General features: G+C 68.9%; 76 protein-coding genes (1 of these 76 running past the window's edge). 22 read left to right on the top strand and 54 right to left on the bottom strand.

Features of this window, described 5'->3' with window-relative positions; genetic code table 11:
- Nucleotides 1-42: 42 nt before the first annotated feature.
- Both D187_RS34675 and D187_RS34670 read right to left on the bottom strand, forming a co-directional pair.
- Nucleotides 43-2,529 carry a glycoside hydrolase family 3 protein gene (locus D187_RS34675; RefSeq protein WP_002624923.1) on the bottom strand — a complete coding sequence of 829 codons (2,487 nt, stop codon included), beginning with the start codon at nt 2,527-2,529 and terminating at the stop codon, nt 43-45.
- Nucleotides 2,530-2,666: 137 nt separating this feature from the next.
- Nucleotides 2,667-3,371: a DJ-1/PfpI family protein gene (locus tag D187_RS34670; RefSeq protein ID WP_002624924.1), complete on the bottom strand. Its 705-nt coding sequence runs from the start codon at nt 3,369-3,371 to the stop codon at nt 2,667-2,669.
- A gap of 111 nt (nt 3,372-3,482) precedes the next feature.
- On the opposite strand from D187_RS34670, the gene D187_RS34665 reads away from it, so the two are divergent.
- Both D187_RS34665 and D187_RS57245 read left to right on the top strand, forming a co-directional pair.
- On the top strand, nt 3,483-4,373 hold the full coding sequence (locus tag D187_RS34665; RefSeq protein WP_002624925.1) for an alpha/beta fold hydrolase: 891 nt from the start codon (nt 3,483-3,485) through the stop codon (nt 4,371-4,373).
- A gap of 153 nt (nt 4,374-4,526) precedes the next feature.
- Nucleotides 4,527-5,369 carry a hypothetical protein gene (locus tag D187_RS57245; RefSeq protein ID WP_002624927.1) on the top strand — a complete coding sequence of 281 codons (843 nt, stop codon included), beginning with the start codon at nt 4,527-4,529 and terminating at the stop codon, nt 5,367-5,369.
- Between the two features lie 254 nt (nt 5,370-5,623).
- On the opposite strand, the gene D187_RS34650 is transcribed toward D187_RS57245, so the two are convergent.
- The 4 genes from D187_RS34650 to D187_RS34635 form a co-directional block, all read right to left on the bottom strand.
- Nucleotides 5,624-7,768 (bottom strand): carbohydrate-binding protein, encoded by a 2,145-nt coding sequence (locus D187_RS34650; protein WP_245591899.1) that lies wholly within the window; start codon nt 7,766-7,768, stop codon nt 5,624-5,626.
- A 194-nt stretch (nt 7,769-7,962) separates the two neighbouring features.
- Complete coding sequence (locus D187_RS34645) at nt 7,963-10,914, bottom strand: beta/gamma crystallin-related protein (protein ID WP_245591898.1); 2,952 nt, start codon at nt 10,912-10,914, stop codon at nt 7,963-7,965.
- A gap of 105 nt (nt 10,915-11,019) precedes the next feature.
- Nucleotides 11,020-11,901: a pyridoxamine 5'-phosphate oxidase family protein gene (locus tag D187_RS34640; RefSeq protein WP_043432896.1), complete on the bottom strand. Its 882-nt coding sequence runs from the start codon at nt 11,899-11,901 to the stop codon at nt 11,020-11,022.
- 126 nt (nt 11,902-12,027) lie between these two features.
- Nucleotides 12,028-12,663, bottom strand: a complete 636-nt coding sequence (locus D187_RS34635) for a glutathione S-transferase family protein (protein WP_002624936.1) — start codon at nt 12,661-12,663, stop codon at nt 12,028-12,030.
- Nucleotides 12,664-12,765: 102 nt separating this feature from the next.
- Between D187_RS34635 and D187_RS34630 the strand changes: the two genes are divergently transcribed.
- Nucleotides 12,766-13,668 (top strand): LysR family transcriptional regulator, encoded by a 903-nt coding sequence (locus tag D187_RS34630; protein WP_020918480.1) that lies wholly within the window; start codon nt 12,766-12,768, stop codon nt 13,666-13,668.
- 111 nt (nt 13,669-13,779) lie between these two features.
- Nucleotides 13,780-14,160 (top strand): glutaredoxin domain-containing protein, encoded by a 381-nt coding sequence (locus D187_RS34625; RefSeq protein ID WP_002624940.1) that lies wholly within the window; start codon nt 13,780-13,782, stop codon nt 14,158-14,160.
- Between the two features lie 18 nt (nt 14,161-14,178).
- Here the strand turns inward: D187_RS34625 and D187_RS34620 are convergent, their stop codons facing one another.
- The 3 genes from D187_RS34620 to D187_RS34610 form a co-directional block, all read right to left on the bottom strand.
- Complete coding sequence (locus D187_RS34620; protein WP_002624942.1) at nt 14,179-15,366, bottom strand: heparin lyase I family protein; 1,188 nt, start codon at nt 15,364-15,366, stop codon at nt 14,179-14,181.
- 251 nt (nt 15,367-15,617) lie between these two features.
- Nucleotides 15,618-16,367: a hypothetical protein gene (locus D187_RS34615; protein WP_002624944.1), complete on the bottom strand. Its 750-nt coding sequence runs from the start codon at nt 16,365-16,367 to the stop codon at nt 15,618-15,620.
- A gap of 12 nt (nt 16,368-16,379) precedes the next feature.
- The gene (locus tag D187_RS34610; protein WP_002624946.1) at nt 16,380-18,488 is read right to left on the bottom strand and encodes a hypothetical protein; all 2,109 of its coding nucleotides are present in this window, start codon (nt 18,486-18,488) and stop codon (nt 16,380-16,382) included.
- Between the two features lie 661 nt (nt 18,489-19,149).
- Here D187_RS34610 and D187_RS34605 point away from each other — a divergent pair.
- A complete protein-coding gene (locus D187_RS34605; RefSeq protein WP_002624950.1) occupies nt 19,150-19,548 on the top strand; it encodes a hypothetical protein in 399 nt (132 codons plus the stop codon).
- Between the two features lie 63 nt (nt 19,549-19,611).
- Here D187_RS34605 and D187_RS34600 read toward each other — a convergent pair whose 3' ends face one another.
- The 3 genes from D187_RS34600 to D187_RS34590 all read right to left on the bottom strand — a co-directional run bounded on the left by D187_RS34600 (nt 19,612) and on the right by D187_RS34590 (nt 23,006).
- Nucleotides 19,612-20,208 carry a DUF2378 family protein gene (locus D187_RS34600; protein WP_281171809.1) on the bottom strand — a complete coding sequence of 199 codons (597 nt, stop codon included), beginning with the start codon at nt 20,206-20,208 and terminating at the stop codon, nt 19,612-19,614.
- Between the two features lie 86 nt (nt 20,209-20,294).
- The gene (locus D187_RS34595) at nt 20,295-22,400 is read right to left on the bottom strand and encodes an ATP-binding domain-containing protein (RefSeq protein ID WP_002624954.1); all 2,106 of its coding nucleotides are present in this window, start codon (nt 22,398-22,400) and stop codon (nt 20,295-20,297) included.
- Between the two features lie 63 nt (nt 22,401-22,463).
- The gene (locus D187_RS34590; RefSeq protein ID WP_002624956.1) at nt 22,464-23,006 is read right to left on the bottom strand and encodes a DUF2780 domain-containing protein; all 543 of its coding nucleotides are present in this window, start codon (nt 23,004-23,006) and stop codon (nt 22,464-22,466) included.
- Between the two features lie 144 nt (nt 23,007-23,150).
- Between D187_RS34590 and D187_RS34585 the strand changes: the two genes are divergently transcribed.
- The gene (locus D187_RS34585; protein WP_043432892.1) at nt 23,151-24,032 is read left to right on the top strand and encodes a phosphate ABC transporter substrate-binding protein; all 882 of its coding nucleotides are present in this window, start codon (nt 23,151-23,153) and stop codon (nt 24,030-24,032) included.
- A 3-nt stretch (nt 24,033-24,035) separates the two neighbouring features.
- Here the strand turns inward: D187_RS34585 and D187_RS34580 are convergent, their stop codons facing one another.
- Nucleotides 24,036-28,004: a serine/threonine-protein kinase gene (locus D187_RS34580; protein WP_002624960.1), complete on the bottom strand. Its 3,969-nt coding sequence runs from the start codon at nt 28,002-28,004 to the stop codon at nt 24,036-24,038.
- An 87-nt stretch (nt 28,005-28,091) separates the two neighbouring features.
- Here D187_RS34580 and D187_RS34575 point away from each other — a divergent pair, with 87 nt between their 5' ends.
- From D187_RS34575 to D187_RS34550, 6 genes are all read left to right on the top strand, one after another.
- Complete coding sequence (locus tag D187_RS34575) at nt 28,092-28,364, top strand: hypothetical protein (RefSeq protein WP_002624962.1); 273 nt, start codon at nt 28,092-28,094, stop codon at nt 28,362-28,364.
- A gap of 2 nt (nt 28,365-28,366) precedes the next feature.
- Nucleotides 28,367-30,226, top strand: a complete 1,860-nt coding sequence (locus tag D187_RS34570; protein WP_043432889.1) for a DUF4129 domain-containing protein — start codon at nt 28,367-28,369, stop codon at nt 30,224-30,226.
- On the top strand, nt 30,219-31,514 hold the full coding sequence (locus D187_RS34565) for a DUF4350 domain-containing protein (RefSeq protein ID WP_002624966.1): 1,296 nt from the start codon (nt 30,219-30,221) through the stop codon (nt 31,512-31,514). The genes D187_RS34570 and D187_RS34565 overlap by 8 nt, the downstream gene beginning before the upstream one ends.
- Nucleotides 31,511-32,512 (top strand): AAA family ATPase, encoded by a 1,002-nt coding sequence (locus D187_RS34560; RefSeq protein WP_002624968.1) that lies wholly within the window; start codon nt 31,511-31,513, stop codon nt 32,510-32,512. The genes D187_RS34565 and D187_RS34560 overlap by 4 nt, the downstream gene beginning before the upstream one ends.
- The gene (locus D187_RS34555) at nt 32,509-33,816 is read left to right on the top strand and encodes a DUF58 domain-containing protein (RefSeq protein WP_002624970.1); all 1,308 of its coding nucleotides are present in this window, start codon (nt 32,509-32,511) and stop codon (nt 33,814-33,816) included. Before D187_RS34560 ends, D187_RS34555 begins: the two co-directional genes overlap by 4 nt.
- 148 nt (nt 33,817-33,964) lie before the next feature.
- Complete coding sequence (locus D187_RS34550; RefSeq protein ID WP_002624972.1) at nt 33,965-34,741, top strand: hypothetical protein; 777 nt, start codon at nt 33,965-33,967, stop codon at nt 34,739-34,741.
- Nucleotides 34,742-34,794: 53 nt separating this feature from the next.
- Here D187_RS34550 and D187_RS34545 read toward each other — a convergent pair whose 3' ends face one another.
- The 7 genes from D187_RS34545 to D187_RS50810 form a co-directional block, all read right to left on the bottom strand.
- Nucleotides 34,795-35,265 (bottom strand): hypothetical protein, encoded by a 471-nt coding sequence (locus D187_RS34545; RefSeq protein ID WP_043432885.1) that lies wholly within the window; start codon nt 35,263-35,265, stop codon nt 34,795-34,797.
- Nucleotides 35,262-36,806: a hypothetical protein gene (locus tag D187_RS34540; RefSeq protein ID WP_002624975.1), complete on the bottom strand. Its 1,545-nt coding sequence runs from the start codon at nt 36,804-36,806 to the stop codon at nt 35,262-35,264. The genes D187_RS34545 and D187_RS34540 overlap by 4 nt, the downstream gene beginning before the upstream one ends.
- Nucleotides 36,796-37,794 carry a stage II sporulation protein M gene (locus D187_RS34535; protein ID WP_002624977.1) on the bottom strand — a complete coding sequence of 333 codons (999 nt, stop codon included), beginning with the start codon at nt 37,792-37,794 and terminating at the stop codon, nt 36,796-36,798. The genes D187_RS34540 and D187_RS34535 overlap by 11 nt, the downstream gene beginning before the upstream one ends.
- Before the next feature lie 72 nt (nt 37,795-37,866).
- The gene (locus D187_RS34530) at nt 37,867-38,337 is read right to left on the bottom strand and encodes a hypothetical protein (RefSeq protein WP_002624978.1); all 471 of its coding nucleotides are present in this window, start codon (nt 38,335-38,337) and stop codon (nt 37,867-37,869) included.
- Between the two features lie 63 nt (nt 38,338-38,400).
- Nucleotides 38,401-40,716, bottom strand: a complete 2,316-nt coding sequence (locus D187_RS34525) for a FecR domain-containing protein (RefSeq protein WP_155893806.1) — start codon at nt 40,714-40,716, stop codon at nt 38,401-38,403.
- A complete protein-coding gene (locus tag D187_RS50815; RefSeq protein WP_002624981.1) occupies nt 40,625-41,977 on the bottom strand; it encodes a serine/threonine-protein kinase in 1,353 nt (450 codons plus the stop codon). The genes D187_RS34525 and D187_RS50815 overlap by 92 nt, the downstream gene beginning before the upstream one ends.
- Complete coding sequence (locus D187_RS50810) at nt 41,974-43,764, bottom strand: adenylate/guanylate cyclase domain-containing protein (protein WP_002624983.1); 1,791 nt, start codon at nt 43,762-43,764, stop codon at nt 41,974-41,976. Before D187_RS50810 ends, D187_RS50815 begins: the two co-directional genes overlap by 4 nt.
- 220 nt (nt 43,765-43,984) lie before the next feature.
- Here D187_RS50810 and D187_RS34510 point away from each other — a divergent pair, with 220 nt between their 5' ends.
- Together D187_RS34510 and D187_RS34505 are read left to right on the top strand one after the other, a co-directional pair.
- Nucleotides 43,985-44,686: an expansin EXLX1 family cellulose-binding protein gene (locus tag D187_RS34510; RefSeq protein WP_002624985.1), complete on the top strand. Its 702-nt coding sequence runs from the start codon at nt 43,985-43,987 to the stop codon at nt 44,684-44,686.
- Nucleotides 44,687-44,708: 22 nt separating this feature from the next.
- Nucleotides 44,709-45,509 carry an RDD family protein gene (locus tag D187_RS34505; protein WP_002624987.1) on the top strand — a complete coding sequence of 267 codons (801 nt, stop codon included), beginning with the start codon at nt 44,709-44,711 and terminating at the stop codon, nt 45,507-45,509.
- On the opposite strand, the gene D187_RS34500 is transcribed toward D187_RS34505, so the two are convergent.
- Nucleotides 45,506-46,021: an outer membrane beta-barrel protein gene (locus D187_RS34500; RefSeq protein WP_002624988.1), complete on the bottom strand. Its 516-nt coding sequence runs from the start codon at nt 46,019-46,021 to the stop codon at nt 45,506-45,508. The two genes, D187_RS34505 and D187_RS34500, sit on opposite strands and share 4 nt — an antisense overlap.
- Before the next feature lie 115 nt (nt 46,022-46,136).
- Between D187_RS34500 and D187_RS34495 the strand changes: the two genes are divergently transcribed.
- Both D187_RS34495 and D187_RS34490 read left to right on the top strand, forming a co-directional pair.
- A complete protein-coding gene (locus D187_RS34495; protein ID WP_081713976.1) occupies nt 46,137-47,192 on the top strand; it encodes a tetratricopeptide repeat protein in 1,056 nt (351 codons plus the stop codon).
- Nucleotides 47,193-47,234: 42 nt separating this feature from the next.
- On the top strand, nt 47,235-48,326 hold the full coding sequence (locus D187_RS34490; protein WP_002624993.1) for an FHA domain-containing protein: 1,092 nt from the start codon (nt 47,235-47,237) through the stop codon (nt 48,324-48,326).
- Between the two features lie 81 nt (nt 48,327-48,407).
- Here the strand turns inward: D187_RS34490 and sctV are convergent, their stop codons facing one another.
- The gene (gene sctV / locus D187_RS34485; protein WP_002624994.1) at nt 48,408-50,540 is read right to left on the bottom strand and encodes a type III secretion system export apparatus subunit SctV; all 2,133 of its coding nucleotides are present in this window, start codon (nt 50,538-50,540) and stop codon (nt 48,408-48,410) included.
- 106 nt (nt 50,541-50,646) lie between these two features.
- Nucleotides 50,647-51,081 (bottom strand): tetratricopeptide repeat protein, encoded by a 435-nt coding sequence (locus D187_RS34480; RefSeq protein ID WP_002624997.1) that lies wholly within the window; start codon nt 51,079-51,081, stop codon nt 50,647-50,649.
- 104 nt (nt 51,082-51,185) lie between these two features.
- Between D187_RS34480 and D187_RS34475 the strand changes: the two genes are divergently transcribed.
- The gene (locus tag D187_RS34475; RefSeq protein WP_002624999.1) at nt 51,186-51,797 is read left to right on the top strand and encodes a class I SAM-dependent methyltransferase; all 612 of its coding nucleotides are present in this window, start codon (nt 51,186-51,188) and stop codon (nt 51,795-51,797) included.
- A gap of 75 nt (nt 51,798-51,872) precedes the next feature.
- Here the strand turns inward: D187_RS34475 and D187_RS34470 are convergent, their stop codons facing one another.
- The 26 genes from D187_RS34470 to D187_RS34345 form a co-directional block, all read right to left on the bottom strand.
- On the bottom strand, nt 51,873-52,376 hold the full coding sequence (locus tag D187_RS34470; RefSeq protein ID WP_002625001.1) for a tetratricopeptide repeat protein: 504 nt from the start codon (nt 52,374-52,376) through the stop codon (nt 51,873-51,875).
- 95 nt (nt 52,377-52,471) lie between these two features.
- Entirely contained in the window at nt 52,472-53,617 is a 1,146-nt protein-coding gene (locus D187_RS50805) for a DUF1521 domain-containing protein (RefSeq protein ID WP_020918479.1), read from the bottom strand.
- A 284-nt stretch (nt 53,618-53,901) separates the two neighbouring features.
- On the bottom strand, nt 53,902-54,123 hold the full coding sequence (locus D187_RS34460; protein WP_020918478.1) for a hypothetical protein: 222 nt from the start codon (nt 54,121-54,123) through the stop codon (nt 53,902-53,904).
- A 265-nt stretch (nt 54,124-54,388) separates the two neighbouring features.
- Nucleotides 54,389-54,610 carry a hypothetical protein gene (locus tag D187_RS34455; RefSeq protein ID WP_020918478.1) on the bottom strand — a complete coding sequence of 74 codons (222 nt, stop codon included), beginning with the start codon at nt 54,608-54,610 and terminating at the stop codon, nt 54,389-54,391.
- A gap of 149 nt (nt 54,611-54,759) precedes the next feature.
- A complete protein-coding gene (locus D187_RS34450; protein WP_020918477.1) occupies nt 54,760-55,365 on the bottom strand; it encodes a hypothetical protein in 606 nt (201 codons plus the stop codon).
- A gap of 129 nt (nt 55,366-55,494) precedes the next feature.
- Nucleotides 55,495-55,974, bottom strand: a complete 480-nt coding sequence (locus D187_RS34445; RefSeq protein WP_002624783.1) for a tetratricopeptide repeat protein — start codon at nt 55,972-55,974, stop codon at nt 55,495-55,497.
- Between the two features lie 3 nt (nt 55,975-55,977).
- Nucleotides 55,978-56,454 carry a hypothetical protein gene (locus D187_RS34440; RefSeq protein WP_002624782.1) on the bottom strand — a complete coding sequence of 159 codons (477 nt, stop codon included), beginning with the start codon at nt 56,452-56,454 and terminating at the stop codon, nt 55,978-55,980.
- Between the two features lie 52 nt (nt 56,455-56,506).
- Nucleotides 56,507-56,788, bottom strand: a complete 282-nt coding sequence (locus tag D187_RS34435) for an EscU/YscU/HrcU family type III secretion system export apparatus switch protein (protein ID WP_002624781.1) — start codon at nt 56,786-56,788, stop codon at nt 56,507-56,509.
- 11 nt (nt 56,789-56,799) lie between these two features.
- Nucleotides 56,800-57,864 (bottom strand): type III secretion system export apparatus subunit SctU, encoded by a 1,065-nt coding sequence (gene sctU, locus D187_RS34430; RefSeq protein ID WP_002624780.1) that lies wholly within the window; start codon nt 57,862-57,864, stop codon nt 56,800-56,802.
- Between the two features lie 16 nt (nt 57,865-57,880).
- On the bottom strand, nt 57,881-58,699 hold the full coding sequence (locus D187_RS34425) for a flagellar biosynthetic protein FliR (RefSeq protein WP_002624779.1): 819 nt from the start codon (nt 58,697-58,699) through the stop codon (nt 57,881-57,883).
- On the bottom strand, nt 58,696-58,959 hold the full coding sequence (gene fliQ / locus D187_RS34420) for a flagellar biosynthesis protein FliQ (protein ID WP_002624778.1): 264 nt from the start codon (nt 58,957-58,959) through the stop codon (nt 58,696-58,698). Before fliQ ends, D187_RS34425 begins: the two co-directional genes overlap by 4 nt.
- Nucleotides 58,960-58,966: 7 nt before the next feature.
- Complete coding sequence (gene sctR / locus D187_RS34415) at nt 58,967-59,782, bottom strand: type III secretion system export apparatus subunit SctR (protein WP_002624777.1); 816 nt, start codon at nt 59,780-59,782, stop codon at nt 58,967-58,969.
- A gap of 20 nt (nt 59,783-59,802) precedes the next feature.
- On the bottom strand, nt 59,803-60,348 hold the full coding sequence (locus tag D187_RS34410; protein ID WP_002624776.1) for a flagellar biosynthetic protein FliO: 546 nt from the start codon (nt 60,346-60,348) through the stop codon (nt 59,803-59,805).
- A gap of 184 nt (nt 60,349-60,532) precedes the next feature.
- Nucleotides 60,533-61,906, bottom strand: coding sequence for a type III secretion system cytoplasmic ring protein SctQ (gene sctQ / locus D187_RS34405; protein ID WP_002624775.1), 1,374 nt, complete (start codon nt 61,904-61,906; stop codon nt 60,533-60,535).
- The gene (locus D187_RS34400) at nt 61,903-62,829 is read right to left on the bottom strand and encodes a flagellar hook-length control protein FliK (RefSeq protein ID WP_002624774.1); all 927 of its coding nucleotides are present in this window, start codon (nt 62,827-62,829) and stop codon (nt 61,903-61,905) included. Before D187_RS34400 ends, sctQ begins: the two co-directional genes overlap by 4 nt.
- Nucleotides 62,830-62,856: 27 nt before the next feature.
- The gene (locus D187_RS34395; protein ID WP_002624773.1) at nt 62,857-63,348 is read right to left on the bottom strand and encodes a type III secretion protein; all 492 of its coding nucleotides are present in this window, start codon (nt 63,346-63,348) and stop codon (nt 62,857-62,859) included.
- Nucleotides 63,349-63,384: 36 nt separating this feature from the next.
- Nucleotides 63,385-64,698: a type III secretion system ATPase SctN gene (gene sctN / locus D187_RS34390; RefSeq protein WP_002624772.1), complete on the bottom strand. Its 1,314-nt coding sequence runs from the start codon at nt 64,696-64,698 to the stop codon at nt 63,385-63,387.
- 3 nt (nt 64,699-64,701) lie between these two features.
- Nucleotides 64,702-65,373, bottom strand: a complete 672-nt coding sequence (locus D187_RS34385; RefSeq protein ID WP_002624771.1) for a FliH/SctL family protein — start codon at nt 65,371-65,373, stop codon at nt 64,702-64,704.
- A 24-nt stretch (nt 65,374-65,397) separates the two neighbouring features.
- Complete coding sequence (locus D187_RS34380) at nt 65,398-66,897, bottom strand: hypothetical protein (protein ID WP_002624770.1); 1,500 nt, start codon at nt 66,895-66,897, stop codon at nt 65,398-65,400.
- A 53-nt stretch (nt 66,898-66,950) separates the two neighbouring features.
- Nucleotides 66,951-67,745: a hypothetical protein gene (locus D187_RS34375; protein WP_002624769.1), complete on the bottom strand. Its 795-nt coding sequence runs from the start codon at nt 67,743-67,745 to the stop codon at nt 66,951-66,953.
- Between the two features lie 133 nt (nt 67,746-67,878).
- Nucleotides 67,879-68,421: an EscF/YscF/HrpA family type III secretion system needle major subunit gene (locus D187_RS34370; protein ID WP_245591897.1), complete on the bottom strand. Its 543-nt coding sequence runs from the start codon at nt 68,419-68,421 to the stop codon at nt 67,879-67,881.
- A complete protein-coding gene (locus D187_RS34365) occupies nt 68,339-69,133 on the bottom strand; it encodes a sigma-70 family RNA polymerase sigma factor (protein WP_002624767.1) in 795 nt (264 codons plus the stop codon). Before D187_RS34365 ends, D187_RS34370 begins: the two co-directional genes overlap by 83 nt.
- A 9-nt stretch (nt 69,134-69,142) precedes the next feature.
- Nucleotides 69,143-69,565: a hypothetical protein gene (locus D187_RS34360; RefSeq protein WP_043432874.1), complete on the bottom strand. Its 423-nt coding sequence runs from the start codon at nt 69,563-69,565 to the stop codon at nt 69,143-69,145.
- Between the two features lie 25 nt (nt 69,566-69,590).
- On the bottom strand, nt 69,591-70,028 hold the full coding sequence (locus tag D187_RS34355) for a tetratricopeptide repeat protein (RefSeq protein ID WP_002624765.1): 438 nt from the start codon (nt 70,026-70,028) through the stop codon (nt 69,591-69,593).
- 77 nt (nt 70,029-70,105) lie between these two features.
- On the bottom strand, nt 70,106-70,687 hold the full coding sequence (locus tag D187_RS34350) for a hypothetical protein (protein WP_002624764.1): 582 nt from the start codon (nt 70,685-70,687) through the stop codon (nt 70,106-70,108).
- Between the two features lie 148 nt (nt 70,688-70,835).
- Nucleotides 70,836-71,114, bottom strand: a complete 279-nt coding sequence (locus D187_RS34345) for a hypothetical protein (RefSeq protein ID WP_002624763.1) — start codon at nt 71,112-71,114, stop codon at nt 70,836-70,838.
- A 263-nt stretch (nt 71,115-71,377) separates the two neighbouring features.
- Here D187_RS34345 and D187_RS34340 point away from each other — a divergent pair, with 263 nt between their 5' ends.
- A complete protein-coding gene (locus tag D187_RS34340) occupies nt 71,378-71,989 on the top strand; it encodes a hypothetical protein (RefSeq protein ID WP_002624762.1) in 612 nt (203 codons plus the stop codon).
- A 147-nt stretch (nt 71,990-72,136) separates the two neighbouring features.
- Nucleotides 72,137-72,718, top strand: a complete 582-nt coding sequence (locus D187_RS34335) for a hypothetical protein (protein ID WP_043432868.1) — start codon at nt 72,137-72,139, stop codon at nt 72,716-72,718.
- Between the two features lies 1 nt (nt 72,719).
- Here the strand turns inward: D187_RS34335 and D187_RS34330 are convergent, their stop codons facing one another.
- Both D187_RS34330 and D187_RS34325 read right to left on the bottom strand, forming a co-directional pair.
- Entirely contained in the window at nt 72,720-73,820 is a 1,101-nt protein-coding gene (locus tag D187_RS34330) for an EAL domain-containing protein (RefSeq protein WP_043432865.1), read from the bottom strand.
- Between the two features lie 9 nt (nt 73,821-73,829).
- Entirely contained in the window at nt 73,830-75,272 is a 1,443-nt protein-coding gene (locus D187_RS34325) for an LVIVD repeat-containing protein (protein ID WP_043432931.1), read from the bottom strand.
- 168 nt (nt 75,273-75,440) lie between these two features.
- Here D187_RS34325 and D187_RS34320 point away from each other — a divergent pair, with 168 nt between their 5' ends.
- Nucleotides 75,441-78,923 carry a PD40 domain-containing protein gene (locus tag D187_RS34320; RefSeq protein WP_002624758.1) on the top strand — a complete coding sequence of 1,161 codons (3,483 nt, stop codon included), beginning with the start codon at nt 75,441-75,443 and terminating at the stop codon, nt 78,921-78,923.
- 10 nt (nt 78,924-78,933) lie between these two features.
- Here the strand turns inward: D187_RS34320 and D187_RS34315 are convergent, their stop codons facing one another.
- Nucleotides 78,934-79,404 (bottom strand): DUF2892 domain-containing protein, encoded by a 471-nt coding sequence (locus D187_RS34315; RefSeq protein WP_002624757.1) that lies wholly within the window; start codon nt 79,402-79,404, stop codon nt 78,934-78,936.
- A gap of 145 nt (nt 79,405-79,549) precedes the next feature.
- Here D187_RS34315 and D187_RS34310 point away from each other — a divergent pair, with 145 nt between their 5' ends.
- Together D187_RS34310 and D187_RS34305 are read left to right on the top strand one after the other, a co-directional pair.
- Nucleotides 79,550-80,791 carry a phospholipase D-like domain-containing protein gene (locus D187_RS34310; RefSeq protein ID WP_245591901.1) on the top strand — a complete coding sequence of 414 codons (1,242 nt, stop codon included), beginning with the start codon at nt 79,550-79,552 and terminating at the stop codon, nt 80,789-80,791.
- Between the two features lie 148 nt (nt 80,792-80,939).
- Nucleotides 80,940-82,751, top strand: a complete 1,812-nt coding sequence (locus tag D187_RS34305; RefSeq protein WP_063725058.1) for a CotH kinase family protein — start codon at nt 80,940-80,942, stop codon at nt 82,749-82,751.
- Nucleotides 82,752-82,792: 41 nt separating this feature from the next.
- On the opposite strand, the gene D187_RS34300 is transcribed toward D187_RS34305, so the two are convergent.
- Together D187_RS34300 and D187_RS55700 are read right to left on the bottom strand one after the other, a co-directional pair.
- Nucleotides 82,793-83,275: an anthrone oxygenase family protein gene (locus D187_RS34300; RefSeq protein ID WP_020918476.1), complete on the bottom strand. Its 483-nt coding sequence runs from the start codon at nt 83,273-83,275 to the stop codon at nt 82,793-82,795.
- Nucleotides 83,272-83,276, bottom strand: the 3' end of a protein-coding gene (locus tag D187_RS55700; RefSeq protein ID WP_002624752.1) for a DUF2243 domain-containing protein. It continues 253 nt past the right edge of the window; 5 of the gene's 258 nt are visible here — the last part of the coding sequence; the start codon falls outside the window, past its right edge; its stop codon occupies nt 83,272-83,274. The genes D187_RS34300 and D187_RS55700 overlap by 4 nt, the downstream gene beginning before the upstream one ends.

Below are 83,276 nucleotides of genomic sequence, written 5' to 3'. Positions count from 1 at the left end.
GCCTGGCGCACACGAGTCGTCTGACACCTTTCCGGCGGCGGCTCAGGGGCAGACCGCGTCACCGTCGTTGGTGGCCAGGCACAGGTCGGTGACGGTCAGGGTCAGCGCCCCCGAAGTCGTCAGGGCAAGCGGAGACGTCACCGACGACATGTTGGCGCCCGCGTCGCGGAAGCTGCTGAGCTTCACCTTGAGCATGCGGAACTCCGTCGCCGAGCCCAGGGTCGTCAGCAGCCGCGTGATGTCGAGCGAGGCCGGACGCTCGCCGCTCGTCAGCGTCAGCTTCACCGGGGCAGCCGGTGCGCGGTCGAGGCGGTAACGGAGGGCGACCGCCATGTCGCCCGTGGTCTGACGGCTGAGGTCCACGGCCGGACCGGTGACGGCCACGGTGGCCTGCTGTGTCCCCGACCAGGTCAGGGTGCGGCCATTCTCCTGGGCTCCCGCGTCCACCACCCGGAGCGAAAGCACGCGCTGGGGGCTGTCCCCGTTGGCCTTCAACGCGGGGCTCGAGCCGCCCGTGTCCGACAGCACCAGAGACCAGGGCTCGGCCACCTTGCCCGAGCCGAAGAACAGCGCCGTGCTGGTGGCGGCCACCGTCGGTCCCGGATCCTCCGACAGCATCTCCACCCGGGCGGGTTGGGCGTAGGAGAGGCCATACCCATAGGGGAACTGCGGATCGTAGTTCGCGTCGCCCCGGTTCACCGACGCCTGCAGGGCCTTCCGGGGCCAGGAGAAGGACAGCTTGCCGGTGAAGTCGCGCCGGGGCTTGCCGTTCGCGTCGCCTATCAGGACATCCGCCACGCCCTCGCCCTGGGTGCCGGGCAGCCACGCGGCCACGAAGGCTCGCGAGGCGTTGATCTCCGGGTTCACCCACAGTGGCCGTCCCGACAGGAACACGGACACCACGGGGATGCCCTGGGCCATGAGCTTCCTGAGCAGGGCCAGGTCGGTCTTGTTTCCCGGCTGGTACTCGACCGTGGCGATGTCGCCCTGGAACTCGGCGTAGGGGTTCTCGCCGAAGACCACGATGGCCACATCCGGCTTCTTCGTGAACGAGCCGTCCACGCTCAGCTCGGCGCTGCCGCCACCGGCCGCCACCGCGTCGCGGATGCCCGCGTAGATGGAATGCGCGTTCGGGAAGTCACTGTTCGTGTTGCCCGTGCCCTGCCAGCTCAGGGTCCAGCCTCCGCACTGCTTGCCGATGTCGTCGGCGGCATCTCCCGCCACGAGGACGCGGGCGGTCGACTTGATCGGCAGCACGCCCTCGTTCTTCAACAGGACGAGCGACCTGGCCACCGCCTCGCGAGCGACGGCCCGGTGCGCGGGGGCTCCGAACAACTCGAACCGGCCCTCCAGCGGGCGCTCCGTGTTGAACAGCCCGGCCTTGAACTTGGCGCGGAGGATGCGGCGCACGGCATCCTCCAGGCGCGCCAGGGGGATCTCTCCGGCGCGCACCTGGGCGAGCGTGTTGTGGAACAGCCCCTTCCAGCTGTCGGGGGCCATGTACATGTCGAGCCCGGCGATGAGCGCCTGCGGGCTGTTCTCGTTGGTGGCGCCGGGCAACTGGCCGTGGGCGTTCCAGTCACCCACGACGAAGCCGTTGAAGCCCATCCGGCCCTTGAGCACATCCGTCAGCAGCGTCTTGTTGCCGGTGTGCTTGACCCCATTCCAGCTGGAGAAGGAGGCCATCACCGACAGGATGCCGGCGTTGATGGTCGGGGGATAGCCCGCGGCGTGGAGGCGCACGAGCTCCTCCTCGCTGATCTCCGCGTCGCCCTGGTCCTTGCCTCCCGTGGTGCCGCCGTCGGCGAGGAAGTGCTTGGCCGAGCCGGCGATGCGGCCCTGCGCCAGCGGCTGACCCGGACGGAGCTCGCCCTGGAGCCCCAGCGTCATCGGGCCCGCGTAGCTCGCCACCAGCTCGGGGTCCTCGGAATAGCCCTCGTAGGTGCGGCCCCAGCGGTCATCGCGAGGCACGGCCAGCGTGGGGCCGAAGGTCCAGTCGATGCCGGTGACGGCGCTCTCCAGCGCGGTGACCTCGCCGATGCGACGGATCAGCTCCGGATCCCGCACCGCGCCCAGGGCGATGTTGTGCGGAAAGATGGTGGCACCGGGGATGTTGTTGTTCCCGTGCACGGCGTCCACGCCGAAGATGACGGGGATGGGCGTGTGGCCCGGGCGCTCCTCGAGCGAGATCGCGCGGAAGTCACGCGAGAGCTTCAGCCACTCGACGGCGGGGGCGCGATCGTCGTTGTTCGGGCCGGAGTTGCCGCCCGCGAGGATGGAGCCCAGCGGATAGGTCCGCAGATCCTCCGCCTTGATCGAGCCGATGTCGGCCTGGATCACCTGGCCGACCTTCTCCTCGAGGCTGAGCCGGGCCAGCAGGGAGTCGATGCGCGCCTCGGTCTGGGCGTCGGTCAGGGCCTCGGGGCTGCGCGCCTGGGGCCAGAGCTCGGGGTGGGCCGTGGCTCGTGGGGGCGTGGGTGTCTCGGCTGGAGCCTGGGAGGTCGTCGTTCGCAGGGGCATCGTCGTCATGTCCGGCCTCATAAAACAAAGAGGCGTGGGGGATCGATACCCGTTGAAACCGGCTGTTCCGTCTGGCGGTAGCTTTCCGCCGGTTCGGATCTTCTCAGGGAATAGGAACAGTCAAGACAGCAACGGAGCCCTGCGCTTCAGCGTGACGATCCTCGTGCGCTCCCGTCGCTGGCGAGCCGTGACGCCGCTTCCCGCACGGCGGCTTCCCGGACGGAGCGTCGTTCGGCACCCGCCCTGGTGCAGCGGTCGATGATCTCAGGGCGCGCCGTGAATGGCGTTCCGCCAACGAAAGGCGGCTCGGGATCATACTCGATCTGCAACTGGATCTGCTCGGCGGCCTCCTGATCCAGCACGCTGGCAACGACACGCAACGCCATGTCGATCCCTGCTGTCACCCCTCCGGACGTAAAGTACTTGCCATCGACGGTCGTACGCTCGTTCACCGGTGTGGCGCCGAAATGTGCGAGCAAGTCGCGCGCGAGCCAGTGACAGGAGGCCTTCCTGCCCTTCAGCAGGCCCGCCGCGCCAAGCAGCAACGATCCCGTACAGATGCCAAAGACCCAGCGGGCCTGAGCCGCCTGTGAGCGGATGAAGTCCACCCACTGCGGATCACCCAATGCGGCATCGGTCCCTGGACCTCCGGGAACGACCAGAAGCTCGCAAGGCGCTGCCTCGGCCATGGTCCGGGTCGGCACCAGCAGGAGGCCGCGATCCGAACGAACCGGACTGGACTGCTTCGCCACCAACTCGCAGTGAAAACCTGGCGCCCGCGCCAGCACCTCATACGGCCCGGTCAGGTCCAGTTGGGTGATTCCTTCGAACAAAGCAAAATTCACCAACATCCCATCCTCCATGCGTCGCGTACCGCGAATGTGCGCTTCCCCTCCCCTACGCCTGGCGGAGTTGCTGGCCTTCTTAGGCTCGACCATCATCCGTGCGCAAAGGTACCCACCATGATGAATCCCTCATTCAAGACACAGGCAGGGCAGAGCGCGTTCACGACCGTCTACGACAGGGCCCTGGAGCGCTGGCCCGTCCCCGTCGAGAGGCTCTTCGTGCCCACGCGTTTCGGGCGGACGCACGTGCTCGTGAGCGGGCCTCGCGAGGCGCCTGCCTTCTTCCTGCTGCACGGGATGACGGGGTCCTCGACCATGTGGGCCCCCAACATCGCCGCGCTCGCCCGGACACACCGGGTCTACATGCCCGAGGTGCCGGGGGACTTCGGTTGGAGCGAGGTGGAGCAGCCGATGAAGAGCCGTGACGATTGCGCCGCCTGGCTCGGAGAGGTGATGGACGGGTTGAAGGTGGAGTCGTCCGTGGTGGGCGGGCAGTCGCTGGGCGGCTGGCTGAGCCTCAACTTCGCGCTGAAGGTGCCCGCGCGCGTGAAGGCGCTGGTGCTGATCGCCCCCGCGGGCTGCTTCGCGCAGGTGGGGCTCCAGTTCATCCTCCACGCCGTCCCGTGCATGTTCTTCCCGTACCGCCCCGTCTTCGAGTGGTCCGAGCGGTGGATGTGCGCCCCGGGGAACACCCCGCCTCGGGAATCCTCGGAACTGTTCGCGGCGGGGATGAGGCATTTCCGCTCGCGGTTGCGGGCGCGGCCGGGTCCCTTCCCGGAGGGGGAGCTCCGGGGGCTGCTCGTGCCCACGTTGCTGCTGGTGGGCGACAAGGAGGTCATCACCAACGGTCCGGCCCTGGTGGAGCGTGCGCGGCAGCTCATCCCCCACGTCCAGGCCGAGCTCGTCCCCCATGCCGGCCACCTGTTGTCCGGCGAGAAGCCCGAGCACGTCAACGCCCGCATCGTGCGCTTCCTGGAGGACATGGCACGTCCTTCCCGGGCCGCATGAGGAAAAACCCCCCGTGATTCCGGGCGATTACAAGAAAGCGCGGGACCTCTTGGGGGGCGGGAAACTTCCGCCGGCGATTATCGACAATTGGTAATACGAAGCCTTCGGGGGTGCAGGAGTTGGAGAGCCCGAAGCCATGCCAAGGTCACGCCCATGAGCGTCGGTTCCACCAGCAGCTCCAGCGGTTCCAGTAGCTCCAGCCGCAGCTCTTCTTCCTCTTCCTCCCGTGAGTCGTCCGGGTCGTCCAGCAGCGGGTCCGGGAGCAAGATCTCCCAGGACAAGTCCCAGGCGAAGGACAAGTCCCAGGCGAAGGACAAGTCCCAGGCGAAGGACAAGTCTCCGACCAAGGACAAGGTGCTGGCCAAGGACAAGGCCATGGTCAAGGAGAAGGCCCTGGCGTTGTCCAGGCAGGTCGTCGCGCGGAGGGCGGACGTCGTTCGGGAGAAGTTGACCCGCAGCGGCTTCGACACCGCGTCCGTGGCCGGGCCCCGGAAGCAGTTCGTGAACAATGGCGGCACGCAGCGCAACCCCGGGCTCGACGCCATCAACGCGCTGAACCTTCAAGGGGGCGATCCCCACACGTGTGTGAAGACCACGCGCGCCAACCTCCAGCGCGCGGGACTGAAGGGGCTGCCTGCCGGCACGGGCGATGACGGCAACAACCCGCGCGGCATGATGGTCCAGATGCTCCAGAGCGGGCACTGGAAGTCCGTGAACATCCCCGAGTCGACGGAGCAGACCATCACCAGCCCCTACGGGAGCGTGCAGGCGCACGTCCTCTCCGGAGAGGCGTACCTCGCGGCCGCCGCCAACGGGCAGATTCCCGAGGGCTCGGTGGTGTTCCAGACGAAGAGGGGCTGGGATTACGGCGTGGAGTCCAAGGGCAGTGACGTGGGCATCGTGCGCAATGGCGCCATCTTCAACTACCAGGCGAACCGGGGCATGTCTGTCTATGGGAACAACGTGAGCGAGGTCGTCGTGATGCATCCCCAGTAGAACCGACACGCCGGGGGAGCGATCCCCATCCTCAACACGGCCCCCATCCCGCCTATACGCCTCCGGATTTGGTCCAAATTTGGTCCGACAAGAACCAGTTTGGTCCCCTGATGCGAGCCGTGCCTCCTTTTTAGGAGTGGGTTCGACTCGAGGCGGCGGGCAACATCTATTGGAAGCGGCGGGAATCGAACCCGCCGCCTCCAATCGAGGTGTCCGGAGAGAGCCCTTCCACACGGGCCTGCTGAGCAGCCGCCTTATTGATGGCTCGTGGGATGATCGACGGACAGGGGGAGCTGTCCCTTGAACAGCCGGTTGATGTCGCCCGCCAGCCGCAGATAGAAGTCCGAGGATACGGCGACCCCATCCGCGTCCAGGCTCAGGAAGTACTGGCTGGTGGGAAGCATCGAGCTGTTCTCCGCCCCCTTGGCGATGGCCGTGCCCTCATCGTACTCGTCGAACATGGCCACGTAGCCGGTCGAGATCCCCACGCGCTTGAGATCGTAGGCCTGCCGCCACATGAAGTCGCCGTGGAGCCGGGGGATCTGATTGCGCGGCCCCGCGTTCAGGTTGGCCCAGGAGAACCCCGGCCAGATGACCGCCTGGTAGGCGATTCCATACTGCTGCGTGTAGTTGAAGTCTGGCTGCCACTGGTTCGCCATGTAGTGGTCCGCGCCATCGAGCCCTCCGAAACGGCCCACGAACCACGGGGAGATCATGTCCAGGGACCTGTAGACGTTCTCGAACCCCGCCCTCGAGTCGTTCGTGCCCGTCCGCCAGTAGGTGGGGACGCCGCCGATGACATACATGCCCTGGCCCTTGAACCAGTTGATGAGGTCCATGGCCTCGGCGGCCGTGCCAGGCCGATCGGTGAACCCGATTCCCCAGATGCAGACGACCGGCTTGCCGTTCTGCCTCGCGTAGGCAGGGGAAGAGTTCAGATGCATGGCATTGACCACCTGGGCCGTCCAGTCACGCTTGACCGCGGCCACCCAGTTGGTGGGGCTCATTCCCGTGATGTCATACATGACATAGAACTTCCTGCCATAGGCCTCCGCCGCGTTCTTCACCTTCACCGCCACGCTGTCGCGGTTGGTCTTCCAGCCGTTCGGTGCATCGTTCTCGTCGGCGCCGAACCGCTGCAGGGCGGCCCCATCGATGTTGTAGGTCCGCATCCACTCGAAGTGCTTGTTGACCGTCTCCGGATCGTAGGAAGAGAAGAGCCGGGCGGGCTGTCCATTGGCCAGGTTCCCCAGATTGGTCGGATACAGTTTGGTGTACTCCCGGAGGTCCGGGTAGATCTCGAAGTTGACGTTGGAGTTGGGCGTCGGCGCGCTGCTGTTCTTCGACCAGTGGATCCAGCCGTTGTTCGGAGAGCCATCCCCAGCCGCGTTGAACCAGCCCTGATATCCCGCGAACAGCTTGCCGACCACGTCGTTGCCGCCACCCGTCGCCGCCGTCGAGAACTTGAACCAGCTCACGTTGAAGAGGCCGCCCGTCCCCGTCCCGGTGAACTTCAGGTACAGGTTGTGCACGCCGCTCACGCCATTGATGGCACAGGACCGGGTGAGCCAGGTCTGCCAGCCGCCCGTGGCGGGGATCGAACAGGTCCCCGCGAGCGTTCCGGTCAGGCTGTCGAGCCGGACCTCGATATTGCCCCCAGCCCCGGCGCTGGCGACACGGGCCTCGAAGGTGTTCGCGCCGCCGCCGAAGTCCAGGTTGTTGAACGCGAGGTAGTCGCCCTCGTCGATGAAGGCGACATTCTGTCCCCCTTCACTGCTCGCCTCCAACTGCGTGCCCGACTGGCTGTCGTAGCTCGAGGCCGCCAGCTGGCCGAGCGCGGAGCGGGGAGTCGTCGTGGGGGCGGAGCCATGGACCTCGAACTCGGAGAGCTGACCGCCCGTGGCGCCCGAGTTGGCCGTGAAGTTCAGCTTCACGTACCTCGCGCTGGTCTCCGTGAAGTTCAAGGTGACCGTATTGGCGCTCGGACTGAATGTATAGGGGGCGGGAGCGAGCACCTGCGTATAGGTGACGTCGTCGGTGCTCTTCAGGACGGACAGGGTCTGCGTTCTGGCGCCCCAGGTCGTCGGTAGCTTCAAGACCACCTGGTTGACGCTGTTCGCGCTGCCCAGATCGACCCGGATCCAGTTGGGGTAGGCGTTGGCGGCGCCCTCCCAGTAGGTCGCGGGATTGCCATCGTTCGCGTTCGTCGCGACATAGACCTGCGTGTAGCTGCCCGCCGTGATCCCTTGCGCGTTGAGTCTCAGTGGGAGCGTGCTCGCCCCCAGCTCATCGGCTGGATTCGCATCGGGTGCCCGCGGCGGGCCGCCCTCGGGCGCGCAGGCCAGGGCCGCCCACAACAGGCCCCCCACTCCGCTCCTCAACCACCCACGGCTTCCCATCCGTCTCTTGAAGTTCAAAGCCACTCGAGTCTCCTCGTTTTCACATGACTCCATGTATTTACGTCATGACGGGTTTATGTCCATGGAGGAGCTCCAGTCACGACGCGGCGCGTGGAACACCGCGCGCGCCTGCTCCTGGTGTACTCGCGGCCCCTGGTCCGGCCCGGGTGAGCCCGACCCCAAGCCGGGATGGCTCACTGAATCCGGAACGAGGAGATGGTGTTGTCGTTGCCGGTATTGGCCAGGTTGGCGTTGTCGGAGGTGAAGGTCCAGGAGGGCCCGTCGAAGGCACCATCTCCGTAGGCGATCAGCGTCCTGCCCGCGGGCACGCGGATGGACGAGATGCTGTCGTTGGCGATGCCCGCGGCCCGCATCTGCGCGATGTCGTAGCTGCCAACGCCCAGCGTCACCCCGGTGCCGCCGAAGTTGGGGTCCGGGTAGAAGGTGACGCCCGGGGAGGACGAGGCCAGGACCTTGATCGAGGAGATGGTGTTGTCGTTGCCGGTGTTGGCGAGGTTGGCGTTGTCGGAGGTGAACGTCCAGGAGGGCCCGTCGAAGGCGCCATCTCCGTAGGCGATGACCGTCACGCCGGCGGGGACCCGGATCGAGGAGATGTTGTCATTGGCGATGCCCGCCGCCTGCATCTGGGAGATGCCATGGCTTCCCGGCGCCAGGGAGACGCCGGTGCCGCCGAAGTGGGGGTCCGGGTAGAAGGTCGGCGTGGGGCCCGTGTACGGAACCGAGCTGCCCAGGGCCCGGGGGACCCCGTTGTAGGTGACCGTCTTGAGGGTGTTGTTCGGGCTGCCGCTCAGCGCCTGGTAGGCATAGGCACCGAGCGTCTTGGCGACCCGCTCGACGACGTAGACCGTGCCCGCCGCCGTGCTGAACGTCAACTCACCGCTCGAGGACGACGTGATGATCGCGTTGTCGGACACCCTCCGGACCTGGACCTGCTGGGTGCCCCAGGGGTTCACGACCGTGGCCGCGTTCCCATACAGGCTCTTGAGGCCAACGTACTTGATCTCGTTGCCCTCCTTCTCCGAGCTGACCAGGAAGCCGCCGCTGGCCAGCAGCGTGAACTTGCCGTTCATCGTCGAGTCGGCCGGCAGCGCCGGGAACACCCGGATCTTGTCGTTATAGCTCTGCATCAGCGACTCGTTCATGGCGATCAGGTTCACGCCCATGTACTCGAACTCGCCGTTGGTGTTCGTCGTGCGTCCGTTCGGATGGTCCTGGTACCGCTGGATCATCGCCTTCATCCCGAGGTAGGCCTCGTCGCCGAGTCCGAGCCGCGCGGCCTGGATGGGGGACGGGTCCCAGACGTTGTTGCCGCCATAGGGGAAGGGCCGGTTGTAGTAGTTGTTGACCAGCATCTGCTGATCCGGGGCGCCGATGCCGGACACGGAATAGGGCCAGGCCAGCTCCAGGACGACGTTCTCCCCGTTCCGGTTCGGCGACAGCGGCGGCGTATGGGGAAAGTACTGGGCCGGGTTGCTCGGATCGACCGGATAGGCCACCAGGTTGTTCAGGATGTTCTGCCACTGCGAGCGCAGGGTGGCGTCCTGGCCCAGTTGCTGGCTGACCTGGATGGTCTTGGGGAACAGGCCGCGCACCGCGGCCAGATCCGTGATGGCGTTGCGGACGTCCCAGTGCTGTTCATGGGCATTGGACGACGCCATGTAGTACTTCCCGCTGCCCGGGTCATACGACAGCTTGCCCGCGTAGAATTTGGCCGCCTCCCTCATGAACGGGTAGGCCGTGCCGCTCAGGTAGGCCGTGTCCTGGGTGTACTTATACTGGCTGTACATGTTCAGGGCCGCCTCCGCCGCGGTGGAGAGCGTGTCCTGCGTGAAGTCGCTGCCGATGGTTCCCCGCGCATTGCCGTCCCAACCCATCGTCTCGGGGACCCAGATCCCATCGATGCCATACCGCGTCATCGTGTACGACTTGAGCGCCGCGAAGTTGCGGCTGTACAGGTTGTTGAAGATGTTCACCATGTCCGCGTGGTTGGAGGCCAGGAACGAGTGGTAGACGTCCCGCTGGTTCCAATACCAGTACGCGTTGCTCCACTTGCCGCTGTCGTCGTCGGCGACGGCGCTGTACACGCCATTGATGAAGTGGAAGGGATAATCGCCGTAGGCGCCCGACGCGATGATGTAGGTGCTGAGGTAGTAGAAGTTCTCCAGGTAGTCCGCATCGCCCGACGCGTTGGCGTACTGGACGAAGGACTTGTTCCAGAAGGCATGCCACCAGTTCTTGAAGTTGTTCAGGGTGGTGGCATATCCCGTGCTCTTGACACTGTTCAGCAGGTTCCTGGCCTGGCTGACCGAGTCGTAGCCGGGAGCGTTCAACCGGCTGGCGCAGGCGATCCAGATCGTATAGCTGGAGGTGGGCATGACGGTGAGCCGCACCTTGTTGTTGTTCACGAACTGGGTCGTGAAGCTCGCCCCCTCGACCGTCGCGGCCAGCGTATAGCCGAAGTGGTTCGCGTCGGTCTGCCCCCGGCTGATCCCGGCCACGCCGGCCTCGACGAGGGTGGAGACGCTCCGCCAGGTGTTGATGTCCGGGACGTCCCCCCCGCCGAACGCGCTGACATCCCAGAGGCTCAGATCCAACGTGATGTTGGAGACACCCGTCCGGCTGTCCTCGACGTGGATGCCCAGCACCTCGGAGTTCGGGGCCCCGAGGATCGTGACCGTGCGGTTGCCGTCGTACCGGGTGGTGACGACGCCGTCATACAGGGCGAGCCGTTGCTGGAAGGTGGAGGACCCCGTGTTCAGGCCCGGGTTGGTGGAGAGCGTCACCCACCCCTGGGAGGCGAACCCCTCCTGGGAGGCATCCACTCCGGACACCTGCAGCGTGAGCCCGTTGGCGCTGTCCCAGACCATCGCGCCCACCCGCCCATTGCCCACGGTCAGCCCGCTCTTGGGCTCCGTGACGGGCGCGTTGAACACCACGTCGTGCTTCGACAGATACCCCGCGTAGTCGACGTTCAGGGCGCCCGAGCCCGTGTTGAACGAATGGCTCGCCGGACTCGCCCTCGCCGCGGAGGGCAGCGCGCTGGCCGACAGGAGGCAGGACAGCGTGAACACGACCGCCGCACGGAGCTTTCCCCCGGGGAGGAAGGGCACTCTCGACGCGCTCACTGGAGATTCCATCTTTCCCGATTATTTCAATTTTATCCTGGATTCTAGCCCTTTCATTTCTTGACATGTCCATACGTTTTCAACCTCACGGGCACCCGCCGAGCCCTAACCGGGTTGTGGCGCGGACCAGCGGAGCGGCACGCCGTTCTCGATCCACATGCCTTCCGTGACCCGGAAGCGCACGAGCCGCTCCGCTCCCGTGAAGGCCTCGACCTCGGGCCCTTCCCAGACGATTTCCGACTCGCCCGTCAGCGAGAGCAGCCCACCCGAACTGAAATCGACGAACAGCAAACCGGCTCGGGGGTGGAGGGCCAGATTGCCCAGCGTGTTGAAATAAAGGTTGCCACTGAAGTCCGGAGCCGTCAGCACGGTACGGCCCCCCTCCTCCGTCACACGCACGAAGCCGGGCCTGCCTCCGCGATGCGAGACGTCGACACCTTCGACCGGATCATCCCCACGTGCCGCCGGGGACGCCGACGCGATGAAGAAGGTATCCGCGCACTCGATGAGCCGGACACTGGCACCCGACAGCAGCGGGCCTTCCTCGCGCACCGGCCTCGGCTCGGTGACACGAGAGGGCTCGGCCACGAAGACAGGCTCCCGAGCCTGGATGTACCGCGGGCAGTTACCGAAGCTCTGCCCGACCCGGACGGCGAACCGGCCCTCGCCGAACTCCACCACCGTGCCATTCATCCGGTTGCGGCGGCGTGTCTCGAGCTGGATGCCGAGAAGACCCAGGGGCGCGCCCAGGACGAGGTTCTGGCCCAGGGCATCTGCGAAGCCGGGGCGAGCGGAGACCACGAGTGTCCCGGGGTCCGGCGAGCTCACGAAGCCCGGTTGCCCCACGAGGATGGAGGCCCACGGACGCCGCTCGGCATCCAGGCTGCCCACGAGCAGGAAGGGCAGTTTGCGGAACAACTCGCGGTGCTGCTCCGGCATGAAGGAGCGGATGACCTTGCGCCCCGTCTGCTCGAGGCGTCCGCGCATCCCCATCCGCTCCTGCACGGCCTGCTCACCGGCATGGAACGGCGACTGTTCGAGAGACCACCCCGACGGGGGTGCACCGGGGGCGTTTGAATCATTCGGCGGCATGGCTGGCGCTCCCTCGATGGCTCAGGCCGCGTACCGGGTCGACGTCCGCCGCATCGGCACGAAGCCGGGCAACGCCTCGATGCGAGCGAGCCACGCCCGGATGTTGCCGTAAGGCTCGAGCGACACGCCGCCCTCGGGAGCGTGGGCCGTATACGAATAGAGCGCCACGTCGGCGAGGGTCGGCGCCTCCCCGGCGAGGAAGCTCCGGGTGGTCAGATACGGGTCGAGCACCCCGTAGAGCCCGGAGGCGATCGCCTTCGCGCGCTCGGCGTCGAGCGCCCTGCCGAACACGGTGACCAGGCGCGCCGCCGCGGGACCGGAGGCGAGCGGCCCCGCCGCCACCGAGAGCCACTGTTGCACCCGCGCCGCCGCGACCGGCTCGCGCGGGAGCCAGCGCCCCGACGGGTCATACCGCGTCGCGAGATAGACGAGGATGGCGTTGCTGTCGGCCAGCGTCACCTCTCCGTCCTCGAGCACCGGTAGCTGACCAAACGGGTTCCGGGCCAGGAAGGCAGGACTCTTGTGCTCTCCGCTGGCGAGGTCGATGTCGACGAGTTCGAACGGGAGCTTCAGCAGGGACAGGAACAGCTCGACCCTGTGCGAGTGGCCGGACAGGGCATGGCGATAGAGACGGATGGGACGGGTGGGCTGGCTCATGAACGAGGGGCCTCGCTTTCGGATGAGAAAGATGCGTGTTGCGCCCCCGATACGGAATGAGCGTTCTTGACAATGCACCATTCCATATCTCGGAATGATGGTATGGATCGTCTCGAGACCCTGCGGGTGTTCGTCACGGTGGCGGAAGAAGCGGGCTTCGCGCCCGCGGCCCGGCGGCTGACGATGTCGCCGCCAGCGGTGACCCGGGCCATCGCGGCACTCGAGGAGCGCATCGGTACCCGGCTCCTTCATCGCACGACGCGCATCGTGCGCCTGACGGAGGCGGGCACCCGGTTCCTCGCCGACTGCAAGCGCATCCTCGGAGAACTCGAGGAGGCCGAGGCCTCGGCGGCGGGCGCCCATACCGAGCCACGAGGGCAGCTCGGGGTGACGGCCTCCGTGATGTTCGGGCGGATGTTCGTCGCGCCCATCCTGCTCGACTTCCTGGACCGGCATCCGCACGTCGTGGCACGGACGCTGCTCGTGGATCGCGTCGTCGACCTCGTGGACGAGGGGCTCGACGTCGCCATCCGGATCGCCCATCTGACGGACTCGTCGCTGAGCGCGGTGCGGGTGGGCTCGGTGAGGCGCGTCGTCTGTGCAGCCCCCCACTATCTGGCCGAGCACGGGAGTCCCCGGACCCCGGCCGAGCTGTCACGCTTCGACACGTTCACGTTCTCGTCCACCACCGCCCCGCCGGCCTGGTCGTTCGCGTCGGGAGCGAGGGGTCAGACGGTCAGCCCGCCCACGAGGCTGATCGTCAACACGGCCGAGGTGACCATCGCCGCGGCGGTGGCCGGGCGGGGGCTGACCCGGGTGCTCTCCTATCAAGTCGCCCCGGAGCTGCGCGCGGGACAGCTTCAAATCGTGCTCGAGGACTTCGAGCCTCCGCCCATTCCCATCCACGTCGTGTACCCCGAGGGGCGGCGTGCCAATGCGCGGGTGCGTGCCTTCGTCGACTTCGCGGTCGAGCGGCTCCGGGCGGAGAAGTCACTGAACCCATGACGGACGGTGCCCCGTCAGGTCTCGAAGTGGTCGCCTTCCTCCTCCAGAGAGGGAGTCGGGGAATCGCTTCACTCGACGTCCGGGTAAGGACCCGCTTAAGGTGCGCGTCCCATGACCACTCCCCGTTCTCTTCTCTCCGACGACAAACGCACTCCCGCCGCGGCCGAGGCGATGGCCGGCTTCCACCGGGACATCGTCGATCAGGTCCGCACCACCGTGGAGCGCGAGCCCGTGGTGGTGGTGGGCATGGCGCAGAATCCCTTCGTCAAGAAGGTGCGCCAGGCCCTCACCGAAGCGGGCATCACCTTCACCTATCTCGAGTACGGCAGCTACTTCGCCAAATGGAAGGAGCGGCTCGCCATCAAGATGTGGAGCGGCTGGCCCACCTTCCCCCAGGTCTACGTGCGCGGCGTGCTCATTGGCGGCCACGACGACACCATCAAGGCGCTGGGGGATGGCTCCCTGCGCGAGCGGCTCGGGCCCAAGGCCTGAGCCACCCGGGGCCGGGGCCTACTGCACGTCCTGCAGGCTCCGGCCCTGCACCCAGCCGTCGTGGTACACCACGCCCGTCGGCGCGATGGTGCTGTTGCGGTACAGGCCGACCTTCAAGTAGTTCGTCTGCCCCGAGTACATCGTCGCGATGTAGCGCTTGGGCAGCTCGAGCTTGCCATTGCGGTAGAGCTCCACGAAGCCCGTGCCCGACTTGGACGACCACTTCACGTGGAAGATGAAGTCCTGCCACTGCCCGCGCACCAGCGGGGTGCTCCACACCACGGTGCTGCCCTGCAGGCGCAGGTAGATGGTCTCTCCGTTGACGTAGAACTCCACCGGGGGCGAGCCGCTGTCACCGCTCTGGTGCCACTGGGTGAAGAGCTGCCACGTCTTGGCGCTCGGGAAGTCCGAGGCGAACATCGTGCTCCACCGGTAGTAGTACTCGTCGCCTTCCTTCTCGTTCGTCATCTTCACCAGCTCGTTGCGGTTGCCGCTCGCGCTGATGGGATTGTCTCCCTGCTTCACCGTCACCTTGATGGCGTAGCTGCCCTGGCGCGCGGGTGAGGACACCACCTGCAGCCGGTCCGAGCTGACCATCTGCGTCCGGGTCCACTGGGTGCGGTCGCCCGTATCGAAGTCACCCCGCCACACCACGCCACTGCCGCTGGACGACTCGGAGGCCGCGCCACACGCCCGGGCCTCGGCGATGCTCGCCCAGTCGTTCTGGGAGTTGCTCTTGAAGGTGATGCGCAGCCGGCGCGCGGACCTGGCGGAGAACGTGTAGGTCTCCGCCGCCGTCGTCTTGCCCGAGCTCGTGCCCGAGTAGACGGTCGTGTAGCTCATCCCGTCCAGGGACACGGACATCGAGAAGGTGTTGGTGCGCAGGTTGCCCTGGTGCCAGGCGATCGCCGCACCGGACACGGTGCGCGTCGAGCCCAGGTCGTAGTCGATCCACGAGCCCGCGCCCTGGTTGCTCCAGCGCGTCCCCATCTGGTCATCCAGGGTGTTCCGCGGGCCGTTTCCATCATTGCCGGAGGCCAGGACCGAGGCCGCGGAGAGCGTGGTGCAGTTCGGCGCGCTCAGCGCATCCGCCGTGGCGCCCATCGTCTGGAAGAACTCGTCGGCTTCCCCTTGTTCATCGGGAAGTCCACAACCAACACCAGCGAGGACGGACAGGGCTTCAACCAGCAGGAGGGTCTTCTTCAAAATGAGGCTCTCCGGGGGGGATAGGACAGACAGGGGGTGACTTCGCGGACGCGGGGCTCTCGTCGTTCCAATCGGGAACCGGCCCGATCAACGAGAGCGGATGTAGCCGCGTGTATGACTTTGACTCCAGCCCAGACACCCGTGAATCACGGGTGATTGAGACGGGCCGGAACATCCCCTATCTTTGTATCCCAATCAACACGCCGCGCCACGCCCGGGAGCTGGGCGAGGAGGCAGGCATTGAGGCGGCCTCAAGCCACCGAGCGCAGCGGTGAGGGCAGGTGCTCCGCGATGCGCAGACAATCGCCCAGGAAGCGGATGTAGGCATTGAGCGCCCGCGCACCCGCCTCGGCGTAGAGGCGCGCATGCTCGGGCGAGCGGGAGATGGCCTCCTCCAGCAGCTTCTCGTTGAGCAGGGTATGGCCCACGTCCACCGCCACGTGCTCGGCCATGAAGGAGAGCAGCGAGGAGACCTCGGTGCCCAGCACGCTGTCCACCTGCTTCATCAGGCGGGGCCCGAAGTAGACGGCGAGGTAGCCCACCTCGCGCTCGATGGCGATCTGCCCCACGGGGAAGGCGCCCTCGATGGTCTCGTCGTGCAACTGGCGGTAGGCCTTCATGGCGTCGGTGGGGGGCTGGGCGAGCAGCTGCTCCACCGTCAACGCGGGCGGCGGCTGGTGGGCATTCCAATGCTTGACGAGGGCGTGGGTGTCCTCGAGTGTCATCAGGTGGTGGCCCGTCTCGCTCTTGGCGTGGATGATGAGCGCGTTGCCAATCTTCTCCATTCCCTGCTCGATGCAGCGCTGGCCCGTGCGGCGGATCCACCCGTCCACCGGCTCGGTCATGTACACCGCGCGCGCCATCCACTCGATGAGGAAGCGCTCGAGGACCCTCGGCTCGATGGAGGGCGAGAGCAGCCGGCACAGGGCGGGATCGGTATCCAGACGGGCGCGGGCCTTCACGGCGTGGGGCTCGTACAGCTTCTTCAGCAGTTCCATCATGATGGCACTCCTTCAGGGCACGGCGTGAGGGGTTGAACGGGGACGACCCGCGGACTGCTCCTGGATGTGCTCCAGGAATTCGGGAACGAGCGAGGCGGAGATGATCCACAGGACGGGCCGGGTGGACGGGTCATCGTGCAGGCGGGCGGCGGAGGCGTACGCGCCGTCGTCCTCGCACAGGTAGACGAAGGAAGAGCGCTCGCGCAGGGCGAACCAGCCGCGCGCCTCGTCCAGCAGCGCCACGTAGGCCTCGCGTCCCTCGGGCGACAGGGGAAAGAGGCGGGCCGAGTCGAGCAGGCGGAAGAGGTTGGCGCCGGGCTGCCCCAGCTCGAGCACCAGGGCCGCGAGCGGCAGGCCATGGCGCCGGGCCACGAGGATGCGCCGCTCGCGCTGCAGCCCCGCCTCCCACCAGGTGCGCGACGCGCCCCGCATCTCCAGACGCTCCCGGGTCAGGTCCAACGCCTCGGCGTAGCAGGCGGGCCGCGTGCGGGCGATCTCCCGCGCCAGCAGGAGCTTCTCCCCCATGGACGCGGGGCCGATCTCCAGCTCACCCACGGGCAGGCCGCTCGGCTCCGAGCACTCCACGTCCATCAGCCGCACGTTCATCACCAGCGACTGCCCGCTCGACGCCACCCGCTCGGCGAAGCGCACGTGCGTGCGGCGCACCCAGGGAACGGTCGACTCGGCGTAGCTGAACAACCAGCGCAACTCCGGGTCGCCCTGGCAGTGCTCCACCGTACGCAGGTAGACGTCGCGCAGCGTCTGTCCCGGCACCTCCGGGGCATGGGCGGGCTTGCCGGGCCGACGGCCCAGCTGGTGCAGCATCCAGGAGGACTGGTACATCTTGAGCGAGGAGAGCGACGCCTCCACGCCCCGCTCCGAGGGCCACACCGTCTGGCAGGACAGGAGGGGAAGCCGCGCGGCGCGGGTGTTCATGTCCATGAAGTCGCGGCGCAGCGCCTCGAAGTGCTCGGACGTCTTGCCCGCCAGGTTGAAGTAGCCCGAGGCGGCGTACAGCTCCCACAACGGCTCGAGCCAGTCCTCGCTGGTGCGCGTGGAGGGGCGGAGCGACTGGGAGACGAGCTTCATCCACCGCAGGGTGTCGCGCTCGGTGCATGGCCGGACCTCGAGCCCACACAGCCGCCGGCCATCCGTCTGGGAGAAGGAGACGTGGCGCACCTCGCAGCGCAGGTCGATGCGCTCGCCCCGCGCCGTCTCCAGTTCCAGCGGCAGGAAGAGTCCCGGGAAGAGCAGATCCTCGGCGCCGCTGAGCAGCCCCAGGCCGGAGTAGGAGAGGTCCACGGCCTCGCGCTCGAGCCACCCCAGCTCCGTCCAGAGCGGATGGGCGAAGCGCACGCGCAGCCCCGCGGGCGCCGGCACGCGGCGGTGCCAGCGGTGACGCACCCGCCACAGCCGCTCGGGCAGCGGGGTCACCCACTGCTCTCCCCGCCCGACGGGGGGCGCCAGGCGCATCCGGTAGGCGGAGTTGTACCCCACCACCTCGACCTCGCACGGGGGCTCGCCCCAGCGCGTGAGCGGCTCGGCGCAACGCCAGAACAGCAGGCCCCGCTCCGCGTCCATCCGCTCCAGGACCAGCCGCACCATCCGGCCGGGCTCGCGCAGGACGGCCTTGTTGTTCACCGCGGCGATCATCCCGAGGAGGGTGGCGATGCGCTCGGCGTCGGAGATCTCCTCCTGCACGGGCAGCGGAGACGCCTCGGGCAGGGCGCCCCCATGCCGCAGCCGCTCCTCCATCATCGTCAGGAGGGCCCGCCCCTGCGCTGGCGAGACATCCACGAGCCGGATGCCCAGCATGGAGTCCTCGCCTCCGGCCCGCTGCCAGTGCAGCTCCCCCGACAGGGGCCCGAGAGTGGCCGAGCCCGTCTCCAGACACACCCGCAGCGAGCCCTCGGAGGGCCAGGACTCCACGCGCGTCTCGGACCGGGCCCAGACCGACGCGGGACTCAGCAGGGTCGCCGGTCCCAGGCGCCGTCCTCCCTGCTCGGGAAGGACCACCTGGATTTCACCTGGGGCCGACAGCGAGTAGCCCGAGTAGGGGCTGGTCACGGCGACCCTTCCCGTGGGCGTGGAGCGCGCCGGCCGATCCGAGATGGCATTCATGGTGGGGTTCCTTTCGAGCCGTTCAATCTCTCTCATAAACCAATAACGGCCCTCCCCAATTGTCGTCAAGCCGACCCCGCTAATCTTTGCGGGTGTCTGAGATGGAAAACCTTGTCACGCGAAAGCTCCGCCCTGGCCGCGTCGGATTTCCCGGCCTCCGCCCGCTCGCGGCATACGCCGAGGGATCCTCGTCCGTGGGAATTCCCGAACCCCTCGCCAATCCCATACAAGGGAATCAAGATCTCGCCGGGCCCGCCACGCTGACAGGCATTGGCGAGGAACACCCGGACTCCGGTGGAAGGCCCCGAGGGACGGTTGAGCGAAGAGTCCGGGGATGGCGGGACCACGCGGACGAAGGCGGGGGCCGGGGGGCTCGGCGACCCCCTCCCCCAGCCCCAGGGGCACGCCCGCGCCCGCGGTCCCGTCCACACGCCGAACAGGGAGCGCCACGCGTGCCCGTCCACCAGGCAGGTAACCCGTGGGGAGGGCTCAACCCCCTGGAATCACGGAGGATTGTTCCCTCCTGGCCCTTCTCCGGGGGCCCGGCGGCACCTCGGGGGGAGGGAAAGTGGGGTGAATCAACACCCCCCACGCAACTTTTCCCAAAGCTTGGGAGATAATCCCCTCAACGTTGTACCCAACCTATTCCGACAGGTGCGTCATGACCGCTCCCATCAACGGCAACACTCGCGCCACCAGCGCGGCCCCCACCACGCCGAGCGAAGTGCACTTGAACCTCACCGGAAAGTCCACCCCGGAGGAAGTGACCAAGGGCCTGCAGAAGTACGGCCTGGATGAGGCCAGCGCCAAGGCCTACGCGCTCCAGGTCGGCTCCATCCAGAGCAAGGAGAGCCAGAGCGCGGTCTACCGGAAGGTCGAGCAGAACGTGAACAAGTTCCTGAAGGCCAATCCGAACGCGACCGAGGAGCAGATCTGCGCCGAGGCCAAGAAGCACCTGATGGCCCAGACGCTCATGTACAAGCACGTGGAGAAGAGCATCATGGACATGGCGCAGAAGTCCATCGAGCGCATCCGCGACACGTTCTCCGAGAACAGCTGAGCGTGCCTGGCGCCCGGAGTCCCCACGGGTGACTCCGGCGCGCCCCCCCGGCGCCCCGCGCGCCTACCAGTCCAGACGCACGAGAAAGCTGCTGGCGTCCTCATCCGTCACGCTGATCTCGTACTTCAACTGGTCCTGCTCCAGAGCGAAGGCGGTCTTCACGCTCGCCAGCACCATGCCCGTGTTCCAGGCCGGGCCAATCAAATCCTGAATGAAGCGCAGTTCCCCGGAGCCAGGGGTGACCCGGCGGTAGGAGTGCTCGCCGAAGTTGACCGCCTGCGCGGCCGCGTTGGGGATGCCTTCCAGGGCCCGATGCATGCCCGACAACGTGGACACCATGGCGCGCACCCGGCCCACCGAGCTGCGCACATACGAGGACCCCGCGGTCCACCCACTCTGGAAGAGGGCCTCGCCATAGGAGACGCCCCGCGCCTGCGCCGCCTGCCCGATGACATCGAGCATCTCCAGCATGGCCTTCACCGGGTAGCGGTAGTTCTCCAGCAACTGCCCATCCTCGGCGATGTGCCGGTGGGCCTGTTCGACCACCTCCGGCCCATAGACCCCGGCCGAGGCGAGCACCGACTCCAAGAACAACCCAGGAACCACCTGCTCCCGCCGACATCTGGCCAGCCGAGACAACAGCTGTGGGCGGGTCTCCATCATGGGGGCGGTATTCTGTCACAAATCGATACATCTCGTCTCGACATATCGATTCCAACGGTGGCCCCCCCGTCGCGGAGGCGGGCCTAGACGCCCGCGAGCAGGGGGGAGCGCACACCCGCCGAAACCAACCAGAGTTGGTGGGAGGCCCGAGTGATCGCGATGTGCAGACGGCGGCGTGCCTCGTCATGAGCCGGATAGGCCTGGGCGGTGGCGTCTGGAATGACGACGTAGTCGAACTCGAGGCCCTTCACGTTGTCCACGTCCGTCACGTCCACCCCCGGCTCGAAGGAGAAGTCTCCCTCCAGCACGAGGCGCGCCCAGGACATGTCCGAAATGACACGATGGAAGGCCCGGGCCTGCTCGCGGCCACTGGCGATGACGGCGACGGAGGCCTGGGGCTCGCGCTCCAGCAAGTCCCGCAGCGCCTCGCCGATGAACAGCCAGGCCTGGGCCTCGTCCGGGAAGTGGTGCAGCCCCACGGGCGCCCCCTCCCGGCCCGCCGTGGGCGGCTCGCCCGGGGCCTGCGTGCCCAATACCTGACGCGCCAGCGCGGTGATGGGCGCCGGGCACCGGTAGGACACCTGCAACCGGCAGGTGGCCGCGTCCTGGATGCCCAGCTCCGCGAGCACCGCCGGCCACCCCGCGAAGCTCGTCGAGGTCTGCTGCATCTCGTCGCCCGCCAGCGTGCAGCTCCGGGCCTCCCCCAACAGCCGTCCCACCACGAACAGCTCCACGAGCGAGAAGTCCTCGGTCTCATCCAGCACCACGTGCACCAGCCGCCCCACCGCGCCCAGACTGCCCGCCTGCGCCCGGAGGAACAGCAGCAGCGGCAGATCCTCCACGTCCACCGTGCCCGCCAGCTCGTCCGGCGTGTCGCTCTCCAGGGACTTGCCATCCAACGTCTGGAGCCGGTCGGGATCCACGCCCTCCAGCTCGTGGGCGATGGGCGTGGCGATCTGCAGCATCGTGTGCCGCACCGTCTCGTCCACGGCGGTGCTGGGCAGATCTCCCCCGGAATGGGCGACGACACTCTCCAGGAAGCGCCGGTCCGTGAAGAGCTCCGCGAGCCGCTTGCGCAGGCGCGGCAGGGCCGTGGCGGACGAGGACAGCACGCCGAGCCGGGCCGCGAGCGCGCGGCGCAGGGCCGGGTGGCGCTTGAGCTTCGCGACGAGCGGCGGGGTGTCCTCCCAGGGCTTGAGGGCCTTGGCGCCAAACGCCACGCGCGCGGTCAGCGCGGCCCACGAGTCCAGCGTCTCGACGGACACCTTGCCCAGGCCCAGCGGCGCGAGCAGCCGCCGGGAAAGCCGGGCGAGTCCCTCCTCGGGGACGATGACCTTCATGCGCGACTCGGGGTAGCGCTCCGCCTCGTCGAAGGCGATCTTCGCCAGCCGGTGCAGCGCCACCGTCGTCTTTCCACTGCCCGCGCTGCCCAGCACCAGCAGGGGCTGGTCCGCCGCCACGTTCACCGCCTCGAACTGCTCGGCGTCCAGCAGGGCCGTCACGTCCAGGGCCCCCTCGCGCTGTTGCGTCCCCCGCCCTACCCCGAGCTGGCCCGGCCGCACCGCCGTCCCCGTGCCCCCCTCGAGCTGCGAGCCCCACCCCGTCCCCAACCGCCGCCACACGCCCCCGGGGCCCCGCACCAGCACGCGCGTGCCAATCTGCACGCGGCTGAGCAGCCCCCGCTCGATGACCACCAGGCGGCGCACCTTCACCGTCCCCTCGGACAGCCGCTCGCCGAACCACTCCTCGTACGAGTCGCCTTCCCCATACAGGTAGAAGACGCGCGCCACCGGAGCGAAGCGCCAGTCGATGATGCGCACGTCCGCGGACACGTCCGCGAAGCTCGTGCGGCCCAGGAGATAGTCGCGATCCCCCGTCGTCCCGGCCACCCGCAGGTGGGCGAAGTACGGGGCGCCGAGCTCCGGCAGCCGCGCCGTCTCCTGACGCTCGAGCAGGGCCCGCGTCTGATCCATCTGGAAGAACAGGTGCGGCAGGTCCGCCACGGCCGCCGTGGCCGCGTCGTCGCGCAGCTCCTGGAGCCGGGTGATGAGATCCTCCGTCTCCTGCTTGCGATGGCCACTGCGCAGCCTCGCGCCCTCCACCGCGGCGAGGACGCGGCGCAGGACCGCCTCCTCCTCCGCGATGATGGCCTGCTCCTCGGGGGACAACTCTCCGTCAGGCGTGCTCATGTGGCCAGGCAAGGTGACGCGGGGAGGTCACGGGGTCAACCCTCGCGCACGCTCCCCCAAGGTTCAGCGCAGCAGGCCGCCCAACAGGCCCCCCAGACCTCCGCCCCCCGGCGTCCCCCCGCCCTCCGGCGGCTTGTTGCCCCCCGTGAGCTGGGTCAGCACGGGCATCACCGTGAGGATGCCGCTCACGAGCTTGGGATCCAACCGGGACTTGAGGAAGTCGAGCAGCAGGGGCGCCACCAGCGCCGCCTTGCCCGCGTCGAGGTTGAAGCGCTGGAGCAGGGCCACGATGCCCGCGATCTCACCCGCATGTCCCACCGCGCCGCCCAGCGCCCCCATCAGGCCGCCGCCGGAGGAGCCCTGGGCCTGGCCCCCGAGCAGGCCGCCCAGTGCCCCCATCAGCCCCCCACCCGCCTCGGGCTGGGGCTGCGCCTGCTGCTGCCAGGTCTGCATCTCGGGAATCGACCGGCCCATCTGGTCCGCCGCCTCGGGGCTGATCTTCTCCTTCACCGTGCCCTGCACCAGCTTGAGCAGCGAGCCCGCGAGCCCCTGCGCCTGGTTCGAATCCACACCCAATTGCTGAGAAAGCTGTCCAATGAAGTCCATGGCGTCCGCTCCTTGCCGTCCTCGGATGCCGCGGTTGTAGCGGACCCGCCGCGCTTCCCCCAACCCCGGTCACATCCGCGTCACGAAAGTGACGTCCTTTGCCCGACGGATGGAGGAAGCCGACTCGCGTGTATCCTCGGGGCCATGAGATGGTCCCCCCGCCGCCCGCTGCTCCTCCCGCTCGTGCTGCTCGCCCTGCTCGGCGGATGCAGGCGCCCCACGAGTTCTGGCGAGAAGGCGAGCGCTCCGGCGCCCGGCTCCCTGGGCACCGTCACCGTGAAGGGCTCGGATACGCTCGTCGTGCTCGGACAGCGCTGGGCCGAGCAGTTCATGAAGGACCATCCCGGCGCGCGCATCCAGGTGACGGGGGGCGGCTCGGGCACGGGCATCGCCGCGCTCATCAACGGCACCACCGACATCGCCATGTCCAGCCGGCCCCTGCAGGACGCCGAGAAACAACAGGCGCGGCAGCGCTGGCCGCGCGGCCCCGTGGAGCTGGCCGTGGCCCGCGACGGCATCACCTTCTATGTCCATGAGAGCAATCCCGTGGACAGCCTCTCCCTGGCCCAGCTCCAGGCCATCTACCTGGGGGACACGCGCAACTGGAAGGACGTGGGCGGCGCGGACGCCCCCATCATCGTCTACTCGCGCGAGAGTTCCTCGGGCACCTATGTCTTCGTCAAGGACGAGGTGCTCAAGGGCCAGGACTTCACCGAGCGCGCCCAGACGCTGCCGGGCACCGCGGCCGTGGTGAACGCCGTCTCCCTCGAGCCCCATGGCATTGGCTATGGCGGCGTCGCCTACGCCCGGGGCGTCAAGGAATTGAAGGTGCGCGTGGGTGAGCAGGGCGAGGCGGTCCCCCCCACCCCCGCCACCCTCCAGTCCGGCGCCTATCCCCTGTCGAGGGAACTCTACTTCGAGCTGCCCCGGGAGCCCACGGGGCTCACGCGCACCTTCATCGACTACGTCCTGTCCCCCGAGGGGCAGCGGCTCGTCACCGACGCGGGCTTCTTCCCGGTGAAGTAGCGCTCACGAGAGCCCCTCCACGCTGGCGTCTCCCCAGCACTCCCGGGCCAGCGCCACCACCCGGGCGTTCTCGGGCACCTGGCGCAGGAAGCGCACGCGGTGGGCGGGCTCGGGGATGTCCGCGGCCCGGGCCCGCACGCACTCCAGGGCCTGGCGCAGCGAGGACTCGGCCCGCGCCCGGTCTCCCTCTCGCAGGCACGCCTCCGCCAGCGCCAGGTACATGGCGACCGCGTAGACGCCCTGGGCGCGGTTGCGCTCCAGCTCGTGCACTCCGAGCACCGCCATTTCCCGCGCCTCCGCCACATTGCCCCGGGCGAGCAGCACGCCGCTCAGCACGCTCCGCGCGAAGACCACGTCCGCCTGGAAGGGCGTCAAGAGCCCACAGGCCTTGCGCGCATGCGCCTCGGCCTCCGCCAGCGTCTCCGGATCGCTCCAGGTCTTCGCCAGCACGGCATGCGACACGCCCTGGCGGAACAAGGCCAGACCATCGTCCAGCCCCTCGCGCGCCAACACATGGGCTTCCCGGCGGTGCTCCGGATCCGCGCTGCCGGCCAGCAGCACGCTGCGATACGCCAGGGCCGAGCCCACCACGAGGTGCTCCTCCAACCGCCGTCCCGTGGCCAGCAACTCGCGCATGCACTCCAGGGCCCCAGGCGCGTCGCCCGCGGCCCCCTGCGCCAGGGACATGCAGGTCTGCACGATGAGCGCGTCGCGCTCCATGCCGAGCTTGCGGAACAAGCGCGTGCCTTCCTCGGCCAGCACGAAGGCCGTCCAGGGCCGCGGCTCGAAGAGGTAGTGGAAGAAACCATCCAGGTAGCGCGTCCAGGCCTTCGCCACCCCCTCCTTGGCCATGCCCCGCATCCGCTCGAGCCACGCTTCCAGCTCCCACCGCGCCCCCGAGTAGACGAGCGACAGGCCCAGACACGCCAGGGCCCAGTGGTGGGCGTCCACGGCATCGGGCAGGGGCGTGGTGTTCCACAGGCTGGCGTTCAACCGGGCCGCCTTCTCCGCGTCCATCCCCAGGTAGGCGCCCCCGACGATCTGTCCGCCCACCAGCCAGCACCACAGCCGGCTGCCGGGCTCCAGCTCGTCCAACACCGCGGAGCCGAGCGACAGCGAGCGCACCAGATCGTCCATCCAGAACGCCACCACCGCCTGGAGCGCGCGCAGGTGGACGGAGCGCTCCCCCTCCACCCCGCAGGCCAGCGCCTCCACCACGCACCGCATCGTCCCCGGCAGATCGTACAGGGCGAAGAGCCGCTCGGCCGCCAGGGAGTAGTAGTGCACCGCGCGCTCGGGTTGCCCGCCCCGTTGATGGTGCGTGGCGAGCACCAGCGGATCCACCCCGCCCATCCGCTCCAGCCAGGTGGCCGCCAGCCGGTGGCCTTCCGGACGGTAGACGTCGGACAGCAGGCCATAGGCCGCTTCCTGGAGGAGCGCGTGGCGGAAGCGGTAGCTCGTCTCGGTCGGCAGGGAGCTGTCGGAGCGCGGCTCGATGACCTCCTGGTCCACGAGCGCGCGCAGGTGCCCCTCCAGCATCGCCTTGGCGGCCTGATCGCCCAACAACTCGCTCACGCCTCCCGTCCAGAAGTCGCGGCCGAAGATGCTGGCCGCCAGCAGCACCTGGCGCACGCCGGATTCCATCCGCATCAAGCGCGCCTGGAGCACCGCCAGCACCGTCTCCGGCGCCTCCGTCCCCCGCCCCTCGGACACCACGCGGATGAGCTCCTCCAGGAAGAGCGCGTTGCCGTCGGCCATCTCCACCGCCCAGCGCACCACGCTCTCCTCCACCCGGGCTCCCAGCACCTCTCGGACGAGCCGCCCGCTCGCCTTGCGGCTCAGGCCCTGCAACGGCACCTCCTGGAAGCGCCGCGTCCAGGGGAAGGGAAACAAGTCCTTCACCTCGGGCCGCGCCAGGGCCAGCACCCCGAAGGGATGCTCGGCCAGATCCCTCAGGAGCGCGTCCACCCGCCGCACCGTCAGCGCGTCGCTCCAGTGCAGATCCTCCAGCACCAGCAACACCGGGTGCTGGGCACACTCGGCCTCGAGGAAGGTCACCAGCGCCCGTTCCACCTGGGTGCTCATCAGCCGCGGATCATTGCGCGCGGCGCGCATCAACACGTCGTCCTCGTCGAGCATGGGCACGGCGCACAGCTCGCCGATGAACTCCACCGTCCCCTCGGCCCGATCCTCCGGCAGGTAGCGGGAGATGCGCTCGCGCAACCGCTCGCGCTGCACCCGCAGGGGCTCGCCCTCCACGATGCCGCACAGCCGCCGGAACACCTGCCCGAGCAGGCCCGAGGCCACGCCCGCGCTCATCGGATCCCCGCGCCCCAGCAACACCAGGGTCCGCGGCGTGTTGCGCTCCATGCGGCGCAGGAACTCATGGCGCAACCGGGACTTGCCCGTCCCCGCCGACGCCGTCACCAGCACCGCCTTCGCGGTGGACTCCTCCGCGCTGCTCTGGAAGGTCATCTCCAGCAGGGACAGTTCCTGATCCCGGCCCACGCACGGCGTGGGCTTGCCCAACAACAGCCGGGACTCGTCCACGCCGAGCTGCTCGCCCCGCAGAACGAACATGCCCTGCTCCACGCGTGACAGCTGGAAGCCCGGGCCCAGCAGCCCCGCGGTGACCTCGTCCATCACCACCGGGCCGGCTCCGCGCTCCGGTCCCACGTTGCGCAGCAGCTCTCCGGCCCTATCCATGGCGTTTCCCACCGGCAAGCGCTCGTTGAGCTGCCCCACGCCGGTGACGAGCACCACCGAGGCCTCGGGCCAGTGCTCCTTGAAGGACAGGGCGGAGCGGGCCGCCACCGCCGCCTGATCCGTGGCGGTGCCCCGCTCGGGCATGACCGTGGCCACCAGCGAGCCGTCCGCCAGCAGTTCCACCTGCGCCCCCGAGTTCTTCAGGGCCGCGCGCAGGGCATCCCGGGGAGCCGCGCCCGGCTTGAGCACCTGGGTCGCCCCCTCCGGGCCGGGCGTCTGGGTCGACACCAGCAGCACGCTGAAGAGCTTCTGCTCGGCGCCCGCCATGCCGGAGGGACCGGGGAGCGTCGCGGAGGACAGCAGGCGGGGCACCGAATCCATCTCCGCCAGCAGGCGCAAGAGCTGGTCGGCATCGGCTGGCCGGCGCGCGAGATCCTTGGCCAGCATCCGGTCCACCAGTCCGCGCAGTCCCGAGGGCAGGTCCGGACGCAGCCTGCGCAGGGGCACGGGGTCGGCGAAGAGGATCTTCGCCAGCACGGCGGCGAAGTGCGGGGCCGAGAAGGGCGGCTGGCCCGTGAGGCACTCGTAGAGCACGCACCCGAGCGAGAAGATGTCCGCCGCGGGGGGGATCTCGTCCTGGCTCGAAGCCTGCTCGGGCGCCATGTAGCCCGGAGTGCCCACCACGGTGCCGGCCACGGTGACCGCATCCAGAGAGGGCGCGGCATAGCGGGCCAGCCCGAAGTCCAGCAGCACCACGTCCTCGGGGCGGCCCGCGCGCAGGAAGAGGTTGGAGGGCTTGATGTCGCGGTGGACCACGCCCTGGCGGTGGGCCACGGCGAGGCCCTCGGTGGCCCGGCGCACCATCGCCACGCTCTCCGTGGGGCTCAACGGCCCGCGATGCAGGCGGTGCGAGAGTTCCTCCCCCTCGAGCCACTCCATCGCCAGGTAGGGTGGACCTTCCGCGAGCGTGCCATGTGCCACATGGCCGACGATGGCGGGATGGGTCAGGCCCGCGAGCAGTTGGGCCTCGCGGTGGAAGCGCATCGCCGCGTCCGCCGAGGCGCCCACCAGCAACAACTTGAGGGCCACCTGTCGGCCGGTGACTTGATCCAGCGCCCGGTAGACGAACCCCATGCCACCACTGCCCGCGAGGTCCTGGATGACGAAGCGGTCGGCCACCGTCCAACCCGCGGGAAGGACCGCGGGTGCCAACCCGGGAGGTGAGGGAACGGTCTTGTCGTTTTCCATGAGGAGCGTGCGGGTCAATCCATATCATGCGTCCCTGTCCAGCCGGTGTCCGACAGATGCTCCGTGCTGGCCTCGGGCCGCCGGGATTGCGTAGGCTGCGACCCCATGATTCAGGGCTCGGGCCGCTGCCACTATCATCCAGAGCGCACCGGACTGGGCATCTGCGTGGAATGCCGCCGCGTCATCTGCCGGGAGTGCACCACGCAATTCGAGGGCATCAACCGGTGCGCCTCCTGCCTCGACCAGCGCACCCGCGCCCTGACGGTGTCCGCCGAGCGCCAGGAGTGGAGCGTGGGCAACGTGCTGCTCGCCCTGCTGGCGGGCGCCGTGGTGTATGGCGGCGTCCTCCTGGTCGCCAACCTGGCAGCGGGGCTCTAGACATGGCCGTCTCCGCGCTCGAACTGCGCCCCCGAGGAGCCGTGGCCCTGATGGATGCCGCGCTGCGCCTGTGCGTGCGCGGCTCGGGCATCTGGGCCCTCACCCTCCCCGGCGGCGTGCTCGTCACCGCCGCGCTCCTCCACCTGACCGACGCCGTGGCGCACCGCCGCCCGCTCGCCCTCCCTTCCCTGCTCTTCACCCTGGCCTGGCTCGCCCGGGGCCTCTTCCAGGGCGCCGCCTGCCACCATGTCCAGCAACTGCTGCTCGGCCAGGGCCCCGAGGTGCCCACCGCCCGGGACTCCCTGCGCGCCGCCCTGGCCCGCGCTCCCAGCCTGTGGTGCGCGGTGGCCTACCTGCTCGTCTTCAACACGGTGACACTCGGCGTCACGCTGGGGCTCGCCTATATGTTCCTGTCCGCCCACATCGTGGGCTACGCGGCTACTCTTCAGGGCCGGGGCAGTCCGCTGGACCTGTATGGTCAGTGCTCGAAGCTGCTGGGTCCCGCGAAAGTCACCGCCATCGGCGTGCGCCTGCTGATGCTCGTGCAGGGGCTCGTCCTGCTCAACCTGCACATCGCGGCCAACGCCCTGTTCTACGTGGGCCGCAAACTGCTCGGCATCGATCTCACCTTCGCCGAGCGCTTCGCCTCGCTCGACAACCCGTCCTGGGACGTCTTCCTCGTCGCCGTGACCTTCACCCTCTTCGAGCCCCTGCGCGCCGCCACCGCCTCGCTGCTGCTGATCGATGGCCGGGTGCGCCAGGAGGGGTTGGATCTGATCGCCGCGGTGCAACAGCTCCCGGTCCGCAAGTCGGCGCTCGGGCTCCTCGTGCTCCTGGGAATGAACCTCCTGGCTCCCACCGCCCAGGCCCAACCCGCCGGGTCTCCACCTCCCCCGGACGATCTGGTCCCGCGCGTGGAGACACTGGCCGGAGCGTGCGAGTGGGACGAGGCCGCGCTCGAGGAGTGGCGGCGCACGCTCACCTCGCTCGGCCCGGCGGAGGCGAGGAAGGTGGCGCGGCTGGTGCGCTCCGTGGAGGCGGAGGTGGAGGAGAACGAGGATTGTGCCCCCCTGGAGCGGCTCGACGAGGGACTCGCCCTGGCGGCGAGCACCGCGGAGCTGGAGCGGCAACGGGCGGATGCCGCGAGCGCCCGGACACGCGCCCGGGACATCCTCGCGCGGCCCGAGTTCCAGGAGCCCGCCCCCCGGGCCGAGCAGGAGGAGGCGGCCCCCGACGACACCGTGCCCGGCGGACTCTGGGAGCGCTTCGTCAAGTGGCTCGCGAAGACGCTCGAGGATCTCTTCCGCCGCCGACCGGACCCCGCCGCCCCGCGCTCCGACAACCTGGGCATGGGAGGACAGGCGGTGGCGAACGCGCTGGTGGTGGTCCTCGTCACCGCCGCGCTGGGCGTGCTCGCGGTGGTGCTGTGGCGAGCGTTCAACGCCCGGAGCAAGGCGGACGAGGGCGCGCGGCTCGAAGTGAGCAGCCAGAGCGCGGCGACGCTCGCGGCGGATCCGATGAACGCCCTGTCGCGCGCCCCCGAGGGCTGGGCCCACCTCGCCGATGAGCTGGCCGCCCGGGGCGAGTACCGCGAGGCGGTGCGCGGCCTGTACCTCGCCCTGCTCTCGCGCCTGCACCACCAGGGCGCCATCCACTACGATCCCCGCCTGAGCAACTGGGACTACCTGCGCCAGTTCCGCGGCCGGAGCGAATGGGTGCCCTCCCTGCGCGAGCTGACGCTGCGCTTCGACTTCGCCTGGTACGGCAACCTGCCCGTGGGCATGCAGGGCTACCGCGACTTCCGGGCGCTGTGTGCTCCGATGCTCTCCAAGCCCGCCGTCGCGGAGCCTGCCCGTGCGTGACCGATTCCCCCTGCTGGTGGTGGGCAGCCTGCTGCTGACCGCGGTGCTGGGCGCCTGGCTCGTGCGCGGCGCGGCCCGGGGCGGCTTCGCCGACACGCTCTCCACCTGGCGCGCCCAGCCGGATGGGGCCCGGGGACTCTTCCTCCTCGTCCAGGAGAGTGGCCTGCCCGTCACGCGCCGCACCGCGGACCTGCGCATCCTCTCCGAGCCGGGCACGCTCGTGCTGCTCGCCGTGGAGGTGGAGGGCGCCCAGGAGGACGATCCGGACCAGACGGCGCTCGCCGCCGACCGCGGCTCGGACCTGGAGGACGAGGAGGTTCCCCGCCACGGCTTCAACCGGCTGCACGTGCCCGAGTTGAGCGACGACGAGACGGAGAAGCTGCTCGAGTACGTGCGCTCCGGCCACTCGCTCGTCCTCGTGCCCTGGGGCTCGATGGAGAACCCACTGCTCGACGCGCTCGGGGTGTCGCTCATCAAGGCGGACACGTCCCTGCCCATGCGCACGCTCGTTCCCCCCCTCTCCAGTCCCTACACCCTGGGCGTGGAGCGCGTGGAGGCGCGCGTCCAGGCCTACCTGGCGCTGTCCGCCGAGGGCGCCATCCCCGTGCTGGAGGACGAGCCGCTGGGCATGACGGTGGCGGCGGTGGTGCCCTACGGGACGGGCAAGGTGCTGGTGGTGGGGGCGCCGGAGCTGGCGATGAATCAGGCCCTCGCGCGCGCGGACAACGCCCGATTCTGGCTGAGCGCCCTGGAGGCACTCGGCCCCGGCCCCTACGCCTTCGACGAGCACCACCATGGCTTCACCAACGAGCGCTCGGTGGTGGACTTCGCGCGCCGCTATGGCCTGCACTTCGCGGTGGCGCAGCTGCTGCTCGGCCTGAGCCTGTGGGCCCTGGCGCTCCAGCGCTTCGGCCGGCCCCGTCCTCCGCCCGAGTCCCAGCGCGTGGGCACCACGGATGCCCTCTTCGCCATGAGCCGCCTGTACCGCGAGGGCCACCACCATGCCTTCGCCGCGGGCCTGCTGAGCCGGGGCCTGCTCCAGGAGCTGGCCCGGCACGCGGGCCTGCCCGCCCACGCGCCCGCCCAGGCCGTGGCCGAGAGCCTCACCGCGCACGGCCAGGCGGAGCTCGCCCGGGGCCTGCGCGAAGTCGTCCACAAGGCCGCGAACGTGAGCAGCGAGAGTGAGCTGCTGCACCTGGCCACGCGCGCCGCCACCCTGCGCCAACGCCTGCCTTCTTCCGGGCCGCGCCCCGCCGCGCCCCCCGCCCAGACACCCGAGGAGCCATGACTTCGCCCCCCTTCGCCCCCGCCCAGACCGTCGCCTCCCCCACCGCCGTGGCCGCCGCCCACGCCATCCGCGAGGGCGTGCTCACCGAGGTGCGCAAGGCCGTCGTCGGGCAGGACGAGCCACTCGAGTTGATGCTCGTGGGCCTCGTCGCCGGCGGCCACGTGCTGCTCGAGGGCGTGCCCGGCGTGGCCAAGACGCTCATGGCCAAGGCGCTCGCGCGCTCCATCAGCGCGGACTTCAAGCGCATTCAATTCACCCCGGACCTGATGCCCGCGGACATCCTGGGCACCAGCATCTTCGACTTGAAGAGCCAGGCCTTCACCCTGGTGCGCGGCCCCATCTTCACGGACCTGCTCCTGGCGGATGAAATCAACCGCGCCCCGGCCAAGACGCAGTCCGCCCTGCTCGAGGCCATGCAGGAGCGCGGCGTGTCGCTCGAGGGCCGCCACCTGGCGCTCTCGCCGCTCTTCTCCGTCTTCGCCACGCAGAACCCCGTGGAGTCCGAGGGCACCTACCCCCTGCCCGAGGCCCAGCTCGACCGCTTCCTGTTGAAGATCGACGTGGGCTACCCGGCGCCCGAGGAGGAGGACGCCATCCTCGCCTCGGTGCACCGGGGCTTCGACTCGGGCGATTTGGAGCGCGCGGGCGTGGGCGCGGCGGTGACGAAGGAGGGCATCCTCGAGGCGCGGCTGGCGCTCAACACCGTCACGGTGGAGCCGGCGGTCATCTCCTACGTGCGCCAGCTCGTGGCGGCCACGCGCTCCTCCAGCCGCATCCGCCTGGGCGCGGGGCCTCGCGCCGGCGTGCACCTGCTGCTCGCGTCCAAGGCGCTGGCGGCGCTGCGCGGCCGGGGCTTCGTCACCCCCGAGGACGTGCGCTTCCTCGCGGAGCCGGTGCTCAAGCACCGCCTGTTGTTGTCGCCGGACGCGGAGCTGGACGGGGCCTCGCCCGCGGACGTGCTGCGCGAGGTGGTGCGCTCCGTCGAGGTCCCCCGGTGATTCCCACCGGGCGCCTGTGGGTGCTGCTGTGTCTGCTCGCCGTGCCGATGATGGCCGCGGGGTTCTTCCCCGGCCTGGGTGGCGCGGTGCTGGCCCTGGACACGCTCGCGCTCGCGCTCGCGGCCCTGGACTTCCTCATGGCGCGGCGGGTGCGGCTGGAGGTGAGCCGGCAGCTGCCTCCCCGCCTGTCGGTGGGCGCGCCCAACAAGGTGGAGCTGCTGCTGGTGCACCGGGGCCCCCGGGACGTGGAGGTGCGGGTGCGCGACGACGTGCCCGAGTCCTTCACGGCCGAGCCGGAGGAGGCACCGCTGCGGCTGCCCGCGGACAGCCAGACGCGCTGGGTGTACCGGGTGACGCCGGCGAAGCGGGGACGGTTCGGCTTCGGGGACGTGAACGTGCGGGTGCGCGGGCCCCTGGGCCTGCTGCTGCACGAGCGCCGCGTCCCCGCGGCCCAGGACGTGGCGGTGTTCCCGGACATGCGCGGCGCCAGCCGGCTGTTGCTCTCGGGCGCGGCGTTGGACCTGGTGAACCTGGGCCTGCGGCAGTTGCGCCGGGATGGCCGGGGCAGCGAGTTCGCGCGCCTGCGCGACTATTCCCAGGGCGACTCGGTGCGCGAGGTGGATTGGAAGGCCACGGCCCGGCGCACCCGGCCGGTGACGCGGGTGATGGAGTCCGAGCGCTCGCAATCCCTGCTCATCTGCGTGGACGCGGGCCGCTCCATGGCCGCGCAGGTGGACGGGCTCACCAAGCTGGACCACGCCGTCAACGCGGCGCTCTTCCTGGCCTTCGTGGCGGTGCGCAATGGAGACCGCGTGGGGCTCGCCGTGTTCGCCGATGGCGTGAAGGCCTACCTCCCCCCGGCCGCGGGCCGCCTCCAGTACCGGAAGATACTGGACACGCTCTACGCCACCACGCCGAGCCTCACCTACGTGGACTACCTGGCGCTCTTCAAGGAGCTGAACGTGCGCCTGAACCGGCGCAGCCTCCTGTGCGTGTTCACGGACTTCCTCGACGAGGAGCAGGCCTCCACCCTGGTGGCACCCCTGCACCGGCTGGCCCGGCGGCACGTCCCCCTGTGCCTGTCCGTGCGCGACACCGCGCTCACGACCCTGCTGCACACCCCTCCCGCCGGCCCCGAGCAGGCCTACCAGCAGGCCGTGGCCAGTGAGCTGCTCTCCGACCGCGAGTCCCTCAAGGCCAAGGTGAGCGCCGGCGGCGTGCACATGCTCGACGTGCGGCCCGACGAGTTGAGCCTCGCCGCCGTCAACCGCTACCTCGACATCAAGGCGCGCGGGGTGTTGTAGGCCAGACATTGCCTCACTCCCGCGCCTGTTCTGGAAGCGGGTAAAAGCAATGAAACGAGAATTTTACGTTACTCCTGACCAACAAGAAGATAAGAGGAAACCCGCTCATCTCCTGAAAGGCTCCTCGGGGCCGATGCGAGGTCATCCCATGAAGAGCGCGTCCCTCCTCTCCTCCCTTCTCGGTGGTCTGGCGCTGCTGGCCGCCCCGGCCGCGAGGGCGGAGATCACCACGTCCAAGCCACTCTTCGAGTCCCGGGTGGCCAGCGCGCGCACCGCCAGTAGCCCCGGGGGCGCGACGGTGCTGCGCCAGGAGATCATCACGGCACTCGACGCCTTCATCGTGGACGGATGGGTGGACGCTCAGGAGGCGAGCTACCTGTCCACCAAGGTGTCCAGCCCCACCTTCCTCACCGGCCTGGAGTCGGCGGCGAAGAAGTACCTCTTCGACTTCCACGAGCTGAACGACGCGCAGGACCACGAGGCCCCCCTGTGCCTGGATCCGGTCCCGGGCACGCCGGCCCAGGTGTTCGGAGCCAGCGGGCCGCTCGCCAGCAGCTCGCGCCTCAAGGAGGGCTCCATCCTGGAGGGCGCGGGGGTGGCCAACCAGGTGACGCTGACGAACGTCTACACGTGGGTGTTCGGCAGCTCCTACGATCGGCAGACCCACTTCGAGCCCGTCAACGTCGAGGAGCTCACCGCGCGGCTGAAGGCGAGGACGTACTCCGGCACGCCGAGCACCGCCGAGGTCAATGGCGCGCTGGCCTGGCTCGCGCGGATCTACAACACGGGCAACCGCATCTACGTCGCGGACTGGCGCAGCGAGGGCCGTGGGGGCCCGGGTGAGTCCGCCGGCTTCGTGGTGGCGGTGGTCAGCGCGGACCGCGGGTTCGTCCGCATGCTGGAAGTGCTCACCTGGGCGGAGTAGCCGCCCCGTCCCGCGCATCCAATCGTAGCGACGGCACAGGTGCCAGCTTGGTGCTAGACTGTTTCGTCGGGCAGGAGCGTCAGCAGCAACTCGTCGTCGGGCCCGCGCGGGAGCCATCCAGGAGGAGGTGGAGTGGCGAGAAGTGAATCGCCAGCCTTGTCAACGCGCTCCTTATGGGTTTCAGGAGTGTAGGCAAACCACGTGCCGAGCGCCATGGCAACCTTGAGGCGGTTTGCGTCGTCGAGCACGGTCGGCCAGCCGTTGGGGAGTTCCTCAGCAAGTTCGCGCACGAGTTGCCCGCGCACCAAACGTGTGACCTTGCGGCTTCGCTCCGCCTCGGCCACCAACCCGCTGAACACCTGCACTGCTGCGATGTCATCAGGGCCAAGCTCGTCCGCCAGTTCCACCAGAGAAGAGGTGGGGCGAGCCTCAGCGAAGGCGGTGAGCGAGTCGTAACCTCGCTCGCGGACCCGCTCATACAGCCGCGCTTTAACGTTGCCCTCCCAAGCACGTCCGTCGCTCATCCCCCACCACAGCGGATAAAGTTCATTGAGATTCTGTACCTCTTCATTTGCTTCGCGACGATCTCCAGGATCGTGTTTCGCGTCAACATCCGGCCCGCCTTGGCCTCGGCCCCGAACAACGCCTCCATGGTCATCCGGTTCCATTCACCGGGCCACGTACGCCCCAGCTTCCAGTTTCCACCACCGTGAATCGCCTGGTGGTGTGCCTGCTGAAGCGTGACGCAGAACCAGTCGATTCTCATCTTGCCCGTGAAGCCGCGCTTCTCGAACCACTCGCGAAACTCCTTCGGCATGACGTGATGACGCGGGGGCTCGGCCATGCCGGCGCCCGTCTTGCCCGTCACGCGCATGGCCCGCACCTCGGGCGCATCGCCAAGCGCGTCGCGCACGCCCCGAGGGAGGTCGCCGTGCGCCTGCGCCATCATCACGTGGCCAGCCTGAATCCGCACCGCGGCGCTGACGGCGGGCACGGAGAGGACACCCGCTCGCACCAACTGGCGCACCATCTCCACCCACTCGGCGGACACCACCATCCGCGTCCCCATCATCACCCCGTTGGGGCCCACCATGAGGCTCGCGCCGAGCACGGCGGGAGCCGCGGCGCGCAGCGCGGGCAGCGTGAACTTCAGCACCGACAGGCTGGTGAGCGCCTCCACGGACTCCTTCAGCACCAGCGCCGTCTCGAGGACCTTCGCCCCTCTGTGTATGGACTCGAGGAGTGCGGAGAACTCTTCCGTGAGGTGGCCTACCAGGGCGGGCATGTCCTCCGCCACTGCCTCCACCTGCGCTGAGTCCTCGGACGCGAGAGCGGTCATGGAGGGCTCCATCATCTTCCGCCAGCCGTCCATCCTCATGAAGAGCGTCTCCACGTCGTAGAGGCGTCGGGAGAGTGCGGCGTCGGAGAGGTTGAGGAAGTCAAACCACACGGCCAGCAGCATGGAGCCCATCATGGCGGCCTCCAGCCGTGGGCCCGCGAGGCGCAGCAGGGCGAGCTGCATGTCCGGGTCCTCCACCTCCGACGCCTCGGCGGCAAGCTCCGTGGCGGCGGCAAGCTCGGCGTCAATCCACCGCAACCGAGCTTCGCCATAATCGACATAGCGGACGAAGATGCCGTTGCCCGCGCCAGCGATGCCGAGGTTGCTGGCCCTGAGCCTGGAGAGTTCGCGGGAGATGCGGCGGGTGGAGCTGGACACCTCGCCCACGCCCTTGCGAAGGGCCAGGTGGGCGGCGAGGGCGCTCTGCCACACCGTCGCGTCGGCGCTGCCAGGGCCCACCACCGTCATCGTCTCCCGGGAGCCTCGGCGACGGTGCAGCCGCTCTGGCGCCTCGGGTCCAAGAGGAGAAGTCGGCTGGGAGTCGAGGACGAGCGGCGACTCCTCGCCCGCCCCTCCGGCCACTGCGCGCCCCGTGACGTCGTGGGGGGTGTAGCGAAGGCTCCGCCCCGGGCCAGACCGAGGCGTCAGCGACACACAGGCGTTGGACAGGAGCGCCAGGGCGAGCAGCAGCCCTGTCCCCCTCGCCCCTGATGAGTCAGCGCGCATTCCGCGCACGGCCCGCCCCGCGCATCCAATCCGAGCCGAGGTAGGCGTAGACGCCCAGGCCCACCATCAGGGCGAAGGACACCTTGAAGGCCACCGACAGCTTGGGCGGGTGGATCTGCGAGATGGTGCCCTCGATGAAGCCCGCGAGCACGAAGAGCGCGAGCGTGCCGAAGAGCAGCCGCACCGCGCGCACCGCCTCCTGACGCAGCGCCACGCCGCGGGGCAGTCCTCGCGGCGCCACCTGTCCCCGGGCGATGACGAGGCCCGCCGCGCCCGCGATGCAGATGGCGGTGATCTCCGGAATGCCGTGCGGGAGGATCCACGCCCAGAACCAGCCCGCCATGCCCTTGGCGGTGTACACCTGCGCGAGCGCGCCCAGCATCAGCCCGTTGCTGAAGAGCATGATGCCCGTGCCCACGCCCGCGGTGATGCCCAACGCGAAGGCGAGGAAGGCCACCTGGATGTTGTGGGTGAAGAGGAAGGTGGTGAACTGGGCCTGCTCGCCCACGCTCGCCCCCTGCCCCGCGGCCTCGTCCCGGGCGCGTTGGAGGGGGTCCAGGCTCAGGTGCTCGGCGGGGACGAGGTAGGGACCGGCGTCCGGGTCCACCAACATGCCCAGGTAGCCGAAGCCCAAGCCCGCGAGGAACATCAGCACCGACGCCGCGTACATGCGCCACTCCTGGCGCAGCAGGGCGGGAAACCCCCGGGCGATGAAGTTCCACACGTCCGCGAACCTCGGCCGCTCGCCCGGATAGGTGAGCGCGTAGGCCCGGCCCACCAGATCATTGAGGTACTCGCTCACGTCGGCGGCGCCACTGCGCGCGCGCACCCACAGCAAGTCACTGGAGACGGCACGGTAGAGCCGCCCCAGCGAGCGGGCCTCCTCGAGTTCCAGGGCACGCAGCCCCTTGCCCTCGGCCTTGTCGAGCAGGGACTCCAGTTGCTGCCAGCGCGGCCGGCGCGCCTCGATGAACTCGGGCATCTCCATGCCCGGTCACTCTAGTGGAGTGTCCGACAAGTTTTTCGACAGAGTCAGGACAGGAGGCGGTCCACCCTTGGGCTAGACTGTTTCGTCGGGCAGGAGCGTGAGCAACAACTCGTCATCGGGCCCGCGCGGGAGCCAACCGGGGGGTGGGGGCGAGGCGAGGAGTACATCACCAGCCCTGTCGGCGCGCTCCTTGTGGGTTTCTGGGGTGTACGCGAACCAGCGACCAATTGCCTTGGCCACCTTGAAGCGGTTGGCATCGTCCAGCACAGTCGGCCACCCATCGGGAAGACTCTGGGACAACATGCGCACGAGCACATCACGCACGAAGCGAGTGACCTGCTTGCGCTGCTCCGCCTCGGCGAGCAACCCGCTCAGCACCTGCACCCCTGCGATGTCATCCGGGCCCAACTCGTCGGCCAGCGCCACCAAGGAGGCAGTCGGGCGTGCCTCGGCGAAGGTAGTAAGCGAATCGTAACCCCGCTCGCGGACGCGCTCGTACAGGCGCACCTTCCAGTTACCCTCCCAGGAACGTCCGTCGGTCATCGCTCATTTCCCTCGACAGCGGACGAAGTTCATCGGGCTGAAGAGAATCTTAAGCCCGGAGCGCTACTGCGGCAGAGGCGGGAGCAGGCCCGACCAGCCGAGAGACACCTGCCCTCCCCAGGTGCCCCAGACTCTCGCTCCCTCCGGACCGAAGCCCCGGCGCACCGAGGCGCCCACTTCGAATCCGCTCCACTTCCAACGGGCACCCACCCCGGCCGCGTAGGCATGGGGTCCCGGAGCCTCGAGCGTGGCGTCCACCAGGGCGTTCACCTCGGCCCCGAGCGCCAGGGTCGGCAGGGGCAGGAACCATCCCTGGTACGCGCTCTCCCAGGTCGCCCGCGTCCGCCCGGGCCGCAGGGCGTACCCCTGGCTGGTGGACCAGGCCCAGCGCTCCCACTGTCCGCCCGCGATCAACGCCGGCCGCAACCACGCGCCGCGCGCCTCTCCGGCGAACGCCGAACCCGCGAACAGTCCCTCGAAGGAGAGCAGCACGCGCAAGGTGGGGAGATCCGACAGCAGGACCCGGCCCGACAGCGAGGCGGACAGCTCACGGGAGAGTGCGTCGGGGCGCACCGCCAGCGCCGCACCCAGGGCCACGCGCTCGCCCAGCCGTCCCTCCACGGAGAGCGCGGCACGACCGCCCGCGACGTCCTCTCCCGAGGGGGCCGCGCCGGTCTGGGCGCGCAACTCGACGAGCAGGGAGCGCGGCAGGAAGGCGGTGGGCAGGGCCGAGGCGTCGCGCCGACCGCCCGGGGGAGCACTCAGCGCAGACGTCAGCGCCACCTCGGGGCCCGCCGGAGCCGCCGGAGGAGGAGGAGGAGGAGGCGCGACGGCAAGCGGAGCCTGGGCCTCGAGCCGCGCGAGGGGCGTGTCGCCCCAGAGGGCCTCCACCGAGACGAGCCGTCCATCCCGCTCGGAGGGAACCACGAGCGCCAGCCACGAGCCATCCGTCTGACGTGACAGGGCATCCACCCAGGTGCCCTCCAGACCGCGCAGCGTCAGCGCCGTGGGGGCCACGTCCAGGGGTTGGCCCTGCTCGTCGAACACGCGCAGCCGCGCCTGGAACGTCTCCCCCAGGGGCTCGAGCGCCAGGGTCGCCTTCGGAAGCGACACGGTGAGCGTCAACCGCTCCGCGGGCGCGTCGGGCAGGCCGCGGGGCCGCAGTTCCAACGTGTGCGCGCCCGGGGTCTCCACGCGCAGGGGCAGCGTCACGGGAGCCCCATCGAGCCGCGCGTCCAGGGACTCGGCGCCGTCCACGGAGAACTCGAGGGGAGGCGCGCCCTGGAGTCCCTGGGGCCCGAGGGTTCCGCGCTGCGTCTTCACCCGGAGCACCTCGACCCGGCGCACGGCGGAGGCCCGGCCCAGTAGACCCGCGGCATCCACGGCGCGCACCCGCGCGAAGTACTCGCCGGGCGCCAGCGCGGGCACCACGGACTTCAACGGCTCTGGCCCGGCGGGGACCGTCTCCGAGTGCAGCCGATCATTGAAACGCTCGTCCCGCGCGAGCTCCACCCGGTAGGACGCCGCGCGCGGCACGGGCGCCCACGGCAGCGTCTCGTCCACGCCCGCGCCCTCCAGCAACAGCCGCACCGAGCGCACGCCGCCCACCCACTCCGGCGCCTCGGGCAGCGGGCGGGGCTTCTCGGGCACCTTGCCCTTCTCCACCCGCGTCCCATGGTCCCGGGGCACCTGCACGCGCTGGCCCTGGGCGGCCACCTCGGCCTGGCCGTCGAAGACGGACAGCCGCGTCATCTGCTGCGCGTCCACGCCGACAATCAAATCCCTCGAGCGCGAGTCCACCGTGGCCGCCGGCATCTTCACGCCCAGCGGCTCGCCGCGCAGCTCCGCCAGGGACACGTTCAGCTCGCCCTGGAGCAGCTCCACGGCACCGGACTTCTTCACCTTGTCGGACGCCTGGGCCTCCTGGCCGTAGATGACGACGAGTGCGTTCTCGTTCATCTGCAGCCGGGTGAGATCGCGGAAGGTCACCTCCGCGCCGGCCGAGCGCAGCGTGTTGACGGAGTCCAGGCGCCACAGGCCCTGGCCGGTATTGGCATGGAGCCAGTCGGGCTTGCCGGCGCGCTTGGAGTTGACCTCGGGCTTGACGAAGGTGAGCCGGGCGTCCGGGTCTCCCTTGATGCGCAGCCGCGTGCCCGGCTTCAGGGTGTGTGGCGGCGGCCCCATGGAGTTGAGCGCGTGCAGCTTCGCGGAGCCCGCGGAGGCGTCGCCGAAGAACCTGCGTCCCACGCTGGCGCAGGTGTCTCCCGGCTGGACCACGTACACGTCGTCATCGGCCTGTTGGGCCCGGGCCACGTCCGGACGGCCCAGCACCAGGAAGAGGAGGAGGCAGAGAACCCTGACGTTTGAGTTTCTGGGCACGAGATACCTTCCGGGTCAGATCCCTCGGGTCGGGAGGAAGGGGGATGAAGTCGAACACGCCCCCCTCCAATGCGCCTGTCACCAGCTCCCAGTCCTCCGCGGGACCGCACACCAGGACAGGCGGAACATCCGGGCGCGCGGCCAATTCCCTCGCCCGCGCGAGCGACGCACGCCCCTCGGCGATGACGAGCAGCGCGCCAAAGCCGAGCAGGGGCTCGGCCGCCCCGACGAAGCGCGCCTGGAAGCCGCACGTGGTGAGCGACTCCACCAGACGCGCACCGGCGTCGGTCCGCTCGGACAGCACGGCCACGGGCGCGCTCCCCACCACGGGCCCCGGCGGAGCCACTTCGCGCGGCGTGGGCCGCCCCGTCTTCTTGCCCTCGCCCCGGCGCGCGGGAGGAGCACCCGACACCGGCTCGGCGAGCACGGCGAGCAGCTCCTCGCGCATGGCCGCGGCGTCCACCGGACGCGCCGTGGGCAGCTTCTCCATCGCCCGCATCACGGCGGACTCCAGACGCGCCGGGAACGACAGGTCGGGCCGGGCCTCGCGCAACGAGGGCACGGGCCTGTAGAGGTGCGCGGCGGACACTTCCACCGAGGGCCCCACCGGGAAGGGGGGCGAGCCCGTGAGCAGTTCGTGAAGCACACACCCCAGCGCGTAGAGATCGCTCCGCCCGTCCACGAGCCCGCCCCGCATCTGCTCCGGGGACATGAAGCCGGGAGTGCCCACGGCGGTGCCCACCTGGGTGATGCGTGTGTGCCAGGACTCACTCAGCGTGGCGAGGCCGAAGTCGAGCACCTTCACGCGCTCGCCCTCCGGGTGGGACTCCAGGAAGAGGTTCGCGGGTTTGAGATCCCGGTGGACGATGCCGAGCGCGTGGGCGGCCCCCAGCACCTCCAGCACCTGGACGGCGAGGCCCACGGCGCGGGGCACGGACAGCACGCCCTCGCGCAGGAGCACGGCCTCCAGGGACTCGCCGGACACGAGCGCCATGGCGATGAAGAGCAGCTCCTCGTCGGCCCCGAAGTCATACACCTCCACCGAACCCGGGTGGCGCAGCCGGGCGAGCACCTGGGCCTCGCGATGGAAGCGCTCCACGAAGCCCGGAGTGCTGGCGACATGCGGGTGCATCACCTTGAGGGCCACGCGGCGGCCGAGGCCGAGCTGCTCTGCCTCGTGGACCACGCCCATGCCGCCCTCGCCCAGCGCGCGGACGATCTGGAAGCGCCCGGCGACCACCTGCCCCGGAACGAGCCTCACACCGGCACCTCATAGGTGCGCGTGGCGGCGGAGCGGCCATGCAGCCGGCGCTCGCCCACGGGCACCAGTTCCACGGAGTCGTCGCCGATCCGCTCGCGCGTGGCCTCGCTCACGAGGATCTGCCCTGGCTGGGCCATGGACTCCAGACGCGCGGCCACGTTCACCGTGTCACCGATGACCGTGTAGTCCATGCGCTTGTCACTGCCCACGTTGCCGGCCACGGCGAAGCCGGTGTGCACGCCCATGGCGAGCTGGATCTCGATGCCCCAGCGCTCGCGCCAGCGCCGGTTGCCCACGTCGAGCCAGCGGCGCAGATCCTCGGCCGCGAGCACCGCGCGCTGGGCGTCGTCGTCGTGGGACTGGGGCGTGCCCCAGACGGCCATGATGCAGTCGCCGATGAACTTGTCGATGATGCCCCCGCGCCGCTGGATGATCTCCGTGGCGAAGGTGAACAGCTCGTTGAGCAGCGCGACGATGACCTCCGGGGGCTGGGTCTCGGACAGGTGGGTGAAGCCCACCACGTCCGCGAAGAGGATGGTGACCTCGCGGCGCTCGCCCCCGAGCCGCAGACGCTCGGGGTGGGAGACGACCAACTCCACCACGTCCGGAGACAGGTAGCGGCTGAGGGCGGTGCGCGCCTGGGTCTGGGAGAGCAGCTCGCGCTCCTTGGAGGCGAGCGTGCGCGCCATGTCCTCGAAGGCGCGGCCCAGGGTGCCCACCTCGTCCGAGCGCCGGGTGACGCGCTCGCCCACGCCGTGAAAGGCGCGCTCGGCGAGGGCCCGGGTCGCCGCGACGAGATCGCGCAGGGGCCGGGTGAGCTGCCGGGCTCCGAGCAGGCCCGCCCCCAGGGCCACCAGGGCCGCGAGCGCGAGCGCGGCGAGGATGGAGCGGCGCATCTCCGTCAGCGACGCATAGGCCACGGACTGGGGCTGCTGCACCACCACGGCCCAGCCATGTTCGGACAGGACCTCCAGCGAGCCGAGCATCTCCTGGCCCTCGAGCTGGAAGTCGGAGATGGCGGCCATGTCCGTGGAGAAGGAGGCGTCGCCGCTGAGCGCCGCGAAGAGGCCGTGCCGGGAGAAGTCCTCGCGGACCGCCACGCGGGCGGGGTCGGCGTGGAGCACGAGCCGCCGCCGCTGGTCCACGACGAAGACGTTCTCGCGCGCGCCGAGGAAGCGCTCGCCCAGCTCCCCCATCAACGCGCACAGCTCGCCGAGCTTCACCTGGGTGCCGAGGATGGCGCGCGGGCTGCCGTCGCGAATGATGGGGAAGAACACCTCGAGCACGGGTCCACCCCGTGCCCCGGTGCTCACGTCGCGCACCACCAGGTGCCCCCGGGAGGAGAGCGTGTCGAGCAGGGAGGCATCCAGGCGGGAGGCGATTCGAGGAGCGGGCACCTCGTCCGCCTTCACCGTGGTCACGCTCTGGCCGTTGGGGGCGTAGAGCGTGACGAAGTCGATGTCGCCCAGGGAGGCCACCCGCGAGCCGACGAGGGCGAAGCGCGTGGCATCGTCCCCCAGGCCGGGCGCGAAGAGGAGCTGACCGAGGCCCTCGAGGTCCTGCTCGACGCGCGCGAGCGAGCCGCGCACGGAGCGCTGCACGTCCCCCACGAGGGAGCGGTGCAGGTGGCGCACGAGCTCCTCCAGGGCCAGCGCGTTGGTGTCCATCATCTTCCAGCCCAGCCCCACGAGCGGAGGCAGCGCGCACACGAGGATGAGGAGGAACAGGCGTGTGAACAGCGAGACGCCCCGGCGGGTCTCCGGAGGAGACGCGGAAGTGGCGTCCATCGCTGGCTCAGCGGATGGAGGAGAGGAGGTCCGGGGCGTTGCTGGGTCGATCATTTCCGTCGCACACCGGGCAGCCCGCGCCACCGCCATGGCGATGCTCGTTCCGGGTGCCCCCCACGCCAGCCTAGCAGACCCCCCTCCGCGAGTGCATTCCACGCCACCGGGTGCGCCGTGAACGTAGAATGCCCGCTCGCTCTCCACTCCTTTGAGGATGTCCATCATGCGCACCGAGAGACTCGTTGCTGGCCGTTGGTTCGCGGCCCCCCTGTTGTGGCTGTTGGCGGGCTGTGGCGACACGAGCTCCGGCGGCCCGCTCCTCCCCCTGGGCGAGTACCAGAACGGACTCATCACCTTCTATGACGCGACGGGCGCGGGCAATTGCAGCTTCGACGCGAGCCCGAACGATCTGGACGTGGCGGCGATCAACATCGGCCAGTACCAGAAGAGCGCGATGTGTGGAGCGTGCGCGGAGGTGGAGGGGCCGCTGGGCACCCTGCGCGTGCGCATCGTGGACTCGTGCCCGGACTGCCCGGACAAGGGGCACCTGGATCTCAGCCGCTCGGCGTTCGCGAAGATCGCCAACCCGGTGGATGGCCGGGTGCCGGTGCGCTGGCGCATGGTGACGTGCAACACGCCCGGCCCCGTGCGCTACCACTTCAAGGACGGCAGCAACCCCTGGTGGACGGCCATCCAGGTGCGCAACCACCTGGTGCCCGTGACGAAGCTCGAGGCCTGGAAGAACGGCGCCTGGGTGTCGCTCCCGCGGGCGGACTACAACTACTTCGTGGACGACAAGGGCCTGGGCTCGGGCCAGGTCAAGCTGCGGGTGACGGCGCTGGACGGCCAGACGCTGGAGGACACCCTGCCCGGGGTGGGCGACAACAAGACCTTCGACGGCAAGGCCCAGTTCCGCGCGCCCTAGCGCGTGCGGTAGCCTCGCGGGCGTGACGGACGCGCCCGCCCCCCTCCTCGACGGCATCCATACCGTGCTCACGCCCGAGTACGTGGAGTTCCGCTTCACGCTCGCGGGCCTCTACTCGCGCTTCCTCGCCTGGCTGGTGGACGCGGTGCTGGTGATGATGGGCACGAGCGCGCTGCTCGTGGGGTTGAGCCTGGGGATGGCGGCGTTCCCCGGCTTCGCCAGCGCCCTGGGCATCGTCCTCTATTTCCTGGTGGACTGGGGCTACGGCATCACCCTGGAGTCGGTCTGGAGCGGGCAGACGGTGGGCAAGAAGCTCTTGGGCCTGCGCGTCATCCAGCGCAGCGGGGTGCGCATCGGCTTCCACCATGCCGCGCTGCGCAATCTGGCGCGGCCCGTGGACCGGCTGCCCCTGTTCTACCTGGTGGGGGGCGTGACGGCGCTGCTGTCCGGCTCGCACCAACGGCTGGGGGACATGCTGGCGGGCACGCTGGTGGTGCGCGAGCGCCGGCTCAAGCTGCCCTCGGCCATTGGCGTCCCGGCCGGCCAGGGGCTGCTGGCGGATCCACTGTTCGTCTCGCGGGTGAAGCGCCTGGGCACCGAGGCGCGTGAAGCGGTGCTCTCGGCGGTGCTGCGGCGCGAGGAGCTGAGCATGGAAGCACGCCTGCGGCTCTTCTCCGTGCTCGGCGCGAAACTCCAGGAGCTGCTGGCCATGGAGAAGCCGGCCCACCTCTCGGACGAGAAGTGGACCCTGCTGGTCGCCGCGGCCCTGCTGCCGGCTTCGGGGGGCGCGCCCACGGTGCGAGGGCGCGCGGTGGCGGCCTAGAAGTAGACGGCCGCGCCTCCGGAGAGGATGAGCGAGGTCTGCACCCGCTCGTTGAGCGCCAGGTAGAAGTTGTACTGGGCCCGGACGCCCAGGCTGATGGAGTCGGAGACGAAGAAGTCCAGGCCCGCGTTGGGCCCCAGGCCGACGTAGTTGGAGTCTCCCGCCGGCTTGAAGACGTGCAGGTAGCTCAGGTCCGCGCCCAGGTAGGGGCGGATGGACTCCTCCAGGAAGAGGTAGCGCACGCCCAGCGACGGAGCGATGCCCACCACGCGCTGCCCGCTGATGGGATCGTAGGGGAAGGTGAGCTTGGTGAGGGACACCACCTCGAAGCCGCTCTCGATGTAGAGGCTGGCGTCGAAGCCGATGAAGAAGGTCTCGGAGAGACTCTGCGTGTTGTTGAAGTTCATGTAGCCCGCCGACAGGCCCAGGCTGCGGTTGGCGAACTGGGCGTGTGCGGGAGCCGCGGACAGGAGGGCGGCCAGCAGGGCGAGGGAGAGGAGAAGCGAGCGCATGGGCGCGTACTGTAGCGTCCCCCCCTGGCCGCTTCCCCCATGAATCCGCGAGGTTCGCGTCATCGAGGAGTGGACGTTGATCCCCTGGGGGCGCGTCTCCTACACTCCCGCCGCCATGCGTTCTCTCCGCCCCATGCTCGCCCTGCCGCTGTTCCTCGTCTCCGGGTGCATCAACACCCCGCCGCCGTCGGACCGCGCGCTCGTCAACAACGAGCTGTGCGTGCAGGAGCTCGACAAGGGCAACTGCAAGCAGGCGGAGGTGTATTGCGACCTGGGCCTCGAGTTCGCTCCCCAGTACGCGGACCTGTGGACCAACAAGGGCCTCATCGCCCTGTGCATGGAGAACAAGAAGCAGGCCAAGGAGTGGTTCATCAAGGCCATCCGCTACAACCAGGACCAAGCCTCCGCGCACATGAACCTGGGGAAGATCTACCTGGACGCGGGCGACTACGGGAAGGCGCACGACAGCTTCCAGCGCGCGCTCAAGGTGAACCCGGACTACATCGAGGCCCGCTACAACCTGGGGCTCACCTTCCTGAACATGAAGAAGCTGGAGAAGGCGGAGAAGGTCTTCCTCACCCTGCTGGCGGTGGATTCCAACGTGGCCCAGGTGCACCACGACCTCGGGCTCGTCTACTACCAGATGGACGACAAGACCAAGGCCGTGGAGGAGCTGGGCCGGGCGGTGCAGCTCGCCCCCAGCCTCAATCCGGACTGGTGGAACGACCTGGGCGCCGTCCTCATGGAGCTCAGCCGCTTCGAGGAGGCCCGGCAGTCCTTCGGCAGCTGCGTGGCGCTCAGCAACGAGCACTCGCAGTGCCTCAACAACCTGAGCATCGCCCAGCGCAAGGCGGCCCTGACGGACTCGGCCCTCAAGGAGTTCCGGGACACGCAGCGCGCGGAGAACACTCCGAGTGCGCTCTTCGAGCTCGCGCGCAAGTACAAGAGCCAGGGGCTGCTCTCCGAGGAGGAGCGCGCCTACAAGGACTGTCTGAAGCTGGACGGCAGGTTCGCCCCCTGTCACTACGGCCTGTTCCAGCTCTACGCCGAGGGCCAGAAGCGCCAGTCGGCGGAGATTGCCTGCAAGAACTTCCTCAAGTATGGGGCGCTGGACGAGTTTCCCGCCGAGATGCAGACGTGCGAGAAGTTCCTCAGCGCGCAGTCGTACTAGCCTCCGCGCTCCCCATCCTCGCCCTTCCCGTCCCCCGCTGCGATGAGTGTCAGGCTTACGGTCAAGCAGAGCAGTGAAGCCGGTGGCAAGCCCACCGAGCACGTCCTCGACGAGCCCGTCATCACCCTGGGACGGGACAAGTCCTGCCAGGTGGTGTTGGCCCAGCAGGCCGTGTCGCGCAACCACGCCCGCATCACCCAGGAGGGCAACCTCTTCTTCCTGGAGGATCTCGGCAGCGCCTTCGGCACCCAGGTCAATGGCAAGCCGCTGCCCAAGGGTGAGAAGCGGCTGTTGCGCAATGGCGACGTCATCGCCATCGCCCAGTTCGACGTGCGCTTCGACAAGGTGACGGACCTGCCGCACGACGTGGACTCGCAGAAGACGTCCTTCGTCGCCCGCAACATGGTGAAGGACGTGATGCGGGGCCTCGCCGGCGGCGAGGAGCGCTACCTGCGCGTGATGAACGGCCCGCGCGCGGGTGAGCGCCTGGAGATCCCCGACGCGAAGGAGTTCGTCATCGGCCGGGATGACTCCGCGGACGTCATCTTCCGCGACGATCTCATCTCCCGCCGGCACGTGAAGGTGCGGCGCGACTGGTCCGGCACGCACGTGGAGGACCTGGGCAGCCGCAACGGCATCAAGCTCAACCGCAAGCGCGTGTCGCGCAAGCTGCTGCGTGACGGGGACGAGCTGGAGGTGGGTGGCGTCCGCTTCGTCTACGTCTGCCAGTCCGAGGCGCCCGAGGAGCAGTCCGAGCCGCTCCTGGCGGACGTGGCCGCGGGCTCGGGAGAGTCCACCAGCGAGACGCCGCTCCTGCCCGCGCCGCGCAAGCGCGCCCCCGTCGTGGAGAAGAAGGAGGAGCCACCTCCCGAGCCCGAGCCCGAACCCGCCCCCGAGGAGTCGGAAGCGGCCGCGGAGGAGCAGGAGGAGGAGAAGCCCGAGGAAGAGCAGCCCTCGGAGCCCGAGGCGGAGGAGAAGCCCGCGGACGAGGAGTCCCCCGCCCCCGAGGAGGAGGCCGCCGTGGAGGAGAGCGCGCCGCCCGAGCAGGGCATGAAGCGCTACATCCCGGTGATGGTGCTGGGCCTGTTCGGCGTGGTGGCGCTGGGCGTGCTGATCGTCCTGATGGCCGCCTGACGTCCCGCCCGGGGCCAGCGCCGAGCGCGGCCGCCGGGAGCGGGGCTCGCCTCGCGCGAGGCGGGCCCTCGCCGGGGACACTCAGCGCGTGGAGATACGGGCCACGGGCTGGATGTTGAGGTCCGGGGACAGCTCCTGGAAGCTGACGACGGAGAAGGGCGGGTTGAACTCGTACTCGAGCAGCTTGCGCACGTAGCGCCGGATGTCCATCGCGGTGAGGATGATGGGACGCTGGGCGCTGGGCGGCAGGTGTCCGCACTCGGCCTTGACGGCCTGGACGATTTCCTGGGCGATGTCCGGCTCCAGGGCCAGGTGGGTGCCCGCGGAGGTGCGCTTGATGGAGTTGCGGATGGCCTCCTCGATCTGCGGATCCAACAGGTAGACCACGAGCGTGCCCGTGCCGCGCGCGAACTTGTGGGACACGTAGCGCCGCAGGCTCGCGCGCACGTGCTCGGTGAGCATCACGTTGTCGGCCTCCACCTGGCCGAACTCGGCGAGCGACTGGAGGATGCTGCGCATGTCGCGCACGGAGATCTCCTCCTCCACGAGCCGGGCGAGGATGTCGGTGAGCTTGAGCACGTTGATGACCTTGGGCACCACCTCCTTGACGATGGCGGGGAAGGCCTTCTCGAGCTGATCCAACATGGACTGCGTTTCCTGCACGCCGATGAACTCGCGCGCCTGGCGGCGCAGGATGGCCGCCAGGTGGAGGATGATGTAGCCGGGCACGTCCCAGGTGGTGAGCCCCGCGGCCTCCAGCGTCTCCTTGTGCTCCTCGGGCACCCACGCCGCCGGCTGACGGGTGGCGGGGTTGATCGCCTCGAAGCCCTGGATGCTCATGAGCTTCAGGCGCTCCACCGTGTCATTGACGAGCACGTGGCCGATGGTGGCCTGTCCCGTCACCACGGGCACCTCGTTGATTTGAATCTGGTAGGCGCCGGGCGACAGGTTCGGGTTGCCGCGGGCGCGCACGCCGGGGAAGCGCACGCCCAGCTCCACGAAGAGACCATCGCGCATGAAGGGAATGAGCTCGAAGAGGAACTTGCCGTTGTCCTGGCGCGAGTCCACGTAGGGCACCAGCGCGTCGGACACCTCCAGCACGATGGGGGTGACAACGGGGATGAAGAGCTCGGAGTCCGGGTTGATGGGCTCCTTGGGCGCGGGCTCCACGGCGGCCGGCGTCTCGCCCGCGGCCGCCTCTCCCGGCAGCGCCATGCCGCCGGTGTCCTCGCCCGCCGCCACCGCCTTCTCCTTCTTCATCATGTTCCACGAGGCGTAGCCGGCGAGCCCACCGAGGATGAAGAAGGGAATCTTGGGCAGACCCGGGATGAAGCCGAGCACGCAGAGCATGGCGGCGGCGATGGCGATCGCCTTGGGGTAGGCGGTCAACTGGCTGCCCACGTCATGGCCGAGGTGCTGGCCCTCCTCGTCGCCGCCCACGCGCGTCACGATGATACCGGCGCAGGTGGAGATGAGGATGGCGGGAATCATGCCGACCAGACCGTCACCGATGGTGAGCAGCGTGTACTTGGTCGCCGCGCTCGCCACGTCCATGCCCTTCTGCATCACGCCGATGACGAGGCCGCCCACGATGTTGATGACGGTGATGATGATGCTCGCGATGGCGTCGCCCTTGACGAACTTCATCGCGCCGTCCATGGCGCCGAACAACTGGCTCTCGCGTTCCAGGTCGCGGCGCTTGCGCTTGCCCTCGTCCTGGTCGATGGAACCCGCGCGCATGTCCGCGTCGATGGACATCTGCTTGCCGGGCATCGCGTCCAGGGTGAAGCGCGCGGCCACTTCCGCCACGCGCTCGCTGCCCTTGGAGATGACGATGAAGTTCACGATGACGAGGATGACGAAGATGACCAGACCCACGACCATGTTGCCCTGGACCACGAAGTGGCCGAACGCCTCGACCACTTCTCCCGGGTCTCCCGTCAGCAGGATGAGACGCGTCGTGGAGACGGTGAGCGCCAACCGGAACATCGTGGTGATGAGCAACAGGGTCGGGAACACCGACAACCGTAGCGCCTGCGGCACGTAGAGGGAGATGAGCAACAGCACCACGGAGATGCTGATGTTCAGGGTGAGCAGCACGTCCAGCAGCAACGTGGGCAGCGGGACGATGAGCATCCCGATGATGGCCACCACCACGACTGCGAGGACGATGTCGGAGTATTTGGAGAGAAAGCCGTTGCTCTGGGCGGACATGCGGCCCGCGATACTAGCGAGACCCCGTCTCTTTCCCAAGCCTCCCCCCCACCAGGGGCTCGTCATGCTCGGCCCGTCCCGGAGCGGACGAGCGTGAAGCGGGGCCCTACCCTTCCTGGACCTCCCCCAGGTCCCGCTGGGCGTCTTCCGCGCTCTGCCACGCCGCGTCGGCCAGCACCCGCGCCCGCTCGGTGAGGGGATCCTGGTTGTCGGGATCCAGTTCCACCACGCGAGAAAAGTCGCGCGCCGCCTCCAGCGTGTTGCCCAGCCGCAGGTGCACCTCGCCGCGGTTGATGAGCGCGGCCGTGTCCTCGGGGTTGAGCTGCAGCGCCTGGTTGAAATACTCCAGCGCCTTGTCGAAGCCGTCCATCGCCAGGCAGATGGCCCCGAGCGCCGTGCGGTAATACCCCTCCGTGGCATCCCGCTCCGCCAGTTCCTCGAAGAGGACACGGGCCTCGTCGTACCGCCCCTGTTCGTACAGAAGGAAGGCCTGCATGGCATTCACGAGCAGGTCGGGTTTCTGGGAGTCGGAGTTCGCCATGGTGGGTGCAGTCCGGAAAAACAGGCGACCGGGACCATACTACGCCCGCGCGAACGGGCGGAAGCCTCCTCGACGAGCCAGTCCGGCGGTCTAGGATGGCCCCCATGGACATCACGCGCGCCCAGGAGATCTTCGAGCAGCTCTACTCTGGCTTCTCCGGCTACGACATCGCCCGGCACGAGAAGGAACGCACGGGCCTGCAGGAAGCGGGAACCACCTATGGCGAGGTGGTCCCCCTGGCCTTCCACGACGTGCTCAACGAGGCCGCACCCGGGCCCGGGGAGGTCTTCTTCGATCTCGGCTCGGGAACGGGCAAGGCCACCCTCCTGGCGGCGCTCACCTTCCCCTTCAGCCGGGTGGTGGGCATCGAGCTGTTCCCCGGACTGGGAGACGCGGCGCGAAAGGTGCTCGCCCGCTACGAGGCCGAGGTGCGGCCCCAACTGCCCGCCGAGTACGCCCAGCAGCGCATCGAGTTCATCGACGGGGACTTCCTCGAGCAGGATCTCTCCTCCGCCGACGTGCTGTTCGCGCACGGCACGTGCTACCCGCAGGAGACGATGGAGCAGCTCACCCACAAGCTCGAGGAGCTGCGCCCCGGCGCGCGGGTCGTCCTGGCGGGGCAGACCATCAAGACCCCGGCGTTCGCCTTCGTGAAGATGAAGGTGATGCGCACGGACTGGGGCACGGCACTCGCGACGATCTACCGGCGCCAGTAGCCCCGCGAAAACTCCGGGAGGACCCGGGAAGAGGGAGCGGGGAAGAGCGCCCCCTCCTCCAGGCGGGCGGGACGGCTACGACTTGGAAGCGGCATCCGCCGCGCTCTGCAGCGACGCCAGGGTGATGCGGGCGCGCTTGGTGTTCTCGCGCTTGCCCTCGGGGTCGTACTTCAGCACGGACTTGATGTCCTGGAGCGCCTCGACGACGCGGTTCTCGCGCAGGAACAGCTCGCTGCGCCCCACCAGCGCATCCACGTTGCCGATGTTGAGCTCGATCGCCCGGGTGTACTCCTCCATGGCCTCGGGGATCTGCTCGAGCTGGACGTAGACCGCCGCCAGGTTGCAGTGGAAGACGCTGTCATGGGGCGAGGCCGCCACGAGCCCCTTGAAGATCTCCAGGGCATCCTTGAGCTTGCCCGTGACGAGCAGCTCGTGGCCGCGGGTGGCGATCTCATAGAGGCGATCGCGGGGAATGCCGAGGAACTCCGCCGGGGAGATTTCTCCCAGGACGAGTCGCTCCCCCGCATCCGCGGGAATGGCGAGCGTTTTGGACGCGGGCTTCTGCTGGGAATTGCTCATGGAAGTACCCATGGGGAGAAGATGGGGAGAAAAAAGAAGGCGGGAGAAGCCTCGAGGACTTTCCCGCCTTGCGAGTCTAGCGTGAGGACGTCGAATTAGTAACGCGGCCGGAACTGGCTGATGCTCTGGCGGAGCTGCTCCAGGGCCATCATGCGATCCATCATGCGGCCGATGTCCTGGAAGCTGGTCTGCAGCTGGTTCTGGCGGTTCTGCAGCCAGGGCAGCGGGCGGGGGGTCGGGCGCTGCGACTCGAACGGGTTGCGGTTCTGCAGCTGCTTGGTGAGCTTGCTGAGCGTCTCGAACACGCGCGACAGCTGGCCGAAGAGGTTGCTGAGCTTGTCGAGGTAGGTGTTGCCGGCCTTGGGCGGCACGATGCCGGTGTTGCCATTGGGGGTGGCGGCGCCGGGCTTGAGCTCGTTGCCGAGCTTGAAGGACTCACCGCCGTTGTTGCTGCCGATGACCTCCTTGCCCTGGAAGGACCAGTCGTCGGTCTCCTTGCCCATGACGAACACGTCCTTGCCGCCGAAGCTGTTGGCGTGCGCGTAGCCGTCCTGGGTGACGTTGCCGACCTTGCCCTTGCCCTTGTCGATGTCCGTGACCTTCACCCGGTCGTTGCCGGAGATGATCTCCAGGCCGCCGGTCACGGTCATGTTGTTGTCCGCGGGCACGGTGGAGACGTTGATGCGGGTGCCATCGCCGAGCACGAAGGTGCTGTCGCGCTTGAAGTCCCACTTGCCGCCGTCACCCTCGTCGACGTGCGGGTCACCCCACACGCGCGTGGACTTGCCGTCCGGACCGGTGATCTTCCACTCGTGCTGGCTCGTCGCCTCGATCTTGTAGCCACCGGGGGTGGTGATGACGCCGTTGGGGCTCGTCTTCAGGCTGCCCGAGGGGTGGCTCGAGTCGGTCGGCGAAGGACTGGCCGGCGTGCACGGACCCGAGGTCCCCACGACCGCGTTGAAGATGTCCATGATCGAGCGGTTGGGGGGGAAGAGCTGATCCGCCGAGCCAGGCACGCCCGCCGCACCCGCCGCCGTGGTGCTCGTGGTGGTGGTGGTCGTCGTCGTGGTGGTGGTCGTGGTGGTCGTCCCCTGGCCGATGCCGGCCAGTTGCGACCCCAGCTCATTGAGCAACCCCTGGGCCGTCTGCAGCGCCTGCGCTGCGGACAACACATTCTGCTGCTGGGGCAGAGCCGTCATGACACCACGAGCAACGTTGCTGATGTCCTTGATGGAAGACATGGGATTTTTCCTCCAGCCCGCTCGGGGCTGAGTTGATTGATGGGGGGACCGACAGCGACCCTACAAACAGATTATCGGAATCTGAGTGCCCGAGTTTCCGGTGCATTTAAATGCGATTTCCAAAAGTTTCGGAAACCACCGGGAACGATTGGGAACGATGACCCGACGGAGGCCCCCCACGAGCGGCCACAGGGGAAACGAAACGAAACCGGCCCCGTATGGATTCCCCCCGAGGGGAGAGCCATACGAGGCCGGTTCTGGAAGCTCGCTTGCTGGAGGAGCGACTACCCGCCGATGTTCTTGATGACGGACATCGCCATCTCGTGCATCTGCTTCATCATCTGGGTGATGAGCTGCAGAAGTTCCTGCTCCTTCTGCATCTTCATCTGCGCCTCGAGGAAGGGCTTCATCTCCGCGGGGGCGTTCGCCAGCATCTGGTTCTGAGCCGCGGACAGACCGCCGATACCACCCTGCGCGTTGCCGACAATACCCATCAAGGAACCCATGGTGTTCTCCTCAGGCCCTCTGTCGGGGCCGAAATCGGGGGGGAAACAAACAGCTTACAAATTGATTATCGGCCCACGCGCTCCGGAGTTTCCTGCTGATTTTCTCCACCCATTTTTCGGGCTCCTGGGAGCGCGAGGGCGGCACCACCGGAAGAAGCCGACACGGACCCCAGGCACGAAAAAAAGAACCGGCCCCGTATGGAGCCCCCCCTGACGGGAGGACCATACGAGGCCGGTTCTGGAAGCTCGCTTGATGGAGAAGCGACTACCCGCCGATGTTCTTGATGACGGACATCGCCATCTCGTGCATCTGCTTCATCATCTGGGTGATGAGCTGCAGAAGCTCCTGCTCCTTCTGCATCTTCATCTGCGCCTCGAGGAAGGGCTTCATCTCCGCGGGGGCGTTCGCGAGCATCTGGTTCTGAGCCGCGGACAGACCGCCGATACCACCCTGCGCGTTGCCGACAATACCCATCAAGGAACCCATGGTGTTCTCCTCAGGCCCTCTGTCGGGGCCGAAATCGGGGGGGGCGAAGCAAACTGCCTACAAACTGATTATCGGCCCATGCGCTCCGGAGTTTCCTGCTGATTTCCTCCGGCTTTTCCCGGGGCCGCCGGGCACTCTTGGGGGGGGGGCTAACCCTTCGTTTTTCCGAGATCAGGGCTCTGGATCCACGTCTTGAAGGAATCGAGCTGCTGGGTCTCGGTCTTGGGCGTGATGGGCTCGGGGACATGCCCGTCCAGCTGAGCGACGACGGGCGCCCGGCGAGGGGGGCTCTCGAAACCATCCTGGGCACCCCGGGCCCGCTTGGGCGCGGGGGCCGACTTCGAAGCCCCGGCCGACTTCGTGGGAACCCCCTCGGCGAGGTTCACCTTGGAGAAGGCCGCGGGCACCGGCGGCGCCCCCTCGGGCCACTCCATCTGCCCGGAGAAGCCCACCGTGACGAGCCGCTCCTGCATGAACTCCACGCACTCCATGATGATGGGCGGAGGCGGAAGGACGGGATCCTTCATGAAGCGCACGAAGGCGTTCTTCACGTCCACGTAGAGGTTCATGCTGAACGGCGCGCCCACCTTGGTGTTGGCGAGCAGCTCGTACATCTTGCGCATCACGGGTTGCGCCGTCCCCTTGGCCGTACCGGCCTGCTTCTCGAGCGCAGCCAGAAGCCGATCCCGCTTCGCCACCAGTTCGGGCGGCTCGACCGGGACCGCGTACTCTGACTTCGACTTGCCTTTCGCCATGAACAGGCCTCTTCAAGGGGGGGGATGAGACTTCCTGGGGAAGTCAGCGGTCATACTAGGAAGAAACGAACTAACCGATCAAGCTTGCCGCCCGGGAATTTACTTCTCACAGCGCAATATTCGGGCCACTCACCGCTGGAGCAGTCCGCTGAGGATCGCGGCGGCCTTCTGGGCCAGGGGCTCCTGCTCGGGAAGCAGGGAGGCCACGCGGCGCAGATCCTCCACCGCCTGGGAGCGCTGCCCGAGCGACAGCCGGACCTCGGCGCGGCCCACGTAGGCCTGGGCGTCACGGCCATCCAGCTTGAGGGCGACGTCGTAGGCGGCCAGGGCGCCCTGCGCGTTGCCGGCGGCCATCTCCACCACCCCGAGCGCCTTGGCGAAGTAGCCGTCCGCCGGGTTGACGGCGTAGAGCCCCTGGAAGAGGGTGCGCGCCTCGGCGATGCGGCCCTGGTAGAAGAAGACGTAGGCCGTCTTGGCGATGGCGTAGAGTTCCTCGTCGGTGTAGCCGCGCACGTCGCGCAGCGTCGCCTTGCCCTCGGCCCACCGCTGGAGCTGAGCGGCGAGTTTCGCCTCGTCCTGGTTGTTGTTCACGCGCTGTGCGGTGGCCATCGACTAGTACCCCTCCTCCTGCTGCTCCTCGCGCATGCGGCGCTGGATGTCCTGGATGTCGGCGTGCACCTGGCTCACGAGCGAGAGCATCTGCGCCTCGCGCTGCAACAGGCCCTTGAGGCGCTCCATGCGCTCGGGCGTCGTGTTGATGAGCGACAGGCTGCGCTCGAGCAACTGCCGCTGCTCGGTGTCCGCGCGGCCCGCCACGCTGCCCAGGAAGGGCCGGTCCGAGAAGCCCTCGAGGTCCGCGTCATGGCCCCGGGGCTGGGGAGGCGTGGGCAGCCGCAGCTCCTCCGAGGAGTGCGCCGGACCGATGAAGTCCAGCAGGGCCGCCGAGGCGAGCGCTGGATTCTTGGGGTTGCCAGCCTTGCGCTTCTTGCGGTCGAACTGCGAGGGCTCGACCAGCTTCTCGCGAACCGCGCGGGGTCCCCCCCAGGGCCAGAGTGGCGCTCGGGGGGGTTGGTTGTTGATTTTGGCCATGGCGGGGGCGGATTTCACTCCAGGAGGGGCGGTGCCGTCCAGCCCCTACCCCTCAGCGCTTGCCGCCTGCCTGCCCGGCGCGCTGCAACTCGTAGACGAAGTTGAGGATCTCCGCGACCGCGTCGTAGAGCTCCTCGGGCACTTCCTGGCCCACGTCCACCCGGTAGAGGGCGTTGGCGAGCGCCACGTTCTTCATGAGGGGGATGTTGTTCTGGCGGGCGATCTCCCGGATCTTCTCCGCCTTGAGGCGCAGCCCCTTGGCCACCACGCGCGGCGCCGCGTCCTTGTCCTTGTCGTACTGGAGCGCGATCGCCATCTCGACATCGTCGTTCATGGGAGTGCCTCTCAGGCCCGCGCCGCGGGCGTGTCGTTCTTCAGGCCGTAGACGAAGTTGAGCACCTCGGCGACGGCATCATAGAGCTGCTCGGGGACTTCCTCGCCCACGTCCACGCGCAACAGCGCATGCGCCAGGGGCACGTTGCGCAGCGTGGGCACGTCCCGCTCGCGCGCGAGCGCCTTGATGCGCTCGGCCCTGGAGTCCAGCCCCTTGACGATCACCCGCGGCGCCGTGTCCTTCTCCTTGTCGTACTTGAGCGCCACGGCGACGTGGTCCGGGTTGGTGACGATGACGTCCGCGCTCTGCACCGCGTGCATCTGCGCCTCCTCCAGCATCTCGTGCGCCACCTGCTTGCGGTGGGCCTTCTGGTGCGGATCGCCCTCGCTCTCCTTGTATTCCTTCTTCACGTCCTCCTTCGACATCATCTGGTCCTTCATGTACGCCTTGCGCTGCCACCAGACGTCGAAGATGGAGAAGAGGAAGAACACCATGACGACGCGCGTGGCGACGATGAAGATGAGCTCGCCCATGATGAACAGCGTCACGTGCACGTCGCGGCGCACCGACTCCATCACCATGGGCATGGCGCCCTTGAGCGCCCCGTACGTCACGTAGCCGGCCACCGTCATCTTCAGGACGTTCTTGATGATCTCGACGATGGTCTTCTTGGAGATGAGGTTCTTGGCGCCCTCGATGGGGTTGAGCTTCTCCGGCTTGGGGATGAGCGGATCCATCGTGAAGAGCGCGCCCACCTGGAGGAAGTCCAGCAGGCCGCCCATGATGGCCACCGCGCACACCACCGGCAGGGACACCAGCAAGATGGATTGCAGCGTCAGGGAGGCGAGCTGGTAGGTCGCCTGTTGGATGTCCTCCGGGTGCGCGATGTGCTCGAAGCTGAAGTGGAAGAGCTCGGTGATCTTCTGCTCGAACGTGGACCAGATCCCCTTGACGACGCCCAGGCCCACCACCAGTCCGGCCACGCCCGTCAGGTCCTTGCTCTTCCAGACCTGGCCCTTCTTCCGGGCGTCATCGAGCTTCTTTTGTGAGGGTTCTTCTGTTTTCTCGTCGGACATGGAGCGTTTCCCCGGCTCAACCGAGCAGGCGCAGCGCGTCGCGAAGCAGGGCCAGCATGTGGACGAACTCCTGCTGCATGCGGCCCATGATGAGGCTCAAGGCGATGGAGGTGACGACGACCGTGGCCAGGGGCTTGAGGGACTGGGCGAGGAAGGACACCTGCACCTGGGACGCCATGCGGTTGATGGCGCCCAGCGCCACGTCCGTCACGAAGGCCGTCAGCAGGGTGGGCGCGGCCAGCGCCATGGCGATGGTGAGGATGTCCGCGAAGGAGCGGATGAACAGCTCGAAGAAGGGCCACGAGCCCGAGCTGAAGCGCGGAAAGCGGTCCAACGGGACGATCTCGAGGCTCTCGGCGATCGCCTGGATGATCAGGTGGTGGCCATTGAGGGTGAAGAACATCACCACCGACAGCTGCCCCTTGAGGTTGGCCAGCAGCGTCACCTTGTCGTTGACCAGCGGCGCCTGGAGCTGCGCGCTGTTGGTGCCCGCCATGGAGTCGGCGAGGTTGCCCGCCACGCGCGCCGCCTCGAACACCTTGCTGACGATGAGCGCGAGCGACACCCCGATGAAGATCTCCTTGAGCAGGAGCGCGATGTAGGGCAGCGAACTGGTGGGCAGCGCCCCGATGCGGTGGCGCACCAGGGGGAACATCACCGCGGAGAGCGTGATGCCCACGCCCATCTTGATCTCCGGAGGCACCTGTTCCTCGCCGAGCAACGGCGAGAGCACCAGCACCGGCATGATCCGGCACATGAGCAGGCCCATCGTGAAGATGGCGAGCGAGAAGTTGGCCTGCTCGGTCAGCCGGGCGATGACTTCGGAGACGTTCATCGGATGAGCACGGGGAACTGCTCGAAGATGAGGATGGTGAAGCGCGCGAACTGGCTGCCCATCCACGGGCCCATCAGCGCCAGCAGCAGGAACACGGTGATGAGCTTGGGCGCGAACGAGAGCGTCTGCTCCTGGATCTGCGTGGTGGCCTGGAAGACGGCGATGATGAGACCCACCATCAGGGCCATCAACACCGGGGGCAGCGACACCATGATGACCAGGGTGAGGCCTTGCTGGACGATGCTCGTGAGCTGATTCATGGGCGTCTCACAGGTAGCCGACGACGAGGCCCTTGGCGATGAGGTACCAGCCGTCGACGACCACGAAGAGGAGCAGCTTGAAGGGCATGGAGACGGTGGTGGGCGACAGCTGGTTCATGCCCAGCGCCTGGAGGATGTTGGCCACCACCATGTCCACCGCCAGGAAGGGCACGAAGAGCAGGAAGCCGATCTGGAAGGCCTGCTTGAGCTCGGACACCACGAAGGCGGGGATGATGATCATGAAGTCCCGCTCGGTGAGGGCCGCGCGGTCCTCCTCGGTGGCGCGCAGCCTGGCCAGGTTGAAGAAGAGCGAGCGATCCTTGGCGGTGATCTTCTTGTTGAGGAAGGCGCGCAGGGGCTCCTTGGCCTTGTTGGCCGCCTCCAGCAGGGTGCCCACCGACTCCGAGGACAGGAGGCTGGGCCCCTTGGCCATGATGTCCACCTCGGCCGCCCGGTACATGGCCTGACCCACCGGCGCCATGATGTAGATGGTGAGGATGATGGCCAGGCCGGTGATGACCTGGGTGGGCGGAATCTGCTGGGTGCCCAGCGCCTGGCGCACGATGGACAGCACCACGGAGATCTTCACGAAGCTCGTCACCATCATCAACACGAAGGGGACGAGCGACAGCGCGGCCAGCGCCAGCATGAGCACGAGCGGCCGCGAGGCGAAGGACTCGGGGTTGACCGACTCGACGGCCACGGCGGAGTCCGGGCCCGAGCCACCGCGCCTGGCGGCGAAGGCGAGGACGGGCTCCAACGCAAAGACCAGGCCGAACAGCCAGGGTTTGAGACGCGGGACGGGGAGGCGAACGCTGGGCATGACTCTCACGGGTCGGCTCTTCAGGCGGCGTCCGGCGGACGGGGGACGCTCGGAGGGGTGGAACCCGGCGGAGTGGCGTCGCGACGGGCGATGAGCTTCTTGAGGAAGGGGGACAGCGGCATCACGTTGGACGGAGGCGGCGCGGAGCGGATGTTCTCCACCGCCCCGGTGTCGAGCTTCGAGAGCAGCTGCAGGCCATTCTCGCCACCGCCCACCAGCAGGTACTCGCCCGCGGCCTTCACCACGAAGAGGGTGCGGCGCTGATCCAACGCCAGGCGCTCCACCACCGACACCACCGATTGCTGCCCCACGGGCACGCCCTGCAAGCCCATGAGCTTGCGCAGGCCCACGTTGAGCGTGAGGTAGATGAGGGCCATCACCCCGCCGAACACCACCAGCGTGCGCATGAGCATCCACCCGAGGCTCTCGGTGGGCGCCTCCACGCCGGACGTCAGATCGGACTCGGGTGGCACCTCGACCGGTGCCGACGGCGGAGCGGCGCCCTCCACGGCGCTCGCGGGAGCGGACACGCCGGACGGCGGGAGCGCGAGCTCGGCGGCGGGCACGGCAGTGGGCTCCTCGGCCCGGGCCGACGGTGCCAGCCAAAGGCAGGCGCAGAGCGCCAGGACATGACGCGCGGAGAAAACGGATGGGACGGCCATGGTGGGCCGCGAGGCTAGTTCATTGCACGGGAGACCGCCACGGGCCCCCCTGCCCTTGCGCCTCGCCTGCCTGCCTGGGAGCGGGGCCTCAGCCGGCGAGCGAGAGGATGCGCACACCCAGCTGGCCCTCGATCTCCACCAGTTCACCCCGTGCCACCACCTTGCCGTTCACCGACAGGTCCACGGGTTCGCCCGGCGCGCGGTGCAGCTCGACGACCTGGCCCGCCCGCAGCGACACCACGTCATCCGCCGTCACCGGCACCCGGGCGAGCTCCACGCAAATCTGCAACGGGATGTCACCCAGCAGGTCGCCTGCATCCATCTGGTCTTCCATCTCTCCACTCTCCGCCGTGGGGTTGTCCGACTCGGGGTTGGTGTACTCCTCCCCCTCCCCGCTGGCCTCATCATCCGAGCCGCTCAGGGCCTCCGCCGCGGCCTCGTCCGACTCGGAGGGGACCCGCCGATCCAGATGAGACGGCTCGGTGAGCACCACCTCGGTGATGCGCGCCTGGTACAGGCCGTCCTCGACGAAGACCTCCGAGGCCAGGAAGCCCTTGCGGCCGAGGCCCAGGAACAGCCGCGCCGTGCCCTCCGCGCCCTGGTCCGGCCGGGCCGAGAACTCGTCCACCAGCACCACGTCCTTCACCCGGAGGCTCGCCAGGTCGTGGTGGCTGATCTCCGCCAGGCCGATCTCCGCGCGCAGCCAGGTGCGCACCGAGGACAGGCGGCTCAAGTGGGCCTCCATGTCCATGCGCAGCAGCGAGCGCCGCTGCTCGGGCGCGGGCTCCGGCGTCAGGCTCTCCAACACGCTGGCGGGCAGGAACAGGCGCACCATGCCCTCCTGGGTGCCGAGCCGGGCGCGCAGCTGGAGCACCGCCACCTGGGCCTCCTCGCTCAGCCGCGACACCGCCTCGTCCACCCCGCGCGCCACGCCCTCCAGCCGCAGCCGGCCCTGCTGGGGTTCCGTCCCCGGCATCAGGGCGCGGATCGCCTCGAGCACGACGAAGCTCGCCACGCCCTCCTCGATGTCCGTCAGGGGCCGCAGGCCCACGGTCTCGCCGGCGCCGCCCAGGAGCAGATCCACCGCCGCGTGCGCCAGCGACAGCTCGACCTCCAGCACCGCGCGTCCGCGATGCCCTCCGGGCACCAGGAAGCACAGGAAGGTGGGCTCGGCGAGCACACGGCGCAGCTCGCCCGAGCCGAGCACCCGCGACGACTCCAGGCCGAAGCCGACCTGGGTGTCGAAGATGGCCTTGAAGCGCTCGCCCAGCGCCTCCACGGCCTCGGCCCCGGGCTTGAGCCACGTGAGCCGCTCGAGCAGCCGGGTTTCCGTGAGGGAGACCTTCTCCAGACGGGGGAAGACGTGGGGCTTCCAGGGCTTCGATGAGCGGGGCTTGAGCTTGCGCGCATCGACCACCATCGTGCGCTCCTCACCCGGCCCGTCATCCGTATCGAGGCTCATGTCTTGGCCTCGACCCTCATGTCCTCGAGCGTGAGGCCCCGGCTCGCCAGGGCGTTCTTGAGACCCTCACGCTGCCCCTCGAGCATCTTGAGCACGTCCCGGTCCTTGCCGCTGAAGACGGCGTGGATCTTCCCGTTCTTCGCGCTGAGCTTGATGGACAGGCCGCTGAGCACGTCGCCGCGCAGCTCGATCTGGAACTCCGCGTTGCCCGCGGCGTTGGTGCCCACGCGCACCCGCTCGACGATCTTCTGGGCGATCTCATTGGCGATGGCGCGCAGCCGCTCCGAGCCCGTGTTGGGCTTGGGTTGCGCCACGGGCACGGGCGCCATCAGCGCCGGGTTGAAGCGGAAGCCCGCCGCCAGCTCCCCGTCCTTCTTGTCCTTGCCCTCGTCGCCCCCACCCTTGCCACCACCGTCCGCGTCCGTCTTGAGCGCGCCCTTGCTCCGGCTCGTCTGGGCCCCCGCGGCCGCGGTCTCGTTGCTCTGCTCGGACTCCTCGCCGCGCTTGAGCAAGAGCTCGTCGGCCGCGCGGGTGTCCGCCGAGCGCGACTCGACGCGCGAGCGCAGCACGCCCTGATCGCCCTGCCGGGCCTGGGTCTCCTGCGTCCCCTGGGACAAGTCCTTCTGACGCCCCTCGGCGACGGAGTCCGCCTCGGCCTTGCCCGTCTGGCGCTGCAGGCCGCGCACGTCGCCGCCCTTGCCCTCCTGGAGGCGGGCGAGGACGGACTTGCCCAGCGACTGGGGAGGGGTCTGGGTGGCCTTCTGCTGCTGAGCGCTCTGGGCGTCCTTCTGCTGCCCCACGAGCTTGGAGAACGCGGAGGCGCCTTCCTGACGCTGCTTGGCCTTCGCCTCCTGGAGCCGTTTCTCCTGGGCCCGCAGCTCAGCGGCTCTCTCCGCCTGACGATCGTCTTCGACTCGGCTCATCGCTTCACCACCTGGGGGGGCCCGAGTCTACTTTCGCTGGCGCATCATGAACAAGGTGTTCCCGATCTCCTCCTGGTTCATTTCCTCCCGCTTGTCGCGCTCTTCCTTGAGTTGCTTCTTCCAGTTCTCCTTGTGCTTCTCGATGGCCTTGAGCTCCTTGGCCGCCTCGGCCATCTCCCGGCGCCGCTGCTCCACGAGCTTCTCGGCGGTGATGACGGCGTCCTTCTGGCGCTCGACCTCCAGGGCGAGCTGCGCCTCCTCGTCCTTGAGACGCTCCTCGTAGCGGTTCATCTGGTTGAAGCCGCCAATGCCGGTGACGCCCTTGGCCATCACCTGTTGGAGGTACTCCTGGACCTTCTGCTTGCGCATGGCCTTGCGCGTCACGAGTTCCTCCTCGAGACGCTGCAGCTCTTCCTTCTCCTTCGCCAGGGCCTTGACGGCGGCGGAGAAGGCCTGCTCGGCCTCCTCCTTCGCGCGCTCGCGCATCTCGATCAAGGTCTGCAATCGATAGGGGGGCATGGTGCCCTCATCCTATCTCCAAACGGCGCGAGCGCGTTACTCCTCGAAGAGCTCGATGAGCTTCTGCACCGTCACCTCGAAGGGGCTGTTGGAGTCGGTGTCCTGTTTGAGGAAGTCGATGATCGCGTCGTACTTGTCGATGGCGTAGTCGGTGCGCGGATCCGTGCCGTACTGGTAGGCGCCCAGGAGGATGAGGTCGCGCTGCTTCTCGTAGGTGGAGAGCGTCTCGCGCAGCTTGCCCGCCGCCTTCTTGTGCTCCTTGGAGACGATGTGGCTCATCACACGCGAGAGGCTGACGAGCACGTCCATGGCGGGCCACTGGTTGCGCTCGCCCAGGGCACGGTTGAGGATGTAGTGGCCGTCGAGAATACCGCGGACCTCGTCGGCGATGGGGTCTTCCATGTCACCGCCGGCCACGAGGCAGGTGTAGATGGCGGTGCACTTGCCCTTCTGCGAGTTGCCCGTGCGCTCGAGGATGCGCGGCAGCATGGAGAAGACGCTCGGCGGATAGCCCTGGCGCGCCGGAGGCTCGCCGATGGCGAGGCCGATCTCACGCTGGGCACGCGCCAGACGCGTCACCGTGTCGAGCATGAAGAGCACGTTGCCGCCGCGCTCGCGGAAGAACTCGGCGATGGCCGTGGCGACGTAGGCGGCGCGCAGACGCACGAGGCTGGGCTGGTCCGAGGTGGCGCACACCAGCACGGAGCGCTTCATGCCCTCCTCGCCCATGGCGTCCTCGATGAACTCACGCACCTCGCGGCCACGCTCGCCGATGAGCGCCACCACGCACAGGTCCGCCTTGGTGTTGCGCGCGATCTGCCCCATGAGCGTGGACTTGCCCACGCCCGAGCCGGCGAAGAGCCCCACGCGCTGGCCCTCGCCCACCGTGAGCAGTCCGTCGATGCAGCGCACGCCCAGGGGCAGGGGCCGCTCGATGCGCTGGCGCGTGAAGGGGTCTGGACAGTCCCGGTCCACCGACCAGTCCGGCAGCCCCTCCGGCAGGGGCATGCCATCCATGGGCTCGCCAATGCCGTTGAGCACGCGCCCGAGCAGTTCGTAGCCACACTTGATGGACAGCGGCCGGCCCGTGGGGATGACCTCGCTGGACGGGCCGATGCCGAACAGCTCGCCGAGCGGCATGAGCATCACCTCGTCGCCCTGGAAGCCCACCACCTCGGCCTTCACCGAGGCGCGGCCCCCATGGCCCTTGATGATGACCAGCTCGCCCACGCGCACGCCGGGCACGCTCGCCTTGACGACCAGGCCCGTCAGTTCGGTGACGCGGCCGCGCACCCGGAACAGCGGCGCTTCCTTGATGAGGGCGGAGTAGTGCGAGAGATCGATGGCCATGGCTTACGCGGGGCCTTCCTTCCTGCCCTGATCAGGTAACAGCACGTTCTGGAGCATCTCGAACTGGGTGGGCAGCTGCGCGTCCACCGTGCCGAACTCCGTCTGCACGATGCAGCCCACGGGGGCCACGTCCGGATCCTCGCGGATGGCCACGTCCACCGCCCGGCCGATGAGCTCCATGAGCTCCGCCTTGCGCGCGCGCAGCACCGCCGCCGACTTGGGGTTCACCCGGAGCACCACCGCCCGCGCGTTGCGCAGCTCCTCGATGGCCCTGGCGCAGATCTCCGCGAGCAACGAGGGGTCGCGCTCCACGTCCCGGCCGATGATCTTCTCGGCGATCCTGCACGCCAGCGCCACGACGTCCCGCTCCTGCTGGGCGAGCAGCTCCCCCGCGTGCATCTTCGCGCGCACCATGAGCTCGGTGACCTGGGACAGGCCCTCCTGGCGGCCCTGATCGCGCGCCTTGGCGAGCAGATCCTCGCGCTCGCGCTGGGCCTCCGCGAGGATGCGCTCCTTCTCCCGCTGCGCCTCCTCGAGGATGACCTGGGCCGACTGCCGGGCCTCGAAGACCTCGGCGTTCATCACGCCGGGACGCGGCGCACGCAGCGAGGGCCGATCCCCACCGGGCAATGGCTCCGACCCCGAATCGCCCTTGATCACCTTGCCAACTGCCATGGAAAGCTCCTTGTCGCGGGGATGCTAGCGCGTTCCGCCCCGAGGTCCACGCCCACTCGCGCCCCCCGGCCGAGGTCGCTCGCCCCTCCCGGACTGGGTGTCCTCGCGCCGGCCCCCCGGATTGGTGCCCACCACCCGGGGAGGGCGCTCGGCGGCGTCCCGGGGCGCGGGGGGCAGGACGACGCCCCGGCTCTGCGTGCGCGCCAGCGGGGAGCGGAAGATGCGCGAGCCCTCCGCGTCCGAGACGGAAACGGCCGGCTGTTCGTTGACCCGGGAGCGGCGGGGCGGCAGCGTGGCGCCCCCCGGATCCACGGCCCTCTGCACCCCGTCCCGGGTCCCCCGGGGCAGGGGCGAGCCCCGGCTCACGCGCGCGGGCTCGGGCGCGACGAGCGCCTTCTGCCGGTCCGCGTAGCTGAGGCTGGCGGCGCCCGCCCGGCGCGCCTCGCGCTCGGCGATGGGATCCCTGCGCTGCCCCCCGGACGTGAGCGCGGGCGCGGGCACGGCCACGGAAGACCGGCGCGGCACCGGAGCCCCCTTCATCGCGGGCGGGGGACCGAGGGCCGGCGGACGGGGCGGGCTCAGCCGGACGGGCCGATCGATGAGCCCTCGGGCCGCGAGCCGCTCGAGGTCGGTGACGATGTCGGTGCGGCCCCCATCCCCGCGGCTCGTCGGCTTGGCGCGCTCCTCGCGCACCCACTTCGCGAGGATCTGCCCGAACTCCCCGCGGTGCTTCTCCACCAGGCGGGCGGCGAACTCGGCGGACTGGGCCACGCTCGCGCGCGCCAGCCGGTGCACCCCGGCGCCCCGGATGGCCGCGGCCAGGTTCTCCATGCCCCCGTACTGCGCGAGCTGCGCGTGGGCCTCCTCCTCGGGAAGCCGGCGGGGGGCATTGGCCGTCACGGCGCGCACGGAGAGCTGGCGCATGTGGGGCGGAAGCTGCGCGAAGGCCGCCTCCCGCTCCGCCTCCGGCACGCCGGCCAGGGCCGGGCCCAGCACGCGCGCTCCGAGGCGATCACACACCGTGAGCAACTCACGCGCCTGGAGCATCAGCACGTCGGTGAACTTGAAGGGCACGTGCGCCGAGGCATCGCGGGCGAGGCGCTCCTCCAGCTTCCAGCGCACGATGTCGAGGATTTGAGGCCGCACCTCGCGCGTGAGCTTCACCTGGCGCGTGTTGGGCAGGTACGAGCGCACCGCCTCGGCGAGCGGCCCGGGCAGCGCGCGCAGCATCACCTCCACCAGCGCGCCGCGCTCGCGCTTGAGCAGCGCCGCCAGCCGCTCGGGATCCGCGCTCCAGAGCTGCCCGCGCCGATCCTTCACCAGCCGCTTGATCTCCTGGACCAGCAGCGGAATGCGCTTGTCGCGCGGAATCTGGAGGATGCCCTGGGCGCGATGCACCAGCAGCTCCGCCTCGTCCTCGGGCAGATGCTCGAGCGCGGCGACGCCCTCCTGACCCCCGAAGGTGATGGCGGTCAGGAGCATCATCAGCTGTCGCTTGCTCAGCGAGGTGAAGAACTGGTCCAACGGTCACCCCACTCGAGAGAGACGTCGCAGACGAACCACGCGGGGGGCTCGCATCAATCCCGCTTCGCGCGGGCCCGTGCCGCCGCGGCGCCCCCGCCTCCGCGGATGAGCGGCCAGGCCGCCAGACCGATGGAGGCCAGGATGAGCAGCACGGCCACCGCCGCCATCATCCGGAACTGGCTCAAGCTGGAGGCCGTCATGCGCATGCCCATCACGTCCTGCAGCCGGCTCTCCGGGCCCACCTCCGCGTCGGGAGGAATGGCCGGTGTGAGCAGCACCGTCACCGCCGTGGGCTTGAGCTCCGGCACCGACGTGGAGACGAACTGCTGGATGTCCTCGCGCTTGATGGGCGGCTCGTTCTTGGGCCCCGGCCGGTACTTGATGAACACCGACGCCGAGGGCAGCGGCTTGTTCTCCGGCTGGGTGAGATCGTTGTTCTCCGGAATCATCACGATGACCCGGGCCTCCAGCACGCCGTCGATCTGATTGAGGGCGTTGGAGACCTCGCCGCCGAGCGACTTGAGCAACATGGCGCGCTCCTCGGTGGCGGTGGGCACCATGCCACCCTTGGCGAAGTGGTTGAGCCCCGCCTCCATCGGGCGAGGCAGCGAGTACGCGCGCAACAGCTCGGCCGCCTGGGCCGCGTCCGCCTTGGGCACCTGGATCCGGAAGCGCAGCTCGTTGCCGCCTTCTTCCTTCAGCTTGGTGGCGGCGATGCCGTTCTTGCTGAGCAGGACGTAGATCTCGTTGGCGTCCTGTTCGGTCAGTTCGTGTTGCAGATCAATGGTGCAGCCAGTCCCCAGCGCGAGAACGAGGAGGGCCGCGAGCGCGTACGGTCGGAGCGTCATGGGCGGCGCGTAGCTTAGATGGGGCGGCGTGCTTCCAACAAGAGCTGCTCTGGAAAGACCCGCAACGCCCGAGGGCGCCCCCTCGCTAGAGGAGACGCCCTCGGAAGACAACGACCGCCAGGCGGGTTGCCTGCTAGACCTGGGTCTTGAGCGTGTCCTTCAGACCGCTCGTGGCCTTCTCGACCACCTTGCTCGTCAGATCCAGTTCCTGCGTGTACTTGTACATGCCGGCCTGGAGCGACAGCAGCTCCGCGTTGGAGAAGGTCTTCCCGGACGCACCCGACTGGATGAGCTTCTCCATGTTGACCTGGCCGCGCTCCAGCTCGCTCACCACGTGGGAGATCATCGCGCTGGCCTTGCTGGTCTCGGGCTTGGCGTCCACGGCCTGGGCGCCCTTGGCGGTGGCGGGCTCCTGGCCGGCGGGGTTGGCCTTGTTGAACGCCGCCTTGTTCGTCTTGTCGATGGCCTCGGCCTGACGCACCTGGTCGGCGCGCTGGGTGGCCTGAGTCGCCTGGGTGGCCTGGGCGCCCTGCACCTGCTCCACGCCCTGCGTCTTGTTGGCCAGGGCCGCGTCGAACTTCGAGGCGCCCTGCTTATTGACCTGTTGCGCGCCCTGGTCTTGGGACTTCTGCTGGGCGATCTGCGCCGCCGACACGCCGGCCATTGGACCCGCCATGTGACTGCCTCCTTGAATCCTCGGGGGAGGAAGGTTCCTCCTCGTTCAAAAGCTCCTTGAGCCGCTCGATGGCGCGCGCATGCAGCCGCGACGCCCAGCTCTTCGACTGCCCAATCTCCGCGCCCGCCTCTTCCAGCGTCTTGCCCTGGAAGTAGTAGCCCTGCAGCAGCCGGCGCTCCTTCTCCGGCAGCTTCTCGATGGCCGCCCTCACCCTCACCCGCTGCTGCTCCAGCTCCAGCCGCTGGTCCGCCGGCAGGGACTCGTCCGTGAAGCCCAGGGCATCCGAGCCCTCGAGGCTGGTGGCGAACACCATCGCCAGCCCCGCCACCGCGTTGGAAATCTCCATGACATCATCGTCGATGGACCCTCCGCGGTTGCCTCCTCCCTGCTCACGATCCGAAAGATTTCCCAAATAGGCCGTGGCGCGCTCGCCCATGTAGGCGCCGCGCGCGTCACCCCCCTTGAGCACTCCCATCTTTCTGAGGCCATCGTAGATGGCGCCCTTGATGCGGTAGTGGGCGAATGTGAGGAAGTTGGCCCCCATCTTGGGGTCAAAACGGTCCGCCGCCTCGAGCAGGCCGATCTGGCCATAGGCGAGGAGCTCATCCAGTTCGAGCTGGGCGGAGAACTGCTTGCGCACGGTCGAAGCCAACGACCGGACGTAGGGGCCGTACTTCTCCAGCAGAACCTTCTTGTCTTCACCGAGACCCAAGCGCGCGGCTCACTCGGCCTTCGACCACAACCGCTCGAGGGCCTGATTCAGACGGGGGTCATCCTGCAGGGCATCCGCGATCTTGGTCGTCAGGGCCGATGACTTCATGTTGAGCTTCTCCTTGAGCACCTCGGCGACGAGCTTGCGCGTCGCCTCCTCCTTACTCTTGAAGTTCCCGTTCTTGAGCTGCTTGGAGATGGCGAGCGCCTGGGAGCTGAGCGGATCCAGGGCCATGGGCGCCTGCACGTTGCTGGAGCCCACCATGCCCGAGGGGCCCACGAGCCCCGCGGTGCGGTCCACCTGACCACCGAAGGAAGCACCTCCGGCCTTGCCCGCGGCAGCCTTGCCCACGGCGCCCTTGGCGCTCCCGGTACTCCCGGTGCTCCCGGTTCGTCCTCTACCGCCCCCGCGTCCGACTCCACCGACCGACATGGGCATTTCCTCCTATCCGCGCAGACTAGCGCCTGGCCGAGGGCGGCGGCAGTGCCCCCGCTTCCTTGGCTTCGAGGAGGCTCTGGGCCAGACGCGCCCCGTCTCCCTCGGGTTCCAACTCCATGGCGGCCTTCAACTCCTTGAGGGCCTCCGGCACCTTGCCCATGAACAACAGGGCCTCGCCCACATGGGCGCGCGGCAGCGCCGACTGGGGCGCGAGCCGCTGGGCGGCACGGTAGGCCTGGAGGGCCTTGTCATGCCGTCCCTGGGCGAACTCCAGCGAGCCCATGGCGAGCTGGGGCACCTCGCTGCGGGGCATCAACACCACCGCGCCGGCGAAGACCTCGCGCGCCTTGTCGAACTGGCCCATGTCGAGCCAGAGATAGCCCGCCTCGAGGAGGATCATCGCCTCGCGCCTGGCGAGCGGAATGAGGCTGCCCGAGATCTCCGAAGTCTCCGCCATGTGACGTGTGCGTCCTTTCCTGGCCCGGAAGGAGATCTCCCGGGCACTGGAACCCCGCGGCCGAGCGGGGCCGCGAACTACTTGATGTTGCCGATGGAGTTCTTGGCCGAATCGTGCCGCGTCTTGAGCACGTTGGAAATGGTGCTGAACACCTGATTCTCACGCTGCATGGCCACCTGCATGCCCAGGAGCTTCTTCTGCTCGGTGAACATGCTGGACATCTCGCTGTTGAACTCGGTGCCCACGCCACTGCCGCCGGTGGGCACGGTCACCTGGTTGCCCGCGCCGATGCTGATGTTGGCCACCGGGTTGCCAATCCCACCCAGGCCACCGCCGGCCGCCACGCCCCCGGGCACGCCGCCGCCGGCGCCCACCGTGGTGTTCAGGGAGGTGGCCCCCGAGCCGAGCGCCGCGCCGTAGTAGGGCGCCGAGCCCGAGCCGCTGCTGTTGCCGAAGGTGGTGAGCGAGGACACCGCGGCGGACACCACGGAGCCACCGGGCACCATGTTGGCCACCACGCCCACGCCGCCCGCCACCGCGTTGGCGGCCGTACCCACACCCGACTGCACGCGAGCGGCGAAGCTCGTGTCCGGCGTCACGCGCGCCGTGGTCAGGTTGGTGGACATCCGCGGCATGTTCAGGTTGCTGTCGATCTTCATGGTTCCTCTCCAGGCGGTGGAACGACCAAGGACTTGGGAGCCAGGCTCGAACACCGGGTCCGGCGCTCCCTTTCCCTGATTATCGCCGATCCGCCCGTACAGTTGCGTGGGAGGAGCTCCCCACGTGTCATTTCCTGAGAAAACCGAGTTACTTCCGGCCCTTGGCGCGTGACTCCGCGACCAGTTGCTCGCGGGTGTCCAGCAGCACGGCCAGCAGTTCCTCGGTGCGGGAGATGGCGGCCTGGACCTTCTTGGCGTGCTCGGCCTTGGGGCCCTTGAGGTTGGCCAGCTCGTTCTTCAGCGGAGAGAAGAGCGAGCGCACCTCCTCGGCGGAGGCGGTCTCGATGAAGGCCTCGATGGCCGGAAAGGACGGCGTGGGCAGGGGCTCGGCGACGGGCGCGGGCGACTGCTTGGGAGGCGGAGGCATGCGGGACGAGGACTCCTGTCGGGGCCAGCTCCAGGCCGGCGCGATCGAAGCCCCGACGGTAGGGGAAAAGTCCCCTCCACTTCAAGCCGCCTGCCCTCCGAGCGACATGGCGCTGCGCGTTGGGACGCCCGCCGAGCGCTCGGGCGGGGCCGCTACCCCTGCCCCGGGGCACCGTGTCCTTGGCACCAGGCGCACCTAGCTTTTCGTGGCGGCGGGCACGTCCATGGGGGGCACGGCCACCGCCATCAACCAGGAGGGATGTCATGACGAAGAAGATCGTGGGTCTGTTCGCGACCGTGGCGCTGCTCGGCTCGGGGGCCGCCCTCGCCGGAGGAGACAAGCAGCACAAGCAGCAGACGCAGACCCAGAGCAGCCAGCCGATGGGACAGGACGCCTACGGTGGCGCGGGCGCCCAGCAGGACCTGCAACACGAACAACAGCAGCAGGGACAACAGCCGGGACAGCAGCAGGCAGGCACCTCCGCCAACCAGATGCTCGGCGAGAAGCAGGTCTCCGGCACGGTGATCAAGAGCAGCGGGGATGAGCTGAAGCTGCGCACCGAGAACGGCGTCATCGCCGTGAAGGTCAACAAGCAGACCCAGTTCCAGGACGCCTCCGTCAAGCGCATCAAGGACCTCAAGGAAGGCCAGCAGGTGCGCACCAGCTTCACCGTGGAGAAGGACAGCAACATCGCCAAGAGCATCTCGCTCGACAGCGGCATGGGCGGCAGTGGCATGGAGGTCGACCCCGGCATCAACCAGGGCCTGGACAGCTCGGGCCATCACCAGACCGACAACCAGGACCTCCACCAGGGCATGAACCCGAGCCTCGACAGCACCGGCGGTGCCGATCACTCGGGTGACAAGACCTACTAGTGGAGCGCCCGAGAACGACGCTCGCGGTGCCCACGGACGCCGCGAGCGTCTCGCACTGCCGCCTGGCCGCCCGCCCGGGAGGCCACGGCGCGGGGGCTCCCCGCCCCTTTCGTCCCCACTCGTTCAGGAATGGACAGGTTCAACGCCATGAACGGATTGCTCGCACTCTCCCTCTCCTGGCTGCTCGGCCAGACGGCGCCCGCGCCCTCGACTGAACCCACCGAAGCGGAAGCCACGAGCGCCGTGCAGGCCGCCCAGCTGGACGAGCTGCGCGCGCGACTGGAGCTGCTCCAGGTCCAGGACGAGGAGCGCACCCAGCAGACCCAGGCCCGCCTGGAGACGCTCGAGCAGGAGCGCACCGATGAACAGGCGGCGCGTCAGCAGGCCGAGCTCCTGCGGCAGGAGAGCCTGCGGAGCCTGGCACGGGCTCAGGAGTGGCTCGCCGCCATGGATCGACTCCTCGAGACGGGGGAGGAGCCCATCGGTCCGGCCGTTGTCTCCGCCCAGCGAGAGCTGTCCGACGCGCTCGCCAGCACCGCGGACATCGGCCGGGGCGAGAGCGCCCGGCTCATCCAGAACGTGCTCCAGCGGCTCGGCACGCTCGAGGACTCCGTCGCGCAGCGCAATCCCGACGCGGCGCGACTCCAGCTCTTCTTCGCCGGCGACGAGCTGCGCTCGGCCTGGAGGATGAACCTGGACCAGACGCGGCTGCCCGCGCTCGAGCCCTGAGTCAGTCCACGAAGTGGGGGGTGATGGACACGGGCGGGCTGGCCGGCTTGGCGATGAGGTAGCCCTGCACGAAGTCCACCCCGTGCGCGCGCACCCAGCGCAGCTCCTCGGGCGTCTCGATGCCCTCGGCCACCGTGAGGATGCCGAGCTGCTGCGCGAGTTCCAGCAGCTTGCGCGTGATGGAGGCCTTGTAGGGATCCTGGTGGATGCCCCGGATGAGCTCCATGTCCAGCTTCATGATGTCCGGACGCAGCTGGTGGATGAGGTTGAGCGACGAGTAGCCCGCCCCCAGGTCATCCAGCGCCACCCGGAAGCCCGTGCGCCGGTAATAGGCGATGAGCGACTTGAGGTGGTTGGCGTTGGGCGTGTGGTCCGACTCGATGATCTCGAACACCACGTCGCTCGGCGAGATGCCCAGATCGTTGATGGCGGCCACCGTCGAGCGCAGGCAGAACTCCGGATCGTAGATGGCCGTGGGCGTGAAGTTGATGAACAGCGGCGCCTTGAGCCCCAGCCGCGACGCCTCGCGCACCGCCGACAGGCGCGCCGCCAGGTCCAACTGGAAGAGCAGGTCCGCGTCGCGCGCCAGCGTCAGCATCTTGCCCGGGAACACCAGCGCCCCGTCCGGCTCGAAGCCGCGCATCAGCGCCTCGTAGGCGTACACCCGCCGCGTGTCCTTGGCGTCCACGATGGGCTGGTAGTGGCTGGTGATGCGCTTCTCGGCCAGCATGTCCACCAGCCACCCCGAGCGCGCCATGGTGACCAGTTGCGGCAGCGAGCCCACCCGCGGAAAGTCCCGCAGGCCCGGCTCGGCGTCGCCCTGCACGAAGAGCACGCGCGTGGCGCGCGACTCCTCGTCCGTCAACGCGCCCAGCACGTCCGCCGCGAACGTCCCCAGCTGCGAGCCCTCCAACCGCACCGTCACGCACTGCTCCTGCGGCAGCGGTTGGAAATCCCGGCCGGACTCGCCCAGCACGCGCACCAGTTTGCCGTAGCTGTGGCCCAGCGGGAGCCAGAGGAAGAGACGGCCCCGTCCCTCCAGCTCGTGCTTCTGAGGAAGAGACTGGCACCGCTCACACGACTTCAATACGGTCTGGCTCATGTGCCTCACTCACTGCTCCCGCAGGACGAGCAACCCACGTGACGTTTCCGCGGCGTAGAGGTAACCGTCTCCCGGTACCTTCACCGCACTCAACCCATCGACGAACGCCCGTCCCCGGCCTGGATCCGACTCCCGCCACGTATTGTAGTAGGCTTGCTGCCTCGGCGTACTGGGGTTGGACACATCCAGGATGCGCAACCCGTCCTGAGCATAGGCCACGTACAGCCGCGTCCCCACCAGGGTCATCGCACTCACAGTGGACTGGGGTCGCGTCTGGAATTGTCCCACCTGGGTGATGTGCTGGGGATCCGTGACGTTCAGCGCCCGCACCCGGGAGTCCCAGCCCTCACTGGCCTCGAAGGCAATGGTCTGCCCCTCGATGAGACCGGCCGCCACCGGACGGCTGGTGGCCTTGTCGTACTGGAAGCGCCCCAGGGTGACCGGGGCGTTCGGGTTGGAAACATCCGCCACCGCGAACCCGTACCGCCAGTGACCCATGTAGAGCCGGTTGCCCGTCACCACGCCCTCGACCGGAAGCTCGCCCCGGTCGAGCCGGCTTTCCTCCACGAAGTAGCGCTTCATCAGCAGGGGCTTGGTCGGATCCTGGTGGAGGTCGAAGATGAGGACCTCGGCCCGGGGGGAGGGAGACATCACGTAGAGCCGCTCCTGGTCCTCGTACAGCCCCCAGGCCTCGACTGCGGTCTCCGGCAGCGCCGACAGGCGCTTGGGCAGCGCCGGGTTGCTGACGTCGTAGACGAGCAGACCCTGGGCGGCGCTCGCGATGTAGAGCGTCTGGCCCTTCACCCACGCCCGCCGCCAGACGTCCTTCGTGGGCATCACCTCCGCGACCTTCTGGGGCGCCGACGGGTTCTTCACATCGAAGACGAAGAGGCCGTCCGCATGCGCCGTCACGTAGGCGTATCCCCCCGACACGAAGAGATCCGACGCCACCGCGCCCCGCGGCAGGGGCACCTCCGCCACCAGCTCCACCCCCGAGGACTCCTCCTCACCCGCCACCCGCCGCACCCGCACCGCCTCGAAGGTGCCCTTGAGGTCCGCCGAGCCGTACGCGCACCGGCGGAACTCGCCCGTCACGCGCGTGGCCTCCGGCGCCTGACAGGCGGAGAACGCCAGCCGCAGCGGCACGGAGGAATCCGTGTACTCGCTCGACAGGAAGAACGGGCCGCCCTCCGCGGGGCGCTCCTTGAGCGGGCTGTTGAAGAGCAACGGGCCCTCGGGCAGCAGACGCAGCGCCCCGGGCGTATCCAGCCCGTCCAGCGTCACGTTCGCCTGCCAGATGCCCTCGGCCTTGACGGCGCTCACCGCCGGGAGATCGCACGCCGAGCGGTCGAAATCCTCGGACGCGCACCCCAAGGTCTCCGGCTCCGTATTGGCGCAGCCCATCCACACGGGGAACAGGGCCCCCGCCATGGCCACCAGTAAACGATTCATGAACTTCTCCATACCGGGCGCACGCTCCGGACAAAAGCCCCCTGCCCCCGCCTGGGACGTAAGACGCTGAGCAGTCGCGCGGAAGCGCTCGGTTGGCCACTCGTCTCCATGGGATAGCTTGCTACCTTGCCTCCGTCCCCGTCTCTCCCCACCCGGGAGGTCGCCCTCTTGAATCGACGCACCCTCATCGCCGCCCTGCTCTGCGTGCTCCTCCCCGAGGCGGCGCTCGCCCAGGTCTACGTCATCCCGCGCCGGGCATACCGCTCGCCCGTCCACACCTACGAGTTCGATTGGAAGCACCTGGACATCCTCGTCGGACCCAACGCCGAGGGGGTGGCGCCCCCCGCGGCCCACCGGGCCCACCAGCAGGCCCCCGGCGCCCCGGGCGGACCCCTGCCCACCGCGCCCACTGTCCCCCGGACCCATACCGGCGACAACCCGGCGGGCAACTCCGCCCAGGAGACGACCCCTCCCGGACAGGCCGACTCCAGCCGCTCCGGGGACCCCGGCACCGCGGGCGCGTCCACCGAGGATGGGGGAACCCGCCTCGACCCGGGCCCGCTCTCCGTGCCCATCTTCCTGCCGAGCGCGGATGGCGGCACCGCGGACGCCGGCTCCTATGCCCAGTCGCTCGGGGACAAGAGCGGCGGCGTGCGCTTCTACTTCTATGAGAACGAACGCGAGGTGGCCCAGTACGCCGCGCCCCAGCTCGAGGACGCCTACCGCTACCTCGTCGGCCGCTTCAAGTTCGTCCCCACCCAGACCTTCCCCTACATCCTCTACAGCTCCTACCAGGAGTTCCTCCAGACCAACATCACCCCCGTCTCCGAGGGCACGCTGGGGGTCACCAGCACCCAGGGCAACCTGGAGCTGACCCTGCCCTACCTGGGAGACCACCGGCAGTTCGGGGAGATCAGCTCCCACGAGATGGCCCACCAGTTCACCATCCAGAAGGTCCGCTTCCTGGCGGACCGGGAGAAGGTCGCGGGGGATCCGCTCAACGGCATGCCCCTGTGGTTCATCGAGGGGCTCGCCGAGTTCTACGCCAAGGGCGGCCTGGACCCCGAGGGCGAGATGATGGTGCGCGACCTGCTCGTCAACCCGGACCTGGCGCGCGGCTACGCCTTCCTCGACTTCTGGTCCCCCGGGCCCTACGGCTTCCTGTGGATCTACAAGGTGGGTCAGGCGCGCTGCCAGTTCCTCGAGGACACCTACGGCGAGGGCTTCATCCAGAAGGTGCTCGACAACTCGCCCAAGCTCGTCTCCGGCACGGACAAGGTGCCCAACCTCGAGTTCGACGGGCTCTTGGAGCTGCTCACCGGGGACGCGCCCCAGACGATCGCCGCGCGCTTCGAGGACTGGCTCAAGCAGCGCTCCTACCGCGCCTACCTCAAGTCCGAGCAGAACACGCCCGGGGTGGAGCTCTTGCGCGAGCGCCAGGGCATCGTCACCGCGCTCAACAGCCGGCCGGATGGGCGCGTCCTCATCTACCGCAGCATCATCCCGGAGACGGGCGAGAGCCAGCTCATCCTCGTGGACCCCCGCGCGCCCGAGGACACCCGCAAGGTGCAGGGCGATGGCGTGCCGGGCTACGAGTCCCTCCACCCCGTCTTCGGCCGCAACTTCGCCCTCTCCGATGACCGGATCGCCTTCGTGGCCGAGGCGCTCGCGCGCGACATCCTCTACATCCAGCGCTACACGCACTCCATCAAGGCCGCCACCCACCGCGACGGCAGCGCGCCCCCGGCCAGCCGCAACGCCTACATCAACAACCCCACCGGGTTGTACAAGGAAGCCCCCTACGAGGTGGACTTCGACCTGGGCGAGCGCGTGGCCTGGCCACTCGAGCGCCACGGCCTCATCGCCGCCCACTCCCCGGCCTTCTCGCCGGATGGCAAGCAGCTGGCCTTCATCGGCCTGAACGAGAAGGGCACGCGCGACGTGTACGTGCTGCCGCTCGACCAGGGCGCCGACGCGAAGCCCCAGCAGCTCACCCACGACGTCTACGCCGAGCGCAGCCTCACCTGGGGCGCGGCGGGCATCGTCTACACCTCGGATGCCACCCCGCACGGCTACTACAACCTCTTCCGGGTGAAGCCCGGCAACGGCGATGTGCCGGAGCGGCTCACCACCGAGGCGCGCGACCACGCGGACCCCACCGTGCTGCCCAACGGCCGCCTGTTCTTCGTGGCGTATGACCAGAGCCACTCGGATCTCCACGAGTACACCGGCGGAGGCTCCATCGTGCGCCGCACCGACGTGGCCACCGGCCTCTTCGAGCCCAGCCCCGCGCCGGACGGCAACCTGTGGACGCTCTTCCACCTGTCCGGAGAGCGCAAACCCGCCCTGATGCGCGCCCAACAACTGCTGAGCATCCCCGTGCCCGCGGGCTCGCAGGACCGCACCACCCCGCCCAGCCCCCTGCCCCAGCGCGCGCTCGAGGGCGCCGAGCACTACAACCCCTTCGCCTGGAAGAACATCGACCTGGGGCCCATCCTCGGCTTCGCGGGCGGCGGCGGCGGCGGCTTCTACGGCCAGGTGGCCGCCTCGGCCATGGACCGGCTGCGCAACCACGCCCTGCTCCTGCAGGTGGCCGTGTACGGCTCCTTCGATCTCACCGATGGCATCCTGCTCTACATCGACCAGTCACGGCGCACCACCTGGGGCGGCGGCCTCTTCCAGTCGCTGCGCTTCCGCGTGGATCGCTCGCTCGTGCAGGCCTCCCAGGGACAGATTCCCCTGAGCTACCTCATCTCCGGCGAGCGCTTCTTCGGCGCCACGGGCCTGGCGCGCTACCCGCTGAGCACCTTCACCTTCCTCGAGACCAACCTCAACATCGGCGGCGCCTCGTACTTCCTCGATCCCTCCACCGCCTTCATCCTCAACCTGCAGGAGCTCAACGGCGTGGGGGACCTCTATACCCAGTGGAAGCAGAGCCAACCCGGCATGCGCTTCCAGACGGAGGTGTCCGGCGCCTTCGGCTACAACACCCTGCACTACCACTACACGGGCGTGGCCACCTCGGGCACCTCGTTCCTGGCGGAAGTCACCGCCGGCGTGCAGCCCTTCCACGGCGAGTTCTTCGGCAACGTGCGCCTGGACGCCGAGCGCTACTTCCCCATCCCCCTGGGCAGCACCCACCTCATGCTGCGCGGCGGCGCGGGCACGAGCTTCGGCGGACGCTTCGTCCGCTCCTACTACCTCTCCAGCTTCGACACCCTGCGCGGCGTGCCCTTCGGCGACACGGACTGGCTGCTCGGCCAGCACTACCTCTACTCCACGCTGGAGCTGCGCGTGCCGCTCGACGCCATCATCCGCATCGCCTTCCTCAACAGCATCATGGGCGTGGCGGGCTTCGACCTGGGTGGCGTGGGCGGCTCGCTGCGCGACATGTTCGACCGCCGCGTGCTCGACGCCGCCGTGGGCATCAACGTGGGCCTGGGCCCCATCCTCCTGCGCCTGCACTTCGCCTACCCGTTCGACACCAAGGCCAAAGCGGGCCGGCCGGACACCAGGTGGGTGACGCAGTTCTCCATCGGGATGGCCGGACTCGAGGGCTACATGTTCAAGCAGCGCGGCGGCGCGAAGCCGACGAGACCGGGCCCCGCGCCGCCGGTGAGCCTCAACGCCATGCGCGGAGGCGTGCGCTAGCCGCGAGCGCTCAGTCGGACTGGGCGGCCACCAGCGCGGCGTTCGCCCGCGCCAGGGGGCCGCCCTCGTGCGGAATCCGCATGAAGTCCCCCCGGAGCGCCTTGAGGGCGAACTTCTCCAGATCGATCTCCCTCCGGGTGCGCACCCCCAGCCGGCGCGCGAGCAGCGACAGGGGACCGAAGCCGAACACCCCCTGCTGCAACAGCAGCCCCGACGCCACCGCGCCCACCAGCCGCCAGGCCCCGCCACGCGGCGGCACCACGCACCCCAGGAGCGACACCGCCGACGCGGCCACCATCACCACCCGGTTCAGGTCCCACTCCTTCTCCAGCCCCTCCAGGTAGTGGCTGATGACCGAGTGGTCCGTCTGCTCCGCCATGTGCCGCACGCACCGCTCCACCTCGGCGTCGATGCGACGGTTCACCTCGCCCGGCGCGTGCATGCGCACGGCATCGGTTGAACTCTGGTTCCAGGATTCCATCGTGCCTCCAGCAGCAGTGGGTAGGCGCTGCCCCTCGAAGGTAGAGATGGGTGCGCCCGCGAGTCATACCCAGCGGAGCCCCAACGCTCGCCCGACTCCCCTCCACCCCTGCGCAGTCCCGCCCCGGATGCCTAGCTTGGGCCGCGTGAATGCCCTCTCGCGTCTCCTGATCGCCTGCCTGTGGTGCGGCACGGCGTGCGTCCGCCGTGACTTCCCGGAGCAGCTCCGCGTCCGCGACCCCGTGCCCAGCTCCGGGCCCGAGCTGTCCCTCGCCCTCTACCAGTCCGTGGGCATCGGCTTGCGGCCCGGCCATGGGGTGGAGCTCGTCCAGGACGAGCGCATCCTCGACACCCTCGAGGAGGAGATCCGCGAGGCGCGCGAGTCCATCCACCTCCTGCTGTCCCGGTGGGAACCCGGCGACGCCTCACGGCGGCTCGTCCAGGCGCTCGCCGCGCGCCGGCCCGACGTGGCGTGCCGCATCCTCGTGGACCCCCTCCAGAGCCCGGCCTTCAAGGAGCAGGTGGAGTCCGAGCTGGTGCGCGCGGGCTGCGACGTCCGTGCCTTCCGGCCCTTCATCGGCCAGGAGGTGGTGTTCGCCGACTCGCGGCTGGAGGCGCGCAACCACCGGCAGCTCGTCATCCGGGACGGCCGTGGCGGCCTCACCGGCGGCTTCGGCGCCGTGGCCCCTCGCGGCGGCACCCGTGACACCTATGTCCACGTCGAGGGCCCCGCCGTGCGCCAGTTGCAGCAGTCCTTCGCCCGGGACTGGCTCGAGGCCGGCGGCGGGCTGCTGCCCGAGTCCGCCTTTCCTCCACTCGACTTCCAGGGCGAGGCCCGCGCCGGCTTCATCGCGAGCACCGGCTCGCCCTCGCTGAGCCACTCCGAGCGCATGGTGCAGGTGCTGCTCGCCTCCGCCCAGCACCGCCTGTGGCTCACCAACGCGTGCTTCGTGCCCACTCCCGCCACCGTGGACACGCTCATCCACAAGGCCAAGAGCGGCGTGGACGTGCGCATCCTCGTCCCCGGGCTCGAGGGCGCGAACACCTCCGCCAGCGTGCTCGCCGCGCAGCGCTCCTCCTATGAGCGGCTGCTGGAGAACGGGGTGCGCCTGTGGGAGTACCAGCGCGCCCCCCTGGAGTCGCGCACCGTGCTCGTGGACGAGCACCTCGTGGCCGTGGGCTCCACCAACCTCCAAGCCCATGCGAGCGCCCTGCTCGAGGAGGGCGCGCTCGTCGTCGAGGACGGGCCCCTCGCCCACTCGCTCGCCACCAGCTTCGAGCAGGACCTGGCCCACGCGGTGGAAATCCGCAAGGAGCAGTGGCGTGAGCGCGGTTGGTTCCAACGCCTCACCTACCGGCTCCCCCCCTCGGCCGCGGGCTGCCGCTGACCCCTGGACAAGAAGCCCGGGGCCCTGTTGGGAGAAAATCATTTCTCCTTGGGCAAGGCCTTTTCCCATGTCCGGGTCCGCAACGTCTGACATTGGACGGTGCGAGCCTTCAGCACCCCGGCATCCGTCTTGCTCAAGCGACGCGTTCATGAACATCGCGCGTCTTTTCTGTCTGGTCACGGTCTCCGTAGCATCCGCGTGCGGCCCTGGGAGGGAGCCGGCGACCACGGTGGGCGGCCGTCCTTCCCTCCAGCAGCCCGCCCCCACGCCGGGAAATCCACGACCGGACGAGCAATCGCCCTCTCCACCCGCCACCGGCGGGCCTCCCACGGAGTCTCCGCCTCCGTCGACGGACAAACCTCCGCCCATCCCCGACGAACAGCGCCCCTTCGTCCTGCCCGCCGTGCAGAAGAGCGTGCAGGCGTACGAGCTCATCTTCCCGCCTGGCGTGAAGGAGAAGTTCTACGCGGACAAGAACACGCCCGAGCAGGACGCCATCTTCCGCTACGAGGGCGTCGACTACCCGGTGAAGGCCCGCCTGCGCGGCGCCTCCGCGCGCGACTTCCCCAAGAAGAGTTGGAACGTGAGCTTCGAGAAGGACTCCCCCTTCGAGGGCCGCACCTCGCTCAACCTCGTGGCCGGCTACTCGGACGCGTCGATGCTGGCGGAGAAGATCGCCTTCGATCTGCTGGCCGCCATGCGGGTGCCCGCCGCGAAGGTGAAGTTCGTCCGGCTGAGCCTCAACGGAAAACCCGAGGGCGTCTTCCTGGACATCGAGCAGATCAACAAGTCCTTCCTGAGCGCTCATGACTTCTCGGACAAGGACGCCTCCATCTACCGCGCCGGCTGGAAGGACACCGAATTCAAGCTGCGCTCCTGGAAGGTGCCCTACCAGGGCGACTGGCTGAAGAAGACCAACGAGAAGAAGGAAGGCCACGAGGCCCTGGACCAGGTGCTCGCCGTCATCAACCGCACCCCCGAGCCCGAGCTGCCCCAGGCGCTCGCGCGCGCCATGGACCTGGAGGGCTACCTGCGCTCCATGGTCATGGATGCGCTGATGGCCAACAACTACGTCGAGGACTCGGAGAGCTACTTCATCCACGACCATGTGACGAAGCGCTGGGTCTACGCCGCGTGGGATCTCAACAACGTGGACGCGCGCTGGTGGTACCAGATGGCGCGGGGCCCGGACCTGGTGCCCATCTACGATCAGCCGCTCTACTCCTTCACCCTGGGCAACCCCGAGGTGGCCAATCGCTACCGCGATCGCAAGGGCATCCACCCGGGCTACCTGCCCGTCTTCTCCAACCTGGCCACCCGGATCGTGATGAACCCCGAGCTGCGCTCGCGCCTGGAGGACCGCCTGGACAAGGCCATGCGCGAGCTCTTCACCATGGAGGTGATGGGGCCCTACATCGACCAGTTGCACGCGGTCATCGCGCCGTACATGGCCGTGGATCCGTACATGGACCACGCCAAGTTCGAGGAGGGCGATGAGTTCATCAAGGAGTTCGTCCGGCTGCGGCGCGAGTTCATCCTGAAGGAACTCGAGCGACTGAAGGCCCACGAGCCTGACGTGGTGCTGGAGGCGCTGGACGCGAAGGCCGGCTGGGTCGAGCTGCGCAACCGCGGCACCCAGGACGTGAACCTGGCTGGACAGGTGCTGACCACGAACCTGCGGCGCAACATCCCCGCCTTGCTCCAGGCCGAGCCCACGGCGGCGCCTCGCGAGCAGGCCGGCAGAACCGTGGGCACGGTGCTCGTGGCGAGGAAGCTGGCCCCCGGGGCGCGCGTGCGACTGACCGCCGCCGAACTGGGACTCACCTTCTCACCCGAGGGGGAGATTGGCCTCTTCGATGGCCAGTCCGTGTCGGGTCTCAAGGACGCGCTCTTCTACGGCAAGCTCCCGGACGGCCAGCACTACGAGCGCGCCGAGGACGGAGCCTGGCGGACGCGCTGAGGCGCCCGACGGTTCCCGCTCGGGGCCCGGCCACTCCGCGCTCAGACCAGGGAGAGGGTCAGCAAGGCCGCGGCCGCGAGCGACGCCACGGTCCGCACATGGTTCCACGCCGTCCAGTTCGTCAGGTAGCTGGACCATAAAGCGGCGGCCTCCGGACTGGCGGAGGGGGTCGCCGCCAGCTTTTCATTCATCGGCACGTTGAACACGACCGTCACGAGAAAGCCGCCCACCAGATAGAGCGCGCCACCGGCGAGCCGATAGGCGGAGCCGTCGTGGTGCCAGCGCATGAGTGAGGCCACGACGGCCCAAAGACATACCGCCACGGTTCCGAAGAAGAGCGTGAAGAACAGTGGATTCAAGATGGCGGAGTTGATCGCTTGCATCGCGGCCATGCCCTCCCCCGGGGGCAGGCGCGACAGGGCCTTCATGACGAAGGTCGAGAAGGTGAAGAAGAGGCCCGCCATCAGCCCGCAGCCGAGTGCCGCCAGCACGGTCAGGGGAAGGAATGATTTATCCAAAATCATC

The sequence above is a fragment of the Cystobacter fuscus DSM 2262 genome (assembly GCF_000335475.2).
GTDB lineage: Bacteria > Myxococcota > Myxococcia > Myxococcales > Myxococcaceae > Cystobacter > Cystobacter fuscus.
The sequence above is the reverse complement of the archived record's forward strand: the minus strand, read 5'-3'. Positions and strand labels throughout refer to the sequence as shown.

Bases quoted from the DNA above. Each gene is read 5' to 3' on its own strand.
- D187_RS34400 (WP_002624774.1), bottom strand. From the start codon at position 62,829: ATGAGCCGAGTCGAAGACGATCGTCAGGCGGAGAGAGCCGCTGAGCTG.
- D187_RS34340 (WP_002624762.1), top strand. From the start codon at position 71,378: ATGACGAAGAAGATCGTGGGTCTGTTCGCGACCGTGGCGCTGCTCGGC.
- D187_RS50810 (WP_002624983.1), bottom strand. From the start codon at position 43,764: ATGGACGCCACTTCCGCGTCTCCTCCGGAGACCCGCCGGGGCGTCTCG.
- D187_RS34460 (WP_020918478.1), bottom strand. From the start codon at position 54,123: ATGGGTTCCTTGATGGGTATTGTCGGCAACGCGCAGGGTGGTATCGGC.
- sctU (WP_002624780.1), bottom strand. From the start codon at position 57,864: ATGTCCGACGAGAAAACAGAAGAACCCTCACAAAAGAAGCTCGATGAC.
- D187_RS34545 (WP_043432885.1), bottom strand. From the start codon at position 35,265: ATGAGCGACGGACGTGCTTGGGAGGGCAACGTTAAAGCGCGGCTGTAT.
- D187_RS34495 (WP_081713976.1), top strand. From the start codon at position 46,137: ATGCGTTCTCTCCGCCCCATGCTCGCCCTGCCGCTGTTCCTCGTCTCC.
- sctV (WP_002624994.1), bottom strand. From the start codon at position 50,540: ATGTCCGCCCAGAGCAACGGCTTTCTCTCCAAATACTCCGACATCGTC.
- D187_RS34630 (WP_020918480.1), top strand. From the start codon at position 12,766: ATGGATCGTCTCGAGACCCTGCGGGTGTTCGTCACGGTGGCGGAAGAA.
- D187_RS34575 (WP_002624962.1), top strand. From the start codon at position 28,092: ATGATTCAGGGCTCGGGCCGCTGCCACTATCATCCAGAGCGCACCGGA.
- D187_RS34480 (WP_002624997.1), bottom strand. From the start codon at position 51,081: ATGGCGAACTCCGACTCCCAGAAACCCGACCTGCTCGTGAATGCCATG.
- D187_RS34370 (WP_245591897.1), bottom strand. From the start codon at position 68,421: ATGGCGGGTCCAATGGCCGGCGTGTCGGCGGCGCAGATCGCCCAGCAG.
- D187_RS34625 (WP_002624940.1), top strand. From the start codon at position 13,780: ATGACCACTCCCCGTTCTCTTCTCTCCGACGACAAACGCACTCCCGCC.
- sctQ (WP_002624775.1), bottom strand. From the start codon at position 61,906: ATGAGCCTCGATACGGATGACGGGCCGGGTGAGGAGCGCACGATGGTG.
- D187_RS34635 (WP_002624936.1), bottom strand. From the start codon at position 12,663: ATGAGCCAGCCCACCCGTCCCATCCGTCTCTATCGCCATGCCCTGTCC.
- D187_RS34470 (WP_002625001.1), bottom strand. From the start codon at position 52,376: ATGAGCAATTCCCAGCAGAAGCCCGCGTCCAAAACGCTCGCCATTCCC.
- D187_RS34355 (WP_002624765.1), bottom strand. From the start codon at position 70,028: ATGGCGGAGACTTCGGAGATCTCGGGCAGCCTCATTCCGCTCGCCAGG.
- D187_RS34385 (WP_002624771.1), bottom strand. From the start codon at position 65,373: ATGGCAGTTGGCAAGGTGATCAAGGGCGATTCGGGGTCGGAGCCATTG.
- D187_RS34610 (WP_002624946.1), bottom strand. From the start codon at position 18,488: ATGAATGCCATCTCGGATCGGCCGGCGCGCTCCACGCCCACGGGAAGG.
- D187_RS57245 (WP_002624927.1), top strand. From the start codon at position 4,527: ATGAGCGTCGGTTCCACCAGCAGCTCCAGCGGTTCCAGTAGCTCCAGC.
- D187_RS34590 (WP_002624956.1), bottom strand. From the start codon at position 23,006: ATGGACTTCATTGGACAGCTTTCTCAGCAATTGGGTGTGGATTCGAAC.
- D187_RS34435 (WP_002624781.1), bottom strand. From the start codon at position 56,788: ATGAACGACGATGTCGAGATGGCGATCGCGCTCCAGTACGACAAGGAC.
- D187_RS34490 (WP_002624993.1), top strand. From the start codon at position 47,235: ATGAGTGTCAGGCTTACGGTCAAGCAGAGCAGTGAAGCCGGTGGCAAG.
- D187_RS34450 (WP_020918477.1), bottom strand. From the start codon at position 55,365: ATGGCGAAAGGCAAGTCGAAGTCAGAGTACGCGGTCCCGGTCGAGCCG.
- D187_RS34305 (WP_063725058.1), top strand. From the start codon at position 80,940: ATGAACATCGCGCGTCTTTTCTGTCTGGTCACGGTCTCCGTAGCATCC.
- sctR (WP_002624777.1), bottom strand. From the start codon at position 59,782: ATGCCCAGCGTTCGCCTCCCCGTCCCGCGTCTCAAACCCTGGCTGTTC.
- sctN (WP_002624772.1), bottom strand. From the start codon at position 64,698: ATGGCCATCGATCTCTCGCACTACTCCGCCCTCATCAAGGAAGCGCCG.
- D187_RS34350 (WP_002624764.1), bottom strand. From the start codon at position 70,687: ATGAAGATCGACAGCAACCTGAACATGCCGCGGATGTCCACCAACCTG.
- D187_RS34535 (WP_002624977.1), bottom strand. From the start codon at position 37,794: ATGGAGATGCCCGAGTTCATCGAGGCGCGCCGGCCGCGCTGGCAGCAA.
- D187_RS34335 (WP_043432868.1), top strand. From the start codon at position 72,137: ATGAACGGATTGCTCGCACTCTCCCTCTCCTGGCTGCTCGGCCAGACG.
- D187_RS34445 (WP_002624783.1), bottom strand. From the start codon at position 55,974: ATGGCCACCGCACAGCGCGTGAACAACAACCAGGACGAGGCGAAACTC.
- D187_RS34570 (WP_043432889.1), top strand. From the start codon at position 28,367: ATGGCCGTCTCCGCGCTCGAACTGCGCCCCCGAGGAGCCGTGGCCCTG.
- D187_RS34510 (WP_002624985.1), top strand. From the start codon at position 43,985: ATGCGCACCGAGAGACTCGTTGCTGGCCGTTGGTTCGCGGCCCCCCTG.
- D187_RS34600 (WP_281171809.1), bottom strand. From the start codon at position 20,208: ATGGAGACCCGCCCACAGCTGTTGTCTCGGCTGGCCAGATGTCGGCGG.
- D187_RS34475 (WP_002624999.1), top strand. From the start codon at position 51,186: ATGGACATCACGCGCGCCCAGGAGATCTTCGAGCAGCTCTACTCTGGC.
- D187_RS34395 (WP_002624773.1), bottom strand. From the start codon at position 63,348: ATGCCCCCCTATCGATTGCAGACCTTGATCGAGATGCGCGAGCGCGCG.
- D187_RS34670 (WP_002624924.1), bottom strand. From the start codon at position 3,371: ATGTTGGTGAATTTTGCTTTGTTCGAAGGAATCACCCAACTGGACCTG.
- D187_RS34330 (WP_043432865.1), bottom strand. From the start codon at position 73,820: ATGAGCCAGACCGTATTGAAGTCGTGTGAGCGGTGCCAGTCTCTTCCT.
- D187_RS34375 (WP_002624769.1), bottom strand. From the start codon at position 67,745: ATGACGCTCCGACCGTACGCGCTCGCGGCCCTCCTCGTTCTCGCGCTG.
- D187_RS34605 (WP_002624950.1), top strand. From the start codon at position 19,150: ATGACCGCTCCCATCAACGGCAACACTCGCGCCACCAGCGCGGCCCCC.
- D187_RS34585 (WP_043432892.1), top strand. From the start codon at position 23,151: ATGAGATGGTCCCCCCGCCGCCCGCTGCTCCTCCCGCTCGTGCTGCTC.
- D187_RS34595 (WP_002624954.1), bottom strand. From the start codon at position 22,400: ATGAGCACGCCTGACGGAGAGTTGTCCCCCGAGGAGCAGGCCATCATC.
- D187_RS34300 (WP_020918476.1), bottom strand. From the start codon at position 83,275: ATGATTTTGGATAAATCATTCCTTCCCCTGACCGTGCTGGCGGCACTC.
- D187_RS34315 (WP_002624757.1), bottom strand. From the start codon at position 79,404: ATGGAATCCTGGAACCAGAGTTCAACCGATGCCGTGCGCATGCACGCG.
- D187_RS34325 (WP_043432931.1), bottom strand. From the start codon at position 75,272: ATGAATCGTTTACTGGTGGCCATGGCGGGGGCCCTGTTCCCCGTGTGG.
- D187_RS34360 (WP_043432874.1), bottom strand. From the start codon at position 69,565: ATGTCGGTCGGTGGAGTCGGACGCGGGGGCGGTAGAGGACGAACCGGG.
- D187_RS34425 (WP_002624779.1), bottom strand. From the start codon at position 58,699: ATGAACGTCTCCGAAGTCATCGCCCGGCTGACCGAGCAGGCCAACTTC.
- D187_RS50805 (WP_020918479.1), bottom strand. From the start codon at position 53,617: ATGTCTTCCATCAAGGACATCAGCAACGTTGCTCGTGGTGTCATGACG.
- D187_RS34500 (WP_002624988.1), bottom strand. From the start codon at position 46,021: ATGCGCTCGCTTCTCCTCTCCCTCGCCCTGCTGGCCGCCCTCCTGTCC.
- D187_RS34455 (WP_020918478.1), bottom strand. From the start codon at position 54,610: ATGGGTTCCTTGATGGGTATTGTCGGCAACGCGCAGGGTGGTATCGGC.
- D187_RS34440 (WP_002624782.1), bottom strand. From the start codon at position 56,454: ATGGCCAAAATCAACAACCAACCCCCCCGAGCGCCACTCTGGCCCTGG.
- D187_RS34650 (WP_245591899.1), bottom strand. From the start codon at position 7,768: ATGGGAAGCCGTGGGTGGTTGAGGAGCGGAGTGGGGGGCCTGTTGTGG.
- D187_RS34550 (WP_002624972.1), top strand. From the start codon at position 33,965: ATGAAGAGCGCGTCCCTCCTCTCCTCCCTTCTCGGTGGTCTGGCGCTG.
- D187_RS34640 (WP_043432896.1), bottom strand. From the start codon at position 11,901: ATGCGCGGACGCCTCGAGCAGACGGGGCGCAAGGTCATCCGCTCCTTC.
- D187_RS34530 (WP_002624978.1), bottom strand. From the start codon at position 38,337: ATGACCGACGGACGTTCCTGGGAGGGTAACTGGAAGGTGCGCCTGTAC.
- D187_RS34615 (WP_002624944.1), bottom strand. From the start codon at position 16,367: ATGATGGAACTGCTGAAGAAGCTGTACGAGCCCCACGCCGTGAAGGCC.
- D187_RS34540 (WP_002624975.1), bottom strand. From the start codon at position 36,806: ATGCGCGCTGACTCATCAGGGGCGAGGGGGACAGGGCTGCTGCTCGCC.
- D187_RS34560 (WP_002624968.1), top strand. From the start codon at position 31,511: ATGACTTCGCCCCCCTTCGCCCCCGCCCAGACCGTCGCCTCCCCCACC.
- D187_RS34675 (WP_002624923.1), bottom strand. From the start codon at position 2,529: ATGACGACGATGCCCCTGCGAACGACGACCTCCCAGGCTCCAGCCGAG.
- D187_RS34345 (WP_002624763.1), bottom strand. From the start codon at position 71,114: ATGCCTCCGCCTCCCAAGCAGTCGCCCGCGCCCGTCGCCGAGCCCCTG.
- fliQ (WP_002624778.1), bottom strand. From the start codon at position 58,959: ATGAATCAGCTCACGAGCATCGTCCAGCAAGGCCTCACCCTGGTCATC.
- D187_RS34665 (WP_002624925.1), top strand. From the start codon at position 3,483: ATGATGAATCCCTCATTCAAGACACAGGCAGGGCAGAGCGCGTTCACG.